The organism is Dietzia sp. oral taxon 368 (genome assembly GCF_002999155.1).
In the GTDB taxonomy this organism is placed as follows: Bacteria; Actinomycetota; Actinomycetes; order Mycobacteriales; family Mycobacteriaceae; genus Dietzia; species Dietzia cinnamea.
In genome coordinates, this window is sequence record NZ_CP027238.1 from 736,240 (window position 1) to 851,582 (window position 115,343).

Genomic DNA, 115,343 nt, shown 5'->3' on the forward strand with positions numbered 1-115,343 from the left:
CCTCGACGCTCCGAGGTCACCTCGGCGCGGAAGGTGGACGGGTAGCCGACGCGTCAGCGCCCCGGCCGCGACATGGCCGCCGGAACATCTGATGAGATCGGCCACACGCCGCGGGTTGCTGTAACGACTACGGCCGCGTCAGCAATATTCTTCGTGAACCGGAAGTCACCGCGCATCGCGTGGCCAGGGTCCCCTCCCCTGAAACGACCTCCGGGCGAGCGCACGTTCGGAGGAGTCATGCGGACCAGGCACGCGGCCACCGCCCTGGTGACCCTCGCCACCTCCTCCGCCTGCGCCCTCGGCACCACGCTGATCCTCCAGGATCGGCAAGAGCAGGCCCGCGAATCCGAGCTCCGCAGTTCCGCCTGGTCCGTCCAGGCGTCCACCGACTTCGGCACCACCTGGACCGCGCCCATCTCCTCCTACGGTGGCCACTTCCCCGTCCGAGTCGACACCGCCGGCCTGCGGGACCGCTCCGCCTACCAGCCGCTCACCCTCCGCACGAGCGTCGACTCGCGCGACGACGCCCACGTGGCGATCGGCGAGGGCGTCCTCGTGGACGGCGACCCGGCCACCGCCGCCGACGTCCGGATCCGGGCGGTCGCCTCCCGCGGAGGCGCATGTGCGGCGCCGGCCTTCCGCCTCGACTCGGACAACGTCCTCGCCGGGGACGGTGAGGAACCGGTGCCCGTCGACGCCCCCACCTCCGACGTCCCGCTGATCCTGCCCGGCGCCACCCGCACCACGCCCGGCGCGGCGGTGACCGTGTGCCTCGAACTGAGCATGGACGCCAACTCCCCGGCGCCCGACTCGGTCCTCACGCTGGCGTGGCCCGTGGATATCGCCCGCAGCGACGCCACCGACTGAATCGCCCGCCCGGTCGGCTACTCAACCGCCGGCGGCCTCGTCGTAGATCCGCGCATGGGTGGCCACGACCGCCGCCGGATCGGCGCCCGCCACCCGCGGCGGCACGGCCCGCGGATCCTCCAACGCCGCCCGCACGGCCACCGCCACCGCCGACGGGTCACGCGGGTCGTACACCTCGCCCGAGTGCTCCCCCGGGTCGCACCGGTCGAACCACTGGTCCCGCAGGAAACCCACCGATGGGAACACCGGCGCGACCCCGAGGTCGCGGCACAGTTCCAACCACGTGGAGTGGGTGGCGAACCGGTACGGCAGGACGCACACGTCGAGCGCGGCGAACTCCGGCAGCACAGACCCCAGATCCAGCGACTCATAACGCACCAACCGCACCGACTCCCAGCCGCCCTCGGCCGCCAGCTCCGCCACCAGATGGTGCCCGCCGGCCTCGCGGTCCTCGCCGCACGCGTCGCGCCACGCCTGCGCCTCCACGACGATCCGCAGGTGCGCGCCCCGCCGCCCGTGGGCGACGGGCGCCAGCTGGTCCAGCAGCTCCGGGCCGTCGATGTTCTCGCCCATCCGCTCCAGCAACACCCCCACCACCACCGGATCGCCGGGACCGCGCAGGTGCTTGCCGGCGCGGATGGCGGAGGAGACCTCGTCCTCGTCCAGCAGCCGCGGGTGCGGCACGACCACCGGTTCGACGCCCCACCGCACCCACAGCTCGTGGGCCGCCACCTCGGTCAGTGTTATCACCGCGGACGCGGCCTCCACCAGCGTGCCGGTGTGATCCCGGTGCGGCAGCTCGTCCTCGTGCGTCGGGTAGACGATGTCGTGGACGGTCAGCACGAACGGCACCCCGGCCGTCTCGAGGTGCTCGACCACGCCGTCCACGCTCTCGGGCTCGAGGTAGTCGTAACCGAAGTGCACGTGCACCAGATCGACATCCCGCAACGGATCGGCGTACCGGTGGATCTCGCCGGAGGCGTCGGAGTCCGGGTCGAGCTCGGCGGGCGTCACCGCCTCGGCCGGGGTGTGCCCCTTGACCACGCCGGGCCGCACGGGCACGAGCTCGACCTGCTCGGCCCCGTCCAGACCGATGATGCGGCGCACGGCCGGATGCGCGGCGGGCAGCACCGCCACCCTCGTCCGCGACCCCCCACCCAGGACGCCCATGGGCGTCAGTCTAGACCGCGGCGCAGGTCCTCGATCAGATCTCCGACATACTCCAGGCCCACCGAGAGGCGGATGACATTGTCGCCGATCCCCACCGCGGCACGGGCCTCGGGCTCCATGGACGCGTGGGTCGTCGTCGCCGGATGGGTCACGAGCGTTTTGGCGTCGCCCAGGTTGTTGGAGATGTCGATGACCTGAAGCGCGTTGAGCAGGGCGAAGCACTCCTTCTTGCCGTGGCCGCCCTCGCCGTCGTCGCCCTGCTCGTACTTCAACCCGAAGGTCACCACGGACCCGCCGCCGGACATCTGCGCGCGCGCCAGCTCGTACTGGGGGTGGGATTCGAGCATCGGGTACGTCACCCGGTCCACCGCGGGGTGCGACTCGAGGAACCGCGCCACCTCGAGGGCGTTGGCGGACATCCGCTCGACGCGCAGGCCCATGGTCTCGAGCCCCTTGACCAGCACCCACGCGTTGAACGCGCTCATACCGAACCCGGCGTGGCGCATGAGGTTCTGCACCGGACCGGTGATGTACTCCTCGGTCCCCAGGACGGCGCCGCCGAGGACGCGGCCCTGACCGTCGATGTGTTTGGTCGTCGAGTACACCACCACGTCCGCGCCCAGCTCGAGCGGCTTCTGGTGCAGCACGGTGGCGAAGACGTTGTCCACCACGACCTGCGCGCCGGCCGCGTGGGCCAGCTCGCACACCGCGCGGACGTCGACCAGCTCCTGCATGGGGTTGGAGGGGGTCTCGAAGAAGACGGCGTCGGTGGGCTCGGACAGCGCCTCGCGCCACTGGTCGAGGTCGGCGCCGTCGACGAACACCGTCTCCACGCCCCACCGCGGCAGGATCTCCGCGCAGATCACGTAGCAGGAGCCGAACAGCGCGCGGGAGGCCACGAGCCGGGACCCGTTGCCGCACAGTGCGGCCAGCGCCACGAACACCGCGGACATGCCGGAGCTGGTGGCGAAGCACGCCTCGGCGCCCTCGATCTGGCGCAGTCGCTCCTGGAACATCGCGACGGTGGGGTTGCCGTAGCGGGAGTAGACAAAGCGCTGCTTCTCGCCGTTGAACGACGCCTCGGCCGCCTCGGCGGACTCGTACACGTAGCCGGAGTTGAGGAACATCGGCTCGGTGGTCTCCTCGAAGGCCGTGCGCATCTGGCCGGCGCGGACCCCCAGGGTGTCGGGGTGGAGACCTTCGGGGAGCTCGTTGTTCTTCATCCGCTGCTTTCTGTGTACTGGTGTGTGTGGGCGGGCCGTGCGTGCGTGTGTGGCGGTGCGGGTCAGGACTGGCGCCAGGCCAGGCCCGCGACCTTCCAACCGTTGACCGTGCCGCGGTGCCCCTCGGCGTCGGGGTCGCCCTCGAAGCCGCCGGCCACGTTGTAGGCGACGCCGTAGCCGGCGGCGGTGGCGACCCGGGCCGCGGCCGCCGACCGGCGCCCGCTGCGGCACAGGAACAGCACGGGCGCGTCGGGCTCGACGCCGGCCTCGCCCAGCTGTTCCACGAACCGGGCGTTGGGCTGGCCGGCCGAGGTCATCCACTCGATGCCCAGCGTGCGCTTGCCGAGCTCCGACAGATCGGCGCCGCCGACCCACTGCCATTCGGCGCTGGTGCGGACGTCCACCAGCACGGCGTCGGAATCTGAGGCGAGCAGTTCCCAGGCCTGGCGGGGCGGTAGGTCCCCGGCGTAGTCGCTCATGGGTGTCGATTATGCTCCCCCGGGTCCGATCGGCGGGGTCGAGGTACCCGGGTGGCCGTTCTGTGCGACGATCCGGATATGACGTCGCTCACGGATCGCCCTTACCGTGTGGCCGTCGTCGGGTCCGGCCCGGCGGGGGTGTACGCGTGCGAGGCCCTGCTGGACTGGAGCGACTCCCGCGATCCATCGGGGCGCGGGATCGTGGTGGACCTGCTCGACCGCCTGCCCGTGCCGTACGGGTTGCTGCGCCACGGGGTGGCCCCGGATCACCCCCGCATCAAGGGCATCGCGCGGACGCTCGAGGGGATCGCCGCGGATCCGCGCATCCGGTTCCTGGGCAACGTGGAGTTCGGCCGCGACCTGACCGTGGAGGACGTGCGGCGCTTCTATCACGCGGTCGTGTTCTCCACCGGCGCACTGGCCGACCGTCGGCTGGGCGTCCCGGGCGAGGATCTGGAGGGCTCGTACGGGGCCGCCGAGTTCGTGACCTGGTATGACGGTCACCCCGATTCGCACCCGGAGTGGGCGCTCACCGCCGAGCGGGCGGCCGTGGTCGGCGTGGGGAACGTCGCCCTGGACGTGGCGCGCATGTTGGTGCGCAGTCCGGAGCAGCTCGAGCCGACGGACATCCCCGCCCACGTGCGGGACGGCTTCGGCACCAACGTGACGCGCGTGGTGTCGGTGATCGGGCGCCGTGGCCCGGCGCACGCCAAGTTCACGCCCCTGGAGCTCCGGGAGATGGCCAAGGTCGAGGGGGTCACCGTGGTGGTGGATCCCGACGACCTGGAATACGACGACGAGGCGCGCGCCCTCCGCGACGGCGATCGCCGGGTCGGGCAGGTGTGCGCGCAACTCGAGAAATGGGTCGGGGCGCAGCGCGAGGCCGGGCTCGACACGGCGGATGAGGCCGAGGCCGCCGCGCTCGCGGCCGGCGGGAAGGTGGTGCGGTTCCGCTTCCACCGGTCCCCCGTCGAGATCCTGGGCGACGACGGCCGGGTCACCGGGTTGCGACTGGAGATCACCGAGCCCGATCCCGCGCCGCCGGCCGGGGCGGCCGGAGCGGCCGGAGCGGGGCCCGCGGTCGCCGTCGGCCGGGTGCGCGGCACGGGGAACGTCGAGGACCTGCCGGTCGAGGCCGTGTACCGAGCGGTCGGTTACCGCTCCGCCGCCCTGGAGGGCGTGCCGTTCGACCACTCGCGGGCGACCATCCCCAACGACGGCGGACGAGTGCTCGACGCGCCGGGCGGGGATCACCTGCCGGGATTGTTCACGGCGGGGTGGGTCAAGCGCGGGCCCTCCGGCGTCATCGGCACCAACCGGTCGTGCGCCGTGGAGACGGTCGGTCATCTGACCACCGAACTCGAGTCCGGCACGCTACCCGAGCCCGCCGACCCCGATCCGTCCGTCGTGCGCGACCTGCTCGCCGACCGAGGAGTGGACGTCGTCGACGGCGACGCCTGGCTGGCGATCGACGCCCACGAGCGTGAGCTCGGCGAGTCGGCCGGCCGCGAGCGCACCAAGCTGCCGGGACGGGCGGAGATGCTCGACATCGCCCGCTCCTCGCGGGCTACTCGATCCCGCTGACGAGCCGGCCGATCTCCGTCAGCGACACCGTCCCCGGGTCGAGATAGCGCGAGTGTGCGGTGCGCACCGCCTCCCGTCCCGCGCCCGGCTCGGTGACGTCCACGGAACGGCCGCCGAACTCGTCGGTCCCCGGCCGCTCGCCGAGCACGCCCGTGATCGACCACCACGGGACGGGATCCCAGCGTGAGGCCACCGCCACCACGTCGTCGTCGACCGCCGGACGGCTGACGCCGGCCTCGTCCACCCACTGCCGGTCGATTGACTCGACACCCGCACCGGGGCTGCCGACGTGGAGCATCAGGTCGGCCGCGAGCCCCTCGGGGTCCGCCGCGGCCGCGCCCAGGACCACCGAGCCGTAGCTGTAACCGATGGCCGCGTGCGGGGCGTCGTCGCCGTCCAGGCCCTCGACCGCGTCCAGCCCGGCCGCGTAGGTCCGGAGGTCGCCCGCGTGCGCCCACGCCGGGCCCGCGGAGGAGCCGGCGGAAACGATGCCGTCCGGCGCGTCATAGCCCTGCCACGACACCGCCACGCACGCCCCGGCCCCGTCCTCGTCCCCCGCGCCGGCCCGCTCCGCCGCACCCGCCGCCTCGCACACCGCGCCGGCCCGCTCGCCGGTGCGCCCGAGGTCGGCCAGCGAGGACCCCGTGCCCGGGACGAGCGTCACCACCCGCTCGGCGGAATCGGGGTCGGCACTGGCGACCACCGCCCGGCCGTCGGGGTGCAGGTCGAGAAGATGCCGCCGGGGGTCCTGCTCGAGATACGCGGCCAGCGCCGCCAGGTCCCGCGCCGCCTCGTCTGATGGCCGCCCACCGGTACCAGCACCGGAGCCGGCCCCCGCCGCGGACCCGGTCGCGTCGAGCAACCGCCGTAGCCGGGTCCGGTTGAGGGCGTCGCGCGTCGCCGACGACAACCCGGCCGCCGAGCCGAGCCCGGGGTGGTCGCGCGCCAGCCTCGCTCGGTCAGCGGGACCGAGCGAGTGCCACAACCGGGCGACCTCGCGAGGGTCGCCGTCGGTCGATCCCGAGAGGTCCAGGCACGGCCGCGTCGCGGGATCAACCCGGCCGGCGAGCCCGTCCGCCGCCTCCCGCAGACGCATGGCGAGGACCCGGTCGGCATCCTGCACCGCGACCGCGTCCCCGGTTCCGGGCTCGGCCGCCTCTGCGGCGGCCCACCCGGTCACCGCGCGGGCGAGCCGACTCCCCTCGACCCTGAGCACATCGGCCACGAAGAGGCAGTTCCCGGAGAGCATCAGCGCCTCGACGGCGGCATCGGCGGCCTCGCCGCGGGCCCGTTCCCCCGCCCGGCCCGACCACTCCCCGTCTGTCGCGCGCCCGCCGAGCCTGCGGGCGACCGAGTCCAGGTCCTCGGCGGAATCCGCGATCCGTCGGCCCACCTCCGCCGCCCGCGCGGCCGCCAGGTCGATCGCCGCGACCAGTCCGTCAGCCCCCTGCGCCGGCGACACGACCGGCCACCTCCTCGTCGGCCGCCGTCAGCAGGCCCGCCGCCCGCGCCATCCCGTCCGCCGACCGCTCCGTCTCCTCCGCGAGGTCGCGGGACCGGCGGGCGAGCAGCGCCGCACACTCGGCGAGCGCGCCGCCGCTGAGTAGTCCGACGCCACCCGCCTGTGCTGCGGACGCCACCGCGGACGCCTCCTCGAGCGCCGCGCTCAGCGACACCGCTCCCTCTGCCAACTCCCGCCCGGCCTCGCGGACTCGCGTGGCCTCCGCCGTCACCGCCACCTGATCGAACGCCAGCACGGCCGTCCCCAGCGGCCCCTGCGCCGCCGCGGCCGTCGTGCCCGCCACCACCGCCGCGGCCGCCGCATCCCCCACGGCCACCGCGCCTGCTCCCCCGTCCTGCCCTGCCATCGACCCCGCTCCCCTCCGGCCCGGCACTCCGCGCCGCTCGTCAGGTCACGCTAGGGGTCGGCACCGACACGAAGCCCTCGCCGCCAGGTGCCTGTGGACGGGGTCGACGACCATCCACAGGGGCATCACTCACTCGAGATCGGGCTGCGCGGCGTACCGGCCGCCGATGAACATCCGGGCCATCACCGCCCCGATCGCCACGAGGAAGACCACCAGCGCGACCGGGAGGATCCATGTCGGCATCGCGTCGCCCCCCGACCTTGCGGCGAGCACGATGCCCACCTGCCCGGCCACCAGCAGGAGCAGCGTGACCGTCGTGATCAGCCACAGGTCCTCGCGCATCAACCGCTCGAATCGCCGCAGCCTCGGACCGGTGGCCGTCCACCACTCCTTGTTGGGCGCGTTGATCTGGCCCGGGGCCCACAACGCCAGCCGGGACAGCAGCGGCATCGGCAGCACCACGAGCAGCGGGATCAGCGCGGAGAACGCGAGCGCCCCGGTCCGACTGGACCAGCCGTCGGCCCGCCCGTCGGCGCCGAAGTGCGTCGGCACCCGCTCGGGCAGGACGGCCACCTGCCAGGCCAGCACGCCCAGCCACAGCAGGACCACACCCCCGGCCAGCACGAGAATCCACGGAGCCGTCGGCTCGGGCGGCAGATCGCGTGCGTCGTCAGCGGCGGACCTCGTCGTCGTCATCGGGCGGAGCCTTCCCACCTACTCGCGGTGACCGGCGGCACCTACCTCACCACCGTCACGCGCGACGCGGCCTCGCGCGCCCGCTGGCGGGCGCCGTCCACGTCCTCGGCGGTCGCCACCGCCACACCCATCCGGCGGAACTCACTGGCCGACGGCTTGCCGAACAACCGCACGTCGACCTCCGGCACGGCCAGCGCCCGCGCCACGCCCTCGAAACCGACCGCGTCCACACTCCCCTCGCCGATCCCCGGGCCGCCGTAGATGACCGCCGACGCGCCCGGGCTGGCCATCGTCGTGACCACCGGCAGGCCGAGCACGGCGCGCGCGTGCATCTCGAACTCGCTGAGGACCTGACTGCGCAGCGTCACCAGGCCGGTGTCATGGGGGCGGGGGCTGACCTCGGAGAAGTAGACGTCGACGCCGTTGACGAACAACTCCACGCCGAACACCCCGACGCCGCCGAGCGCGCCGGTGACCCGCGCGGCCACCGAACGTGCGGAATCGTACGCGTCCTGGGTCATGGCCTGCGGCTGCCACGACTCCACGTAGTCGCCGCGCTCCTGGCGGTGGCCGATCGGCTCGCAGAAGTCGGTGCGGATCCGGCCCGTCTCCGGGTCCACACTGCGGACGGTGAGCAGGGTGATCTCGTACTCGAAGTCCACGAACGACTCCACGATCACGCGCGCCCCCGCGACGCGGGCACCCGACTGCGCGTACTGCCACGCACCCTCGATGTCCTCGGGACCGTGCAGGGTGGACTGGCCTTTACCCGACGACGACATGGTGGGCTTGACCAGGCACGGGAACCCGATGGCCTCGCACGCGTCCTCAAGCTCTTCGAGGGAGGAGGCGAACGCGTAGCGGCTCGTGGGCAGGCCCAGCTCCTCGGCCGCGAGGCGGCGGATGCCCTCCCGGTCCATGGTCAGCCGCACCGCGCGCGCGGTGGGCACGACCCGGGCCAGCCCGTCCTGCTCGATCTGCGCGAGCGCGGCGGTGGCGATGGCCTCGATCTCCGGCAGAATCACCTCGGGCCGCTCGAGTTCCACGACACGGCGCACCTCGTCGGCGTCGGTCATGTCGATGGTGTGGGCCCGGTGAGCGACCTGATGGGCGGGTGCGCCGTCGTAGCGGTCGACCGCGACGACCTCCACACCCAGCCGCTGCAGCGCGATCGTCACCTCCTTGCCCAACTCCCCCGAGCCGAGCAGCATCACGCGGGTCGCGGTCGGCGTGCCCGGCGTGCCGAAGCGGTCCACGGCGGGCGGGGCGAGGGGATCGTGAGCGGCGGTCATGGCACACAGGCTAGTAGCCCTGCGGTGACGATCCTGTCCCGGCCGAACGAACACCAGGGCCCCGGCACCGTGTGGCGCCGGGGTCCGGGCTGGTACGCGGTGAGCTGAGCCGAGGTCACTCCACCGGCTCGAGCGGCGGGAGCTCGCCGGTGTCATCCCCGCCGCTGCCACCTTCACCGGCGCCCGAGCTCGCCGCCGCGCCGCCGGCGTCGGCCTCCTCCCCATCTGCGGGCTCGTCCTCCGAGCTGGCCGCGGCGAGCGAGCCGAGGAGGTTCGCGCCCGTCGCGACGCTGCCGCCGGAGATGGATCCGGCGGAGACGGGCTCGACGGAGCCGCCGGGGATACGACCGTTGATCTGGTCCGCGACGACCTGCGGGTCGATACCGAAGTTGAGGTCGAGCAGGGCCTCGTCCGCGTCCGGAACACACAACGTCACCGCGGCCGCCGGCGTCTGCGGGCCCGTGGCGGCCCAGGTGATCGCCTCGCCGGCCTGCACCGTCACGCCGGCCTCGACCGTGGGCTCGAGTAGGCCCAGGACAGCCTGGATGACACCTCTCGCATCTGGATCAAGGAGGCCCCCGCCTGGTGCGCTGTCATGAGAGCTCGGCTCACCCGCGTCATTCGAGTACAGAATCGAGACGTCGCCGGCAGCTTCGATCGCCGTGATCACAGGCAGTGCTGCGATCACGTCGCCGCCGATCGCGCTCGGATCGATGTCCTCCTCGTCGACCGTGCTGTAAGGCATGGTGAAGCCGACGCATCGCTGCTCGAAGTCGTTCCGGTTGGTATAGGTGACAGTCGGGCCGCCCTCCTCATTCGGCGCGACCGTGACCGGTCCACTGAGGGCCTCGCCCGCGGTCTCGAGATCACCGGCGATCTCTCCGAGATCTATCGAGCTACTGCCCAGCGAGCCCGTCGGCTCCTCGTCGTCCTGGGCGGAGGCGATGCCGGCTCCGGCGAAAGTGGCTCCGGCGGCGAGCGCGACAGCCGAAGCTCCGGCCAGAGTTCGATTTCGAGCGAACATGAATGCTCCTTGCAGAGAGGGAAAGTCACCGGCTCCAGGGCTGCGGTAACACTGACCGGCGTTCTGGGAAACACCTGAGCGGAGTGTTACAGGGGTCACAATCGAGCTTCACGTGAGCGCCGCAAACTTGAGTGATCGTAAAGTGAAGCTAATGCCCATCTGCACCAGTAACCGCATGGGCCTCACCGCCAACACTCACCTGGCACCTCCCAGCCCGACACGAAGCGATAACGTGTGTGCAACGCCACACGAAAGGGCACTTCTGTGACAACTGCCTCCTCCGGTCCTCTCGCGGGCATCCGCGTCGTCGAACTCAACGGCATCGGCCCCGGCCCGCACGCCTGCATGATGCTCGCCGATCTCGGGGCCGACGTTGTGACCGTCATGCGACCCGGCGAGCTCCAAACCCAAGTCGGCGGCTGGGCGCACATCACTCGTCGCGGCCGGACCGTGGTGGAGGCCGACCTCAAGAGCGGTGAGGGCCTGTCGCAGGTGCGCGGGCTCATCGCCAAGGCCGACGTGCTGGTCGAGGGGTTCCGTCCCGGGGTCACCGAGCGGATGGGCCTGGGTCCGGACGAGTGCCTCGAGATCAACCCGAAGCTGGTCTACGCGCGGATGACCGGCTGGGGCCAGCACGGCCCGCTCGCACACACCGCAGGGCACGACCTCAACTACATCTCCCTCACCGGGCACCTCAACGCGACCGCCCGCAAGGGCGAGCGCCCGGTGCCGCCGCTCAACCTGGTCGGCGACTTCGGCGGCGGTTCGATGTTCCTCATCCAGGGCATCCTGGCCGCGATCATCGAGCGCTCCACCTCGGGCGAGGGTCAGGTCATCGACGCCGCCATGACCGACGGCGCCTCGGTGCTCGGCCAGTTCCAGTGGGCGATGCGTGCCCGCGGTCAGTGGTCGGACGTCGCCGGGACCAACATGCTCGACACGGGCTACCCCTTCTATGACGTCTACACCTGTTCCGACGGCAAATACATGGCCGTGGGCTGCCTCGAGCCGCAGTTCTACGCCGAGTTCGCCCGGCTGCTCGGCGTCGACGGCGAGGGCATGCCCGGCCAGTTCGACATGGATCGCTGGGACGAGCTACGCGAGCTGATCGCCGGGAAGTTCGCCGAGAAGACCCGCGACGAGTGGGCCGAGGTGTTCTACGGCACCGACGCGTGCACGACGCCGGTCCTCACCTACACCGAGGCGCTGGACCACCCGCACAACACCGCCCGCGAGACGTTCGTCGAGGTCGCCGGCGACGTGGGCCCGGCACCCGCGCCGCGTTTCTCCCGCACCCCGGCGCCCCGGGTCCCGGCGGCGCCGCCGCGTGAGGTCACCGCGGTCGACCAGGTGTGGGCCTGACCCGTGGGTGATCCGGTCACCGGTCCCGAGGCCGCGGGTGCAGACGCCCGCGGTCCCGGTGGGGCCCGCGTCGCGGGCGTGGTGCTCTCCGTGGACCCCGCCTCCGGCGAGCCTCCCTTCCGTCAGCTCATGTCCCAGATCGTGGAGGCTACCCGACGCGGAGTTCTCACGCCCGGTACGAGGTTGCCCGCGGTTCGCACGCTCGCGGAGGACGTGGGGATCTCCACGGCCACCGCGGCCAAGGTCTACCGCGAGCTCGAGGACGGCGGTGTCCTCGAGGGACGCGGCCGCTCGGGGACCTTCATCGCCGAGACCGACGCGGCGGCCGCCGCCCTCGCCCGCGCGGCGGAGTTGTTCGCCGACCGCGCCGCGGCCGCCGGTGCAGGGGTCGAGGACGCCGTGGACGCCGTCCGCACCGCCTTCGCCCACCGCGCGTGACCCCGCCGGTTCGCTCCCGAACTGGCGCGCCGCCGGTTCTCGCGCCCTACGGCCCGAATGTCGATGCACTCGAGGTAGGGGCGGGTGCGATAGTGGGGACATGAGAACGACCAGAGCTTTCGCAGCCACCCTCGCCCTGACCACGGCGGTCTCCGTCGCCGCGGCACCCGCCCACGCGGCGCCGACCGAAGCTTCGTCGGCCAGCGTGCACTACATCGCCCAGGAATCGGGTTCGCTCGAGGGCGGCTCGCTGGACAACCCGGTCGTCGGCGCGGGACTGGTTCTCCTCGCGGGCCTGGGCGTCTCGGCTGCTCTGGCCGTGAGCGCGGGAATCGCCGGCGGCGCCTTCGAACTCCCGCAGATCCCGGGCCTGCCCTTCTGACCCGAGTGGCAGCTCCCATCGCTCCCCGGGCGCGCCGGGGTCACCCCAGGATGTCGCGCCGCACCACGTTCTGGTCCCGGCCCGGGCCCACGCCGATGTACGACATGTGGCAGCCGGCCAACTCCTCGAGCCGCAGGACATAGTCGCGGGCCTCGGGTGGCAGGTCGCCGAACTCGCGCGCCCCGGTGATGTCCTCTTCCCAGCCGGGCATGGTCTCGTAGATCGGCTGGGCGTGGTGGAAGTCGGTCTGCGTCATGGGCATCTCGTCGTGACGGACGCCGTCCACGTCGTAGGCCACGCAGATCGGGATCTCGCCGATGCCGGTGAGCACGTCGAGCTTGGTGAGGAAGTAGTCGGTGAAGCCGTTGACGCGCGCGGCGTACCGGGCGATCACGGCGTCGTACCACCCACAGCGGCGGGTGCGGCCGGTGTTGACGCCCACCTCACCGCCGGTGACCTGCAGGTACTCGCCCCACTTGTCGAACAGCTCGGTGGGGAACGGCCCGGCGCCCACGCGGGTGGTGTACGCCTTGACGATGCCCAGCGAGTGGGTGATCTTGGTGGGCCCGATCCCGGAGCCGACGCACGCGCCGCCGGCGGTGGGGTTGGACGAGGTGACGAACGGGTAGGTGCCGTGGTCCACGTCGAGCATGGTGGCCTGGCCGCCCTCCATGAGGACGGACTGGCCGCGGTCGAGGGCCTCGTTGAGCATGAGCGTGGTGTCGCAGACCATAGGCCGCAGGCGGTCGGCGTAGGACAGGAAGTACTCGACCATCTCCTCGACCTCGACCGCGCGGCGGTTGTAGATCTTCACGAGGATCTGGTTCTTGAGGTGCAGCGCGCCCTCGATCTTCTGTCGCAGGATCGACTCGTCGAACACGTCCTGCACGCGGATGCCCACGCGGGAGACCTTGTCGGCGTAGGTGGGGCCGATGCCGCGCCCGGTGGTGCCGATGGCCTTCTTGCCGAGGAACCGTTCGGTGACCTTGTCGAGCGCCTGGTGGTACGGCGCGACGAGGTGGGCGTCGGCGGAGATCCGCAGGCGGGAGGTGTCGGCGCCGCGGGCCTGCAGCCCCTCGATCTCGTCGAACAGCGCCTCGAGGTTCACCACCACGCCGTTGCCGATCACGGGTACTGCGGTGGGCGAGAGGATGCCGGCGGGCAGGAGCTTGAGTTCGTACTTCTCGCCGCCCACGACCACGGTGTGGCCGGCGTTGTTGCCACCGTTGGGCTTGACCACGTAGTCCACGCGGCCGCCCAGGATGTCGGTGGCCTTGCCCTTGCCCTCGTCGCCCCACTGGGCGCCGATCAGAACGATCGCTGGCATGGTTCGCTTTCACCTCGAAAAGAGTCGTCTACACGGTGAGGGACGGACACCTTCTCGTGATTCCGCGCACACCAGCACTCCAGATTAGTCTTCTGACCGCTCTCACCCTAGTCGCCGACCCCCCCGCGCCCTGTGCAGTCTCACGGGCGTTCCGGGCAGGAGCTGCGAGATCCGGTCGGCGCTGTGGGAGGTGAGGACGCCGATCACGGGGTAGCCGCCGGTGACGGGGTGGTCGGGGCCGAACACGACGGGGCGGCCGTCGGCGGGGATCTGGACGGCGCCGCGCACCATGCCCTCGCTGGGGATCTCGCCCCTGGACAGTCGCGGTACGGGCCGGGCGGGGTCGATGCGCACGCCCACCCGGTCGGCGTGGCCGCTGACGTGGCCGGTCGCCGCGAGGACGTCCCACGCCTCGGGTGGGAAGAGGTCGTCGCGCGGGCCCGGGATGACATCGAGGTCGACGGGTTGGCGGGCGTCGGTGCCGCCGACGGCCGCCTGCCATCCGTCCGCCCACGGGCCCACGACCGCGTCGCCGACGTCGAGGACGTCCCCGACGGTGACGGGCGGCGGGCCGAGCCCGGACAGGGTGTCACGGGATCGGCTGCCCAGCACCGGCGGCACGTCGATCCCCCCGCGCACGCCCACGTAGCTGCGCACCCCGGCGACGGGCCGGCCGATCTCCAGCGTGGACCCGGTGTCGAGGCGGAGGACGTCGCCGGTGGCGGCGGTGCGTCGGGATCCGTCGGGGGTGACGACGACGACGAGGGCGTCCGCCCCCGTGACCGCCACGATCGCGGGGGCGTCCGTGAGGACGCTGAGCCCGCCGAGCAGCACCTCGAGCACCGCGGCGGCGGGGTCGGTGCCGACGGCCCGGAGAGCGGTGGCGGCGGCGGCGCGGTCGGCGGCCCCGGAGGCGGTCACCCCGAGGTCGGCGTGTCCGGGGCGGCCGAGGTCCTGCAGGAGGACGGCGGGCCCGGCCCGGAGGACCAGCAGGCTCATCGGTCCGCGCCCGGGTGACCGGGGCCGCCGGAGCCGCCGGCGTCGCGGAACCGCACGACCGTTCCGGGCGTCAGCAGGGCCGGGTCGGAGCGGTCGACGTCCCAGAGCCGGGCGTCGGTGGTGCCGATGAGCTGCCACCCGCCGGGCGACGCACCGGGATAGACGGCGCAGAACCGGTCCGCCAGGCCCACCGACCCGGCCGGCACCCGCGCCCGCGGGGACGGAAGCCGTGGAACGGTTGGCAGGGGTCGCGGCTCGGCGTGGACGCGCTGCTCGCCTCCGCGCGCGTCCGGGTTGCGAGCGCCGAGCTCCCGCGCGTCCACGAGGTAGGCGAATCCGGGCGCGAACCCGCCGAACGCGGCCCGCCAGGCGATTGCCGTGTGGGTCCGCACGAACGCCTCGGTCGACAGCCCGGCCAGGTCGGCGACGGCGTGCAGGTCGGGCCCGTCGTAGCGGACGTCGAGGATCACCTCGGCCGCCCCACCCGCGGCCCCGACCCCGCCAGCGTCCCCGACCCCGCCAGCGGCCCCGACCCCGCCCGCGGCCCCAGGATCCGCTACTCCCCCTCCGGATCCGCTACCCGCATAGGGGTAGCGGATCCGGTCCCCGGGTAGCGGATTCTGGGTGGGGGGCGGCTCCTCGGAGAGGAGGGCCTCGACCCGCCGCCGCAGCCCGGGCAGCGCCGAGGCCTCCCGCGCGGTCACCAGCACGGTGCGGGCCGCCGCGACCACGTCGACGGCCTCCGGCCGCAACCCGCGAACCCTCCCGGCGAGCTGCACCGCCTCTGCCAGACCCGCACACTCGAGCAGCAGCGCGGCCTCTCCACAGCGGCGGATACTCGTCGTCGTCATCTCTCCCCCGCCGGCGCGAACGGCGCCAACGACACGCCGGAGGCCACGAGAGCCGACCGCACCCGGCGCGCCAGGTCGACGGCTCCAGGGGTGTCCCCGTGAACGCAGATCGACGCGGCCTCGACGACGACCGGCGAGCCGTCCGAGGCCGTGATCTCCCGCCCCGTGGCCATGGCCACCACCCGGGCGGCGACCTCGTCGGCGTCGGTGATGACGGCTCCCGGCTCGCCGCGCGGCACGAGGGTGCCGTCGGGTCGGTACCCGCGGTCGGCGAACGCCTCGGTCACGGCCCGCACGCCCGCCTTCTCGGCCTCAGTCAGGACCGCCGCACCGGGCAGGCCGAGGATCGGCAGCGGGTCCTCGTCGGCGACCGCGGCGTAGGCCAGGACCGCGTCGACGACACCGGCCGCCTGCTCGCGATCGTGGACGATGCGGTTGTAGAGGGCCCCATGGGGCTTGACGTAACGTACCCGCGAGCCGTGGCGTCGCGCGGCCATGTCGAGCTCGATCAGCTGGAACGCCACGATGCGGGCGACCTCCTCGCGACCGAGGTCGTGATCGACGCGACCGAAGTTCTCCGCGTCGCGGTACGAGGGATGCGCGCCCACGGCCACGCCCCGCCCGGCGGCCGCGACGACCGTCGCGTTCATCGTGGGCCGGTTGCCGGCGTGGAAGCCGCACGCGACGTTGGCGGAGGTCACCACGGCCAGCAGGGCGGCGTCGTCGGGATCGGGCCCCGCGTGGGGCGCGAGCGAGGCCGCCCACCTCGGGGTGCCGCGGCGGGCCTCCCCGAGGTCGCAGTTGAGATCGATGCTGCCGCGATCGATGTCGTGCGCCGGTGCTTGCACACCTCCATCCTGCCCCAGGTTCGCCACCTCCGGCGGCTGCGGTCATGATGGAGGTCATGATCGTCATCCGCTGCGGCTCCGCGCCGGTCCCGACGGTCCTCGGCGAACACCCCCGCATCGAGGTCAGTGCGGTCCCCACCAAGGACGAGGTCGCGCGCGCGCTCTCCGAGGTCGGCACCCGCCGCCGGCTGGTCGTGTGCGGCAGCGACGCCGGACTGGCCGCGCTCCTCACCCGACTCATGCGCACCGAGAATCTCGACATGGAGATCGCGTACGTCGCCGACGAACCGACACCGGCCACCAAGGCGTACGGCCTGCCGACCGGCTCGGAGGCCGCCAAGCTCGGCGTCCGGGGCAGTGCCCGCGAGGTACCCCTCGTGCGCGACGACACCGGGACCGCGCTCGTGGGCGAGGCCACCGTCCGCGGCCCCGAAGGGGGCCACCTGGTGGGCGAGGCCTACGCCGACGACAACCGGGTCTTCTCCGGCGAGATCGACACCCTCACCGTCCGCCCGACGCCGGACCTGCCCGGCGTCGTCGCCACGGCCGCCCGCCCCCGCTGGCTGCGACGACGGCCGTGGCTCGCTGCCCGCGCGGTCCAGCTGGGGACCGAGGCCGGCCTTCTCACCCGCGACGGGGTCACCGGCCGGAGGGCCATCAAGAGGACGACCTTCTACCGTCATACCGAGCCATGGAGGCTCGTGTCGCCCTGAACGGCGGCATCTCCGGCGCGGGCCGGTCCGGCGAATCCGGCCACTCCTCCTTGAGCAGCTCCGGCGACACGGCCGGCGTCCGCACCGTCGGCGGCAGCGTGGCCAGTGCCGAGATCTTGCTCAGGCCCGCCACCTGCATCACGTCCACGAGGATGGACCGGATCTGGGCGAGCATCACCATCTCTGTCATGCCGGAGCCGATCACCAGCTCCCGCTTGGCCCGCGCCGACACCGCGCGCAACTCCCGCAGCACCGTCGCGGCACCGGGTGCGTCGGGGTCGGCGGCCACCCGCTGGGCGAGCAGCTCCACCGCGTCGGCGAGCGCGGCCAGCAGTGAACTGAGCGCGGGCGGGACGTCGACCTGGTCGTCCACGGCCACGATCGCCCGCCGCGCCAGCACGCGGATGTTGCGGATGCCGTTGTCGAGCGGGTTGAGGATCCGGCTCAGCTCCACCTCCTCCGGACGGCGCCGGCGGTAGAACGGCGAGATCCGCACCAGCTCCCGGGCCCCCGCGAGCTGCTCCTCCAACGCGTCGATCGCCGGCTGGGTGTCGCGGGCGTCCTGCAGCGCCTCGCGGATGCGGTCGGAGTCGCGGCGGTCCAGGCCCTCGGCGACCTCCGCCAGGACCGACGAGGCCACGCCGAGCAGCGACGCCGCCTCGCGCCGGGCGCGCCGCAGCGGGTGCACGGGAACGAGCGACATCGCCACCAGTGCGACGACACCGCCGACGGCGGCGTCCGCCATCCGCTCGTAACCACCCGCCGAGCCGGGCGGCAGGATCGTGGCCACGAGTATCGCCGACGACGCCGCCTGCGTCCCCACGAGCGCGCCCCGGTCGAGGAACACGGCCGCCGACATCGCCAGCACCACGACCGCGGCGATCTGCCACGGTCCGGAGCCGATCTGCGCGATGATCAGATCGCCCAGGCCGACGCCCACCACGACGCCGATCACCAGCTCGATACCGCGGCGAACCCGCCGGCCCATCCCGGTGCCCAGAGCGATGGCCGCCGCGATGGGCGCGAAGAACGGGGCGGGGTGGCCCAGCACGTCAAACGCGATGTACCACGCGATCCCGGCGGCCAGGCCGCACTGCAGGATCGGCAGGAACGCGTACGCCAGTCGCCGGGTCCGCGTCCTCAGGGGAACCGGCAGCGCCGCGTAGACGCCCAGCGCGCGGGCGTCCAGGCGGTCACGCCAGGCCGAGAGGCGCGGCGGCGTGCGGGTCCGACTCATTGATCAGGTCCAGGCAACGGATGTACTCGTCTTCCTCGCCGATCGACTGCGCGGCTCGGGCCAGCGCCGCGACCGCGCGGAGGAATCCGCGGTTCGGCTCGTGGTCGTACGGCACCGGGCCGAAGCCCTTCCAGCCGTGGCGGCGCAGCTGATCCAGCCCGCGGTGGTAGCCGGTTCGGGCGAAGGCGTACGCGGTCACGGCGTCGCCGGCGTCGAGTGCGCGCTCGGCGAGCTCGGCCCACGCGATCGACGCCGCCGGATGGTCGGCTGCGACCCTGAGGGGGTCCTCGCCCGCGGCGAGGGCGTCCTCCGCCTCCGGATCGCCGGTCAGACGGGTGGGCGGGGGGCCGAGGAGATCTCCGAACTGGGTCATGCCGACCATTGTCCACGAATTGCCGCCTCCGTTCCCCCGGCGGGCGAACGGGCGCGGGACGGGCGACCGACCGGAGAGCGCACGGCGAGCGTTTGCTATGGTGAGAGCCCTGCGGCGCCCCACGACGGGCGTCGCGGTCGCGTTGCCGCAGGCCGCACTGACCGCCGCCGCGACGCGGGGTCGATGGTCCGGTGTCGAGGCCCGGAGCGCGCGGAGCCCCCTCCGCCGACGCCCCGCCTCCACCGAACGTCTCTGCCCGAGACGAACGAGAGGCCGGTGACGGCCGGAAGGAATGTAGTTGTCTAATCAACGAATCGCCATCTTCGGAGCCGGCCCCAGCGGCATCGCCGCCCTGCGGGCCTTCGAGTCCGCGCAGCGCGCGGGCGCCTCGATCCCCGAGATCGTCTGCTACGAGAAGCAGGACGACTGGGGCGGCCAGTGGAACTACAGCTGGCGCAGCGGGATCGACAAGTACGGCGAGCCGGTGCACTCCTCGATGTACCGCAACCTGTGGTCGAACGGCCCGAAGGAGGCCCTGGAGTTCGCCGAGTACACCTTCGACGAGCACTTCGGCCGGCCGATCCCGTCCTACCCACCGCGCGAAGTGTTGTGGGACTACATCGACGGCCGCGTGCGCCGATCGAAGGTCAAGGACCAGGTGCAGTTCTCCACGGCCGTGCGCTGGGTGGACTACGACCGCGACCAGGACAACTTCACCGTGACCGTGGAGAACCTCCGCTCGGGCCGCACCACCACCTCCGAGTTCGACCGCATCATCGTCGCCACCGGCCACTTCAGCTTCCCCAACGTGCCCGGGTTCGAGGGCATCCACACCTTCCCCGGCTCGGTCCAGCACGCCCACGACTTCCGCGGCGCCGAGAACCTGGCGGACAAGCGGGTCCTGCTCGTCGGCGCCTCCTACTCCGCCGAGGACATCGGCGTGCAGGCGTTCAAGATGGGCGCCCGCTCGGTGACGATGTCCTACCGCACCCGGCCGATCGGCTACGACTGGCCGGACGGCATGGAGGAGCTGCCGCTCATCGACCGCTTCGACGGCAGCACGGTCCACTTCACGGGCGGCGAGACGCGGGAGTTCGACGCGGTGATCCTGTGCACCGGCTACCTGCACAAGTATCCGTTCCTGCCCGCCGACCTCGCACTGCAGTCGCCGAACAACATCTACCCTTCCGGCCTGTACCGGGGCGTGGTGTGGCAGAAGAACCCGCGCGTGTACTACCTCGGCGCCCAGGACCAGTGGTTCACGTTCAACATGTTCGACGCGCAGGCCTGATACGTCCGCGACCTCATCCTCGGGCGTACGCCGCTGCCGTCGGCGCAGGACCGGGCCGCGCACATGCGGGCCTGGCGCGACCGCTTCCAGAAGCTCGACGGTGACGCCGACGAGGTGCGGTTCCAGGCCGACTACATCCGCGACCTCATCGACGCGACCGACTACCCGGAGTTCGACCTCGACGAGGTCGTCCGGATCTTTCTCGCGTGGAAGGACGACAAGGCCGCCAACATCCTCACCTACCGCGACAAGCCGCACCGTTCGGTCATGACCGGCACGATGGCCGCCGAGCATCACACACCGTGGCTGCGCGAACTGGACGACTCGATGGTGCGATACCTGTCGACCCCCACGCGTAGCGAGCTGGAGCAGATGGTCGTGGACGGCGCGCCCGCCGAGTCCACCACGCGCTGACCGCCGGACCCGGGGATGAACACTCGATGACGCCTCGGCGATAACCGGGGCGCGGGGGCGGTCGATCGGTCACGCTGGTCACATGACCGACTCTGTTGCCGATCCCTCCGGGTCCCGCGCGGGCCTCGGCCGGCGCTCCCTCCTGCGGGCGGGGGCGCTGGCCGGGGCGGCGGTCGGCGCCGGGGCCCTCACCGGTCGCGCCGCGTCGGCGTCCGCCGCGGCGGGCGGACCCGCCACCGGGGACGCCGCGGGTGGGCCCGCTTCGACGGTGTTCCGGCACGGCGTCGCGTCCGGCGACCCGATGGCGGACCGCGTCATCCTGTGGACGCGCGTCACGCCGACAGAGCAGGCGGCCCCGGGGTCCGGGATCGGAGACCTCGTCGTCGTCGACTGGGAGGTCTCGACCGACCCGGGCTTCGCCACCATCGTCCGATCGGGCACGGTCACCACCGACGCCGGCCGCGACCACACCGTCAAGCTCGACTGCGCAGGCCTCGCGCCGGACCGGTGGTACCACTTCCGGTTCCACGCACTCGGCCAGACCTCACGCACCGGCCGCACGCGCACCGCCCCAGCCGACGGTGCGATGCCCTCCACCGGCCGCTGGCGCGTCGGCGTGGTGTCGTGCTCCAACTGGGAGGCCGGGTTCTTCGCCGCCTACCGCCACCTCGAGGCGCGTGGCGACCTGGACGCGATCATCGAACTCGGCGACTACATCTACGAGTACGGCCGCGGCGAGTACACGGCCGCCGCCGGCGCGGTCCGCCCGCACGATCCGCCGCACGAGATCGTCACCCTGGCCGACTACCGGATCCGCCTGGCGCAGTACCGCACCGACCCCGACCTGCAGTCCCTGCACGCGCACGTGCCGTGGATCTGCACGTGGGACGACCACGAGGTGGCCAACAACTCGTGGGAGCACGGCGCCGAGAACCATCAGCCGCACGAGGGTCCGTTCGCCGACCGCAAGGCCGCGTCCGCGCAGGCCTACTTCGAGTGGATGCCGGTGCGGCCTGAGTCGTTGCGCGACGGCGGGCACCTCTACCGGCGCCTGCGGTGGGGCGCGTTGGCCGAGCTGAGCATGCTCGACCTGCGCTCGTACCGCTCGGAAGATCCGGGCCGCTTCAACGGCCGCGCGACCGATCAGACGGGCACCATGACGGGCGCCGAGCAGTTCGACTGGCTGGCCCGTGGGCTGGCGTCGTCGACCGCCCGCTGGAGCGTCATCGGGAACTCGGTCATGGTCACCCCTGTGTTGATCCCGCCCCTGGACGTGCGGACAACCGGCGCGCTCACCGAGCTGCTCGGCATTCCGCGCGAGGGCATCACCTACAACTCCGACCAGTGGGACGGCTACGCCGGCGAGCGCCGCCGCCTGTTCGAGGTGATCCGGGCGACCGGCCACCGTAACCACGTCTTCCTCACCGGCGACATCCACACGTCGTGGGCGAACGAGGTTCCGCTCGACGCCGCCGACTATCCGGGCGCCGGCACGGGCGCGGTCGAGTTCGTCACCCCGTCCGTCACGAGCAACAACATCAACGACATGGTGGGCATGCCGGAGGGCAATCCCCTCTCCCAGGCCGCGCAGGGCGCGCTGACCGGTGTGAACCGCCACGTGCGGTGGGCCGACCTCGACCGCCACGGCTTCACGGTGGTCGAGTTCACGACCGGCTACGCGCACGCCGACTTCTGGGCGCTCGTCGCGCGCGAGGACCCGGCGAGCGGCGCGTATCCCATGGCCAGTTGGCGTTCGCCGCACGGCTCGGACCGTCTGGAGCCGGCGGGTCCGCTGCCCTGAGCGTCGGCGGGCGCCCGGGGCCCCTGTCCCTCCCCTGAATTTCAGGTCGGTCGGCTACCGTGGCGGGTCGACGCGGCCCGTCCGGGGCCGCGACGGGTGTCTTTGGAGTAGCGGATGACGACGACGAGCCAGCAGCCCCCCGCCGGAGATCCGGGTCCCGGGGGGCAGCCGGGCGGTGGCCCGGGGGGTGGGGCACGTCCGTCGGATGGCGGGCGGGGCGGTCGCCCGGGTCGGGGTGGTGTGCTCGCGACGGTGGCCGTGGTGGCGCTGGTCGTGGTCGCCGCGGTCGCGTGGGTGTTCCTGGCCGGGCCGTTGTCGTCGTCGGGGCGGGCCGAGCGGGCTGTGGCCGAGACGCTGGAGCAGATGAGCTCGGCGGAATCGTTCGACGAGTTCAACAGTCATATGTGTGCGGAGAACCGGGTCCCGCAGGAGCTGGTGGACACGATCACCGCGTCGAGCGAGGCGACGGGGCCGGATCTCGATTCGATGTTCCGCGAGTCGATCGCGGGCTCGTTCCCGGAGGACCTCGAGGTGACCGGGGTCGAGATCGCGGACGGCGGCGCGGAAGCGATGGCGACGGTCGAATCCGAGTCGGACGGGTCCGGTCCGGAGCAGGTGCGGATGCGCGACGAGGACGGCGCCTGGAAGCTGTGCCAGCCCGGGGTCGGAATGGGCTCGGTGCCCGAGGGCCAGCAGCCGGGCTGATCGGCTCCGCCCGGTCACGCCGGCCGCCCTGGGCGTTCTGGGCGCTCCGGCGACGTCGGCTGCTCCGGCCTGTCGCCGCGGGAGGTGGCGCGCAGGGCGCGTTCGGCGCCGGGTGGGTTGGTGAGGTGGCCGTCGTCGGCGATGAGGCGGTCGAGGTGGTGGTGCCAGCGGTGGTCGAGGATGCGGTCGCGGGCCTGGGCCAGGGGGCCGTGGGGTCGGGTGTGGTGTTCGTGTCCGGTCTCGGTGATGATGGTCAGCTCGCCGAGGGGTCCGGGTCGGTAGGCGCAGTGGCCGAAGGTTTTCTCCCGGTGGTGCTTGCGGCACAGGCACACCAGGTTCCACTCGGCGGTGGGCCCGCCGAGCTCGGGGCGCTGGTGGTCGAAGGCGATGACGTGGTCGATCTCGCAGTCGTGGGCGTCGACGGTGCACCCCGGGTGGCGGCAGGTGCCGTCGCGCAGGCGGATCCGTTCGGCCAGGGCGGGGCTGATGCGGTACTTCAGCGCCGCCTCGGGGGTGTCCTCGGTGCCCGGTTGCGGGTCGAGCAGTTCGAACCGGACCTTGGCGTCGCCGCCGGAGAGCAGTTCCTCGCAGAGCCAGTCGAAGCTGGCGTAGGCGCCGGTGACGAACTCGACGCGGTTGGGCATGCCCCGGGTGATGCTGTTGATCACGGAGATGCGGATCGGTTGGTCGGTGCCCCACGAAGCCCCAGGCCGCGCACGACCCGCGCCAGCGCCAGCGTCGGCGGCGGCGGCGTCGGCGGCGGCGGCGGCCGTGCCGGCGTCGGCGGGGTGGTCGGGTAGGGGGTCGGCGATGTCGGTGGTGTTGGGATCGCCGAGGGCGACCAGGGCGTCGGCGCGTAGTTGGTTGCGGGTGCGGGGATGGCCGGACTCGGCGGCGGCGCGGGCGACGGCGTCGATGCGGCGGCGTAGTTTCTCGGCGTCGCCGGAGGGCAGGTGGGCCCACATGCTGGTCATGCCGTCGCGTTCGGGGCGGAACCGCACGGTGCGCTTGTCGGCGGCCGCGTCGACGGCATCGCCGGCGCCTTGGGGGTCGTGGCGTTCGCGGGAGGCGTCGACGGTGGTGTCCAGGGCGGTGCGGCTCGGTCGGTGACCGCCGGCCAGGTCGCGGGTCAGGCGGGCCACGACATCGGATTCGACACCGCCGATGATGTCGTCGGGAATGCCGGCCAGGCGGCAGGCGGCGTCGATGGCCAACTGCTCGGGCAGCAGCCCCCGCTCGACGGCCTCGCGCAGGCGGGGCAGGCGGGTGTGGATCTGCACGCCGGCGGTGACCAGGTGGCGGGCGTGCCAGCCGGTCAGGGCCATCGCCGCCGTGAGGTGGTGGCGGGCCCGGTCGGCCGGGTCCAGGCGGGCGTGCGCGGGACGGGTATCGGCACCGGGGCCGCCGTGGGTGGCCTCGTCCAGCGCTGTGAAGCTCTCGACCAGCAGATGCGCGGCATGTAGCCGGGTGGCCCCGGCCAGGTTCTGCGCCAGCGTCACCGACCGCGCCACCTCGCTCAGCGCCGAGGCGTCCAACGACTCCAACGGCTCCCCCACCGCGCGCAGCGCGCCGAGACCGAACGCCCTCGTCGTCGTCGTATCCACCCCGGTCACCCCCCGCCCGCGCCGCATCCTCACTCGAACCTGTGATCGATTCTACCGGCGTGCCATTCATCACACAAGGGTTCGATACAGCCGCCACCCGTCATGCCCGCCGACGACAGCGGCGCCCCTCCCACACGGGAGGAGCGCCGCTGTCCGGGCTTACCGGGCCTACCGAACCGAACCGACAGGGCGAGCCGGGCGAGTCAGGGCGTCAGGCGCCCTTGGACTTGCCCGCCGACTTCAGGTCGTTGCACGCCTCGACGACGCGCTCGGACATGGCCTGCTCCGCCTTCTTGAGGTACGAGCGGGGGTCGTAGGTCTTCTTGTTGCCGACGTCGCCGTCGACCTTGAGCACGCCGTCGTAGTTGGTGAACATGTGCGCGGCGACGGGCCGGGTGAAGGCGTACTGCGTGTCGGTGTCGACGTTCATCTTGATGACGCCGTAGCTCAGCGCCTCCTCGATCTCGCTCTTGGCCGAGCCGGAACCACCGTGGAAGACGAAGTCGAACGGCAGGTCACCCTCGTTCAGGCCCAGCTTCTCGACCGCGACCTCCTGGCCCATCTTGAGGACCTCGGGCTTGAGCTTGACGTTGCCCGGCTTGTAGACGCCGTGGACGTTGCCGAAGGTCGCGGCCAGCAGGTAGCGCTGGCCGGTGTTGCCGGCGCCGAGCGCGTCGATGGTCGCCTCGAAGTCCTCACGCGTGGTGTAGAGCTTCTCGTTGATCTCGTTCTCGACGCCGTCCTCCTCGCCGCCGACGACGCCGATCTCGATCTCGAGGATCTGCTTGGCCTTGGCCGTCTTCTCGAGCAGCTCCTTGGCGATCTCGAGGTTGCGGTCGAGCGGGGTGGCCGAGCCGTCCCACATGTGCGACTGGAACAGCGGATTCTCCCCGCGGTCGACGCGCTCCTGCGAGATCTCGATGAGCGGACGGACGAACGTGTCGAGCTTGTCCTCGGGGCAGTGATCGGTGTGCAGAGCCACGAGGATGTCGTACTTGGCCGCCACCACGTGGGCGAACTCGGCGAGGGCCACCGCGCCGGTGACCATGTCCTTGACGTTCAGACCGGAGCCGAACTCGGAGCCACCGGTGGAGAACTGGATGATGCCGTCGGAACCCGCGTCCGCGAAGCCCTTGATGGCGGCGTTGATGGTCTCCGAGGAGGTGCAGTTGATCGCGGGGTAGGCGAAACCCTCCCGGCGGGCTCGGTCGAGCATGTCCTTGTACTGTTCGGGAGTTGCGATGGGCATGGGGTCTCCTCCGGTGGTTCAGTTCTTGGTGCGGATGGCCTCGGCCGGGGCGCCGGCGCCGCCCGTGACGGCGGGCGCACACCTCCCAGCCTAGGCCAGCCCCACCCCGCGCACCCGGGAGCCGCGCGACACCGCCCTCGACAGGGCGGGGGCGGCACCGCCCCTGGGCCGCCCGTATGTCATCCGGGGAGCAGCGCGGCGAACGCCTCGTCGGCCCGCGCGAGCGCGTCCCGGTCGTACGTGGACGTCGACGCCATGATCTAGTCGGCGCCCGTGCGCTCCACGAGTGCGGCGATCTCCCCGGCCACCTTCTCCGCGTCTCCGTGCACGGCGGTGCCCATCCACTCCTCCATCCGCCGTAGTTGCTGGGGCCGGAACTTCCGGTCCAGGATCTCCTCGACCGGCCGAAGCGGTCCGAACGCGCCGGTCTCGCGCGACTCGGCCATCGCCCACGCCTCCGGCAACAGCAACTCACGGGCCGCGTCGGTCGAGTCGGCGATCATCACCTCGAGGCTCATCACCACATAGGGCTCGGAGTCGGCCCCGTCCGGCCGGAACGCCTCCCGGTAGCGCTCCAGCGGCGTCGGGTCGGCCAGCAAGCGCGGACCGCCGACGACGACCGGCAGACCGGCGCGCGCGGCGACCCCCAGGCCGCGGCCGGTGGCCAGGACGAACATCGGTGGCGGGTCCTCCACCACCGGCAGCGCGGTGACCGGGCCGCGGCCGTGGAGGAAGTCCCGCACGGCGGCGATGTCGCGGTCGAACGCGTCGGTGTCGTACTCGCTCACACCGAGCGCCTCGCGGACCGGGGCGGTGAAGCCGAGCGACCGGCCGACGCCGAGGTCGATGCGGCCCGGGTGCATGGCCTCGAGCACGGCGAACTGCTCGGCCACGACCAGCGGGCGGTGATTGGGCAGCATCACCCCGCCGGAACCCAGGCGGATGCGCTCGGTGCGGGCGGCGGCGGCCGCGATGAGCAGCGGCGGGCTGCCGCTCGCGATGCCGGGCACCGCGTGGTGCTCGGCCGTCCAGTACCGGTGCAGACCCAGGCGGTCGGCGTGTTCGGCGCGCCGGAGTGTCGACTCGACCGCCGAGGCGTGGGACTCGCCGTGACGGGTCCGGGACCGATCCAGCAGGGACAACCGGAGGGTGTCCGGCAGATCGGTGGGTGCCACGCCCCCACCGTAGCGCCGGCGCGGGAAACGAGGCGGGCCCGGCGCGGAAACGAGGCGGGACCCAGTCCCGGGACCCGCGCCCTAATCCACCCCTCGCCAGCGCAGCGCGCCGAGCGCGAGCAACGCCAGGACGACGGCCAACGCCAGAACAAACCGCACCGCGCGCCTCATTCCACGTCCTCCACCCATTCCAGCAGGTCACCGGGCTGACACTCGAGCGCACGGCAGATCGCCTCGAGCGTGCTGAACCGCACCGCCTTGGCGCGCCCGTTCTTCAGCACCGACACGTTGGCGGGCGTCAGGCCGACCTTCTCCGCGAACTCGCCGACGCTCATCTTGCGCTTGGCGAGCTCCACGTCGATCCGCACGACGATCGACATCAGACCACCGTGTCCATCTCGGAGCGCAGTCCGGTGGCCTGCCGGAGGAGGGCGCGCAGGACGACCATGAGCAGCGCCGCGACGGTGATGATGACGACGACGACGAAGAGCAGCAGCGGCAGGCCGGGATCATCCGCCGTGAATCCGACCAGCGCGAGCACCACCACGAGCATGGCCCAGGCGGCGGCGATCGCCCCGAGGATCACGTCGACCCACGTCATGGAGGCGTCGGTGAAGATGCGGTCGGATTCGACGAGGGAGAGCAGTTTCCAGGTGGCCACCACCACGACCTGGATACACACCACCCAGTAGATCGACACGGCCGTGAGCGGCCACCGCAGGTGCGCGGACTCGGAGTTCGTCTCTGCCATGTGGGCGAACTGACCCGGCAGCGACATCACCTCCAGCAGGAGGAGCACGGCGAACAGCACCCCGAGGAGGGTTCGGAGCGGCAGGACCGCCCGCCTTTCGATGTTCATGCAATGACCATGGGCCGAAACCTATCGACAATCAATAGGCGGCGTGCTCCCGGATCCAGGCGTGCATGGCGATGCCGGCGGCCACGCCCGCGTTGATCGACCGGGTTGAGCCGAACTGCGCGATCGACACTGTTCGCGCGGCCCGCAGGCGGGCGTCGTCGCTGACGCCGGGCCCCTCCTGCCCGAACAGCAGGACGCACTCGCGCGGCAGGCTCACCGCCTCGAGCGGCTCGGCGCCGGGGAGATTGTCGACGGCGACGACCGGCAACCCCTCGGTCGCGGCCCACTCCATGAGCGCGGTGACGTCATCGTGGTGCCGCAGGTGCTGGTAGCGGTCGGTGACCATGGCACCGCGGCGGTTCCAGCGGCGTCGGCCTACGATGTGCACCTCGGCGGCCAGAAAGGCGTTGGCGGTGCGGACGACGGTGCCGATGTTGGCGTCGTGGCCGAAGTTCTCGATCGCCACATGGAACGGGTGCCGGCGCGTGTCGAGGTCGGCGACGATCGCCTCGCGCCGCCAGTAGCGGTATCGGTCCACGACGTTGCGGCGGTCGCCGGCGTCGAGCAGTTCGGGGTCCCAGGTCTCGCCTGACGGGCGGGGCTCGCCGGGGTGCTCGACCTCCCACGGACCCACGCCGACCGCGCCGTCGCCCCACTCGGTCGGCCCGGGCGCGGGCTCGCCGGGCTCCGCCGACCCGGCCGCGGCCTCCGTCACGAGGTGAGGCGCTTGTTGGTCAGCCGGGTGAGTCGTCCCGGCGCGACCTGCGACGCGAGGTACATCGCGGTGGCCTGGGCGCCGACCGGGCGGTGGACCTCGCGGCCGAACGTTCCGCGGATCCGACCGAGCAGTCCGCGCGGCGTGCGCCGGGTCTGCTCGGCGAGTCCGAGGATCTCACCGGCGACGTCGCCCTCGGTCAGACGCACGCCCATGTTGCGCATGCCCGCGGTGTTGACGCCCGAGAGCATCTCGGTGCCCACGTAGAGGGGCCACACCGAGCACACGCGGATCCCGTGCGCGGCCCACTCCAGGTCGAGGGCCTCCGTGATGCCGCGGACGGCGAACTTGGTGGCCGAGTAGGTGGCCATCTCCGCCTGGCCGTAGATCGCCGACGCCGAGCACAGGTTGACCACCGTCGGCGCGGATGCGGCCCGGAGGTAGGGGAACGCCGCGCGACAGCCGTAGAGCACGCCCTTGACGTTGACGTCGACCAGGGCCGAATCCTTCTCGTAGCTCGCGTCCATGAACGGGCTGCCGTACAGCAGCCCGGCGTTGTTGACGAGCACGTCCAGCGCGCCGCCGCTGCGGGCGGTGAGCTCGGCGAGGGCGGCCTCCCACGCGGCGGGATCGGTGACGTCGAGGGCGCCGGTGACGAACCGGTCGTCGCCCTCGGCCCACGCACACGGCTGCAGGTCGTACGCGCCGACGAGGTACCCCGCGTCGGCGAACCGGCGGGCCGTGGCCTCGCCGATCCCCCGCCCCGCGCCCGTGACGAGGACGGTGCGCACGGCCGCCGTTCCGCCCCCGGGCCCTTGGCCGTTCCCGGCGCCAGGGCCGCTCGCCGCGGCTGCCGCGCTCACGCCCGGCTCCCGGCGTGGCGCGCCGCGGCGGCGGTGCCCGTGAGCAGGAGCAGCGCGGCCGTCGCGTAGGTGTCGATCACGCCGACGTCCAGGGCGCGGGCCGGCACCGTGCCGCCCCTCACCTTGCGGCGCGCGAGAATGAGCGAGTCGCTGAGCAGGAACACCGGGCCGGCCACCGACAGCACCGACGCGGCCGGGCCGTGCGAGCGGTCGACCGAGGTCGCCAGCGCTGACAGCGTCGCGAGCAGCCCGCCGTACGCGGCCAGCGGGGCGTTCTCCCGCCCCTCGGACAGCAGAACCGCGGCGGCAGCCCCGGCGACCACGCCGTGGATGGCCGACGGCACCGGCTTGAACCGCAGGCCAGAACGCAGCATGAGCGCGCCCAGCGCGAGGTGGCCGGTCGCGAACGCCGCCGCCCCCGCGGCCAATCTGCCCACGTCCCGGCTGGCGTGCCCGTCGCCGAGCATGAGGATGACGTCGCCCGTCGTGTACGCCGCCCCGGTGGCCGACAGCAGCGCGGTGTCGACCGCCGAGAGGGCCCGGCCGTCCCGCAGTGCGATCGCCAGCGCCGCCGGCACGATGAGCGGCTTGGACAGCTTCTCCAGCGCACCGACGCCGGTGGCCTTGGCGATCTCCGTACTCGCGGCCGCCGCGAGGAACGCCGGCCCCTCGGGGCGGGTCGTGTCCGTGAGCACGCCCGCGCGCTCTGTCAGCGCCTGCCGCACGCGGCCGAGGGCGGACCTCGTCGTCGTCGTGGTCGTCGTCGTCTTGTTCGTCACCTCAGGTCACTCCAATCCCAGGTCGGTCAGGCCCAGCAGCGCCCGGTACTCCACGCCCTCCGCGCGGATCACGTCGTCGGCCCCGGTCGCGCGGTCCACCACCGTGGCCACGCCCACGACCTCCGCACCCGCCTCGCGCAGGGCGGCGACGGCGGTGAGCGGCGAGTTGCCGGTGGTCGTGGTGTCCTCCACCACCAGCACGCGGCGGCCCACGATGTCGGGGCCCTCGATGCGGCGCTGCATGCCGTGCTTCTTGGCCTCCTTCCGCACGACGAACGCGTCGACCGGGCGGCCGGGCGCGTGCATGATCGCCGTGGCCACCGGATCCGCGCCGAGGGTGAGCCCGCCGACGGCGTCGAAGTCCCAGTCCGCGGTGAGCTCGCGCAGCAGGCGGCCGATCAGCGGCGACGCCTCGTGGTGCAGCGTCGCGCGGCGCAGATCCACGTAGTAGTCGGCCTCGCGCCCCGAGGACAGGGTGACGCGACCGTGGACGACGGCCAACTCCGCGACCAGCTCGGACAGGCGCGCGCGGGACTGGGCGTCGACGGGGGCGGGCTCGGTCATGGGACTCCTCGCGGGCAGGGTGAGTGGACACGGTGGGTCCGGCGGTCGGGCTAGGCGCCGCCGGTGGTGGTCCCGACTCTAGTCGGCCGCGGATCGCACCACGTCACGACCGGTTTGACCGCAACGCCCGGTCGGCCTGTGCCCGGGCCGGGCGCCGCGGCCGGCGTCAGTCCCTGATGTCGGGCGGGAGGTGGAGGCGGGCGGTCTGCTCGACGTCGGGGTCAACGCCCGATCGCTCGCGGCCGCCGGCCTCGCCACCGTCGGCGTGCGCGGGCTGCTCGTCGTCCTCCGCGCGGCGTCGGCGGCGGCGGCCCGTCGAGGGTGTGGCGCCCACCTTCGCGGCGAGCTCAGCGACCGAGAGCCGGCCCGTGTCCTCCGCGCTCTCCGCGGCACCCGCTCCGTGGCGGCCGGCGGGTGCGCGCCCGAGGTCGGAGCCGCCGTCGATGCGGGCGGCGTCGAAGCGCTCGACCTCGTCGCGGATCTCGTCCTCGTCGTCCTCCGAGCCGAGCGGCTTGATGGCCGCCTCGCCGCTGTACGCACCCGCGGCGAGCGGCGGCACCGAGGCGTCCTCCGGGTAGGCCTGCCCGATGCCCCGGCTCGGCCGCGACAGCGGCGGCCGGGGCGCGAGGTGGTCGGCCGCGACGTCGCCGCGCGCGGGGGCCGGGCCTGTGATGTCCATGATCTCGGCGAAGGGGTCCGGCTCCGGGGCGGGCGCCTCGCCGGAGTCCGTGTCGGTCTCGGCAGGCTCGGCGGCGTCGGCGGCGGTCGCCGCGTCGGCGGGCACGTCGCTGTCGGCGGATAGCACCGTGTCGCCGCGGTCGGCCACGACGGGCACGTCGGTCAGGTCGCGCGCGCCCGACCGGTCCGGGACCAGACGGAGGTGGCCGGTGCGGCGCGGTTCCGGCACCGGTGCGACCGGCTCGTCGTCCGCCGGCTCGTCGTCCGCCGGTTCGTCGCCGGTGGGGGTGGCGTCGGTGGTGGTCGCGTCAGAGGTGGGGTTGTCGGTGGGGGCGTCGGCCCGGACGGGCGCGGGGCCACTGCGCGTGGTGTCGCTGCCGGTCTCGCCGCGGTCGTTGTCGACGACGACGAGGTTCTCGGACCCCGGCAGCCCCGCAGCCGCGGGGAGTCCGTGAGTGCCCGTGCCGACCTCGCCGTCCATGCCGACGGTGGGGTCGGCCTCGGGGCCCGCGGCGGCAGCGGGAGCGCCCGGATCGATCTCCGCGGGCAGCGCGCGGGCCCGGCCACCGATCGGCGGGAACGGCGCCAGCACGTCGGCCACCCCGTGCAGGGCCATCACCACGTCATCCCACGACGACGGGTCGTCGACACCGTCGATCGTCGCGGCCGCCCACTCGCCCTCCGCCCAGACGCGGCGCACGTCGGCGGGCACCTCGCGGACGGCTTCCGTCAGGCGGTCGCGGTCGATGAGGTCCAACCGCCCGTAGTCCGACGTCCGCGCCTCCAGCGCACCCACTTCGCCGGCATCGTGGAAGCCCGGCTCGGCGTCGACGTCCGGGCGACTGAGGTCCAGCACCACGTCGGAGGCCGTGTCGCGGCGTAGCGCCAGCACCGTGCGCCCGCCGGTCACGCCCATGATCGCCCGACGCCCGCGGAACACGCCGTGCGAGACCGTGCCGAGCGTAGCCAGTCCGCCCGCGAAGTCGCCGTGCCGGAACTCCGGAGCCGGCGTCGGCGTCGGCTCGAACTCGCGATCCTCGAGCCAACGCACCACCGGCGAATCCGCCAGCGGGTCGGCCGGCACCTGCTCCACCGACACCGGGGCGGCCCCCCGCTGCCGACGCGCCGGAAGGAGCGCACGCACCTTGTCGAGCAACCGCGGCGACGACTCCACCGTCGGCTCGGTCGGATCGAGCGGCGCGAGGCCGGGCCGCAGCTCGGGCTCGGGCTCGGGCTCGGGCTCCAGCTCGGGCTGCAACTCGGGGTCGGGCTCGGGCTCCTCGCGGGTCGTGGCCACCGTGCCCGGGACGTCCGCCCCGTGCGACCGCTGGAACGGCGCGAGAACAGGCTCCCCCGACCGATCCGCGGACCCGGGCTCCCGATCGGCCCCGTCCGCCGGCGCGGCCGTGTGCGGGTCCTCGTCGTCGTCATCGACCCCGGACGTCTCCCCCGCAGCGGCTCCGCCCCCCACCGCGGGCGGAAGGACACCAGCGCCGGAACGCCCCGCGTCGCGTGACACGCCACGCCCGGCGCCACCGCCGCGCTGCTTGGCGTCCAGGCGTAGCAGGGCGATCGCCGCGACGAGCAGCACGAGGGCCACGAGGAACCAGATCCAGACCATGCCCTGAAGGGTAGTCAGCGCGACCGACACGCCCGTCCAGGTGGCGCGGCGCGTGGGCCCCTCCCGGTCCCGTGTGCGGCTGTGAACCGCGCCCGGACCGGCCGGAGGGGGTGACTAGCGGGGGTCCGGGCCGATCGCGACCGGGCGCTTGCGGTCCGCCGACCACGCCGACCAGGAACCCGGGAACAGACGCCCCGCGTCGAGACCCGCGACCTCCATCGCCGCCAACGTGTGGCACGCGTGGATTCCGGACCCGCAGTACACGACCGCGTCGTCGCCCTCGGACACGCCCACCTCGGCGAACATCTCCCGCAACTTCTCCGACGGCAGGAATCGGCCGCGGTCGTCGATGAAGTTCATCGTGGGCAGGTTCACCGCGCCCGGGATGTGTCCGGCGCGCGAGTCCATCGGCTCGGTGCGGCCCTCGTAGCGCTCCGGCGTGCGCGCGTCGATGAGCACGCCCCGCTCCGGCCAGTGGGCGGCCTCCTCGATGCCGACCGTCTGCATGTGATCCAGGTCGAACGTGAAGTTCCCGCGCGAGACCGGGTTGCCGGGCCCCACGGCGAGGTCCTCACCCTCCGCGATCCACGCCTTGAGACCGCCGTCGAGCAGGTGCACGTCCTTCTTGCCGGCCCACCGCATGAGCCACCAGGCGCGGGCGGCCGAGGTGTTGCCGAGGTCGTCGTAGATCACCACGCGACTGTCGTTGTCGATACCGACGCGGCGCATCGCGTCCTCGAAGTCCTCCGGCGAGGGCAAAGGGTGCCGACCCTCGCGGACGTTGCGCTGGCCCGCGAGGTCGCCCGGCAGGTCCAGATACTGCGCGCCGGGGATGTGGCCGGACCAGTAATGCTCGCGCCCGAGCGCGTCACCGAGCTGCCAGCGCACGTCGAGGATGACGGGCGGGACCGGCAGGTTGGAGACGTCGTTGATCAGCTCGCGCGCCGTGACGAGAAGGGGGCTGTCGGGACGAGTGGTCGAGAGGACGGTGTCGCTGGTCACGTGGCCAGGATAGTTCGTACGGCGGCGTGGTGGGCGGCCCGATCCGGCTGCGGTGACAGGCTTCACGCCATCCGGCGCGGCTCGTCGACAAGTACGTTCCGTGCACATCGCCCGGGATCGGCGGGTACGGAACGCGCTTCTCGACGAGACGGGCCCGGTCACCGCGTTCCGGTGACCGGGCCCGTCGGGCGCCGCATCGGCTCAGCTCAGCTGGAGCGTCTCGCCGTCCTCGGCCAGCGAGACGCGCACGGTGTCGCCGTCGCGGACCTCGCCGGCGAGCAGCGCCCGGGCCAGCCGGTCGCCGATCGACTTCTGCACCAGTCGACGCAGCGGGCGCGCGCCGTAGGCCGGGTCGTAGCCGCGCCGGGCCAGCCAGCCCTTGGCGGCCTCGTCGACCTCGAGCACCAGTCGCCGGGCCTTCAGCCGCTCGGCGAGCTGGTCGATCTGGATGTCGACGATCGACTCCAGCTGCTCCTCGCTGAGGGCGTCGAAGACCACCACGTCATCCAGTCGGTTGATGAACTCCGGCTTGAACGCCCGCTTGACCGCGTCCATCATCTGCTCCCGCGTGCCGCCCGCGCCCAGGTTCGAGGTGAGGATGAGGATGGTGTTGCGGAAGTCGACCGTGCGTCCCTGACCATCGGTCAGGCGACCGTCGTCGAGGACCTGCAGGAGGATGTCGAAGACGTCCGGGTGAGCCTTCTCCACCTCGTCGAGAAGGACGACCGTGTACGGCCTGCGGCGCACCGCCTCGGTGAGCTGGCCGCCGGCCTCGTAGCCGACGTAGCCCGGAGGGGCACCGACGAGTCGCGCGACCGAGTGCTTCTCCGAGTACTCGCTCATGTCGATCCGGACCATGGCGCGCTCGTCGTCGAACAGGAACTGGGCCAGTGATTTGGCCAGCTCCGTCTTACCGACGCCCGTCGGGCCGAGGAACAGGAACGAGCCGGTGGGCCGGTTGGGGTCGGCGACCCCGGCCCGGGCGCGGCGGACCGCGTCGGACACGGCCCGCACGGCCTCGTGCTGACCGACGACCCGGCGGCCGAGCTCGTCCTCCATCCGCAGCAGCTTCTCGGTCTCGCCCTCGAGCATCTTGCCCACGGGGATCCCGGTCCAGGCGGAGACGACCTCGGCGACGTCCTCGGGACCGACCTCCTCCTTGAGCATCGCGCCGGCCGCGGCCTCGCTCTCCTCCGCCTGCGCGAGCTGCTTCTCCAGCTCGGGCAGCCGTCCGTAGCGGATCTCGGCCACGCGGGCGTAGTCGCCGTCGCGCTCGGCCTTATCGGACTCGGTGCGCAGGGCGTCGAGCTCCTCCTTGATCCGCTGCACGCCCTCGATGGCGGTCTTCTCGTTCTGCCAGCGGGCGGTCAGCTCGGACAGCTTCTCCTTGGCGTCGGCGAGCTCGGCCTGCAGGGCGACCAGCCGGTCCTTGGACGCGGCGTCGGTCTCCTTCTGCAGAGCGACCTCCTCGATCTCCAGCCTGCGAACGATCCGCTCGGCGGCGTCGATCTCCTCGGGGCGCGAGTCGATCTCCATCTTGAGCCGGCTGGCGGCCTCGTCGACCAGGTCGATCGCCTTGTCGGGCAGGAACCGCTGCGTGATGTAGCGGTCCGAGAGCGTGGCGGCCGAGACCAGGGCGGAGTCGGTGATGCGCACGCCGTGGTGGACCTCGTAGCGCTCCTTGAGCCCGCGCAGGATGCCGACGGTGTCCTCGACGCTGGGCTCACCCACGTACACCTGCTGGAAGCGGCGCTCGAGGGCCGCGTCCTTCTCGATGTACTTGCGGTACTCGTCGAGGGTCGTGGCGCCGACCAGTCGCAGCTCGCCGCGGGCGAGCATCGGCTTGATCATGTTGCCGGCGTCCATCGAGCCCTCGCCGGTCGCGCCGGCGCCGACGATCGTGTGGATCTCGTCGATGAACGTGATGATCTGGCCCTCGGCCGCGGTGATCTCGTCGAGCACGGCCTTGAGCCGCTCCTCGAACTCGCCGCGGTACTTCGCGCCCGCGACCATCGAGCCCAGGTCCAGCGAGAGCAGGGTCTTGCCCTTGAGGGACTCGGGGACGTCCCCGGCGACGATGCGGCGGGCCAGGCCCTCCACGATGGCGGTCTTGCCGACGCCGGGTTCACCGATGAGTACGGGGTTGTTCTTGGTGCGGCGGGACAGGACCTGAACTACGCGGCGGATTTCCGAGTCGCGCCCGATGACCGGGTCGATCTTGCCCTCCCGCGCGCGGGCGGTGAGGTCCGTGGCGTACTTCTCGAGCGCCTGGTACTGGTCCTCGGGATTCTCCGTGGTCACGCGGGTGTTGCCGCGGACTGCGGTGAACGCCTGCTTGAGCGCGTCCTCGGTGGCGCCGAGCTCGTTCAGGAGCTTGGCCGCGTCTGCGTTTGTGGCGCCAGGAGCGCCACCTGCGGCGATGCCGACCAGGACGTGTTCGGTGGAGACGTAGTCGTCGCCCATCTCCGCCGCGAGGGCCTGGGAGTAGTTGACGACGGCGAGGGCGTCGCGATTCAAGTTGGGGGCGGCCATCCCCGAGCCCGACGCCTTGGGGTATCCGCTGACGAGGGCCTTGGCCTGGGTCAGGGCGAGCTGCGGGTCCACCCCGCAGGCCTGGAGGAGGGGGGTGGCGATCCCGTCCTGCTGTTCGAGCAGGGCGACGAGCAGGTGCCCGGGTCGCACATCCGGGTTACCCGCCGCGGACGCGGATTGGACGGCGGCCGAGAGAGCCGCCTGAGTCTTGGTCGTGGGGTTGAACTGGCTCATCGACCGGTCCTTTCTAGGCGTAGTGTTGAGCGTACTGGAATCAATACCGGAGTTGTTCACTGCCGGACACCCTCTACAACGACTGTCGGGTTGAGTCTATTCCACTCAAGTCAGAGATCGCGCCACAAGGACCGCGGACTGATGTGAACGAATGTCCACAACTGAATAGACTCCACTACAGTCCGGTGGCCCGCGCCACCAGGTTCGTCATCTACGTCCTCGCGGTGGTCGTGCCGATCGCGATCGCGCTGGCCGTGGTCGGCACGACCCCCCTCACTGCTGGAAAAGGTCCCCGCCGAGCACCGGGACACCACCATCCCGGGCGCGCCCCGGCCGCTGCGCGGGGAATGGTCGCCGCGACGGCCCGAGGACCACTCGCCGCCGGCCGGGCTCCGGGCCGACCTCGACTACGCCGTGATGACCACCGAAAGCGGACACATCGCCCACTGGCCGTGCGGGCGTGAGATCCCCGTGTCGACCATCGGCGCGCCGCCGGGGGTCATCGGAGACATCGTCTGGGCCGTCGACGTCCTCGCCTGGACGACCGCCGGATGACGCCGACGGGCCGGGCGCCGCAGCGCCCGGCCCGTCGGAGAGGTGGAGAAGAGCTCTGTCAGAGGGTCTCGACGACCTCGTCGTACCCGAGCCGCGGGAGCCGGTCGAACCAGGCACCCTCCTCGGCCGGCTTGCCGATGTTGATGGCCATGAGCACGCGGTGGCGGCCGTCGGGGAAGAACTCGCGGGAGATCGCCTCGGCGTCGAAGCCGGTCATCGGACCCGCCGCGAGGCCGGCGGCACGGATCCCGATGATCGCGTAGCCGATCTGCAGCCCGGCGTTGAGTTCGGCCGTGCTCACGCGGGCGTCCTCGTCACCGGCGAACAGATCGCGCGCACCGGGGAAGTGCGGGAACTGCGTGGGCAGCTCGTCGTGGAAGTCGATGTCGGCCGCGAGCAGCGCGACGGCCGGGGCCGCGGCGGTCTTTGCGCGGTTACCCTCGGCGAGGAGCGGGAGCAGCCGGGCCTTGGCCTCCTCCGATCGGATGACGATGGCGCGCAGAGGCTGGATGTTCATGGAGGTGGGCGCCCACTTCACCAGGTCGAAGATCGCGCGGATCTGCTCGTCGGTGACGGGCTCATCGGTGAAGGCGTTGGCCGTGCGCGCCTCGCGGAATAGGAGGTCCTGCGCCTGCTCGTCGAGGGCGAGCGCGTTCTGGGCGTTGAAAGTAGCGGTCATGTCTACTACTAACGACACGCGGCGACGTCCGATCTCCGGTCTCCGCATGATCTCGGCCACACCCCGGCCGGCGGCCTGTGTGCCGGCCGGCGCGCGGTCACCGGCGGCAAACCCTCCGCGCACCCGCTACGAATAAGTGGTGAGAATGTAGGCACGAAAGAGGGAGGTGCGGCGATGCGCAACGGCGTGGTCGTGGACATCGGCGGCAGCGGGACGCGGATCGGTGCCGTGGTGGACGGCAACGTGGTGGGCGTCCACGGTGCCGAGGTCGCGACCGCCGAGGATCTCGCCACCGCGATCCTCGCCGTCGACCGCTCCCCCGCCGGGGTCGGGGTATCGCTGAACGGCCACGTCGACGCGGACCGCGGGCGGGTCGTCATGTCGCGCGCCGCCGCGTGGGCGGAGTGCGACCTGCGCACCGAGCTGGTGTCGCTGATCGAAGCGCCGGTCTCGGTCATCGGCGACGGTGACGCCCACGCCCTGGCGCTGACGCGGCTCCCGGACGTCGAGTTCGGCGGTATCGCCATCTCCCTCGGCTCGTCCCTGGCGTTCGGCGCACTCAACCACCACGGCGCGCTCATCCACCCGTGCGGCCACACCGGCTGGGACCTCGGGCACTGGCGGATCGTCGGCGACGGTACCAACACCGAGGCGTGGTGGGGACTGGGCGGGCACGGCCTGTACGACCTCGAGCGGGAGCACGGCGACGGCGCCGCCGAGATCTACGCCTACCGGCTCGGATCGTTCCTCGTGGACGCCGTCCAGCTCTTCCGCCCCCGGACGGTCCTACTCGCCGGCGGCATCGTCGTGGGGCTGGGCGAGGCACTGCACGGGCCGGTCGCCGAGCAGCTCCAGTCCCTGCCGATCACCGTGCCCGTCCCGCGCGTGGTCTACTCGCCGTCGCGGGACACGGCGCTGTTCGGGGCGGCCGTGGCAGCGGGGCTGGCGCTGCCGGAGATGCGTTGAGTCGCGCGCCTACCCCAGCAGCCCGCGCAGGTCGTCGGCGGTGAGCGCGGCGGAGAAATGCTCGCCGCTGTCCAGGACGGAGGCGAACAGCTCGGCCTTGCGCTGCTGCAGCTCGACCACGCGTTCCTCGATCGTGTCGCGGGCGACCATCCGGTAGACCAGCACCGGGCGAGTCTGGCCGATGCGGTGCGCGCGGTCCACGGCCTGGGCCTCGGTCGCCGGGTTCCACCACGGGTCCAGCAGGAACACGTAGTCGGCGCCGACCAGGTTGAGCCCCACGCCGCCGGCCTTGAGGCTGAGGCAGAACACCTGCGCGCCGCCCTCGGTGAACTCGCCGACGGCCCCGGCCCGATCCGTCGTGCTCCCGTCGAGGTGGGCCACGGTGATCCCCTCGTCGCGCAAGCGATCCACGACGGTGTCGAGGTAGGTGGTGAACTGGCTGAACACGAGCGCGCGGTGCCCCTCGGCCACCACCTCCCGCAGCGCGGCGATGAGCTCGTCGGTCTTCGCCGACGCGACGCCGAGATGGTCCGGGTCGACCAGGGATGCGTCCAGGCACAGCCGCCGGAGCACGGTGAGCCCGGCGAGGACGCTGATGCGGTTGGACTCGAAGTCGTCGAGCAGCGCCAGCAGCGAGGCCCGCTGCCTCGCGAGCTCCCGTTCGTAGATCCGGCGGTGCGTGGCCGACAACTCGATCTCCATCACCGCGTCCGTGCGCGGGGGCAGGTCGGCGGCCACGAGCTCCTTGCGCCGCCGCAGCAGGAACGGACGCAACCGCCTGCGCAGCCGCTCGAGCGTGGCCCGGTCCCCGTCCTTCTCGATGGGCGTGCGGAAGCGGGTGCGGAAGTCCTTGGCGTCGGGCAGCACGCCCCGGCACGACAGCGCCGCGACCGCCCACAGTTCGGTGAGGTTGTTCTCCATGGGCGTGCCCGTCACGGCGAGCAGGAAGTCCGCCCGCAGCCCGGCCAGCGCGGCGAAGAGCTTGGACCCCGGGTTCTTTGCCTGCTGGGCCTCGTCGAGGATCACGCCCGCCCACTCGACGCCCGCGTACGACTCGGCGTCCAGCCGCAGAACCGCGGCGGAGGTCACCACGATGTCGGACGCGGCCGCGTCCTCGGCGACCGTCGTCGTGGACCGGGCCTCGGTCGCCGATCGCCGCGACACCCGGAGCGAGGGGACGAACCGGCGCGCCTCGGCCTCCCAGTTGGGCACGACCGACGAGGGCGCCACGACGAGGAACGGTCCCGGCGGGCGGTCGCCGGCGGTCTCGTGCGCGTGGGCGATGAGCGCGAGCGACTGGATGGTCTTGCCCAGGCCCATGTCGTCGGCGAGGATCCCGCCGATCCGGTGCCGCCACAGCATGGCCAGCCAGTCCAGGCCCTGCTGCTGGTACGGCCGCAGGTCCGCCTCGAGCGCGGCGGGGGCCGGGACGGGCGCGGGGGTGTCGGCGGCCAGTTCGAGCAGCGCGCGCGCCCGCCCGGACGGTGGCTCGAGATCGTCAGCCAGCTCCGCGAGGTCCGCGAGCACCCCGGCCTGCCCGAGGCCGATCTTCACTCCCGCCCCGTCCGGCTCCCTGCCGACCCGCTCGGCGGAGGCCGCCATCGCCTCGTCGAGCAGCTCGCGCAGCTCGCCGAACCGCTCGAGGTCCACCGGGACGAGCAGCCCGTCCTCGGTGAGGAACTCGTCCTGCCCGGTGACCACCGCCCGGAAGATGGCGGCGAACGGGACGGGGCGGCCTTCGACGGTGACGGTGACCGTCAGTCCCAGCCAGTCGATCCCCGAGCGGTCGTCCTCGGTGGCCACGTGGATGCGCGGCCCCTCCGTGGCCCGGCGGATACTCGGCACCTCGTCGGCCAGCACCACGTGGACGCCGTCGAGTGCGCGGAGCTGCTCGAGCCCGTCGGTCAGCACCAGCCCCGCCTCCCGGCCGGTCACCCGCAGGGTGCCCTCGCCGAGGATCCAGCCCCAGCCGGCGTCGGAGACGGCCGTGGTCAGCGCGATGAGCGCGGGATCCCCGGGCAGCGGGGTGCCGATCCCCATCTCGGCCACGCTGAGGGGCCGACGGCGCGTCACCTCGGTGTCGTCGGACATGCGCATCACGTCGACGCGGTGCCACTGCAGCATCAGTCCCAGCTCGTGGGTCGCACCGCCCGGGCCCGCCCCGGCGGGCGGCCGGATCGTCAGCTCGAGCTCCACGCGATCGAACCGGGGGAGCTCGAGCCGCCCGACGCGGTCGGTCACCGGGAACCTGTCGACGAGGTCGGGCAGGAAGTCCGCACAGAACTCGGGCACCGCCTCGTCGGGGACGGTCAGGGCGCGCCACTGCCGCAGCTGCCCGGCCACGCCGGGCCCCAGCCGCCCGACCGGGGACAGCTCCAGCACCCGGTCACGGACCAGCGCGACCATGTCCCCGTGCTCCCCCACGAGGGCGCCGGGCAGGGGGCGGTCGCGGCCCTCGTCGTCGTCGTCGCCCTCGCCGTCGTCGCCCTCGCCGTCCCCGGCGCCGTAGCCGCCGCCCGCGGTGCCGTCCGGTCCCGGCTCCACCTCCGCCGCGGCGACCACCACCAGCGCCGACCCGTCCGGACTCCACGCGGTGAGGCCGACTCGGCGCGGCGGCCCGGGCACGACCTCGCGCAGGCCGTCGCCGGGCACGATCTCCATCTCGGCCTCCGCGGCCGTGACGATGAGCGGCCACAGGGCGGGGACCTCGGCGTCGCACAGGTCGAGCCACACGCGCGCCTGGCGGTGACTGCGGGCGAGCGCGTCGACCGCCCGCAGCCACGCGGCCTGGGCGAGCGACAGTCCGCCGTCCCAGCCGTAGCGCAGCCGGTCCCACTCGACGCCCGCCGACTTCCAGCGCCCGCCGCTGCCGGGCACCACGATCCGCGCCTTGAGCCGGTTGCCCAGCCCCGGCTGCAGGCCGCCCGCGCCGCCGTCCGGGGCGAGCTCGTCGGGCACCACCGACAGCTGCAGCCCGACGATCGGCGCCTCCTGATACGCCCGCCCCGCGTCGACCGTGCGCAGGGCCTCCTCGGCCTGGCGCCGCCAGTCGGGCACGCCGGCGTCCCGGTCGGCGAGCGTCGCCGCGTACAGCATGACCGCGGCGGCGTGCTTGCAGTTCAGCGCGACGGGGCACGTGCACAGGCTGCGGCGCGGGCGGGAGTACCCGTCCGCGTCGGGCGCCGTGAGGTGGACGGTCGTCGAGTACCAGGCGCGGCCGCCCCGGCCGCCACTGCCCGCGACGTCCGCGTCGAGGCGGTGGGTGGCGGCGTCGTACCGCAGCTCCCGGATGCGCGTGGCGTCGACGTAGCGCCGGGCGCGGCCGAGCGCCGCCGCGCCCACGAAGGAGGCGACGTCGGTCTCGGGAACCCTCGGGAGCGATGCCTGCACGCCGTCAGGCTAGAGGACGACGACGACGAGACGGCCGCTCACCGGGCGGCACCCGCCCGTCCCTGTGGAGACGGAAGCGGGCTGTGGAATCCCGGCGCCCGTTCCGGCGGTGACGGTGTCGGCCCGCCACGGGGTATTGACCCCGGGCGCGGGCAGGCCTAACGTGATACCATATGGTTTCATATCGAACGGATGAGGTGGTCCTCGATGACGACGAGGTGGACCGACTGTTCCGCGCGCTGGCCGACGCCACGCGGCGGGACATCCTCCGGCGGACGCTCGCCGGCGAGTCCACCGTCTCCGAACTGGCGGACCACTACGACATGTCGTTCGCGGCCGTCCGTAAGCACGTCAACGTCCTGGAGGAGGCGGGTCTGATCAGTGACCACCGGATCGGCCGAGAGCGCCGGATCCGGGGCGATGTCGACGCGATCCGACGAGCGCAGAGCCTGCTCGACGGGTTCGAGGACATCTGGCGGGGACGCATCGACCGACTCGACGCCCTCCTCGCCGAGGAGCAGCACCACGCCTAGCACCACGCCCGAGCACCACCCGCGAGGAAGAAGGCCCGTCATGCCGGTGACATCGGTGGACAAAGATCTCGACCAACTGACCCTGACCATCGTCGCCGAGTTCACGGTGCCGGTGCGTCGCCTGCGGGACGCCTACGTCGACCCGCGGCAACTCGAGAAGTTCTGGGGGCCGCCGACGTGGCCCGCCACCTTCACCCGGCACGACGTGTTCCCCGGCGGCCGGACGGACTACTACATGACCGGGCCCGACGGCACCCGCGCCCGCGGCTACTGGGAGTTCCTCGCGGTCGACGAGGGCCGCTCGTTCGAGGTGATCGACGGGTTCACCCGCGACGACGGCACGCCCGACACGGACCTGCCCACCACCCGCATGGTGTTCACCTTCGAGGCGACGGACACCGGCTCCCGCCTGACCACCACCTCCCACTTCGCCAGCCTCTCCGAGCTCGAGCAGCTGATCGCGATGGGCATGGAGGAGGGCACCCGCGAGGCGATGGGTCAGATCGACGCCGTCGTCGCCGACGACACGACCTTCGCGGCCGACGCCGGCAGCGGACGCAGCACCTCGACGACCGGACGGTCCGGTTCACCCGCGTCCTGCGCGGGACCCCGCGGCAGGTCTGGGACGCCCACCACGACCCCGCGGTCCTGGACCGGTGGTTCCACGGGCCGGACGGCTGGGCACTCGTCGGGTGCCGGGTCGCGTCGGAACCCGGCGAGACCACGCGCTTCGAGTGGGCACCCGAGGAGGGCGTCGAGGGCGAGCCGTTCGCGCTGACGGGTGAGCTGCTGGAGACCGACCCGCCGCACCGCGAGGTGTTCACCGAGACGATGGAGGGCGCCGACGCGCCGCCCACCCGCAACGAGCAGACCCTCACCGCCGTGGAGGGCGGGACGCTGCTCACGCTCGTCATCACCTACGCGAATGCCGAGCTGCGCGAGATGATCCTCGGCACCGGGATGGTCGACGGGATGGAGGTCGGCTACCGGCGGTTGGAGTCGGAGGTGCTGTCGGCGGCCTGATCGATCGTGGCGGCCGGTCCGGTGGTGGCGGTCTTCCCCGCGAAGGCCCTCTCCACGGCCAGCACGATCAGCACCACCGCCACGCCGGCCACCACCGCGGCCAGGACGGCGGGCCAGTCCGACCCGGGCGCGAGCACGTCGGCCTCCTCGGTCTGCCACGGCCACAGCGCACGCAACGAGCCCAGCATGAGCCCGGCCATGGCGACGAGGGTGGGCTTGCGAAAGTCCTCGAGGAGCCGGTCGAGGACCTTGACGAACAGCGAGATGCCGACCAACGCGCCGAGCGCGAAGACGCCCAGGTAGGCGAAGTTTCGCTCGTCGACCGCGCCGAGCGTGGGGGCGTACAGACCCATCGCCAGTAGGAGGTACGACCCGGACACCCCGGGCAGGACCAGGGCGCAGATCGCCACGGCCGCCGCGACGAACACCAACAGATAGGACGGATCGCTGATCGACCCGCTCGGCAGCCCCGAGAGCACGAACGCGAACACCGCGCCCAGGACGAACACCAGACCCAGCACCCAGTTCCGTCCGCCCGGGGTCGCGCGCGCCATCCCCAGCGGGACCGCGATGCTCGTGGCCACCATGCCGAGGAACAGGCCGCGGGCGATCTCCGGGCTGCCCTCGACGAACCCCTTCATCACCCCGGCCACGGTGAACACCACTGCGAGCATGCCGACCGCCATCGGCAGCAGCAGCCACCAGTCGACGTGCCGAAACGCGGCGCGCGTGCGGGCCCGACGGTCCGGGCCCAGCGCCGCCGAGCGCAGGCCGTCCACCACGTGCGCGCCGGAGTCCAGCAACCGCGGGTAGACACCGGTCACCAGGGCCACCGTGCCGCCCGAGACGCCGGGGACGAGTTCGGCCATGCCGATGAGCGCGCCGCGGACGGCGTTGCCGACCATCCCGAGCGGACCCGGCCGCGTCGGCACCGGCGAGCGCGGGTCGAGATCGGCGTCGTCGACCGGGTCGTGCCCGGATCCGACCGGGTCGCGGCGGGCGTGAGCGGGAGTCGACGAATCGGCAGCCATTGTCCCAGCATCCCCGACCGAGGCGCCCGGCACCAAGCCACACGCCCGGCCGCGTCCCCACTGTGACCGACCCGCCACCCGCGCGGCCACTAGAATCGCCCTCGATGCCGGACGGGAAGGGGCACCGCACATGCCGATGCACTACCCACCGCTCGCCGACGGCACCTACCGCTACGGCGACCCGCCGCAGCCCCTGCCCTCACCCGTGCCCGGCCCGGACGCCGACTCCCCGCCACCGCAGCCCCCGTTCCCGGCCCATGATGGCGGTTCCGGCGCCGGCCCACCGCCCGACGCGACCCCGCCGGGGTCCCGCGCTCGCGGTGGCCTCGCGACCGCGGCGGTGTTCGGGGCGGCGGCGCTCGTCGTCGTCGTGCTGGGCGTCCTCCTCTCCGGCGTGATCCCCGGCCCGTGGTCGGACACCGGCTCCGACACCGGCCGCGGCACCGACGCCGCGCGCGGACCGATCCCCCAGCTCCTCCCACCCCCCGAACGGGCGCCCGGATCCGCGACGTTCGCCGTCGACGGCTCCTTCACCGTCGTCTCCACGCCCGCCGACCCCGTCTCCGGCGACGACACCGGCTGCGACCTGCCCGTCTCCCTGTCCGACATCGGCGAGGGCACCACCATCACGCTCCTCGAGGGCTCGACGTCCGTCATCACCACCGCCCGGCTCGCCTACTCCGGCGGCGACCTGGCCTCGTGCACGTTCACGTTCGGGTTCCCCGACGTCCCCGCCGGCGGCTCCTATTACGTGGTGGAACTGCCCGGCCGCGGTCAGCTGACCTACACGGAGGACGAGCTGCGCGCGGGCGTCGACATCACCCTGGGCAGGTGAGCGGCGCGGCGCGCGGGCATCGCGTCGGTCGCCGCGGGTGTGTCGGTGAGCGCGGATAGGGTGGGGGACGGCGGCCGCGCGCGGCCGGCATCGGTGCCGACGAACGGTGACGACGACGAGACGGGAGGTGCCCGGAACGTGAGCGACGACCCCGGACCGGAGCCTGCCGACGAGCCGTTCGGTGGCTACGACGTGGAACGCCTCGTCTCGGACATCGACCTCGACCCGTTCCTCGGTCGGCGGCACGACCCGTTGGCCGAACCGCTCGACGAGCCCGTCGAGGTGGGCGCGCAGGCGCCGCCGCTGCTCGCGCTGCGCGACCTGCTCGCCGACGACCGCTTCCCCGACCTGTTCGCCCGCGCGCTCCGCGCCACCGACCCCGACTTCCGCGAACTGTTCCCCCGTGACGCCACGCCCGTGCTCCGCGAGTTCGTCCGCGCCATGACCTGGGCGTTCGAGACCACCGAATACGCCCACGGTGACCGGTCGAAGGTCGAGGAGGTCGTCGAGTTCGCCCGGCACCTCGGCGCCGACCACCGCAAACTCGACCTCGCGCCCCGCCACCACCAGCGCTTCGGCGAGGCGCTGACCCACACACTGCGTCACCTGGCCGGACGCGGCTGGGACGATCGGCTCGAGACCACGCTCGCCACCGCGTACCGGGTGCTGTCGACCGCCCTCCAGCAGGGCGCGGCCGCCGGCGAGGGGCCCGCGCGCGTCGGCGCCACCGTCGTGGAGGTGCTGCGGCCCACCCGCGACGTCGTGGTGGTGCGGCTCCTCAGCGACGTGATGGTCGACTACCACCCGGGCCAGTACCTCAGCGTGCTCACGCCCTACTCCCCCGGCGTGTGGCGGCGGCTCAGCCCGTCGATCCCCGCGAACCCGGCCGGGCAGATCGAGTTCCACATCCGCGACGTGCCCGGCGGCGCCCTCAGCGGCTCGCTCGTCCGCAGCGTCGGCGTGGGCGACCGCTGGGTGCTCGCGCGGCCGCTCGGCCTGCTCGAGGTGGACCGCTCCGAGCCGTTCCGTGACGTGCTCATGATCGGCGGCGGCACCGGCATCGCCCCGCTGCGCTGCCTGCTGCTCGACATGATGCGCCACGGCCACAACCCCCGAGTGCACCTGTTCTACGGGGCCCGCTTCCCCGGCGACCTCTACGACCTCCCCACGCTCGTCGACCTGGCCGCGACCGCCCCGTGGCTGACCATCCAGCCCGTCGCCGAGGAGGACGAGGACCCCTGGTGGGCCGGGCCGCGCCAGGAGTTGCCCCGCACGCTGCACCGTCGGCAGACCGGGACGCTGGTCGAGGCGGTCACGCAGTGGGGGTCGTGGGCCGACCGGCAGGTGATCGTGTCGGGGTCGCCGGAGATGCTGCGCGCGACCGTGCGCGGCCTGGTCGCGGCGGGCACTCCGCGGGAGAACATCAGCTTCGACCGGCCCTGAGCGGCGTGTGGGCGGCGCGGCGTGCCCCGCCCCCGCCGGCACCGCCACCCGCCCCGGTGCCGGTCACCGGGCGCGCCCCCGCCACCGTCGAGAAGACAGTTCGGCACACATCGGCCGAGAGCGGGCGTGCAGAAGTGTCTTCTCGATGAGGGGGCTGAGAGACGCCACCCGGCTCGCGCTCTCGCCCGGGTCAGCGGCCCGCCGTGCCCGCTCACGCCCCGCCCGCCGAGCAGAGGAATTCGCCTGGATCGGCCGAGTAGGCGGTGTGCGAATTCCTCTGCTCGGCGTGGAGGTCCGGTCCTCAGGTCCCGCCAACGTCCCCGGCCGGTTCGCGCTGTCGCCCGGGTCAGCCGGTCGCCGTGCCTGCGACGGTCGTCTCGTCGCCGGACATGTCGTCGCCGGACGTGTCGTCGCCCGCCGCCTCTCTCCCGTCGGTCTCGTCGGTGGTCGAGGTCGACGTCGCGGTGGTCGACGTGGTGACGGTGGTCGTGGCGCCGGTGGTGGTGGTCTGGCTCGTCCTGCTCGTGCTCGTGGGACTCGTCGACGACGTGGTCGAACTCGTCGCGACGTCGCACGGCTGGAACACGCGGCGGAACCGGTCCGGGACGCCGAGCTGCTGCAGCTGTTCACGGCACACGTCGGACGTCGGCTCGGCGAGGAACTGCCACGAGTCGTCTCGCCACGAGAACAACTCCAACTCACCGCTTTCCCGGGTGACCAGCAGGAAGCGCCCGTCGCACTCGCGGACGGTCGTCCCGCGGCCGAGCTCTCCGGCGATGAACTCCGGGGTGCAGCGCTCGGTGGCGCTGGGCGGGCCCGTGGTGGTGGGCGTGGTCGACGTCGTCGTCCGCGACGTCGTCGGGGTGGTGGTCTGCGTCGACGTGGTGGGCACCGCGACCGGCTCCTCGTCCCCGCCGGTCGCGGTGAGCAGCCAGATCACCAGCGCCGCCACCAGGGCGACCGCCAACAGGACGGCGGCGATCATCCAGGGCGTCGACCCGCCGCCGCCGTCGCCGTCGTCCCAGGGATCGCCGTCGTCGGGCGGGACATCGCCGGGCGGGGGCACATCCCCGGTCGGATAGGCGGGAGGCGTCGGGGACCCCGCGGCGTTGGCGGCACCCGCCGCGCCGGCGGCCCCCGCTACACCGGCCGCGCCGGCTGCACCCGCGGCGGGGCCTGCGGGGTACTGCGACCAGGCCGCGCTCGACGTGCCGCCGCCGACGGGCGGGAGGTGTTCGGTGGCCGGGTCCGCGGGCGGGAGCTGCTCCGTCGGCGGGTCGACCGGCGACAACCGCTCGGTGGGCGCCTCGCGGTCGTCCGGGTCCGGAGTCGCGGGATCGTCGCCCCGGCGTGGGCCGCCCGGTCCGCTCACCGCGGGACCTCCCCGCGCGACTCCTCCGTGACACGCCCGTTGGCCAGAACAGGGATGACCTTCCGGATGTCGGTGACCTCGTCGTGGTCGACCTCGACGACCATCAGCCCCGCGCCGGGGCCGGCCTCGGCGCGCACGGTCCCGTCCGGCCCGACGAGCAGCGAATGCCCGACGCCGGTGGGTGCGCCGCGCTTGACCTCGACACCCTCGGCGGCCGGGTCCGCCTGGCCCACGGCGAGCAGGAAGGTCGTCGAGTCGAGCGCGCGCGCCCGGGCGAGCAGCCGCCACTGGTCGACCTTGCCCGGGCCGGCGCCCCACGACGCGCTGCACAGGGTGAGGCGCGCGCCGGCGGACGCGAGCGCTGTGTACTGGCCGGGGAACCGGATGTCGTAGCAGACGCTCAGGCCGACCCCCACGCCGTCGACCGTCACCACGCGCGTCGCGTCGCCGGGCTCGACGGTGTCGGACTCCGCGAATCCGAACGCGTCGAACAGGTGGATCTTGTCGTAGCCCGTGTGGATCTCGCCGCCGCCGGTCGGGCCCGTGACCAGGAGGGTGTTGCGGACGCGGCCGCCCTGGCCGGGCGTGAACATGCCGACGACGACGAGGACATCATGCTCTCGCGCGGATTCGGCCACCGCGGTCGCCCACGGGCCGTCGAGGGGTTCGGCGATCTCGTCGAGTCGACCGGCCCCGAACGCGCGCATGGTGGCCTCGGGGAACACCACGATGCGGGCCGACTGCGCTGCGGCCTCGGCCACCGACTCGCGGACCAGTCGGAGGTTGTCCTGCGGGTCGCGTCCGGTCAGGATCTGGGCGGCGGCGATACGCACGGCGGTCCTCCTCTGGCTAAGGGCTGGCGGTACGAGCACGACGGTACCGGTGGCCTCCGACGCTACCCGCGGCCCGCGGTGCCCCTCGCCCGAGACGGCGACAGGCCGTCGCCGCACGCTCCCACGCCCACCACGCCGCCAGTCCGACCGCGAGCGACGCCGCCCAGGACAGCCACGGGTGCCCCGCGTCCCGGATCGGCGGGTACACCAGGAAGTGGGTGAGATAGATGAACAACGACGCCGCCGCGAGGGGCGTGACCATCCGTGCCACCGGCCGCGGCAACCGGACGGCAGGGATCCAGATCAGGGCGAGGATCCCCGCGATGATCACCAGTTCCCGGGCGGGATGCCCGAACCAGCCCGGCACGCAGACGACCACCACCGCCGCGCAGACCACGCGCGCCCACACCGCCGCGCCGCGCGACCCCCGGGCCGCACCGGCGTGCTCGGCGCGCGCCACGACCCACCCGAGCCCGAACAGCCAGAGCACCGCCGGCGCGGAGTACCACACGTGCGGACCGCCACCCAGGTCGACCACGCCGTAGCGCACGAGCAGACCGAGGGCGATCAGAGCGGCCGGGACGGCGAAGGGGCGGCGGCAGTCGAGACGACTCACCGCGGGCACGGCCATGACCGCGGCCACGAGCAGCAGCAGGTAGACGGAGGCCTCGACGAACCACATCTGCCAGGGATTCCACCACCGGTCGTCGGACCAGGACCGCGGTCCCAGGACGTGCGTGGCCAGCAGCGGCGAGTACCAGTGGTAGCGGCTGGTGAACGGGGTGACGATCAACAGCCACACGACGGCCGGCAGCGCGATCCTCGACGCGGTCCGGAGGACACCGCGGGCCCGCTCCCCCGCGCCGCCCGGGTTCAGACGGAAACGTGCCAGTGAGTATCCGACCAGCGCGATGAGGACGTGCGCGCCGCCGTAGACCTCCATCGCCCGCGTGTGCCCGCCGACGATCGTCAGGATGAACACCGCGCGGAGGACGATCGAGGTGTCCATGCGCGCCCACGACCGCCACGGTCGCCGGCGCGACGGCGGCTCCGGTATTCGTGCGACGGTGATGCCGTCGAGTTCCGCGAGCGGACGCAGATGCCAGTCCCGCGGTAGCCCGGGGACGCGCTGCTCGAGTCGCGCCGAGAGCACCACATAGGTCAGAGAATCGCCCCCGAGGTCCACGAACGTCGCGTCGGGCGGGCATGCGTCCAACCCGAGAGCGTCCGCCACCAGCGCACTCGGGGGTTCGGTCTCGGACCCGCCGGGAGCTCGGGACCGCTGCGCGACGAGCGCGCGCAGGGCCGCCTGGTCGACCTTGCCGGCGGCGGTGCGGGGGTAGTCGGCCACGACGAGGACGTCCACCGCCGACGGGGGGAGCCCCGACGCGGTTGCGGCCGCGGCCGCGACCGGCGCCGCGACCGCCGCCGAGGCGTCCGGCCGCTCGCGGGTGACCACCACCAAGCGGTCCGGCTCACCGACGCACGAGACGTCGAACCCCCGGTCGGCGAGGATCGATTCGACCCGTCCCAGGTCGATGCGGTGACCGAAGATCTTGGTCTCGCGACCCATCCGCCCGACGATCTCCACGAGGCCGTCCTCGGCGATCCGGGCGAGGTCTCCCGTCCGGAGCTCCTCGAGCTCGGGGCCCCGGCCGAGATCGGCGGGCGTCGTGGCATACCCCATCATCACATTGGGTCCGCGGTAGACGAGCTCGCCCGGCTCGTCGATCCCGGCTCCGCGCGGACGGTCCACGCGGAACTCACCGCCGGGGATCGCGATGCCGACCGCCTCCGGGCGCGTCCGCGCGAGGTGGGCGGGCAGGTATCCCATCCGCGCCGTGGCCTCGGTCTGGCCGTACATCACCACGAGCTCGGCGCCCCGGGCCTCCAGATACGAGGCCACCCGACGCACCGCGTCCGGCGCCAGCCGACCGCCGGCCTGGGTGAGATAGCGCAGGCGGGTGAGACCGTCGAGTCGCCCCAGGCCCACCCGTTCCAGGAGCTCCACGGTGTGCGGGACCGCCGCGAACGTCGTCGCCCCGTGGGCGGCCGCGCGCTCCCAGAACGCCGGCCTCGAGACCGAGTCGGTGTTGAGGATCACCCCGGCGCCGGCGAGCAGGTGACTGTGCAGCACGGACAAGCCGTAGCAGTAGTGCGGTGGCAGGGTCGTGATGGCCCGATCCGTCGGCCGGATGCGCAGGTACTCGACGATCGACGCCGCATTGGCCAGCACCGCCGCGCGGGACTGGCGTACCAGCTTGGGCGTGCCGGTCGACCCCGAGGTGCTCATCAGCAGTGCGAGGTCGTCGTGGAGGTCGTACCGCGGCGGCGCGGTGTGCACGCCGCGCGGCACCGGGGCACCGTCCCCCGCCACGAGATCCGGCGGCCACGCGGCGAGGATCGCGTCGGCGGCGGGCCCCTCCGGGGGCAGGAGCATCACCACGTGGCCGGCCTCGTGGGCGGCGAGGTAGTCCACGAGGAAGGCGAGCGTGTTGGCCGCCATCAGGCCGATCAGCCTGCGCCCGCCGGAGACCTGCGGGTAGTCGGCCGCTCGCGCTGCGCACATCCGCGCCAGCGCCGAGTAGGTGATCTCGGTCCCGTCCGCCACCACGGCGACCGCGCTCGCTCGCCGCGCGAACGTGGAGACCACCCCGAGCGGTGCCGGGCGCCGATCCGTCGGTGTGGCCGTCACGACGGGCCCCCGGACACCCGGCCCACCCCGACCACGGCGAGACTCACCTCGTCGCCGATCTCGGGAGCGTCCTGAGGCCGGCACCGCGCGACGATCCGGCGCTCACCGCGCACCTCGACCTCACACCGCACCGCCGACCCGAGGAAGCGTGCATCACTGACCACGCCCTCGACCCCGCTGGCCCCCATCGGCCCCAGGACGACCTGCTCGGTCCGGACCGTCAGCGAGACGAGCCCGTTCACCGTGGGGTCCGGGACACGGACCCCACCCAGTTCCGTGGATACGATGCCCGCCCGGCCGTGACCCGACAGATGGACGACCTCCCCGAAGAACTCGGCCGTCGCGTCATCGGCGGGGCGCAGGTAGACCTCACGGGGTCGGTCGACCTGGACGAACGCACCCTCCCGCATCACTGCGACACGGTCGGCGAAGGACAGCGCCTCCTCATGGTCGTGCGTCACCAGCAGGGTGGTCACCCCGCCCGCCCGGAGGACCTCCGCCACCCCGGTACGGATCGCGGACCGCAGTCCGGCGTCGAGCGCGGAGAAGGACTCGTCGAGCAGCACGACGTCCGGGGACTGCGCCAGCGCCCGCGCCACCGCCACGCGCTGCTGCTGACCCCCCGACAGCTGGTCAGGTCGCAACGACGCCATACCGGGATCGAGGGACACCCGTCGCATCAGGACGGACACCCGCTCCGTGGTCCGTTCACGCCGCTTCAGCCCGAACCCGATGTTCGCGCCCACCGTGAGGTGCGGGAAGAGCGCACCGTCCTGGGGCACGTAGCCGATGCGGCGCCGGTGGGCGGGGACCGACCGCCGCCCTACGAGTTCACGTCCGCCCAACCGGACGGACCCGCTGTCCGGGTGTTCGAAGCCGGCGATCACCCGCAACAGGGTCGTCTTCCCGCACCCGGACGGCCCCACCACCGCCACCGAACCACCTGCGGGGACGTCGAGGTCCAGATCACGGAGAACCCGACGTCCGCCGAACGACTTCGCCACACCGCGCACCGCGAGATCCCCCGGGCTCCCCTGCGTGGTCATCGCCCACCCGCCGTCGCCTGCCTCAGGAGGAGGTACGTGACGGGCGCCGACATCACGATCATGATCGCCGCGAACGGCGCGGCCGCCGCATAGTCAAGATCAAGGCTCAAACTCCAGAAACGGGTCGCGAGGGTGCCGGTTCCCGCCGGCGAGAGCAACAGTGTCGCGGTCAACTCGTTGACGACGGCCAGGAAGACCAACGCGAACGCGGCGAGCATCGAGGGCGCGGCGCGCCGCAGGGTGATCGTGACCACTGCGTTCAGCGGCGGCCGACCGAGAGCCCGGGCGGCCTCCTCGAGTCGCTCCGGAGCCTGGGCGAGCCCCGCCCGCAGTGTCACGAGCGCACGCGGGATGAACAGGACGACGTAGGCCGCCAGCACCAGGGCCACCGTCTGGTACACCTGCGGCAGCACACGGATGACGACCGTCGTCAGCGCGAGCGCGACGACGATGCCGGGTATCGAGCTGGCGACGTAGTTCGCGGCGTCCGCCACACGGGAGAACGCGCCGGGGTGACGTACCGTCAGCCACGCCACGGGCAGAGCGAGGAGGACACATCCGGCGGCGCCGTACACCCCGTACCCGACCGACTGCGCGAGCGCCTCGCCCAGTCCCGCGTCGACCCAGGCCTCGGCCCCGCCCACGAGCAGCCACCGCATCACCACGACGAGCGGCACGCCGAGGGAGGCGCCGACCACCCCCGCGCACGCCGCGAGCGCCAGCGGCGTCCACCACCCGAGTCGGACCCGGTTCCGGCGCCTCGCCGCCCCCGCGCCGACCCGGGCGTAGCGGGCACGGCCGCGGGCACCCGCCTCCGCGGCCAGCAGGAACAGGCACAGGATTACCAGGACACCGGCCAGGGCGCCCCCTGCGGCCGAGGCGTAGGTCGACTGGTACTGCTCCACGATCGCGGTGGTGAAGGTGTCGAACCGGATCATCGAGAACGCGCCGTACTCGGCCAACAGATGCAGCGCGACCAGCAGCGCGCCCCCGAGCACGGCCAGTCTGAGCTGGGGAACGACCACCCGCAGGGCCACCGCCACACCGGACAGGCCCAGCGAGCGCGCCACCTCCTCCTCGGCCGGGTCGATCCATCTCAGGGTGGCCGCGGCCGGGAGGTAGACCAGCGGGAAATACGCGGAGACGGCGATGAGCACGCCTCCTCCCAGGCCGCCGAGCGAAGGGTCCACCCCGAGCCACGCGTAGCTGGTGACGAACGCGGGCACCGCGAGCGGAGCGGCCAGGAGCACACCCCACACGCGACGACCCGGGAGGTCCGTACGTTCGACGACCCATGCCGCGGCGACCCCGATCACCACCGTGAGGGGGACGGTCACCACGACGAGCCCGACGGTCGACCAGAAGAGGCGGGCCACGCGCTCGCGGAGCACCAACTCCGCCAGGCGCGCCGGACCGAGGTCCGCCGCGAGCCACGCGACGTACCCCACCGGCAGGAGCAGGAGAAGTGTCACCGCCCCCGCGACGAGAAGCAGCGGCAGCGGTGGGTGGCGACGCCGGGGCGGGACCGGCCCGGGTGGCCGCGTCCGGGCCGCCGCGGACCCCGACCCGTCATGCGAGCCACCCGCGACGACGCGGGGCGGCGTGATCACGTCCACGGGCTCAGGCCAGTCCGACCGAGGTCAACAGGTCGGTCACCGCCGGCCCGTTCAGTCCTGCCGGGTCCACGACGGGTGCGCCGAGCTCCGCGAGGGGAACCAGGTCCTCGTTCGCCCCGACGCCCGAGGCCACCGGGTACTCGAACGAGGAGTCCCGGATGATCTCCTGCCCCGCCGCGGACGTGATGAAGGCGAGGAACCGCTGTGCGTCCTCCGCGTGAGGGGCGTTCGCGAGCACGCCACCCCCGGAGAGGGAGACGAACGATTCCGGGCCGCCGTTCCGGAAGTAGTGCTGCCCCACGTTCTGCGAGGACTCGCCGGTCCCGGCCCGATCTCCGAAGAAGTAGTAGTGGTAGATCACCCCGCCGTCGATCTCGCCGTTGTTCACCGCGGCGAGGACGGGTTTGTTCCCCTTGTACGTCGAGAAGCCACCGTCCGGACGCCGGAGGGACTCGAGCCACCGACGAGTCTCCTGCTCCCCGGACATCTCGAGGGCGGCGGACACGATCGCCTGGAAGTCCGCTCCCGCCGGAGCGGCCCCCCACCGGCCCGCCCAGCGCGGGCTCGACAGGTCCGAGAACGAGGTGGGCAGCTCGTCCTCGGTGACCGCCGTGGTGTTGTAGACGAACACGGTCGACCGGGCGGCGATACCGACCCAGTCCCCAGTGGACGGCCGATACTCCGGAGGCACCTGGCCGACGGTCTCGTCTGCCACCGGTGCGAGCAGGCCCTCGCGAGCCACCATGGAGATGGCCGGAGAGTTCTCGGTCAGGTACACGTCGGCGCGGGAGGCGTCGCCCTCCGCGACGAGCTGGTTGCCGAGGTCGAAGTCGCTGCCGTTGCGCAGCTCGACCTCGATGCCGGTTTCCCGGGTGAACGCGTCCGCCAGCTCGCGGGAGAGCGACTCGTGCTGCGCGTTGTAGACGATGACCGCGTCATCGCCACTGTCCAGACCGCATGCGGACATCGAGATCGCCATGACGGACACGAGAGCCGCCGCGAGGGATCGGGTGCGAGACGTTCGGGCGCGCAGGGTCACGGGTGGCCTCTCGGAGAGCAGAGTCGATAGTTCCGAGACACTAGCATGTGGTTAGCCTTCCCTCACTTGCCGTGAGGGGCCTAGTTGTACTGACCACGGACGTTGTGTCACTGGTCGGCATGGCGGGCTGACATAAGGAAGACCTCCGTGTGAGGTGTGAAAGCGACAAAGCAACCACACTCACAACGGAGGTCTTCATGTCCCACGGTAACGCCCCGCTGACTCCGACGGGCAGGCTGCGTCTGGCCCGGTGTGTCGTCGAGGACGGCTGGACCCGTGTCCGTGCTGCCGAGCGGTTCAACGTCTCGGTGGGCACCGTGCGCAAGTGGGTCAACCGGTATCGCGAGTACGGCAAGGACGGCATGGTCGATCGCTCCAGCCGGCCCCACCACAGCCCGGGCCGGACACCGCGGCGGCGGGAGCGGCGGGTGATCGGCCTGCGCGTGTCCCGCCGGTGGGGGCCGGCCCGGATTGCCTACCACCTGGGCATGCAGCCCTCGACCGTGCACAAGATCCTGTCCCGCTACGGCTGTCTGCGCCTGTCGTTCACCGACCCGGCCACCGGCGCCCCGGTGCGTGCCGGCAAGCGGCAGGTGCGCCGCTACGAGCACGAGGCACCGGGCGATCTGGTGCACGTGGACATCAAGAAGCTCGGCCGCATCCCCGATGGCGGTGGTCACAAGGTCCTCGGCAGAGCCAAGGGAAAGCGCAACAGCAAGCGTCGAATGGGCTACTGGTACATCCACAACGCTGTCGATGACCACTCGAGGCTGGCTTATAGCGAGCTGCTGGAAGATGAGCGCAAGGAGACCGCGGCCGAGTTCTGGAAGCGGGCCGAGGCCTTCTTCGCCGATGCCGGTATCACCGTGCGCCGGGTCCTGACCGACAACGGCAGCTGCTACCGCTCCCATGCCTTCGCCGACGCCCTCGGAACCGAGGTCACGCACAAGCGCACTCGCCCGTACCGGCCGCAGACCAACGGCAAAGTCGAGCGCTACAACCGCACGATGCTCGAGGAATGGGCCTACGCCGAACCCTATTCCTGCGAAGCCGACCGCGCGGCACGTCTACCGGCCTTCCTGCACCACTACAATTTCCACCGCGGCCACACCGCGCTAAGAGGCGCCTCACCCGCAGACCGCGTACACAACCTGCGTGGACAGTACACCTAGTCCTCGCGGTCGCCGCGCTGGTGGCGCGGGCGCCACACGACGACCGAGGTCGAGCGCGGCACGTGGACCAGCTCGCCGCCGGCCCGGCCGCCCGTGCCGGCGCGGCGACGCAGTTCGGCGTTCTCCTCGACCAGCTCGGACACTCGGCTGCGCAGGGCGTCGACCTGATTGGTCAGCTCCATGATGCGTTTGATGCCGGCGAGGTTGACGCCCTCCTCCTGGCTCAGGCGCTGCACCTCGCGGAGCATGGCCACGTCCCGCAGGGAGTAGCGTCGCCCGCCGCCGCTGGTGCGTTCGGGTGTGACGATGCCCAGGCGGTCGTAGGTGCGCAGGGTCTGGGCGTGCAGGCCGGACAGTTCGGCGGCCACCGAGATCACCAGGACGCTGTCGTCGGGCCCCAGCTCCCCGACGTCCCGCCGGGGGCTCATGTCGCCCCGGCCCAGCCCGACCGGGGATCGAAGCCCGCCGCACGCAACGCGTCGTCGTAGGCGGCCAGCTCGGCTTCGGCCATCCCGGCGGGGGGCGTGGCCACCCGGAGGGTGACCTTGAGGTCACCGGTTCCGGTTTTGCTCGCGATTCCGCGGCCGCGCACGCGCAGAATCTGTCCGTCGCGCGAGCCTGCGGGGATCTTGACGGTCACCCGCCCGGTGAGCGTCGGCACGGACACCTGCGCGCCGCGGACCAACTCGGGGTACGACACGGGCAGGTCCACGAGCAGGTCGGAGCCGTCGCGGTCGAATACCGGGTCCTTCTGGACGGTGACGGTGACGTAGAGGTCGCCGGACGGGGCGCCGCGGAAACCGGCCTCGCCCTGGCCGGAGAGCCGGATGCGCTGACCGTCCTGGACTCCGGCCGGGACCTTGACGTTGATGGTGCGGGTGCGGTTGGTGACGCCGCTGCCCGAGCACTCGGGGCACGGGTCGTCGATCTTCGAGCCGGTGCCTCCGCAGTCGGTGCAGGGCTCGGCGAACCCGAACGCCCCTTGGTTGCGCTGGGTGACGCCCGCGCCGTGGCAGGTGCCGCAGACCCTGGGGCTGGTACCGGGCCGCGCGCCGCTGCCGTGGCAGGTCAGACACGGCGACGGCGAGGACAGCTTGATCTGGACCGTCTCACCGAGAGCGGCCTCGCGGAACGACAGGGTCAGAGCGGTCTCGACGTCCTGGCCGCCGCGCGGGCGCTGCGCTCGGCTCCGGCCGCCTGCGCCGCCGCCCGCTCGGGCCTGGTTGAACAGGCCGCCGAAGAGATCGGAGAATCCGCCGGCGCCGCCGGGCCCTCCCCCTCCGAACAGGTCACCGAGGTCGAAGTCGCTCGTGGTGGTGTAGCTGCCGCCGCCGGGCGTGAAACCACTGAACCCGCCGGAGGAGACCTGCGCACGGAACGCGTCGTACTCCTTGCGTTTCGCGGGGTCGCCGATGACGTCGTTGGCCTCGCTGATCCGCTTGAACTTGTCCTCTGCGGCCGCGTTGCCGGGGTTGGAGTCCGGGTGGTTCTCGCGTGCGAGCTTGCGGTAGGCCCTGCGGATCTCGTCCTGGCTCGCGGTCTTGGAGACGCCCAGTTCGGCGTAGTAGTCCTTCTCGACCCATTCGCGCTGACTCACCAGACGCCTCCTTTCCTCAGATCTCGTATTCTCTCAGGTTCCCCGGCGCGGCCGGGGTCGGGTCGGCGTGCGGGCACGGTCTAAAGACCTGTGGTCGGTCCGCGCCCGCACGCCGGGGTGAGAGCCGGGTGGCTCAGCGGACGATCACCATCGCCGTCCGCAGGGTCCGCTCACCGTGGCGGTAGCCCTTGCGCAGGATCGTGCCGAGGACGGGCTCGGAGCCGTCGGACTCGTCCTGCACGGCCTCGTGGATGGCGGGGTCGAACGCGTCGCCCTCCTCGCCGAAGGCCTCGACCCCCTGCGAGGCCAGCAAGGCGTGGACCTTGTCGGCGAAGACCTTGAGCGGCCCCTCCTCCAGGTCCCCGTGCTCGCGGGCCCGGTCGAGGTCGTCGACGATCGTCAGGAGCTCGGTGAGCACCGAGCCCTTGGCGGTGTCGATGATCGACTGGCGGTCACGCTCGACACGGCGGCGGTAGTTGGCGAACTCCGCCGACACGCGCTGCAGGTCCGCGGTCCGCTCGTCGAGCTGCGCCTGCAGCGCCGACGTCGGATCGTCGTCCCCGCCGTCATCGGCCCGGTCGCCGTCCGCTTCGGTGGCGGTGCCGTCGGCCGCGGTGTCGTCGGCCGCGGCCGGGCCGTCGGCGGGGGCGGTGCCCTCGTCGACGACCTCGGCCTCCACGGTCTCCGCGGCGCGCTGCGTCTCGTCGTCAGCGCCGGCCCACGCGGCGGTCTCGGCGGCGTCGCTCTCCTCGGGGCGGGTCACTTGGACTCACCCTTTGTGTCGTCCTCGTCGACCACCTCGGCGTCGACGACGTCGTCGTCGGCCGCGTCACCGGTCGTGGCGTCGCCGGCCTCTGCACCCTCGGCCGCGGAGGCCTCGTAGATCGCCTGTCCGACGGCCTGGGCCTCGGTGTTGACCTTCTCCACCGCGGACTTGATCGCGTCGACGTCCGAGCCCTCGAGCGCGGTCTTGGCGTCGGCGATCGCGGCCTGGAGGGACTCCTTCTTGTCAGCCGGGATCTTGTCCTCGTTCTCCGAGACGAACTTCTCCGTCTGGTAGATCGTGGACTCCGCCTGGTTGCGGGCGTCCGCCTCCTCGCGACGCTTGGCGTCCTCGGCGGCGTGCTCCTCGGCGTCCTTGATCATCTGGTCGATCTCCTCCTTGGAGAGGCCGGAGCCCTCCTGGATGATGATCGTGTTCTCCTTGCCGGTGCCCTTGTCCTTCGCGGTGACGTGGACGATGCCGTTGGCGTCGATGTCGAAGGTGACCTCGATCTGCGGCACGCCGCGCGGCGCCGGGGCGATGCCGGCGAGCTCGAAGGAGCCGAGCAGCTTGTTCTGCGCGGCCATCTCACGCTCACCCTGGAAGACCTGGATCTGCACGGACGGCTGGTTGTCGTCGGCCGTGGTGAAGGTCTCGGACCGCTTGGTCGGGATGGTGGTGTTGCGCTCGATGAGCTTGGTCATGACGCCACCCTTGGTCTCGATGCCCAGCGACAGCGGGGTCACGTCGAGCAGGAGCACGTCCTTGACCTCACCGCGGAGCACGCCGGCCTGGAGGGCGGCGCCCACGGCGACGACCTCGTCCGGGTTGACACCCTTGTTGGGCTCCTTGCCGCCGGTGAGCTCCTTGACCAGGTCGGACACGGCCGGCATACGGGTCGAGCCGCCGACGAGCACGACGTGGTCTATCTGCGAGACCGAGATGCCGGCGTCCTTGATGACGGCCTGGAACGGCTGGCGGCAGCGGTCGAGCAGGTCTTGCGTGATGCGCTGGAACTCGGCGCGCGAGAGGGTCTCGTCGAGGAACAGCGGGTTCTTGTCCGCGTCCACGGTGATGTACGGCAGGTTGATCGAGGTCGACTGACCCGAGGACAGCTCGATCTTGGCCTTCTCGGCGGCTTCGCGCAGACGCTGCAGCGCCATCTTGTCCTTGGTCAGGTCGATGCCGTTCTGCGCCTTGAACTTGTCGACCAGCCAGTCGACGATCCGCTGGTCCCAGTCGTCGCCACCGAGGTGGTTGTCACCGGAGGTCGCGCGGACCTCGACGACGCCGTCGCCGATGTCGAGCAGGGAGACGTCGAAGGTGCCGCCACCGAGGTCGAAGACCAGGATGGTCTGCTCCTTGTCACCCTTGTCGAGGCCGTAGGCCAGGGCGGCGGCGGTGGGCTCGTTGACGATGCGCAGGACGTTGAGGCCGGCGATCTGGCCGGCGTCCTTGGTGGCCTGACGCTGGGCGTCGTTGAAGTAGGCCGGCACGGTGATGACGGCGTCGGTGACGTCCTCACCGAGGTAGGACTCGGCGTCCCGCTTGATCTTCTGCAGAATACGGGCGCTGATCTCCTGCGGGGTGTAGTTCTTGCCGTCGATGTCGCTGGACTTCCACTCGGTGCCGATGTGACGCTTGACCGAGCGGATGGTGCGGTCGACGTTGGTGACGGCCTGGTTCTTCGCGGGCTGACCCACGAGGACCTCGCCGTTCTTGGCGAACGCGACCACCGAGGGGGTCGTGCGTGACCCCTCGGCGTTGGCGATGACGTTGGCCTCGCCGCCCTCGAGGACGGCGACGCACGAGTTGGTGGTGCCGAGGTCGATACCGACTGCACGTCCCATGGTGATCTCCTTTTCTGCTTCGCGAGCGCGAACTCGTCTTAAGTGGACCCGGCTCAAGGGCCGGGCCGCGTGACTCCACCCTGCCTTCCGGCCACCGGAGGAGTCAACCCGACTTGAGTCCGGTGGGCTGAGGTTTCTCGCCCCGTACAACTGACGGTCTGCGGGATCCATTCCCGGGGTGAGTCAACTCACAGTAGAAGATGAGTCGGTCCGACTCAACGACAAGAGCGTCCCGGCACCCCGCGGTGGGCGGAGGCGTCCGGAACGCTCGGTCTTCGGGGAAAGGACAAGGACGACGACGACGACGAGGTGCGCCGTCCGCCGGCACCGGGCGATCACCCCCTGTGCCGGCGCACTCCCCGGTCTAGATCACGCCCTGGGCGAGCATCGCGTCGGCGACCTTGCGGAACGCGGCGATGTTGGCGCCGGCGACGAGGTCACCCGGGACGCCGTACTCCTCGGCGGTCGCGGCCGCGGTGGCGTGGATGGTGGTCATGATCCGGTCGAGCTCGGAGTCCACGCGCTCGAAGTCCCACTGCAGACGACCGGCGTTCTGCCGCATCTCGAGACCGCTGGTGGCCACACCGCCCGCGTTGGCGGCCTTGGCGGGCCCGAACAGGATGCCCCGCTCGTGGATCACCTCCACGGCCTCCTCGGTGCACGGCATGTTGGCACCCTCCGCGATCACCCGGCACCCGTTGTCCGCCAGCGTCCGGGCCGCGTCGCCGTCGAGCTCGTTCTGGGTGGCGCAGGGCAGCGCGATGTCGCACTCGACCTCCCACACCGACCGCCCCTCGACGTACGTGCAGTTGCCGCGCTCCTCGGCGTACGCCGTGAGGCGTGCGCGACGCACGTCCTTGATGTCGGAGAGCAGGTCCAGATCCAGCCCGTCCTCGTCGAGGATGTAGCCCTGGCTGTCCGAGCAGGCCACGACGGTCGCGCCGAGCTGGGCGGCCTTCTTGGCGGCGTAGATCGCCACGTTGCCGGAACCGGAGACCACCACGCGTGAGCCCTCGAGGCTGTACTCGGTGTCGCGGAGCATCTCGCGCACGAAGTAGACGAGCCCGTAACCGGTCGCCTCGGTGCGGGCCCACGACCCGCCGTACCCGACACCCTTGCCGGTGAGGACGCCCGCCTCGTTGCGGCCGGTGATCCTGCGGTACTGCCCGTACAGGTAGCCGATCTCGCGTCCGCCCACGCCGATGTCGCCCGCCGGCACGTCGAGGTCGGCGCCGATGTGGTGCGCGAGCTCGGCCATGAACGACTGACAGAAGCGCATGACCTCGGCGTCGCTCCTGTCGTGGGGGTCGAAGTCCGACCCGCCCTTGCCGCCACCCAGGCCGAGGCCGGTGAGGGCGTTCTTGAAGACCTGCTCGAAGCCGAGAAACTTCAGGGTGTCCTCGTCCACGGACCGGTGGAAGCGCAGGCCGCCCTTGTACGGGCCGAGGTCGGAGCTGAACTGCACGCGGAAACCGCGGTTGACCTGGACGACCCCGTTGTCGTCGACCCACGGGACACGGAAGGAGATCACGCGCTCGGGCTCGATGATCCGCTTGAGGATCCCGCCCTCGACGTACTCGGGGTGCTGCTTGACCACGGGTGCGAGCGACTCCAGCACCTCGTGGACCGCCTGCCGGAAGAGGTGCTGTCCGGGATTGCGTCGCACCACGGTCTCCAGCGCGTCATGTAGTGCGGCGTCAGCGTCGGACATGGGACCTCCGGTCGATAAGTCTTTGGTGATGACGCATGCGTCGTTGCCGAAGAGGCAGCCTAGCGGCAGGGGCGGCGATTCTCCGACTCCCCTCCCCTCCCGGAAACCGCCAGGCGATTCTCACTAATCACACGTGTCACACTGGACTCACTAATCACAGGTCCGTAATCTCACCGGCATCATCCCGAGCCGCGATCGGTCGACCAGCGGTCGTCCATCTGTGCATCACGGAAGGCCATCATGCGCATCACCTCGAGAATCGCCGCCGTCGCCGCCGCAGCGGCGCTGGTGGTCACCGCGTCGCCCGCCGGCGCGGACCCCTCCGCCACGCCCCCCGCACCCGCTCCCTCCGCCGCGCAGCCCGCCGCGGCGGAGGCGCTCCCCGTCCTGGCCGACGCCCTCGCGCCGCAGCTGACCTCGCTCGTCGAGGCACTGCGCCGCGATCTCGGCCTCACCCCTGAGCAGTTCCTGGCCCAGGCCGGCATCGGCGAGCGCCTCGCCGAGGCGCGACCCCACTGGGAGCAGCGGTTCCGCGACGCCTTCGGCGGCGTCTGGCTGGATGACGAGGGCACCGGCCTGGTCGGCGTCGTCGCCGGCCCGGCCGGCGACCGCCTCCGGTCGGAGGCCACCGAGGCCGGGTTCACCGTGCAGGACGTGGCGCTCACCACAGCTGAGCTCGATGCCCGCGAACGACAGGTCCGCAAGGTCGTCGAGGGCATGCCCGAGGACCTGCAGGAGCTCGTCACCGCCGTGCGCGTCGACCCCACCCGCAACGCCGTGGTCGTCACCACCCGCGGCGGCGAGGCGGCCCAGCTGGGCAACCTCGACGCCCGACTCCGCGATCTCGCCGAGATCGACATGATCGAGGCGCCCGACCCCCGGTGGGACACCGCGCCGTTCGGCAGCGAGGGCGGCGGGCAGTCCGAGGGGACGCCCACCGTCGACGGACTCGAGCCCGCCACCACCCGCACGGGCGCCGCCACCGGCGAGCGGCTCGACGCCCAGTCGGCGCCGGGCAGCGGGGCCGGCGCCTCGGGATCGCTCGGGAGCCTCGGCCTCCTCAACGAGGCCGGCCTCGTCCCCGAGGGGCCGCTGCGCACGGTCGTCGACCTCCTCGCCGGACTCACGCCGGGCACCGGCTCGATCATCGACGGCATGAACGAGACCGTGCCCGCCCAGGCGACCCCGGTGCCGGAGGACCGACGCCGCGCCATCCAGTCCGTGCCCGCCCCCGCGGGTCCGGTCGTGGGCGGTACCGCCTACCAGGTGCGCGTCCCGGACGGGATCCTCGAGTGCTCCACCGGGTTCAACGGGGAGCTCGACGGCAAGCCCGTCGTCGTCACCGCCGCCCACTGCGCCGGTGCCGACGGCACCCGCGCGGCCCTGGCCGACGGCGAGGAGTTCGGCACGATGACCGCTACGCAGCGCGAGGGCGTCGACACCGCCCTGATCGCTGTCGACGAGGACGCCGCGGACCGGTTCCGTACCAACCTCGTCGGCACCGGCGACGACAGCACCCAGGCGATCGTCGGCACGGCGGCGCCGGTCGTGGGCCAGAAGGCCTGCAAGACCGGATTCCGCACCGGCTTCTCCTGCGGCACCATCTCCCAGGTCGGGGCCCAGATCGACGTGGCTGGCACCCGCACGATCGAGGGGGCTTTCACCGTCGACCTGTGCGCCCTGCCCGGCGACAGCGGCGGAGTCGTCTTCTCCGGCGACCGCGCCCTGGGCATCTCGAGCGCGTCCAACGTCGCCGACACCGGCACGTGCGCCAACGCCGACACCGTCGCCCGCGCCGCCGGGTTCACCCCGCGGTTGTCGGCGGTCCCGATCGCGGACGTCCTGGCCGCCCATCCCGGGCTGACGCTGCGCACCAACTGAGCATTAATACGACACGCGGGCCCCGCCTGCGAGTGGAGCCTGCTCCGGTTAGGGCAGCCTCAACTCGGCATGCGGGGCCCGCGTGGCTTACCTTTGACCTCGACACAGTCGACGGGCGCCCACAGGGGTCTATGAGTGCTCGTGCGTCGAGAAGTGCGACGAAAGGCCGCGAACCATGTCAGGCGTGACCATCACTCTCGGGACGATCGGCGTCCTGCTCAGTCTGTTCTGCTGGGCCTCGTTCATCGGCGGCGTCACCCGCATGGTGCGCGGCCTCTTCCTGGGGCAGAAGGACGGATTTGACCGCTTCCGGCCGATCCTTCCCCGGCTGAAGAATGTCATCGTCGAGGTGGGTGCCCACACCCGGATGGCGCGTAAGCGCTCGGTGGGCTTCTTCCACTGGTTCGTCATGGTGGGCTTCATGCTCGGAGCGATCGTCTGGTTCGAGGCCTACATCCAGACGTTCAACCCGCGCGGCGGCTGGCCCTGGCTGTCCCAGCAGTCCTGGTACCACGTCATCGACGAGTTCCTGGGCCTGGGCACCGTCATCGGCATCACCGCACTCATCATCATCCGCCAGGTCAACCAGCGTCGCGGTCTCAACCGCTTCGTCGGCTCGGACCGCAAGTCCGCCTACTTCGTCGAGACCGTCGTGCTCCTCGAGGGCCTGGGCATGATCTTCGTCAAGGCCGGCAAGCTCGCGCTGTACCGCGCCGACGGCCAGGACTTCCACTGGGCCACCGACTGGGTCTCCGGCCCGCTCTCGACCATCCTGCCCGCCAACGAGCTGATGGTCTCGATCTTCGCGCTGGTCAAGCTGCTCACCGGCATGATCTGGCTGTACGTCGTGGGCCGCAACATCACGTGGGGCGTCGCCTGGCACCGCTTCTCCGCGTTCTTCAACATCTACTTCAAGCGCGAGGCCGACGGCCGCACCGCGCTGGGCGCCCTCAAGCCCATGACCATGGACGGCGTCCCGCTGACCATGGAGAAGGTCGAGGAGCTCACCGAGGAGGACGAGGACTTCGAGCCCAAGCTGGGCGCCGGTGCGATCGAGGACTTCTCGTGGAAGGGCTGGCTGGACTTCACCACCTGCACCGAGTGTGGCCGCTGCCAGGAGCAGTGCCCCGCGTGGAACACCGGCAAGCCCCTGAGCCCGAAGCTCATGATCATGTCGCTGCGCGACCACGCGACGGCGAAGGCCCCCTACCTGCTCGCCGGTGGTCAGACCACCATGGGCGAGGAGACCGGCCTGGTCGACGCCGAGGGCAACCCGGACGAGGCCAAGCTGGCCAAGATCCCCGAGGCCGCCCGCCTCGAGGCCCAGCGTCCCCTGGTCGGCCACACCACCGCCGACGTCTCCGACGACCCGACGGCCGCGGGCATCATCGACCCCGAGGCACTGTGGTCCTGCACCACCTGTGGCGCCTGCGTCGAGCAGTGCCCGGTGGACATCGAGCACGTCGACCACTTCATCGACATGCGCCGCTACCAGGTGCTCATCGAGTCGGAGTTCCCGACCGAGCTCGCCGGCCTGTTCAAGAACCTCGAGAACAAGGGCAACCCCTGGGGCCAGAACAATTCCGGTCGTGACGAGTGGATGAACGCCCTCGACTTCGACATCCCGGTGATCGGCAAGGACGTCGAGGACTTCGGCGACACCGAGTACCTGTTCTGGGTCGGCTGCGCCGGCGCCTTCGAGGACCGCGCCAAGAAGACCACCCAGGCGGTCGCCACCCTGCTGCACACCGCCGGCGTGAAGTTCGCGGTGCTCGGTCAGGGCGAGACCTGTAACGGTGACTCGGCCCGCCGCGCGGGCAACGAGTTCCTGTTCCAGATGCTCGCCGAGCAGAACATCGAGACGCTGAACAACGCGTTCGACGGCGTGCCCACGTCGCACCGCAAGGTCGTCGTGACCTGTGCGCACTGCCTCAACACGCTGAAGAACGAGTACGGACCGCTCGGCGGCGAGTACCAGGTGGTCCACCACACCCAGCTGCTCAACCGCCTCGTGCGGGAGAAGCGCCTCATCCCGGTCGCGCCGATCGACGGCAACGTGACCTACCACGACCCGTGCTACCTCGGCCGCCACAACCAGGTGTACGAGGCCCCGCGTGAGCTCATGGACGGCTCGGGCGTGACCCTCAAGGAGATGCCGCGTCACGGCCAGCGCTCCATGTGCTGTGGCGCCGGTGGCGCGCGCATGTGGATGGAGGAGACGGTCGGCAAGCGCATCAACATCGACCGCGTCGACGAGGCGCTGTCGACCTCGCCCTCCAAGATCGCCACGGGCTGCCCGTTCTGCCGCGTGATGCTCTCCGACGGTGCCACCGCCCAGACCGACGGCACCGATCTCGAGGGGCAGGTCGAGGTCGTGGACGTCTCCCAGCTGCTGCTGGAGTCCATCTCCCGTGACGGCGGTCTGCCCGATCCCCGCGAGCCCCAGTGGCTCGAGCAGCCCAAGCGGGAGAAGACGACCGCGGAGAAGGAGGCCGAGCAGGCCGAGCGCGACGCCGCGGAGGCCGAGCGGGCGTCGGCTGCTGCTCCCGCGGAGGCGAAGACCGCCGAGGCCGCGCCCGACAACACCGTCATCGACGAGGGCGAGGGCGCGGAGGTCGCGGCCGCCGGTTCCGGGGGCGCGGTCAGCGCCGCCGAGGCCGGGCCGTCGGCCGCCGACTCGAAGGGTGCGCCGAAGTCGGGTGGCCTCAAGCTCGGTGGCGGAAAGGCCCCGGGTGGCGCGAAGGCTCCCGGTGGGGCGAAGGCGCCGGGCGGAGCCAAGGCACCCGGTACCGCGACGGCCGGCGCCGCCGCGGTCGAGGAGCAGTCCGCGGTGAAGGACGCCGAGCGCACCGAGGAGACGCGCGAGGCGGCCCAGGGTTCGGCTCCGGCCACCTCGGGCGCGCCCAAGGCGAGCGCCGGCGCTCCCAGGTCGGGCGGGCTCACGCTCGGCGGAGGCAAGGCGAAGGCCCCCGGCGGCGCCAAGGCTCCGGGCGGGGCCAAGGCCCCCGGTGGTGCCAAGGCCGCGGCCGCTGAGCCGTCCGCGGGCGAGTCGGCGGCAGCGCAGACCGCTCCGGCCGAGTCCGCCTCCGCCGAGTCCGCGACGGGCGACACCGCGTCCTCGGTCGAGGCCGGGACGACCGCTCCCGCCAAGCCGACGGTCGGCCTCGGGCTCAAGGGCGGCGCCAAGGCCCCGGGTGCGCCCAAGGCGCCCGGCGCGCCGAAGGCCGCCGCCAAGGCCCCTGCTGACGCGGAGCCCGCTGCCGAGAAGCCGGCCACCGAGAAGCCGGCCACCGAGGAGACGGCTGCCGAGGACGCCCCCGCCGAGGCGACTGAGGCGTCCGCGACCGACGTGTCGGCGACCGACGAGGCCGAGGACCAGGGCACCGACTCCGGTGCCGAGGCGTCGGCGCCCACCAAGGGCGGTGCCATCCCCAAGGCGAAGAAGTCCGGCGGCTACGGCCTGTCCCTGGGCTGACCCAGCCGGAAGCCACCGCGGCCCGTGATCACAGCGCTGATCACGGGCCGCGGTCTATTTCGCCTCGCGCGGAAGAGACCAACTACCGGTCAGCATGTGTGGTACGTCTCCTGGACCCGGTACACCGGAGTGTCGAGGCCCTCCATCCGAGCCTTGAGTTGCAGCGCGAGGTACTTGGAGTAGTGCCGCGACTGGTGCAGGTTGCCACCGTGGATCCACAGTTGGTCGACGTTGGTCGGCTTCCACATGTTGCGGAGCTCGCCCTCCCACGGCCCTGGATCACGGGTGGTGTCAGAGCCGTAGCCCCACACCTTGCCCACCCGATCCGCGACTTCCTGGGACACGAGGTCCACAAGCCACTGGTTCATCGAGCCATACCCGGTGGCGTAGACGATGAGGTCTGCGGGCAGCACGCGCTCGCCGTCGAGTTCGACCCCGTCGGGCAGGATTCGTGACACCTGCCCTCGCTCCAGGGCCACCTCGCCGTCGATCAGCAACTGGCTGGCGCCGACGTCGATGTAGTATCCCGACCCGCGTCGCAGGTACTTCAGGAAAAGCCCTGACCCGTCCTCGCCGAAGTCCAGGTCGAACCCGACAGCGCGAAGCTTGTCGTAGAACTCGGAATCCTGCTCGGCCATCTGCTCGTAGACGGGGATCTGTGCGCCGGGGAGCAGCCGGTACGGCCAGGAGGCAAACAACATGTCCGCCTTTTCAGTGGTCACCCCGGCCTCGAGCGCCTCCTCAGAGTAGAGCGGGCCAAGAGCCAACGACATCAGCGATTCACTCCGGGAAATATGAGTGGACGAGCGCTGCACCATCGTCACCTCGGCGCCGTGATCCCACAGCGCGGCACAGATGTCATGGGCGGAGTTGTTAGAGCCGATCACCACGGCTCGCTTGCCCGCGACATCACCTTCGCCAGTGAACTCCGACGAGTGCCACTGCTCTCCTGTGAAGTCCTCCGCGCCCTCGAAGCGCGGGATGTTGGGGTAGCCGGACACCCCGAGCGCGAAGATGAGCTGGGTTGGCCTGAGCTCGACTTTCTCGCCATTCCGATCGACCCGAACCCGCCAGGTCGACGTCGCCTCATCGAACTCGGCCCCCAGGCACTCCGTGCCCGACCAGTAGTCGAGGTCCATGATCGCGGTGTAGTGCTCGAGCCAGTCCCCGACCTTGTCCTTAGCGGGGAAGACCGGCCAGTCGTCCGCGAACGGGATGTAGGGCAGATGGTCGTACCAGACCGGATCGTGCAGGTGCAGCGACTTGTAGCGCTTGCGCCACGAATCCCCGGCGCGTTCGTTCTTCTCGATGACGATCGTGGGTACGCCCAGCCGCTTGAGTCGGGCCGCAAGCCCGATCCCGCCCTGGCCGCCCCCGATGATCACCGCGTAGGGCTGCTCGGTGTAGCCGAGATTCTCCTGCCGATCGGCCTTCTGCTCGAGCCATGTCCGGCGGCCGCGCGTGATGACGTGCTCGACGCCCTTGTCGCGGTCGCGGCCCTTCTTCTCCTCGTGCCCTTTGAGTTCTTGCAGCGTGGTGAGCAGAGTCCAGGCACGGCCGTTGCGCAGCCTGAGATGGCCCCAGCCGCGACCCGACGCGGTCTCGAAACGGATCCACGCCTCGGCCACATGGTCGGCTGTGGTCGCGGACTCGTCGAGAGTCCAACTCGAGGGCGAGACTGCGGTGAGCTGGGCATCAAGCATCTCGCGGATCTCGTCCCGGCCTTCGAGCGTGCGGATGTTCCAAGTGAAGGACACGAAGTCCCGCCAGCATCCGTCGGCCTCGAACAGCTCGGCCGCTCGCTCCGTGTCACCCGCGCTCAGCGCCGCACCGAACTCGTTCAGCCACGTCTCCACCATCTGGTCTGCGTTCGCATCGCCAGCCTGCGCAGACGTTTCCGCCGTATGGGTCATCTCCACTCCTTCGCTCTGCTGTAGCGTTTTTCATGACGCAGATCACACTTTCTCCCCAAGGGGGTGGCAATGTCGTTGCACTCGGCGTTGCGGTTCTCTGACCCAGGGACCTTTGCGGCCCGTTCGATCGAGGCTCATGAGATAGCGCTGGCCGGCGGCACGACCAGCACGCTGGACTCACGGATCCTGCGCGCATGGCGTCGTAGTGGGGCCGCGGGAATCTCCCCGGACCAGCAGGCGCCCTCCAGCGTTCTGTCCCGCGAGGAGATCGCGGACGCACGAGGTCAGACGCCGCTGCACCGGGTCGCGGCAGATGTCGTGGCGTCGGTAGCGGACACCTCGGCCGCCGGGCGACACCTCGTCGTCGTCTCCGATACGCGAGGTCGTGTGCTGTGGCGCGCGGGCAGCGCGCAGGTGTTACGCCGGGCGGACTCGATCGCCTTCGTGGAGGGCGCGGACTGGTCCGAGAAGAGCATCGGCACCAACGGCATCTCGCTGGCACTGGAAGCCGGCACTCTCGCCCATGCCACGGCCGGTGAGCACTTCGTCCGCGCCCACCATGGATGGACCTGCACGGCAAGCCCAATCCGGAATTCTCGGGGCCGCATCGTCGGAGTCCTCGACGTGTCCCACCCGTTGCGCTACTCGTCCGCTGAGACCGCCGCGCTGGTGCGCTGCGGAACGCGGCTGGCCGAGTCCCTCCTCGCCGCGCTGCCTTCGCCATTCGACTCCGACAGTCGTACCGAGGCGAGCTACGCCGGCACCCCAGGCCGAGACCCGGGCCATGATCGGACCGCTCACGCCAGCGCCGTTACCTCGATCCGGCTTCTGGGGTGGAAACCGGCTGTGATTCGGGCGGACGGAACCTCGATCCCGCTCACGCCGCGCCGGGCGGAACTGCTCGCCCTGTTGGCCTCCCGCGAGGCGTGGTCTGCGCGGGCGCTGTCTGAAGCCCTCTACGAGGACCCGTCCGCCACCACCACGGTGCGAGGCGAGGTTCGTCGGCTACGTCAACTCACCGGGCTGTCGATCGACTCGCAGCCTTACTCACTGTGTCCGCGCGAGCGCGAGTGCGTTGACTTCCTCTCTGTGGAACATCCCGATGACCTTCTTCCGGACTCCGAGATCCCGGCGATCATCGACCTCCGGTACGGGATCTGACCGCAGCGATCCGCCTACGACCGACGACTCCTCCTCCGACAGGGCATGTGGCGCCGGGCACGAGGAGGCGGGTGGCACAATCAGCAGGTATGACTCCTGAGACCACGGGACGCACGCTCCGCCAGCCGCGCACGCTCGACCAGTCCTCCAAGCTCAAGGACGTCCTCTACGAGATCCGCGGGCCGGTGCTCGCCCGGGCCAACCAGCTCGAGGCGGAGGGGCACCGCATCCTCAAGCTCAACATCGGCAACCCCGCGCCGTTCGGGTTCGAGGCGCCGGACGTGATCATGCGAGACATGATCGCCGCGCTCCCCCACGCGCAGGGTTACTCGGAGTCCAAGGGCATCCTCTCGGCCCGCCGCGCGATCTTCACGCGCTACGAGTTGGTCCCCGACTTCCCCCACCTGGACGTCGAGGACATCTACCTCGGCAACGGGGTCTCCGAGCTCATCACGATGACCATGCAGGCGCTTCTCGACGACGGCGACGAGGTCCTCATCCCGGCCCCGGACTACCCGCTGTGGACCGCGATGACCTCGCTCGCGGGCGGCAAGCCGGTCCACTACCTCGCGGACGAGGACAACGACTGGAACCCGTCGCTGGAGGACATCGCCTCCAAGATCACCCCCCGCACCAAGGCCATCGTGGTGATCAACCCCAACAACCCGACCGGCGCGGTCTACTCGCGAGAGGTCCTGCAGGGGATCGTCGACCTCGCGCGGGAGCACAGCCTGCTCATCCTGGCCGACGAGATCTACGACCGGATCGTCTACGACGAGGCCCAGCACACCTCGATCGCCACGCTGGCGCACGACCTGCTGGTGCTCACGTTCAACGGGTTGTCCAAGACGTACCGCGTGGCGGGGTACCGCGCGGGGTGGGTCGCGATCACCGGCCCCAAGGCCCACGCCGCGGGGTTCCTCGAGGGGCTCGAACTCCTGGCCTCGACGCGACTGTGCCCGAACGTGCCCGCACAGCACGCCATCCAGGTCGCGCTAGGCGGCTACCAGTCGATCAACGAGCTGATCGAGCCCGGCGGGCGACTGCACGAGCAGCGCGGCATCGCGTGGGAGAAGCTCAACTCGATCCCCGGCGTGAGCTGTGTCCGGCCGATGGGCGCGCTCTACGTCTTCCCGCGGCTGGACCCCGAGGTACACGAGATCCACGACGACCGGTTGTTCGCCCTCGACCTCCTCGAGCGGGAGCGGATCCTCGTCACGCAGGGCACCGGCTTCAACTGGCCGAACCCGGACCACTTCCGGGTGGTCACCCTGCCCGCGGCGCGGGATCTGGGCGTGGCCATCGAGCGGATCGGCAACTTCCTGGCGTCCTACCGGCAGTAACCCGCAGGGCGACCTCGCCCCCGGGCCTCGTCACCGCCTCGCCGCTGGGCCGCCCTGGCCGCGTGTCCGGCCCGGGCCACCGCCAGTCGGTCAGACGGTCGGTGCGCGGTGTGCGGCGGCCGGGTCGACCGCGAGCCCGACGGGCGGCAGGGCGTCGGTGATGCCACCCGGGCGCGAGGCTGCGCCCCCGGCGGAACCTGCGCCCCCAGCGTGGCCCGCGCCGGCGCCGTATTCGACTCCCGCAGCCCCGGCGGCTCCCGCGGCCCCGCCGAATCCGGCACCGACGACCGTGGGAACGCCACGGCCCAGTGCGCGGTAGGTCCAGCCGGCCTCGCGCCAACGCTCGGCGGGCATGCAGTTGCGCCCGTCCAGCAGGATCCGGCCCCGCGCCACCTCGGCGACCGCGACCGGGTCCAGCTCCACGAACTCGGCCCACTCGGTGGCCACCAACACCACGTCCGCGCCCTCGCACGCCGCCAGGGCGGACTCGGCGTAAGTCAGGGTCGGGAACAGGGCCCGGGCGTTGTCCAGCGCCTGCGGGTCGTACACCACCGCGCTCGCGCCCTTCAGAGACAGCATCCCCGCCACATTCAACGCCGGCGAATCACGCACGTCGTCGGAGTTCGGCTTGAACGCCGCACCCAGCACCGCGACGGTCTTGCCGATGACCGTGCCGCCGCACGCCTCGACGGTCAGGTCCACCATCCGCTCCCGGCGCCGCATGTTGATCGAGTCGACCTCCCGCAGGAACGTCATCGCCTCGTCCGCGCCCAGCTCCCCGGCACGCGCCATGAACGCGCGGATGTCCTTGGGCAGACAGCCCCCGCCGAACCCGAGCCCGGCGTTGAGGAACCGCCTCCCGATCCGCGGATCCATACCGATCGCATCCGCCAGCACAGTCACGTCGGCGCCGGCGGCCTCACACACCTCCGACACGGCGTTGATGAAGCTGATCTTGGTCGCAAGAAACGCGTTCGCGCTCACCTTCACCAGCTCCGAGGTCGCCAGGTCCGTCACGATCACCGGACACGGATCCGACTCGAGGATCGGCGCGTAGGCCTGCTCGACCAGCTCACGGGCGAACCCCTGCTCGTCCGGCCCGCCGGGCAACCCGATCACGATCCGGTCCGGTGTCAGAGTGTCGGCCACCGCGAAACCCTCACGCAGGAACTCCGGGTTCCACACCACCTCCGCGCGCACACCGTCCCGGGCGTGCCAGTCCGCGACCCCCTGCAGCCGCGCCGCCGTACCCACCGGCACCGTCGACTTGCCCACCAGCACCGCGTCAGAGGTGAGCAGCGGCACCAGCCGGGTCACCACGTCCTCGACATAGGTGGTGTCGGCGGCGAACTCGCCCTTGCGCTGGGGCGTACCCACCCCGATGAAGTGCAGGTCCGCGAACTCGGCGGCCTCGGCGTAGTCGGTGGTGAACCGCAACCGACCCGACTCGACGTGCCGCAGCAGGATCTCCGGCAGACCCGGCTCGTAGAACGGCACCTCGCCGCGGCGCAGCCGCTCGATCTTGGCCTCGTCGACGTCCACCCCCAGCACCTCGTGGCCCAGCTCGGCCATGCAGGCGGCGTGGGTGGCGCCGAGGTATCCGGTCCCGAACACGGTCATACGCATGGCGCCGTTCTACCGCGTCAACGCGTCGCGGTGGGAACGCGCTGGTGAACGACGGTGGAGCAGTGCGCGCCGCACGCCCCGGGTGGTGCGCGCCGCACGGCTCGCGGCAGAGCCCGGCTCAGCGGAAGTTGAGGTACGCCTTCGACGCCGTCGGTCCGCGCTGGCCCTGGTACTTGGACCCCACGCTCGCGCTTCCGTACGGGGTCTCGGCGGGACTGGAGAGCCGGAACAGGCACAGCTGGCCGATCTTCATCCCGGGCCACAGCGTGATGGGCAGGTTCGCGACGTTCGACAGCTCGAGGGTGATGTGGCCGTCGAACCCGGGATCGATGAACCCGGCGGTGGAATGGGTGAGCAGGCCGAGGCGACCGAGGGAGGACTTGCCCTCGAGCCGGCCGGCGAGATCGTCGGGCAGGGCGAGCCGCTCGAGGGTCGCGCCGAGCACGAATTCCCCGGGGTGCAGGACGAAGGGGTCACCCTCGGCGACCTCGACCAGTTCGGTGAGCTCGTCCTGCTGCAGCGCCGGGTCGATATGGGTGTAGCGCGAGTTGTTGAAGACACGGAACAGCCGGTCGAGGCGGACATCGATGCTCGACGGCTGGATCAGCGCGGGGTCGAGGGGATCGATGCCCAGTCGCCCGTCGGCGAGCTCGGCGCGGAGGTCACGGTCGGAGAGCAGCACGGTCCTGAGGGTACCGGGCGCCCCCCGCGAGCAGACGGAGCTGGGTGCCGAGCTCGGCGACGCCCGTGCACGCCTCCGCGAACGGCAGTCGCTCGCGGCGGATCCGGCCCTCGCGGTCGACGAGCTCGATGTCCACGCCGGCGCGGTCGATGCCGATGAGCAGGGGCCGCACGGCGGGCAGGCACCGGCAGACGCGCAGCGCGATGCGCGGGACGACCTGGCAGCGAGGGTCGTTGAGGTGGTCGAGCCAGTGGCCCTCGAGGTCGGTGAACGGGTCGGGGCCGGAGGTGGCGAGGTCGTCGGGTGCGATGTCGGTGACGCCCTCGTCGTCGGTGAGGACGATCTTGTCGGCACGGAGCCGGACGAGGGCGGAGTCGGATCCGACGCCCAGGAGGGCGGAGTCGGGGAGGTCGCGCGCGATGTCGGCGGCGGTGATCCGTTGGGCGCGCGTCCCCGTCTGTTCGACGCGTCCCTCGACGACGACGATGCGGCGGCAGCGACCCTGGGCCACTCCCCCGATGATCTCGTCGAGTACCTCGAGTCGGGCGGTGACCCCGCCGAACCCGATGGATGCCGCGTCGGCTATCGGGATCACCAGGCTGAGGTCGGCGGTCCCCGGACTCTGGTGCACGAGGGCGACCGCAGGGGTGGCGGAGCCGAACGTGAGGGTGGCGCGCGGGCACCGGCGTAGCGCTGAACTCGCCCGCTCGGCCGGCTCCGGTACGGGTCCCACCAGTGATCGCATGCCTTCGCCTCTCGTCGTCGCGGTTCCCGTCCCCCGCTCCGGCGCCTCAGGGACGGTGCCGGAGCGGGAAGCGGGTGCGGGGACGTGACTACCCGCAGCGATGAACTTAGGTAAGGCTTACCTCAAAGGGAAGGGTTTTCAGGAAACTTTTGTGTGACAGGTCACCGTGTCAGCTCGGCGAGCGCCCGGTGGACGTCCTCCGAATCGGCGCAGACCTGCGGGAACGGCACCCGGAGGAACTCGCGGACCCCGGAGTGCACCGACCCGATGTTCACGTCGACCCCGTAGCTGTCGACGCCCGCGAGAACCGGTCGGGTGCCGGCGATCTGCCGGCCGGCGCGCAGCGCGAGGCGCGCGGCCAGACCCGGATCGTCGGCCAACCGGCGCAACCACGCCTGCTCGTCGACCGCGATCGGGTCGACGCTCGCGGCGGCGAGATCCGACCGCGGCACCAGGTGCACCCCGTCCGCCGTGACGTAGCTGATCTCCAGCGGCTGCAACTCGCTCAACCGGAGCGATCCGACGTCGCCGCTCCCGTCCGGTCCGCCGCCGTCCGCCGCGACCAACCTGCGCCGTCGTGCCGCCGACGAGGCCGTCACGATTCCTGAGAGCGTGACGATGCCCCGGGCGACCGCGCACTCGTCGTCGTAACCCCGCCCACGTCCCCCGCACGGCGCGGGACGGCCGTCGACGGAGAACGAGGGGCGCGGCGCGGACCCACGACACCGGCCCGTACAGACGGTGTCGACGATCTCGACGGTCGCGGAGGCGCCGGCGGCGGCGACGCGGGCGGCGTCCCCCGTCTCGCGCGACGCCCCGCCGACGTCGACCACGAGCACCACGACGCCGTCGTCACGGACCCGTGCCGACCGAAGTGGACGCCGCAGCATCCCCGTCCCCACGGTTCCCGACGCGCCTCGCGCGAGCACCGTCCGCACGCGTTCCGCGACGGGTCGGTCCGTCACGTCGTCCATCACGCACCTCCTGTCAGCGGTGCCCGTCCGCCGGGCGACCGTCCGCGCAAAACGGACTATCCTCCAGTTCAGCGTCCGGTGGGGCCGCTTCCTTCCCGGATCCGCCCGGAATCGGCGTGAGACCTGCCACATCGCGCGGCCACCCCGGCCGCGACGACCCCCCTCGAGCCGTCGCGGATATGCGCCGACCGCAGCTGACGTGGTGAAATGGGCGCATGGACGAGTTCAGGGAAGAGCCCTCGAAATACATTTGGCGCTGGACCCAGTGGTCGTGGGTGTGCGTCGGCGTGGGCGTGCTCATCGTGCTGATGGGGATCACCAGCGGCGGCTCCGTCACCCCGTGGATCATCGGCGCGATCGCGGTGGCCGTGATCGGCGGCGTGGCGTTCGGGTTCGTCCCCCGCGCCTCCCTCGCCCAGCCCAAGCGGCCCATGACGCCCGGCGCGAAGCGGAAGGCCGCCCGGAAGAAGTGACCCCAGGCGCCCTGCGCCACGCAGGGCTCGTGCTAGTCTGAAAGCCGCCTCGAGCAGGCATCGCCGATGTAGTTCAATGGTAGAACTTCTGCTTCCCAAGCAGACAGCGCGGGTTCGATTCCCGTCATCGGCTCCACAGGACAAGGCCCTCCCTCCGGGGAGGGCCTTCGTCGTTCCCGGCCCGCACTCGGGCCGGGTGCCCCGGATCATCGCTCGTCGATGACCCGGGGAATCGTTCGTTTTCAGGCCCGCCGCCCCACCTTCGGAGACCCTGCTCCTCGACGAGTGGTCACGAACGCTGGTTTCTCCGCGGCCCGGTCTGGGAAAACGTGAGCAGGTGTGACCTTTCGCCGACCCCGGTGCCGGCCCAGCGGCGCCTGCGAGGCAGTTCGAACAAGGCGCGATCAGGCCTTGCCGTTCTCGCCTCCGCGGCGACGCAGGAGTTGGAAGCCCGGGATGCCGGCCACCGCCTCGAGACACTGCTGCGCGACCTCGAGGATCTGGTGGACCTCCGGTGCGACCGTGTCCATCGAGGCGAGCACCGGCATGATGTCGGTCTCCAGACTCTCGCCGAGCGCGGGCAGGTGGTCGATGAACTTCACGACCGCCTTGATCTCCTCCGGGTCGACCGACTCGAGGACCTCGCCGGCGATCGGCTCGATCAGTGAGACGGTCTTGTCCGCCCACACGAGCACCTCGGTGAGGCGCGTCGCGACGCGCTTGGCGACCACCGGGTCGAGCTCGGCGTCGACGAGGAGCGCCTCGACGACCGGCTTGACGGGGGCCAGCGCGGAGTCCGCGAAGTCGAGGAGAGGCACGACCCGCTCGATGAGCGTGCCCGCGTCGAGCACCAGCTCGTCCGCGGTGTCCACGGTCGCGCCGACCCGGGCGACCACGCCTTCCGCGGAGTCGATGGTGCCGTCCACCCGACGCACCACACCCTCAGCCGAGTCGATCGTGGCGTCCACCCGACGCACCACGCCCTCCGCCGAGTCGATCGTGGCGTCCACCCGACGGACCACGCCCTCCGCCGAGTCGATGGTCCCGTCAACCCGACGGACTATCCCCTCCGCGTCGGTCACCGTGCCGGCCACCTGGTCGATCATCCGGTCGGCCCTGGCGACGGTGGTGCGGACGTCGTCGACGGTGGTGGTCGCGGAGGCGACGATCCCGTCGATCGCCCGCACGGTCCGGTTCACCTCGTCGAGCAGGTCCTGGATCCGCTCGACCACCACCTCGACGTCGTCGAGCAGTGCGAGTACCCGAGCGGGCAGGAGGATCAGCTCCCTGGCCAGCCCGAGTTGCCACTCGACCACACGAAACGCCGCCCCCACCACGGAGACGGCGGAGGGCGCCCGCCGCTGGATCTCTGCCATGAGGTGATTCTGCCCCACCGTCTCCCTCACCGTGGGCGCCCCGAAGAGCCCGCCCGGGAACCCGCGGAGGGACGTGGCCTGCGGAATCAGAGCCTTCCCTCACCTTGGACTGTTCGCTGACAACGCATTAGCATCGGCGTTGTTACCGACGAGTAGGTTCCAGTGGCCCCGTGGGCGAGCAGCACCGACTCTTCGGGCGCGACCAATTCCATGACACGCACTCCGATCGGAGAAGACCGTAATGGGTCACTACAAGAGCAACGTCCGGGATCTCGAGTTCAACATGTTCGAGGTCCTTGGCATGAACGAGGCACTCGACGCCGGCGAGTTCGGCGACATGGACACCGAGACCGCCAAGGGCATCCTCGACGAGGTCTCCGCCCTGGCCGAGGGCCCGGTTGCCGAGTCTTTCGCCTCCGCCGACCGCAACCCGCCGGTGTTCGACCCGGAGACCCACTCGGTCTCCATCCCCGAGGACTTCAAGAAGTCGTTCAAGGCGTGGTTCGACGCCGGCTACTGGTCGATGGGTCTGCCCGACGAGATCGGCGGCATGCCGGCTCCCCGCGCGATGGTGTGGGCCGTCGGCGAGATGATGCTCGGTGCCAACGCCCCCGCGTTCATGTACTCGGCCGGCCCGGCCTTCGCCGCCGTCCTCTACGAGAACGGTACCGAGGAACAGAAGAAGTGGGCCGCCACCTGCGCCGAGCGCGGCTGGGGTGCCACCATGGTGCTCACCGAGCCCGACGCCGGTTCGGACGTCGGCGCCGGCCGGACCAAGGCCGTCAAGCAGGACGACGGCTCCTGGCACATCGAGGGCGTCAAGCGGTTCATCACCTCGGCCGACTCGGACGATATGTTCGAGAACATCTTCCACCTGGTCCTGGCGCGCCCCGAGGGCGCCGGGCCGGGCACCAAGGGCCTGTCCCTGTTCTTCGTGCCGAAGTTCCACTTCGACTTCGAGTCCGGCGAGCTGGGTGAGCGCAACGGCGTGTTCGTCACGGGCGTCGAGCACAAGATGGGCATCAAGGCCTCGACCACCTGTGAGCTCACCTTCGGTGGCCACGGTGTCCCCGCCAAGGGCTGGATGGTCGGCGGCGACGAGCTGAACCAGGGCATCCGTCAGATGTTCGACGTCATCGAGCACGCCCGCATGATGGTCGGCACCAAGGCCATTTCGACCCTGTCGACCGGGTACCTCAACGCTCTGGAGTTCGCCAAGGAGCGCGTCCAGGGCGGCGACATGACCGAGATGGCCGACAAGACCGCGCCCCGCGTGACGATCACCCATCACCCGGACGTGCGTCGCGCCCTCATCCGCCAGAAGGCGTTCGCCGAGGGCCTGCGCGCGGTGTACATGTACACCGCCGCCCACCAGGACCCCGAGACGGCCGTGCGCGCGTCGGGCGCGGACGCCGAGCTGGCCCACCGCGTCAACGACCTGCTGCTCCCGATCGTCAAGGGCGTGGGCTCCGAGCGTGCCTACGAGCTGCTGACCGAGTCGCTGCAGACGTTCGGCGGGTCGGGCTTCCTGCAGGACTACCCGATCGAGCAGTACATCCGCGACGCCAAGATCGACTCCCTCTACGAGGGCACGACGGCCATCCAGGCGCAGGACTTCTTCTTCCGCAAGATCGCCCGGGACCGCGGCACCGCCGTCGGCCACATCTCGGCGCAGATCAAGCACTTCTTGGAGAACGACGCCTGCGGCGGGAAGCTGGCCGCCGAGCGCGAGCTGCTGGCTACCGCGCTGGCCGACGTCGAGGCCATGATCGGCACCTGCTTCGAGCACCTCATGGGCTCCCAGGACGAGCCGAAGCGCCTGTACACGATCGGGCTGGCCTCGGTGCGCGTGCTCATGGCGTTCGGTGACCTCATGATGGGCTGGCGTCTGCTCGTCGGCGCCGAGGTCGCCCTGGGCAAGGTAGACGGCGCGTCTGACGACGACAAGGCCTTCTACAACGGCAAGATCGCCGCCGCCCGGTGGTTCGCGAAGAACGAACTGCCCCTCCTCACCGCCACCCGGGGAATCGTCTCGGGGCTCGGCAACGAGCTCATGGAGCTGGACGAGGCCGCCTTCTGACGCACCTCTGACGGGCGGGCCCACCCCGACCGCTAGACGAATCCGCTACTCCGGCTCCGGATCCGCTCCCTCTCCACGGGTAGCGGATCCGGAGGCCGGGTAGCGGATTTCGTATTTGCGCGAACGGTGGTATCGGGAAGGCCCGAGTCCTAGGGTCGGCGCCACGACCAGCCCCCACCGGACGGGCGAAGCCTTCTACCCGAGGAGAATCGCTGTCCGAAAAGCGCAGGCACGACGACCCCATTCTGACCACCCGCCAGGGACACCCGGTCCACGACAACCAGAACACCCGCACCGTCGGGGCCCGCGGGCCGGCGACGCTGGAGAACTACCAGTTCCTGGAGAAGATCAGCCACTTCGACCGCGAGCGGATCCCGGAGCGGGTCGTGCACGCGCGCGGTTTCGTCGCGTACGGCGAGTTCGAGGCGACCGGGAAGTGGGGCGACGAGCCCATCTCGAAGTACACCCGGGCGAAGCTGTTCCAGGAGGCGGGCAAGAAGACCGACGTCGCCATCCGCTTCTCCACCGTGATCGGCGGCCGGGACTCCTCCGAGGTGGCGCGGGACCCGCGCGGCTTCGCGGTGAAGTTCTACACGGAGGACGGCAACTGGGACCTCGTCGGCAACAACCTCGGCGTCTTCTTCATCCGCGACGCCATCAAGTTCCCGGACGTCATCCACTCCCTCAAGCCCGACCCCATCACGTTCCGCCAGGCCCCGCGCGGATCTACGACTTCATGTCGCAGTCGCCGGAGGCGATGCACATGCTGGTCAACCTCTTCAGCCCCCGCGGCATCCCGGCCGACTACCGGCACATGCAGGGCTTCGGCGTGAACACCTACCGCTGGGTCAACGCCGAGGGCGAGAGCCATCTGGTGAAGTACCACTGGCTGCCCCACCAGGGCGTCAAGAGCCTCACCGAGGAGGACGCGGCGAACATCCAGGCCCATGACACGGGCCACGCCTCCAAGGATCTGTACGAGGCCATCGAGAACGGCGACTACCCCAAGTGGGATCTGGTCGTGCAGATGATGTCGGACGACGACCATCCCGAGCTGGACTTCGATCCGCTGGACGACACCAAGACATGGCCCGAGAACGACTTCGAGCCGAAGCTGGTCGGCACCATGACGCTCAACCGCAACATCACCGACCACCACAACGAGAACGAGCAGATCTCGTTCGGTACCGGCGTCCTGGTCGACGGCCTGGAGTTCTCCGACGACAAGATGCTGGTCGGTCGCACGTTCTCCTACAGCGACACCCAGCGCTACCGCGTCGGCGCCAACTACCTGCAGCTGCCGGTCAACAGCGCCAAGAACGCCACGGTCGCCACGAACCAGCGCGGCGGCCAGATGTCGTACGGCGTGGACCTGCAGGGGCAGAACCCGCACGTGAACTACGAGCCGTCCACGATGAACGGCCTGCGCGAGTCCGCGCCGACCGGCGAGGAGGAGGTGGGTCCCGAACTGCGTGGTCGTCTCACGCGCAGTGAGTACCCCCGCACCAACGACTACGTGCAGGCGGGCCAGCGCTTCCGCCTCATGGAGGACTGGGAGCGCGACGACCTGGTGAAGAACTTCATCGACAACATCGGGCAGGCCACGCGCGAGGTGCAGGAGCGCATGGTCTGGCACCTGTTCCTGTGCGAGGACGAGCTCGGCCAGCGGGTCGGCGACGGTCTGGGCATCTCGGCCGACGACGTCCGCCACCTCGAACCGCTGCCCAAGCAGCAGCTGACCGACGAGGAGCGCGATCGCATGGCCAACCTCGGCAAGAACGGCCCCCGCGACGTGGAGGGCCTGACGATGACGCACTGCGTGCCCAACGAGCGGGTCGTCGTCGAGCGCTGACAGCCGCGCACCGGCCCGGCCGGCCCCCACCGGCCGGGCCACCCCACCGAAATCCGCTACCCGGAATCCGGATCCGCGCTACCCCGACAGGAGTAGCGGATCCGGGCGGAGGGTAGCGGATTTTGTTCGTGCGGGCGGCGCCGTGCGTGCGGGCGGCGCCGTGCGTGCGGGGCGCGGCCTGTCAGTTGCCGGGCAGGCCGGGGATGCGGATCTCCGGCAGGCCCGGGATGCGGATCGGTCCCGGGCCGGGCGGCGGCGGGGGAGGTGGCGGTGCGTCGGCGTCAGCGGCGGGCTGTTCGGCCCGGCACTCGATCCGCTCCCGCGGGGGGTAGGTGGACGACACGGTGTCGGTGCTGACGGTGGCGCCGCCACGCTGGACGGTCCGGGTGACCCGTGCCGTGTAGCCGTCCCGCCCCGCGCTCGGGGTACAGCCGGCGGTGGTGACCACCCGGGTCGGCGCCCGCCGGACGTCCGTGCGGGGCGCCGTGGAGATACGGACGGTGTATTCGCGAGTGCCCCACAGTCGGACCGTCACCGAGTTCCCGCTGCCGGAGGCGTCGATCACGAGCCCCGTGTCCTGCGCGTTGCGGAACCCCACGTCGGCCGAGGCCGTGGCATCCCGCCCGGCGGGGAACGCGTCGCCGTCGACACCACGCGACGTGCGCACCGGATCCTGGGCACCGGCCTCGAACGCGGCGTTGAACAGTGCGGTGGCCACGGCGTCGGCGGAGGTGTCCCCGGAGACCGTGCCGGCGAGCTCCTCCATCGAGAAGCTCTCCCCCGCGGGGATGAAGTGCCCGGCGAGCGAGGCGATCATCGACTGGGCCCGCCCGTTCGCGCCGACGGCCACCGTGAACTGACCGACCGGCTCGCGGATGCCGGCCCGTTCCGCCTCCTCGGTGGTGAGCTCGGGATCGCGGCCCACGTAGCTGACCGGCAGCACGCGCGGGCCCGCGGTGTCCGTGAGCTGGCCGGGGAGAGCACCGAGCAGCGGACCCCACTCGACCGTCCGTCCCTGGACCGCGGGCACGACCGTGGCGGTGGTCCCGCTGAACTCGAAGCCGGCGTCCCTGCCCTCCTGTTCGGTCGGCTCCAGGAGCGGCTCGAGGATCCCCTTGGCGGCGTCGGCGTCGAAGCGCGGCTCGAGCACGTCGCCCTCGCGGACGAAGGTCAGGTACTCGCCGATCCGATCGCGGGGGAAGACCACGGGCACGGCGTCGGGGTCGTCCGGGTCGATCATCTCGATCTCCCGCTCGGCGGACTCGGGACGCTCCCGGCCGGCGGGCGGCGGTGGGGCCGGCAGCCGGGTGGTGATGGTCGTGACCGGCGGCTCGGTCCCGTCCTCACGGATCCGGGAGGCCAGCAGCGTCACGTCGCGGGTGGCGGCGGGTTCGGCCACGTCCCGGATCAGTGCGCGGACCTGCTCGGCGTCGGTCTCAGTGGGCGTGTAGTCCACGGGCAGGTCCACGCCGTCGTCGTCGAGCCAGTGCTCGAGCACCGCGTCGCGGGAGTTCTCGATCTGCAGGCGCTGGCCGTCGAGCGGGATGGCCGACCGGACCTGGTCGCGGTCGAACCAGATGGCCCCCTCGCGGGGCTCGAAGTCGGCCTGCAGCGCGAGCCGTTCGAGGAAGTCGGTGAGCCGGGCGTCCGGGATGACGCTGGCGATGCCGACGTCGGTGGACCACACCAGGCTGATCAGCCGGGTGATCGGGTTGAGGGGCTGCTCACCGGCCCGGTCGAGCGTGCCCTGCCAGTCCACCGACAGTCCGACCGCCTGCGGGTCCAGCGTCGTGGACACGGCCCCGGCGCGGAGATCCACCTCGTCGTCGACCCGTGGCCCCAACTCCTCGACCAGGCGCCGCTCGGCGTCGGCCGTGGTCATCCCCCCGACCTCGATCCCGGCGACCTCGGTGCCGCGCGGTACGCGCCCGATGCTGTTGACCAGGTCGAATCCGTACAGCACTGAGAGCGCCATGAACACGCCCACGCCCGTGTGCAGCCAGCGCGAGTGCACGCGGTAGCTGCGCCGCTCGGACGCGGTCGGCCGGGGCCCCGCCCCCTCGATGGCGACGGGCCGGGCCGGGCCGCCGCCGGTGCTGGTGGACTCCTCCACTCGTCACGTCTCCTCACGAAGCGGGGCGGGGTCCCCGGCAGGGTGCCGGTCGTCAGACTCCCGCACTAAGCACTGTGCACACCACTATGACGGACCGGTGCGATGAGTGCAGCCCCCGCGCCGGGCGCGGGGGCTGCAGGTCAGGCGTTCCGGGACCGGGTCAGCGCTCGACGATCGCCGTGACGCCCTGGCCGCCGGCCGCGCAGATGGAGATGAGGGCGCGGCCTCCGCCGTTCTGCTCGAGCAGCTTGGCGGTGGCGGACAGGATGCGGCCGCCGGTCGCGGCGAACGGGTGGCCGGCCGCCAGCGAGGAGCCGTTGACGTTGAGCTTGGACCGGTCGATCGAGCCCAGCGCCTTGTCCAGCCCCAACCGCTCGGTGCAGTACTCCTCGGACTCCCACGCGGCCAGGGTGGCCAGGACCTGCGAGGCGAACGCCTCGTGGATCTCGTAGTAGTCGAAGTCCTGCAGGGTGAGGCCGTTGCGGGCCAGCAGCCGCGGCACGGCGTAGGTGGGGGCCATGAGCAGGCCGTCCGGGTTGCGCCCTTCCTTGCCGTGGATGAAGTCCACGGAGGCGGTCTCGGAGTCCACGAGGTAGGCGCGGACGGGCAGCTTGTGCTCGGCCGCCCACTCCTCGCTGGCCAGCAGCACCGCGGAGGCGCCGTCGGTGAGCGGGGTGGAGTTGCCGGCCGTCATGGTGGCCTCGGTGCCGTGGGCCTCGGCGTCACGCTTGCCGAAGACGGGCTTGAGCTTGCCCAGCTTCTCCTCGGAGGAGTCGGGCCGCATGTTGTCGTCGCGGGCCACGCCCAGGTACGGGGTGACCAGGTCGTCCTGGAAACCCGACTCGTAGGAGGCGGCGAGGTTGCGGTGGCTGGCCGCGGCCAGGGCGTCCTGGTCGGCGCGCGAGACGCCGAACTCGCGGGCGGTGATCGCGGCGTGCTCGCCCATGGACAGCCCGGTGCGCGGCTCGGCGTTCTGCGGCTGCTCGGGCACGAGGCTCTGCGGGCGGATCTCGCCGAGCAGCTTGAGTCGGTCAAGGTTGCTCTTGGCCGCGGTGAGCTTGATGAGGGTCTTGCGCAGGTCGTCGTTGACCGCCAACGGGGCGTCCGAGGTGGTGTCGGTGCCGCCGGCGACGCCGGACTCGATACGGCCGAGCGCGATCGCGTCGGCGACCTGGATGGCGGCGGCCAGGCCGGTACCGCAGGCCTGCTGCACGTCGTAGGCCGGGGTCGACGAGTCGAGGACGGAGCCGATGACGGACTCGCGGGTGAGGTTGAAGTCGCGGGAGTGCTTGAGCACGGCGCCGGCGACGACGGACCCGAGGCGCTTGCCCTGCAGGTTGTAGCGGCTGGCCAGCCCGTCGATCGCCGCGGTGAGCATGTCCTGGTTGGAGGCGTCCGCGTACTTGCCGTTCGAGCGGGCGAAGGGGATTCGGTTGCCGCCGACGATGGCGACCTTGCGGGGGCTTGTGGTCACGTGTGTCACTCCCGTTTGTTCTCGGTGTCCGGTGGCCCGAAACGCGGCCCTGGCAGTATTGTTACTCAGCAGTAAGTTACTTGTCGACCCGCAGTACCGCACCTTTCCCAGGAGATGATCGCCATGGCGCAGGGCAACCTCGACCTCTACTCGCAGTTCGTGACCTCGGCCCCCGGGTCATTCATCGCCGGCAAGGTCGGCCTCCCGCAGCCGGAGCAGCTGCGCCGTCACGAGGCCGGTCAGCCCGCCCTCCACGGTCCGGTCCTCATCGGCGGGGAGGGTCGCCTGGTCGAGCCCGTCCGCGAGATGCTCTCCGGGGACTACGAGCTGGCCGCCGCCGGCGCCGAGGACAAGTTCGCCGGCCTCGTCTTTGACGCCACGTCATTCAAGCGGCCCGAAGACCTGGTCGCGCTGTACGAGTTCTTCAACCCGGTCGTGCGCAGCGTCATGGCCAGCGGCCGCATCGTCGTCCTGGGCACGACGCCCGAGGAGACCGGCTCGGTCGAGGAGCGCATCGCCCAGCGCGCGCTCGAGGGCTTCACGCGCTCGCTCGGCAAGGAGATGAAGCGGGGCTCCACCGTCCAGCTCGTGTACGTCTCCCCCGACGCCCACGCGGGCGCCTCCGGGCTCGAGTCGACCCTGCGGTTCGTCCTGTCGGCCAAGTCGGCGTACGTCGACGCCCAGGTGTTCCGCGTGGGCGCCGGTTCCGCCACCGCCCCGTCGTCGTGGGACCGACCGCTCGAGGGCAAGCTCGCCGTCGTCACCGGGGCCGCGCGCGGCATCGGTGCGGAGATCGCGGCGGTCCTCGCCCGCGACGGTGCACACGTGATCTGCTGTGACATCCCCGCCGCGGGCGAGTCGCTCTCGGCCACCGCCAACAAGGTCGGCGGCACCTCCCTGCCGCTCGACGTCACCGCCGCCGACGCCGCCGAGGTGCTGGCCAAGCACGTCACCGAGCGTCACGACGGCCGCCTCGACATCCTCGTCCACAACGCCGGCATCACCCGCGACAAGACCCTCGCCGGCATGGACGCCGCGAGCTGGGAGTCCGTCATGGCCGTCAACCTCATCGCCCCCGAGCGGATCACGGCCGAGCTCGCCGAGAAGGGCATCCTCGGCGAGGGCTCGCGCGTGGTGGGCGTGTCCTCCATCGCGGGCATCGCCGGCAACCGGGGCCAGACCAACTACGCCACCTCCAAGGCCGGCGTGATCGGCTTCGTCAACGGCGCGTCCGCCGAGCTGGCCTCCAAGAGCATCACCGTCAACGCCGTGGCGCCGGGCTTCATCGAGACCCAGATGACCGCCGCCATCCCGTTCGCCACCCGCGAGGCCGGCCGCCGCATGAACTCCCTGCAGCAGGGCGGCCTGCCGGTCGACGTGGCCGAGACCATCGCCTTCTTCGCCAACCCCGCCTCCTCCGCGGTCACCGACAACGTGATCCGCGTGTGCGGGCAGTCGCTGCTGGGGGCGTGATCGATCGTGGAATACACCCGACTCCCCGGAATCCCCAACCTGCTCGGCCAGTACGGCAAGGCCGCGGTCGGCGCCCTCCCTGTCGTCGGCGGCTCCCGTGACGGAAAGTCGATGCCGTCGAAGGGCGTCGAGGTCACCGGCGTGCGCGTGGACGTGGCGAACCTCGCCGCCTACGCTCGCGTGTGCGGCCTGCGCCTGACCGACGAGCTGCCGCTGACGTACCCGTTCACGCTGGCGTTCCCCTTGAGCATGCAGCTCATGCTGGACCCGGACTACCCGGTGCCGGCCATGGGCTCGGTGCACCTGACCAACGAGATCGAATCGCGCCGCGCGCTGCGCGTCGGCGACGAGCTCAACATCCGCGCGCACGCCGAGAACCTGCGGGAGCATCCGGCGGGGTTGCTGTTGGACGTGGTCACCGAGATCAGGACAGGCGACGACGACGAGCCCGCCTGGGTGCAGCGGTCGGGCCTGCTCTCCAAGCGCAGGACCTCCCTGACCCCGCCGAAGGACGCGCCGCGCCCGCCTAAGCCCGCGCCGCCCACCGCGGCCGAGATCGGCGACCCCACGGTGGTGAAGTCGGTGTCCGAGGCGCAGATCTCGGAGTACGCGGCCGTGTCCGGCGACCGCAACCCGATCCACGTCTCCCGCGTGGGCGCCAAGGCGTTCGGGTTCCCGAACGTCATCGCCCACGGAATGTGGACCGCCGCCACGCTGCTCGGCGTGGTCGAGGGCGAGATCCCCCGGCGCGCCCGCTACTCGGTGGAGTTCGGCAAGCCGGTGATCCTGCCCGCCAAGCTGGGGATCTACGCCCGGCGCGGAGGGGCCGGCGACCCGGCCTGGTCGCTGTCCGTGCGCAACCCCAAGAAGCTGGAGACCGTGCACGCGACGGCGACGATCGAGGAACTCTAGGCCCCGCGGCGCACGCATCGACGAGAGCGTCCCGCACGCACCGCCCGAGAGGCGGCGTGCGGGGCGCTCCTGTCGTCCGGGGGTGTCGTAGGCGTCGGATATCGTCATCTGAGCCCTCGTGACATCCGTCGCCGGGGCCCGTTGCTCGTGACCCCGTTTCCTGTGACCCCGTTTCCTGTGACCCCGTTTCCTGTGACCCCGTTGCCTATCCCCGGAGGCCCCGTGTCCCGCTTGTCCCCTTCGCGTCCCCGCGTCCGCGCTCGAGCCGGCCTGCATGCCGGATCGATCGTCGGTGCGGTGACGGTCGCGGCCGTCACCGCGATGGTGGTTCCGTTGACCGCGAACGCCCAGAGTGCGGCGCCCGGTTCACTGTCCGGGTCGCTGGACGCCGGTTCATCGGGCTCGGCCGGGTCGGGCTCGGCCGGGTCGGCCGGGTCCACGGGTTCGCTGGGCGCGCCGGCCGCCCGCCCCGAGGACCGCTATCCGGACGAGCCCCTGCCCGCCGGGCCGGAGGTCGAGGTGGAGACACTGGTCGGCGGCCTGACCATCCCGTGGGACGTGGTCCGCGATCCGAACGGCGTGGTGGTGACCGGTGAGCGCGGGACAGGCAGGGTTCTCGCGATCCACCCCGACGGGACGACCACCGTCGTCGCGGCCGACTTCGGGGACCTGTTCACCGGCGGCGAGAGCGGCCTGATGGGTGTGGCGTTGGCGCCCGACTTCGCCCAGAGCCGCGAGGTCTACACCTGCCACTCGGAGAACTTCGCCGATGGCACGCCCGGTGACAGCCGCGTCACCGCCTGGCGCGCGGCGGACGACTGGTCGGCGCTCGAGGATCCCGACGTGATCGTCCCCGGCATCGCCCGGCAGAACATCGGCCACCACTCCGGGTGCCGCATTCTCGCCCACCCGGACGGCACGCTCTACATCGGCACCGGTGACACCTTCCACGGCGCGGTCCCCCAGGACCTGCGGTCGCTCGGCGGCAAGGTCCTGCACGTGACCCGCGACGGCTCCCCCACCCAGGACCCGGCCCGCATCCCGGACGCGGACCCGCGCATCTTCACCTTCGGCCACCGCAACGTCCAGGGCCTGGCCCTGCAGCCGGGGACGGGACGCCTCTTCTCGGCCGAGCACGGCACGCACCGCGACGACGAGATCAACCAGCTGCGGGCCGGCCGCAACTACGGGTGGGACCCGCTGCGGCCCGGGATCAACGAGCGCGACCACGACGACGCCTCGCCCATGACCGATCTGGGGAAGTTCCCCGACGCGGTCGAGGCGACGTGGTCGTCCGGCGATCCCACGCTCGCGACGAGCGGGATCGCGTTCCTCGACGATCCGTCGTGGGGCGAGTGGGACGGCGCGCTGGCGGTCGCGATGCTCAAGACCAAGCAGATCGTGCTGATGAGGCTCAACGAGGACGGGACCGGCGTGCTGGAGCTCGGGGCCGTCATCCCCGGCGAGCACGGCCGCATCCGCTCCCTGACCGCCGAGCCCGGCGGCACGCTGCTGGCCACCACCTCGAACGGCGGCGGCCGTGACGAGGTGCTCCGAATCCGGCCCGCCGCCGTTCCGGTGCCGCCGGCGCCGGGGGTCGAATAGGTTCGGACGCACGGAGGTTGATCCCTTCCCCGAGTCGTCCGACCCAGGAGCAGCCGTGCCCAGTTCCGTCTTCCCCCGCACCCTCGCCGGGCTCGCCGCCGCGGCGGCGGTCACCGTCGCCGTCCCCCTCACCGCCTGCGCGCAGAGCAGCCAGCCCGGCGGCTCGTCCGGGTTGATCGACACCAGCCTCATCCCACCGGGCAGCCTCTTCCCCTCCGCCCCGGGCGTCGGCGCCGGCGAGGTCGTCGACGGACCGGCGGTCGAGACCGAGACGGTCATGGACGGGCTGACCATCCCGTGGGACGTGGTCCGCGCACCGGAGGGGACCCTCCTCACCGGCGAGCGCGGCGGACGGATGGTCGTGCAGCGCCCCGGTGAGGAGCATCGCGAGATCGGGATCGACCTGACGGGCCTGTTCCGGCAGTCCGAGAGCGGTCTGATGGGCATGGCCGTCGACGCGGGCTTCGAAGAGAACCGGGAGATCCACGTGTGTTGGTCGCGGGCGGTCGGCGGTGAGCGCGACAACCGGATCACCACATTTGCCGTCGACGACGACTGGACCGCCATGACGAAGGTCCGCGACACCCTCACCGGGATCCCACTCGGCGCGACCGGCATCCACAGCGGGTGCCGCCTGCTCACCGCCCCCGACGGTTCCATCTACGTCGGCACCGGCGATGCGCAGAGCCCCACAGGGCCCCAGTCCCCCACTTCGCTGGCCGGCAAGACCCTACACATCACCCCCGGGGGCGCGCCGGCGGCGGGCGACTCGGTGATCCACACGATCGGCCACCGCAACGTCCAGGGCCTGGCGATCGACCCGGACTCCGGGCGCGTCTACTCCGCCGAGCACGGCCCGGACGTCGACGACGAGGTGAACCTGCTCGAACCCGGCGGGAACTACGGCTGGAACCCCGACGTCGGCGGCCGCTACGACCAGAACGTGCCGATGACCGACACCGCCAGGTTCCCGGACGCGATCGAGGCCGTCTGGTCCTCGGGCGCCCCGACGCTGGCGCCCGCGGACATCGAGTTCCTCGGCCCCGAGTGGGGCGAGTGGGCCGGCGCGCTGGCGATGGCCAACCTCAAGACACAGAAGCTGGTGCTGCTCCGACTGAGCGACGACGGCCGCTCGGTGATCGACGCCTCCGTGCTGCTCGAGGGCGAGTTCGGCCGGCTGCGGTCCCTGGCCCCCGAGCCGGACGGCTCGCTGCTGGTGACGACCTCCGACGGCGACGGTCGCGACTCGGTGTTCCGGGTCAGCCCCGCCGGAGCCTGACGGCGGCCGCCGGGCGACTAGAGCGCCAGCACGCGCCGGGCGGCGTCGGCCAACGCGACCGCGTAGCCGGCGCCGTGCCCGGCCGAGTGGGTGGCGAGCGGGTGCAGCTGGTGCAGCGGCACCCGCTCCCGCCAGCCCTCCCGCAGCGGCCGGACCTCGCCGTAGCCACGCAGGATGTGATCGAGGTGCGGCGCGCCGAACAGGGCGAGCATCGCCAGGTCGGTCTCGCGGTGGCCCCCGTGCGCGGCGGGGTCGATGAGCACGGCCTCAACGCCGCCGTCGCCCGCCGCGCCGGCCCCGCCCCCGGCCGTCCACAGGACGTTTCCCGTCCACAGGTCGCCGTGAATACGGGCGGGAGTGTCGCCGGGGTGGTCGAGCTCGCCGGCGGCCACGCGGTCGCAGGCCCGCTCGACCGCGGCCAGGTCGGCACCGTCGAGGACACCCAGGTCCACCGCGATGCGCACGAACGGCCGGACCCGCTGCTCGGCGTAGAACTCGCCCCACGAGTCGGTTGGCCTGCACTCCTGGGGACGGTTGCCGATGAAGCACCGGCCCGCCCAGCCGTCGGCGGGTGCGCCCCAGGCGGCCGCACCCGCGTCGTGCATCGCCGCGAGTGACCGCCCGAACCGCAGAGCCGCGTCCGCCGTGGCGCGACCCGCGGGGATCTTCTCCAGGGTGATCTCGTCGTCGTCGACCCCCGTCACCTCCACGACGCGGGGCCCGCCGCGGGCCGCGGCGAGCCACGCCAGTCCGGCGGCCTCGTGGCGGAAGAAGTCGGGCCCGTGGTCCGAGCCGCGTTTGACGAACACATCGGCGCTCACGTCATGGTCTCCTTCTCGTGCGCGGGGGCTCGGACTGCGGGATCGGGGTCTGCGGCATCGGGGTCGGCGGACTCGCGGCCGGCGGGCGTGCGGCCGGCGGGCGTGCGGCCGGCGGGCGTGCGATCGGCACGGCCGAGCAGCGGCCCGGCCAGGGCGACGATGAGGACGCCGCCGACGATCATCGGCGTCACGGTCCAGCGCAGGCCCGCGACTTCGGCGATGAACCCGACGAGCGGCGGCGAGGCGAGGAAACCGAGGCGCATCACCCAGTTGAGCACCGCGAGCCCGGCACCGGGGGCCAGGCCGGGCACGGAGTCGGCGCCGACCATCGCGCCCGGGATGACGGTCGCGATTCCCCACCCCGCCAGCACGAACCCGGCGAGCAGGACCACCAGAAGGGTCGACCCGTCGAGCGTGAACGACGCGACGAACGCGGCGCTCGCGCCCACCATCACGAACAATCCGCCCGCGCGGGCGAGTCGGGCGGCGCCGAACCGTTCGACCAGCGCGTCGCCGCTGACGCGGCCGGCCAGCTGCGCGCCCTGCACGGCGATGAAGCCGAGTCCGGCGAGTCCCGCCCCGGCGATGGTGGTCTCGCGCAGGTAGAGCGCCGACCAGGTCTGGGCGAAGTCCTCGACGAGCTCGGCACAGCAAGCGAACAGGCCGAGCGCGATCAACAGCAGGAGCGCGCGGCCGCCGGGGAGGCGGCGGGCGGCCGGGGCGGTGTCATCGGGTACTGCTTCTCCCGGCACCGCGTCGAGGTCACGGCCCCGCTCGTCCTCGGCGGCGGCGGGGCCCAGCCGCATCGGGTACGCGGCCGCGGCGGCCAGCGCGCACACCACGGCGGCCCCGATCATCTGGACCCGGACCGACGCCCCCGCGCCGGCGGCCACCGACCCGCCCGCGGCGCCGAGCACCGCCCCGAGAGACCACAGCGCGTGGAACCGGTTGATCAGCGACCGGCCGTGGCGCAGCTGCACGCGGATCCCGTGGGCGTTCATGGACACGTCGGTGATGGCGTCGCACACGCCGAACGCCAGCAACAGCGCCGCGAACACGGCCACGACGGGCGAGAACCCCACGAGCGCGGCGGCCACGGACGCGCCGACCATCATGGCCACGGCGACGGCCCCGTCGGAGCGACGCCGCATGAGGGCGGGCGTGAGCAGCCCGCCGACCAGTGCGCCGGCCGGGTAGCAGGCCATCGCCAGCCCGAACTCCCCCGCGCCCAGGTCGAGGGCGCTCTTGAGGTCGGGCAGGCGGGGCACGATCGCGCCGAAGATCGCGCCGTTGGCGGCGAAGAGCAGGGCGGTCGCGGCGATCGGCCCCCGGACGCCGCGGGCACGATCGGCATCGTGGGGCGCGCTCGTCGAGGTCACGCCCGCCAGGGTACGGCCCGGGATGCGGCGGTAGCGTTGTGCGCGTGGAGCGGTCGACCGACGGGCGGGAGCGGGACATGTACGACGTGGCGGCGGAGGTCCGGACGGACGACGGCAGCATCCGCGTGGTGTGTAGCGTGCCGCTGCCGGTCGCGCCGGAGATCGTGTGGGACGCGGTCGCCACCGCCGAGGGCATCGCGTCGTGGTTCGTCTCGTGCGCGATGGAACCGCGGGTCGGCGGGCGGATCGTGCAGTTCGCCGACCCGGGCGCGCCCGACCCCACGACCGGCCCGGAGGCCGCGGCCGAGGCCATGCTCACCGCGACCGTCGGGGAGATCACCGAGTACTCGCCGCCCACCGCCGACGCGCCGGGCGTCTTCGCCTACGTGGAACGTGACTGGATGGGCGAGGGCGTGCCCGTGCCGCCGTGGGAGACGTCGTGTGAGGTGGTCGACGACGACGAGGGCGGCAGCGTGCTCACCCTGCGGTCCGGGTTCGGCTCCGGCGGGGAACTGGCGGGACAGTCCGTGTCGGGCAGTGTCGACGGGTGGGCGCAGGCGCTGACCGTGCTTGCCCACCGGCTGACCCATCGCCCGGCCGGCGGGGTGGTGACCGTGGACGCGGCCACCGATCCCGTGCAGCAGACGGTGCCCGAACTGTGGGCCCGCGTGACGTCGCGACTGATCGCCCCTGCGTCGGGGGTCGGCCACAACCCGGCCGGTGGCTCGGGGGGCGGCTCGGGGAACAGCGGCGTCGTGGCGCGCTCGGGCGAGGTCGGCGGCATCGTCGCGACCGAGTCGGAGGCGTCGCGCACGCTCATCCTGTCCGCCCCCGTCGACGGGATGCTCGAGCTGTTCGCCTTCCCGGCGGGCGAGACGCATGAGGACGCGGCCGGTCGGGCGGCCCTGGCGTTGCGGGTTTACGAGTACGTCGACGTGCCCGGCGGCGACGGCCGCCCGCTGGGTGCCGCGGCGGTCGACGTCACGCCCTCCTGGGACGCACCGCGCTGGCGTGCATGGCTCGAAGGGCTGCTGGCGGACTGATCCGCGAGCGGCGGACCTGCGGTTACGCGCGTCGGCGGGTCGGCTCGGGTCGGCCGGGGGTGACGGTGGAAACACGGCGGTACGGTGAGCCGATCTACCCTGTGCCCGCAGTAGGGTGACGGGGAGTACGACACGAGCGCCGGGAGGCGCCGTCCACCGACGAGGAGCGAGATCGCCAATGGCGGATTCCAACGAGACCGTGACCATCGCGACCGGCGAGGGCGCCACAGGCACGACCCTCCTCGGCATCGGGGCGTACCGCCCCGAGCGTGTGGTGAGCAACGAGGAGATCTGCGAGAAGATCGACTCCACCTCCGAGTGGATCTACGAGCGCTCCGGCATCCTCAACCGCCACGTCGCCGGTCCGGACGAGGGCATCGTCTCCATGTCGATCGAGGCGGCCCGCGCGGCCGTCACCTCGGCCGGCATCGACGCCGACCTGATCGATGCCCTGATCGTGTGCACGTCCACCAACTGGACCCAGGTGCCGCACGCGGCCCCACAGGTCGCCACCGCCCTCGGGCGCAACGGCATCGCGGCGTTCGACCTCACCGCCGGCTGCGCGGGCTTCGGCTACGGCCTGGCCGTAGCCACCAACATGATCCGCGGCGGCGGCGCCCGCTACGTGGTGGTCGTGGGCGTGGAGAAGATGACTGACGGCATCGACTTCTCCGACCGCAACACGGCCTTCATCTTCGGTGACGGTGCCGGCGCCGTGGTGGTGGGCCCGTCGGAGACCAACGACATCAGCCCGGTCGTGTGGGGGTCCGACGGAGAGCAGGGCAGCGCCATCCGCCAGACCAAGGATTTCAAGCAGTACGTCGACGAGGTCGACGCCTCCGCCGCCGCAGCGCGCGAGGAGGCCGTGCTCCAGCCCTTCCTGGTCATGGACGGTTCCAAGGTTTTCCGCTGGGCCGCCGTGCAGGTGTCCAAGGTGTGTGCACAGACGTTGGAGGCGGCGGGCGTGACGGCCGAGCAGATCCAGGCGTTCATCCCCCACCAGGCCAACGGCCGCATCAACTCGGCCATGGCCAAGCACCTCGGGCTGCCGGACTCGGTGGCGATCGCCAACGACATCGAGCAGACCGGCAACACCTCCGCCGCCTCGATCCCGCTGGCGATGGAGACCATCCTGCGGGAGGGAGAGGCCGAGCCGGGTCAGATCGCGCTGTGCATCGGCTTCGGGGCGGGACTGTCCTACGCGGGGCAGGTCCTGCGGCTGCCGGCCAAGCCGCCCGCGAGCTGACGCACCGACTCGCTTGACCCCGCGCCCTCCCGGCCCCACGACACGCCTCGTGGCGGGCCGGGAGGGCGCCCAACTAGACACGTGTTCATGGGACGCTGAGGGCGTGCACACGTCCTTTCCCCGCCGCTCCGCGCGCCGTCTGATGTCCGGTGCCGCAGCGGCTGCCGCCGTCCTGTTGTCCCCGCTGCTCGCGGCTCCCGCCGGGGCCGCGCCCGCTCCCACGATCCCGGCGCCGATCACCCCGGAGACGGCGCCGCTCGAGGTGGCCAGCGGCTCGGTGCAGACCCTCGGCGCGAACATCGCCGGGCAGGTCAGCGGGGCCGGGATGGGCCCGTCGGTTCACGCCGGCCCCGGCACCGGCCCGTCGAACTACGTGGCGCTCGGGGACTCCTACGCCGCCGTGGGCCGGATCGCGCCGGGCGCGTGGGGTGCAGGCCCGGTCGCGTGCGTGCGCACCTCCGACGCGTACCCGACCGTGGTGGCCCGCGCGCTCGGCGTGGGTACGTTCGTCAACGCCACCTGCGGGGGCGCAGTGGTCGACGACTTCCGGACCGCCGGACGGACCGGTGCCCCGCCGCAGTTCGACGCGCTCGACTCCGACACCGATCTGGTGTCGATGACGATCGGCGGCAACGACGTGGGATTCGGTGCGGTGATCGTCGCCTGCGCACTGCGTCCCAACACCGCGCCCGAGCTTCTGCCGCTCGTCGACGGCGCGACCGGGAACCTGTCGAAGGGCTTCGACCCCACCACCGGCTGCTCGGACGTGATCGACCGGCAGGCCGCCGAGGCGCTCGAGCACCTCGATGAGCGTTTGGACGGCGTGTACGCCGAGATCGCTCGGCGCGCGCCTCGGGCCCGCGTCGTGACGATCGGGTATCTCGCGGCCGTCCCGGAGGATGACGCGGTCATCCAGCAGTCGCCGTCGTGCGCGCCGTTCATGGCGATCAGCGCCGAGGAGCGGGCCAAGGTCCGCGGGTTCCAGGACAGCATCAACCGCGTGGTCCGCGCCGCCGCCGAGCGCAACGGCGTCACCGTCGTGATCCCGGGTGAGCCCGGTCACTCGATGTGCACCTCGCCCGACACCCGCTGGGTCGACTTCACCGGGCTCGAGACCGGCGCGGTCCCGGTCCATCCGACCTCGGCCGGCCACGCCCACGTCGCCGACCGCGTGCTGGCGGCGCTCGCTGACGGCTGAGGGGCCGAGTGGTCACGCTTGAGGACAACTGTCCAGTTGCGTCGATCGCCGATCGGAACGGTGGTGATGAGGAGACACTGAGATCATGTCGACTCCTCATCGCCGCCGACGCGGCCCTCTCACCACGTCCCTCGCCCTCTCCGCTGCCGCCGTTCTCGTCGCGACGCCCGCCGCTGCCGCCCAGTCCACAGCTCAGCCCGACGGGGCGATCGCCGTCAGCTCGCTGGGCGCGACCAACGAGATCCCGGGCAGCGTCGCCGGGTCTCTGGGCTCTCTCGCCGAGCCCGCCTACCCCGAGTACGTCGCACTCGGTGACTCGTATGCTGCCTTCGGCGATCAGTCAGGCGTGGCGGCGCCCTGCGGCAGGAGTGCGAGCAACTACCCCGGCCTGCTCGATGCGAACCCGGCTGTCGGCGAGCTCACCGATGTCACCTGCGGCGGGGCCGTGACCGAGGACTTGTTCGAGGCGCAGCACCCAGGCGTCGCCCCCCAGCTCGAAGCCCTCGACGAGGACACCGATCTCGTGACGCTGTCCATCGGCGGTAACGACGTGGGTTTCGGTTTGATCGTCCAGTGCATCACCGGTGGCCTGCCGGGCTCCCCCCGCGACTGCGAGAGTGAGCTGGGCACTACGGTGAGCGGTCTCATCGCTGACGTGTACGGCGAAGACGGCGCGGTCGCCGACATCTACGCCGAGATCGCCGAGCGCTCGCCCGATGCGACGGTGATCGCGACCCAGTACCTGCCCCTGATGCCCGCCGATGACGCGGACGGCTGTGCGTTCACCCAGTTCGTCGGGGACGAGAACCTGGAGTGGGCCCGCGAGATCACCCAGGAGATCAACGACGCGGTCGACGAGGCGGCCCGCCGCAACGGCCACGTCTCGGTGCTGCCCGTCGATGACACGGACCGCAGTGGCTGTGCTCCGGCGGACGAGCGGTGGGTCGTGTTCGCCGATGGCTCCGAGAACAATGCGGCGCCGTTCCACCCCACCGCCCTCGGCCAGCAGGCGATGGCGGCCGCGATCGCCGCGGCGCTCTGATCCAGTCTGCCCCGATCCGGTCCGCCGCGGCCAGCACCGCAGCCGCTCCTCGGGATGGCGTCTCGCACACACCGCGGGGCGGGCGAGACGCCATCGGCAGCGGCGGCTGCGGAGAGAACGCGGGCATCAGCCCTCGAACAGCGTCTGTCCCACGTAACCGCCCTCGGGCGCGCCGGGCGGGAGCGCGAACACCGCGGAGCCGATCGGGATGGTCCACGTGTTGAGCGCGTCCTGCTCGGCGAGCCGCCGCTGGACCGGGATGTACGTGCGCACCGGGTCGGCCTGGTAGGCGGTGAACAGCAGACCGCTGTTGCTGATCTCGCCGTCCTCCGGCGGGTCGTCGTAGTTGTACGGCCGCCGCAGCATGGCCTCGCCCCTGTTCCGCTGGCGGGCCCGCGCCATGTGGGATTCCGGCGGGATCACCGGAAGGCCGGTCTCGTCGATCAACTCGAAGTCGGCCGGATCGCGTTCGTTCCGGCCGGTCAGCGGCGCGCCGGTGTCGAGCCGCCGACCCACGCTGAGTTCGCGTGACGTGCGGTCGATCTCCTCCCAGGTGTCCATGGTCATGCGGATGCGCCGGAGCACCAGCGACGATCCGCCCCGCATCCAGCGCTGTTCGCTGCCGTCGGAGAACAGGATCTGGTCGAAGTCCACGTCGTCCGGCCGCGGGTTCTCGGTGCCGTCGATCTGCCCGAACAGGTTGCGTTGCGTCCGCCCGCTGGGGTCGGTGCCGACGGCCTTGCGAAAGCCCCGCTGCGCCCACCGCTGCCGTGCGACACCCCGCACGCCGGATGCGAGGATCCGCGCGGCGTGCGAGACGATCAGCGGATCGTCGGCGCAGATCTGCAGGAGCAGGTCGCCCTCGGACCACCGGTCCTCTAGCTGGTCGATCTGCGGGAACGCGGGCAATTGCGCGAGCCAAGACGGCCGTTTCTCCGGCAGCCCGGCGGCGTCGAAGAAGCCGGGCCCGAGGCCGATCGTCACGGTGAGACGCGCCGGGTCCTCGGCGAGCTCTGGCTCGAGATCGGCCAGGCCGCCCCGCCCCTGGGTGAGGCGGGCGGCGTCCTGGGACCAGGCGCGCAGGACGCCCTGGATCTCGGTGCGTGTAGCTCCGGGGATGATGTCGAACGCCACGAACGCCGCGTGTGACTGCGGTGCCGTGGTGATGCCGGACTGGTGCGGGCCGTGGAACGGTTCCGTGGTGGTCCCCACGACCCGCGAGTCGGCGACCGTCTTCCAGTCGGCGATCGCCTCGTCGTCGTCGACGACACCCCGCCCCGCGTAGCCCGCGGCGCCCCCGACGACGCCGCCGCCCACCACGGCCGCGACGCCGCCGGTGAGCACGGACCGCCGGGACAGGCCGCGCCTGATCAGACCACGTCGGGCCTGGTCAGCCATCGTGAGTCATGCCTCCGTGCGCCTCGTGGCCGGAAGCGGCGTGCCCGCCGCCGACGTACTCCTCCTCGCCGCCTTGGAAGTCGCGCGCGAAGACTGTGACGTCCTGTTCGGCGCCGTCGAATTCGAGGGTCAGCGTGATCTGCTGGCCGGTGGAGATGGGCTCGTCGAGGTCCATGAGCATGATGTGGTTGCCGCCGGGCTCCAGGAGGAGCTCGCCGCCGGCCGGGATGACGAAGCCGTCCTCGCGTTCCTTCATCATCATGCCGCTCGCGCCGGGGCGGTCTCGTGGAGTTCGGTGCTGTCGCCGAGGTCGCCGTCGACGCCGGTGAGGTGCAGGTCGCTGTCACCAGGATTGCGGATGGTGCCGAAGACGCCGGACATCTCGGTGTCGGTGGCTTTGGCCCAGCCGTCGTCGAAGGTCACCAGGGTGGTGGCGGCGCCGGTCTCGGCGGCCGCGTCACCGGTGTCGGCGTCGTCGGTGCCGCAGGCGGCGGTGAGGGCGAGCGCGAGGGCGGTGGCCGCCGCGAAGGCGGCACGGGTGTGGGTACGCATGGGTGTGTGTCCTTGGTGATGTGTGATCGTCCGGCCGCGGGTTGCGCGCCGGTGCGTGAACAGGTGGGATCACACGGTCACGGGCGGCGCCCGGGTTCCCCCGCGGGCCAGGAGGTACCGTCCGCGCGGGGCGTCGGCGTCGTAGGAGGCCAGGAGTCGAGCGACGACGACGAAGTGAGCCGTCACGGGAGTGGGCAACACCCGGGCCGCCAGCCAGGACAGCGTCCCTGTCAGGATCGCCACCAGCGCGAGCGTGAGGACGACCGCGGCCAGGTGGGCGCCCAGCATCGACGGGGCGAACAGCGCCGATGCCGAGGCCGCAGGGTCCAGGTTGACGCCGTCCATCGCGGCACGAACGGCCGCCGGGTTCGTCGCATGGTGGCCGAGCGGGCCGGCCGCGCCGTGCGAGTGCCCGGAGGCCAGCACCAGGTGGACGACCCCCTGACCGGCGACGAGTCCGGCCGCCGAGGTGAGGATCGGTGACCGATGCCGGGCGAGGGCCGCGGTGACCACGCCGACACCGGCGCTGGCGGCCGCGACCATGAGGATCTGCCCCGTAGTGGGCGGACCCGCCGCTGCACCGGCGGCCAGCCCGTGCGCGCTGATGCCGAACACGCCGCTGACCAGTGCGACCACGATTCCCACGACCGCGGTCACCACGGGCGGGACCTCGGCGCGCAAGCGGTCGGCGGACATGACCCGATTCTAGGCTGGACCTACGACAGGGCCCCTATCCGGTGGCTGCGCCTTCTGCGGTGGTGTCCTCCACGGGGGCGCCCTCTGCGCGCGTGCCCTCGGTGGTGGTCGCGAGGCGGGTGCGTTCCTCGTCGGCCAGGCCCGCCTCTATGCGCGCGAGCATATGCGGGCTCATGTCGGGCAGGTCGTCGATCGCGAACCAGCGGGCGTCGGTGTTCTCACCGTCCGCGGGGTGCGGCTCGCCGCCGAGGTAGGTGCAGGCGAAGGTGTGGTCGATGTACTGCGCCCGGTCCCCGTTGGCATACGTGACCATTCGGGAGACGCCGAGGGAGGCGAGTCGGTCGACGCGGATGTCCACGGCAGCTTCTTCGCGCGCTTCGCGCACTGCGGTGTGGGCCGGGTGCTCACCGGGGTCGATGATGCCGGTGACGGGGGTCCACCATCCGTTGTCGCTGCGTCGGACGAGCAGGATCCGCTCACGGTCGGGATGGCGGATGACGGCGGTGGCCCCGGCGAGCCACAGGGGGGCGGTGCCCACGTGCTCACGGAGCTTCAGGACGAAGTCGGGGATGGACATGCCCCGAGGGTATCGGCCCCTACGACACGGGCGACGGCCCCGAGATGCGGCGATCCCCCGCGGACCATATGGTCAGCGGGGGATCGCGTGGAGTCGGATCAGTTCATCGGTCGGTCAGACCGAAATGCGAACCCGAATCAGGAAGGCAGCTGCTGCTCGGGTTCGCACTCGTGCCGCTCCATGGAGCCGTTGTCCTTGAGGAAGTCGATCGCCTCCTGCGGCAGGTTGCAGACCGCCCCGACGTTGATCGCCGGGAGCGGCGGCAGGTTGACGCCACCGGAGATGGCCAGGCCGAGGCCGATGCTGCCCGCGGCGAGCGAGCCCACGGCCAGGATGGCACCGGCTTCGGAGCCAGCGATGTTCGTGACCGAGTCACCGGCCTTGGAGCCGTTTCCGCTGGAACCCGTGGCGAGCTTGTCCAACGAACCCTTCAGCTCAGTCGAACCCGCGTCCTTCGAACCCGAACCGGAACCCGTGGCGAGCTTGTCCAACGAACCCTTCAGCTCAGTCGAACCCGCGTCCTTCGAACCCGAACCGGAACCCGTGGCGAGCTTGTCCAACGAACCCTTCAGCTCAGTCGAACCCGCGTCCTTCGAACCCGAACCGGAACCCGTGGCGATCTTGTCCAACGAACCCTTCAGCTCAGTCGAACCCGAACCGGAACCCGTGGCGATCTTGTCCAACGAACCGGTAAGGGTGCCGAGCGAACCCTTCAGCTCAGTCGAACCCGCGTCCTTCGAACCCGAACCGGAACCCGTGGCGAGCTTGTCCAACGAACCCTTCAGCTCAGTCGAACCCGCGTCCTTCGAACCCGAACCGGAACCCGTGGCGATCTTGTCCAACGAACCGGTAAGGGTGCCGAGCGAACCCTTCAGCTCAGTCGAACCCGCGTCCTTCGAACCCGAACCGGAACCCGTGGCGAGCTTGTCCAACGAACCCTTCAGCTCAGTCGAACCCGCGTCCTTCGAACCCGAACCGGAACCCGTGGCGAGCTTGTCCAACGAACCCTTCAGCTCAGTCGAACCCGCGTCCTTCGAACCCGAACCGGAACCCGTGGCGAGCTTGTCCAACGAACCCTTCAGCTCAGTCGAACCCGCGTCCTTCGAACCCGAACCGGAACCCGTCGTGAGCTTGTCCAGCGACCCCGTCAACTGATCGGAGCCGGTACCGCCGGACGAGTCCACGTCCCCGGTCGAACCGAGCGCAGCGCCGAGCGCGACAGAGCCCACTACGGCGCTGACACCGATGCCGATCTCAACGCTCTGCGCGTTGGCAACACCCGGCATGGAGCCGAGCGCTAGCCCGGAGGCCGCGATGACCGCGATCATCCGCTTCTGGTTCTTCATAGGAGTTGCCTTCCTTAGTGGTTGACGACCCGGCGACGGGCATTAACTCCCCCACGCCACCCGGTCCGGCATGTGGCCTTGGCCACCGCCTTCGGATCGTGTCATCACTCTATCGGGGCATTTCAAAGTCGTGTTACAGGGAATGCTTGGCTGGAACAGTTTGAGGGGCTACGTAACGCAAGGGGCAGCGGCGCAGGTAGGCGGCGTCCGCGAAGTCGCACAACGGTTATCGGCCGACTACCTCGTCTTACGTTTCACCTAACAAGTGAAACGGCGCTTATTTATTTGCCGTGTAACTCGCTCAGTGAGTTTCCTCACTACTTCGCCCCTGAATGCCGGATCCGCCACCTGGAACCGCCCCGCGCGCCCCACGACAGCAAAAGTTGAGGCTAACCTCGTATTGCTATCCCCGAGAACCAGGAGCGTCATGGCACCGAGCACGACCGGAGTCCTCTTCCCCACCGATTCCGACGGAAACCGCTCCACCGGCCGTCTGGCCAAGCAAGTCGTCGCCGACGCACTCGCCACCGTCGACCCCGCCGCGGCCGAGCGCGTCCACCGCATCAAGGACTGGCGCAAGGGCTACATCGAACCCTTCACCGAACTCGTCCGGGTCGGCGTCACCGACCCCGCCGCCTGGGACGGCGTCGCACGCGCCGCCCTCCAGTCGCTGCAGTCCCGGATGGTCGGCGTCCACGAGAAGGACGGCCAACTGGTGGAGACACCGATGACGGACTACCTCGCCGTCGTCACCCCCACCTCCACGCCCGGAACCGAGACGATCCAGGGCACGGCGACCCCCGCCCGCGAACTCTCCATCCCCTACCGCGGCGAAGAACTGACCGGCGACCTCCTCCGCGCCCGCCTCGACAAGTGGGTCGCGGCCGGCGTCATCGAACCCAGCTGCGCCGACGCCCTCAAACTCGTCCAGGACAACCCCGAGTGGCTCTCGCTCCCCGGCCGCGCAATGCTCGTTCTGGGCCTGGGCTCCGAGATGGGCCCCGCCCGACGCCTCCTGCAGTGGGGCGCCGACGTACTGGGCGTCGACCTCCCGTCGAGCCCCGCATGGGACCGCTTCCGCGCCGAGGCCTCCACCTTCGCCGGCCGCCTGCACATCCCCACCGACGCCGACGGCCGCCCCGGCATCGACCTGCTCACCCAGCTCCCCGAGCTGGCCGCGTGGGCCCGGGCCGCCGCCCCCGCACCGCTCACCGTGGGCAGCTACTTCTACGCAGACGGCGGAACCCACGTCCAGCTCTCGTCCGCGGCCGACGCACTCGTCGTCGACCTCCTCGGCGACAACACCGCCACCGCGCTGGCCTACCTCGCCACCCCGATGGACACGTTCGTCGTCCCCGCCGACGTCCGCGAGGCCTCGACGGCAGCCCTCGCCTCCCGGAGGATCACCGACGTCAAGCGAGTCGTCGGCGCGCTGACCCGCCACAAGCTGTTCTGCCGCAACTACCCCGCAGGCCAGGGGCCCGCCGTCCATGACGCGCTCGTCCCCCAGCAGGGCCCCAACTACACCCTCGCCAAGCGCGTCCAGCGCTGGCGCGCCACCAGCGCGTTCGCCGACGGCCACACCGTCTCCGTCAACGTCGCCCCCGCCACCGACACCTACTCGGTCACCAAGAACAAGATCCTCGCCAACACCTACAAGGGCGCCCATGCCTTCGGCATCGAGATCTTCGAGCCCGACACCTCCTCCGCCCTGCTCGCGGCGCTCATGGTCCACGACCTCCACGTGGGGCGCCCGCAGGTCGACGTGCAGTGGCAGCACGAGTCGTCCGGCGCCGCGTCCGGTGGATTGTGGCGTCAGCCCTACCTTCCGCGGACAGCCCTGCCGGTGGCCGCGCTGATCGGTACCGTCAAGAGGTAGAAACGCACCTTCGCCGTCGCCGACAAAAGGACCCCGCCATGCCTAACCCGTTCTCCAAAGGCTGGAACTACCTCAAGGCCTCGCTGGACAAATCGGTCGACGACAACGCGGACCCCAAAGTGCTCGTCCACCAGGCCATGAGCAACGCCCGGCAGCAGCACAAGTCCGTAGCCGACCAGGCCGCCGCGGTGATCGGCAACGCCAAGCAGCTCGAGATCGCCATGGGCACCAAGGCCCGCCAGCTCGACGAGGTGCAGGGCCAGATCCGCCAGACCCTCCAGGTCGCCGAGCAGGCGCGCGCCGAAGGCGACACCGCCCGGGCCCAGCAGTTCGACGCCCAGGCCGAGCAGCTCGCCGGCCGCCTCGTGGCGCTGGAGCAGGACCTGGAGAACACCCGCCAGCTCCACGGCCAGGCCGTCCAGGCCTCCGAACAGGCCAAGCAGGCCGTCAAGGAATCCGAGCACCGGCTGCGCGAGACGCTCGCGCAGGAGGACCAGCTGCTGCTGCAGGCCACCCAGGCCGAGATGCAGCACCGGACCACCGAGTCCATGACCTCCCTGCAGGGCGCCGGCGGCGGCAACTCCCCGACCTTCGACGAGATCCGCGCCAAGATCGAGGGCCGCTACACCACCGCACTGGGCAAGCAGGAGCTCGCCGAGGCGACCGGCGCAACATCGACCGCTCAGCTCGACGCCGCCGCCTTCACGCGCGAGTCCGAGGGCCGGTCCAAGCTCGAGCAGATCCGCGCCTCGATGGGCCTGTCTTCCGGGTCCGACGCCGGCGCGGATCGCCAGCTGACCGACGGCGGCGCGGCCGGCGGGCAGGGCGGCCAGGCCGGCGCGCAAGGTGGTCAGGCCGACGGGCAGGCCGGCCAGGCGGACCGGGCCGAGCCGGCGGGGGCGCCCGACCAGGCGGACCCCGCGGCCCCGCGCGACCCCGACGAGGCCACCGACCAGCCCGGCCCCGAGGACCTGTCGGGCCCCACCCTGCCCCGCGACACCAGAGAGTGAACCTTCCGGGGCCGGGGCCCGCCGTCTATCGTTGAGCGGTGCCCCGACATCGCTCGCCGCTCGCCCTGCCCCTCCTCGTGCCCGCACTGGCCGCGACCCTGATCGCCGGGGCCGTGGCCCCGGCCGGTGCGCAGTCACTGCCCGGGTCCGCGGGTCCGGATATCGGGTCGGTGATGGGCTCGGCGGGAGGCAGCGTCGACCCGTCCAGCGCGGCCGCCGGCTCGGCGACCGTCGGCTCCACGGGCTCCACCGGCACGGATTCGCTGGTGGGGTCGGGAACCCTCCCACCGCTGGGCACGGGCTCACAGAACACCTCCGCCACCCCTCCGATCGGGATGGAGGCCGAGACCGTCACCGAATCCGAGGTGCGCCGGGTCGACATCGGTGACCAGCTGGTCGCCGGCGGCGACCCCCGATTCGAGCGTTGGTGGGTCGCCTCCGAGTCGATGAACCGCGTGCTGCCGGTGGAGATCTGGCGTCCGGCCTCCACTGCGCCTGCTCCCATGCTCTACCTACTCGACGGCGTGGACTCGCCCTCACCCAGCGGGTGGCTCCTGCCGGGCGGCGTCGACCGGGTCTTCGCAGGCGAGCACGTCACGCTCGTCATGCCCGCCCGCGCCGACGGCTCGCTCCACGCCGACTGGCAGCGGGACGACCCGGTCCTCAGCCGCAACAAGTGGCAGACCTTCCTCACCGAGGAACTGCCACCGCTGCTCGAGGCCGGGGACATCCCCTTCAACGGCAAGCGCGGCATGGCCGGACTCTCGATGGGCGCGGCCAGTGCCGTGACCATCGCCGAGCGTCGCCCCGACCTGTACCAGGCCGTGGGTGCGATCGCCGGCTGCTACACCGCGCGCGACGACCTCGGGTTCATCCTCGCCAAGATCGTCGCCGAGACCCGCGGCGGCAACATCGCCAACATGTGGGGCCCGCGCACCGACCCCGACTACCTCGCCAACGACGGCCTCCTCAACGCCGACAAGCTCGAGGGCAAGGCCCTGTACTTCGCCACCGCCACCGGTATGCCCGACGCCTCCGAGTGGGACCGCAACGGCCGCGACCTGCTGCGCTTCACCCAGGGGGCCGGCCTGGAGATCGCCACGCACGCCTGCACCGTGGAGATGGACCGGCGGCTCGACGAGCTCGGCATCGACGCGCGGATCGACTACCTGCCCACCGGCCTGCACAACTGGGACAACTTCGGCCGTTTCGTGGCCCCGATGCGCGATACGCTGATGCCGGCGCTGCGCTGACCGCCGCGGCGCCCCACCGCCGCGAGGAGTCGCCATGCCCACCACCCCGAAGGCCTCCGGATACCTCTCCCCCACCGGGGCGGTCGTGTTCCCTCGCCGGCTGCCGCTGTCCGTCGAGGAGGCGTGGGCGGCGGTCACCGATCCGGCCCGCACCGCGCCGTGGATCGGACCGTGGTTGGGCGATCAGACGAGCGGCACCATCGAGATGACCATGTCCGCCGAGGCGGGCGCGCCCGTCGTCCCGGTGGGGATCGTGCGGCGCGAGGCGCCCGAGCTCCTCGTCCTGAGACTCGGTCCGGACGGGTGGGTGGTCACCGTGAGGATCGAGGGCGACGACGACGAGGTCATCGTCTCCCTGGAACAGGAGATCGCAGACGCCCGGTCCGCGTCGGACATCGGTCCGGGGTGGGATTTCTATCTGGACCGGTTGGTGGAGGCCGAGGCGGGCCGGGATCCGGAGGCGCTCAGCTTCAGCCCCGACTACCACCCCGGCCTAGCCGCGCACTACCGGGCGCTTCTCGGCGGCTAGCCTCGGTCCGAACGTCTCCGTCGCCCCTCGCCGCGATCAGACGAGTTGGGACCCCATCGTGTCGTAGTGGGTTGCTAGTGTTCACTTGATCGAACACACGAGCGATAGTCGTCCGGTCGGGCGGCGATCACACCCACGCACGAAGGGGCGGTCACCGATGAAGCGAGCACCACAGCCGCACCCAGACGGCTCCGTCAACTGTCCCGCCATCGCCGCGGCCGGCGCCGCCGCCGTGCAGGCCCTGTACGCCGAGAACATCGCCGCCGCCGCCCGCCTGCGCGCCTGCTACCACCTTTACACCGTGTGCGAGGACGAGCAGGAACGGCGCGACCTGGCCGCCGGCTACGACCCCGAGATCGACCTGCGGCCCGAGCACGCCGTCATCGACCCCTTCCACATCGCCTGCGCCGAGATCGTCGCCGCCTACGGCGTGCACAACAACCGCGCCCGCACCCTGCTCACCCGGGCCCGCACCCTGATCACCCGCTTCCCCACCCTGGTCGAGGCCATGGAAACCGGCCGCCTCGACGAGGACACCGCCGACCTGCTCGCCCGCCACATGCGCACCGTGGACTCCGCCCACCGCGGCCCCATCCAGCGCGAGATCATCGACTGGCTTATGGCCGCCATCGCCGCCGGCACCCGCCCCGGCCGCGACGCCATCCTGGGCACCCTCGATCGCATCATCACCGACCACGACCCCGCCGGCGTCCGCGCCCGCCGCGCCGCCGCCACCCGCGAACGCCACATCCGCCTACGCCGCGGCACCGACGGCATGGCCGACCTCACCGCCCACCTCACCGCCACCGAGGCCTCCACCCTCTACGAGGTCCTGCACCGCGCCGCCACCGAGCAAGCCACCCGCGACAAAAAGGCCCGCCTCCAGGCCGCCCGCGCCGGCGGCGACACCGTCGACGCCGAGTACGTCCGCAGCATCGACGAACTGCGCGCCGACGCCCTCGTCGCCGCCTTCCTCGACCCCACCGACCCAGACGACCAGACCGGCGGCCAGCCCGGCGACCACACCCGCGGAGACGCCGCGCAGACCGGCGCACGGGCCGGGGCCCGACCCCTGGCCACCCAGGTCCGCCCCACCATCACCGTCCTCGCACCCCTGGGCCCCGACGGCGAACCCGAGGTCTACCTCCCCCGCGGCGGCCCCGCCACCATCGAAGCCCTCATCGAACTACTGGCCCGCAGCGTCGGCGCCACCATCACCGTGCCCCACACCCAACCCGGCACCGCCGATTCCCCCACCGCAGCCCGCCGCTACCGCATCAGCGCCGAACTGGCCCACCGCATCCGCCTACGCGACGGCACCTGCCGCCACCCCGGATGCTCCGTACCCGCCCAGGACTGCGACATCGACCACTGCCGCCCCTTCAACCACACCGACCCCGACAGCGGCGGCCTGACCATCGAAGCCAACCTCGCCAGCATGTGCCGCCAACACCACCGCTTCAAAACCTTCCACGGCTGGCACTACCACCTCGACCCCGACGCCACCCTGACCGTCACCACCGACACCGGCCACACCCTGACCACCCACCCCACCGGCCCCCTGGCCCGCTGGCGCCAACGCGACCCCGACCCAGACCCGAACCCGGACCACACCGACCACGCCCCACCCCGCCGGCCCTGGCTCGACCCCCGCCCACAAGCCACCCACTGGCTCCGCCGCGCCCGACGCCTCGCCGCCGAACGCGCCGCCAACACCACCACACCCCCACCCACAACCAACAACCCCACCACCGACACCGACCTACCGCCCTTCTAGACGACGCAGGCCGTCAGCGGTGCTTGAGAAGCACGGCGCGGATCCCCTCGTGGAATCCGTCGCGCAAACGGACGCGCTGCGCCTCGGTCAGGGTGAACTCGTTGAGCATCTGGCAGGCGAACTGCAGCAACGGACGGTCGATCGCCGGGGGGAGCACCCCACCGGACAGCAGGTGGGCTTCGTCGCGCTGCTGCTCGGTCGCGGCCTGCTCGTACCACCAGGTGGCGTACTGCTGACCCACGTCGAAGGGGGTCTGCTCACCGGAGGAGGTCCACACCTCCTCGGGCAGTGGCACGAACTTTGACCGCAGCGGGCGACGGTGCGGGGCCATCATTGACGGGTTCGGCCGCGAGGACCCGTTCGCCGGCCCGCCCGCGGCCGAGGACTTCTGGACCGACCCGGCGTGCTCGGCGGGCGAAGGCGAAGCCTGCGGCGTCGGGCCCGGCTTGGGTGCCAGGTCAGCCGGCGTGACCACCGCCGGCTCCTCGGGCCGCGGGGCAGGCGTCGCGGCGTCCTCCCCGGGCGACGCGGCCTCCTGCTCGTCACCTTCGCTCTCGATCCGGGTGGCGCATTCCTGCTCGTCGACGGCCAGTTCCTCGGCGTCGGCGGCGCGTTCCTCGTCAGCTATCGTCAGCCGGGTCTCGTCGGCGACGGAGGTGGCGGCGGCGCGGTCGGCCCGCAGGTCCACCTCCATCAGGTCCACCGACTCGTGGGTGTCGGGGTCATGCCCGTCTTCGCCCGGATGGGCGGGCGTCGCCGTCGGTGTGCGGACCTTGGGCGGTATCGGCCCCTCGAGGACGCGGATCTGCATGGCGTCGTGGAAGTCGGTGCGGGGGTCGAGGACCGTCGTCGTGTCGCAGGCGTGACGCAGTGCCGATGAGATGGAGTCCCAGCCGAAGCCCACCAGGTGCATCCGCACGCCGGCGTCCACGGCCACCCGGACCCCGGGGATCATGTCGGCGTCACCGGTGACCAGCACCATGTCCGAGCACTGCCCCTTGTACGCGGCCTGGATCATGTCCGCGACGAGGAGGGTGTCCACGGCCTTCTGGGTACGGCGTTCACCCCACTCGATCAGCTGACCGGCGCGCAATTGGACACCCTCGATAACGCGCAGCGTGCGTTGGTACCGGTGCGGGCCGGAGTCCGGGATGCCGTCGTACCAGTTCTGCCGCTGCACGGGCTGGTCCACGAGGCTATGGGCGACCTGGTCTAACCGGTGCACGACCGTGGCGAGTGATATCTCCAGCTGGCCTCGCGCACCCTCCTCCCAGGAGTTGTAAAAACTTGCCAGTAGATACGACGTATCCACTAGGACGAGTGTCCGTTCGAGCATGATGACCACTACCTGTTCTGTCTGTTTACGTTGACTTCAAGCATGCCGCAGGTCGGCTGGCCCCGCAGGGACCGCCGCCGTTCATCGTCAGGAGCTTCACCTTGTCGCACCCCTCCACTACTTCAACCGATCTGACCGGAAGGGTCGTGCTGGTGACCGGCGCAGCCCGCGGCCAGGGACGAGCTCATTGCGAGGCCTTCGCCGCCGCGGGCTGCGACGTCATCGCGTTGGACCTGTGTCGGGATATCGAGACGGTGCCCTATCCCATGGCCGAGCCGGCGGATCTCGAGGCCACCGCGGAGGCGGTCCGCGCGCTGGGGCGGCGGTGCGTGACGGGGATCGTCGACGTACGTGACCTGCCGGGGATGCAGGAGGCGGTCGACGCCGGGGTTGCCGAGTTCGGCGGACTGGACTTCGTCGTGGCCAACGCCGGTGTCTCGCCACAGCCCATCGCCACCTGGGAGCGGTCCGAGGAGGAGTGGGACAGCACGATGGACATCAACCTCAAGGGCACCTGGATCACCACCAAAGTGGCGATTCCCCACATCCTGGCCACGGGCCGGGGCGGTTCAGTGGTACTCATCAGCTCGATGGTGGGCCTTCGCGGCGGCTCGTTCACCGGTAGCTACGCGACGTCCAAGTGGGGGGTCCGCGGCCTCGCCAAGGCCCTCGCCGGGGAACTCGGCTTCTCCAACGTCCGGTGCAACTCGATCCACCCGGGCAACGTCCGCACGCCGATGATCGAGAACCCGGCGATGATCGAGATGATGTCAGGTGGGAAGGGCACGACACTCGAGGACACCGCGGAGACCTACAGCAACATGACCCAGATGCCCCAACCGTGGGTCGAGCCGTCGGCGATCGCGTCCATGGCCCTCTACCTGTGCAGCGACGCGGGCGCCGGCATCACGGGCGCCTCGATCCCGGTCGACCTGGGCGGCAGCGAGAAGTTCGGACTCTGAGCCCGATCGGTCTCAGATCACGCGAAGGCCCGCCCCTCGACCGGAGGGGCGGGCCTTCGTGTGCGGCCGGGCAGAGCACCCGGCCCGGCGAATCAGGCCGCTTCGGGCGCCGGAGCCGTCGGACGCGGCACGCTGACGGTCGAGCCGGTGGCGCTCCACACCAGGGACCAGAAGATGTCGACGACCGGCTGGATGGCCCGCAGGAAGATGTCGTTGGCGTTGCTCATGGTGTGTCTCCTCGGTTGTCGTGCTGGTGCGTACTGGGTCGTATCGCGGTAGGCGCTGTCGTATCCGTGACCCCTACGCGACGACCTCTATGTCGTCGCGAACCCAACCGACGTTACAAAACCGTGACATCAACTGGGATATCGTCGTCTTCCCTCGCAGGCCAGGGCGTTACCGATGCCCACTAAGCGATCGGAGACGCCGCAGATAACGGGTCACCGAGACCAGTACAACCGACCTCACTTTTGTGACCGACGCAACCAGACGTACCTACGCGACCGTAAGTTACGGTACCGTAGCTTCATGGCAATCACCGACATCCCGGAGTTCGCGCATCTCACCGAGGACGACGTCGAGGCGCTCGGCGCCGAGCTCGAGCAGATCCGTCAGGACATCATCGGTTCCCTGGGCGTGCGTGACGCGGCCTATATCCACAACACGATCCGCTTCCAGCGCGGCCTCGAGGTCGCAGCGCGCGCGTTGCTCCTCGTGGGCTCACGAAACCGCACCGCCTGGGCGGTCGGCGCGGGAGCGCTCGGCGTCGCCAAGATCGTCGAGAACATGGAGCTCGGGCACAACATCATGCACGGCCAGTGGGACTGGATGAACGACCCGGAGATCCACTCCACCACCTGGGAGTGGGACATCGTGGGTACGTCCGAACACTGGAAGCAGACCCACAACTACCTGCACCACAAGTTCACCAACATCGTCGGCATGGACGACGACGTGGGATTCGGTCTGCTGCGCGTGACCCGCGACCAGCGGTGGAGCCCGTTCTTCTACGGCAACGTCGCCTACAACGCGGTGCTGGCCCTGCTGTTCCAGTGGGGCGTGGGCATCCAGCACCTCGAGCTGGGCAAGGTCGCCATGGGACGTGACGACCGCGGGGAGACCAAGCGCAAGCTCAAGCTCTTCGCCAAGAAGGCGTCCGGCCAGCTGCTGAAGGACTACGTCTTGTACCCGGCGCTGTCGGGTAAGGGGTGGAAGTCCACCGCGACCGCGAACCTGCTCGCAAACGGCATCCGCAACGTGTGGACCAACGCGGTGATCTTCTGCGGGCACTTCCCCGACGGGGCGGAGAAGTTCACCAAGAAGAACGTGCAGGAGGAGACGCAGGCCGAGTGGTACCTGCGTCAGATGCTCGGCTCGGCGAACATCACCGGCGGTCCGATCATGGACTTCATGTCCGGCAACCTCTCGTACCAGATCGAGCACCACATCTACCCGGACATGCCGTCCAACCGACTGTCCGAGGCGTCGCTGCGCGTGCGCGCGGTGTGCGACAAGTACGACCTGCCGTATGTGGCCGGCCCGCTGCCGGTCCAGTACGCCAAGACCTGGCGCACCATCGCCAAGCTGTCGCTGCCCAACCACATGCTGCGCGCCACCGCGGACGATGCGCCGGAGACCCATTCCGAGCGGATGTTCGAGAACCTGCCCGCGCCACTACCCGCCACGGAGGGCAGGCGAGCGGGCCTGAAGACCGCGCTGAAGCACCACCGTGCGCGCCGACGGGCGCGCAAGGTCGTCGCCGTGGCCTGACGAGGCCCGCGACCCCGTCACGACCGGCGACGCCCCGGCACCGCGATCCGGTGCCGGGGCGTCCGTGATTTCGACGCCCTGCGGCGCGGGTCGGCTATAGGCTGGCGCTCGAGTCAGCGGGACGGAACGCATACCGACGCCACAGCGGTCGAGCCGGTCACCCGACACAAGACGACGAGGACGGGAGCCCCCATGGAGGACCGGCGGATGCTCATCGCCGATTCCGCGATCGAGGTCGTGGCGAGGGACGGTGTCCGTGCCCTCACCCACCGCGCCGTGGACTCGGAGGCGGGACTGCCCTCCGGCTCCACCTCGTACTACTGCCGCACCCGCGCCCAACTGCTCACCCTCACCGTCGACCGGCTCACCTCGCTGCTTCGCGGGTTCGTCGAGGTCTCCGGCATCCAGGAACTCGCGTCATCGAACGCCGACGAGGTGCTCTCGACACTCGCGCGCATGATGGAAGGGCTGCTGGAGGACTACCGCGGTGAACTCGCGGCCCGGTCGGCGCTCATCGTCGAGCTGGCCGGCAAGGCGGACACCACCGACCTCGTGGCGTCCCTCCTCGACCCCAGCGACCTGGTCGGCGCGCTCGACGCCGCCGGGCTCCGCGATCCCGCCACCGCCGCCCTCGACCTGCTCACGGTGTACGAGGGCCTGCTGTGGGAACGCACGGTAGGACGCCTGGCGGGCGCCGAGGTCGACGCCAAGCACGACGCCGAGCTGCTGGGCGCGGTGCTCGCCCGCCACGAGCACCGCGGCCCCCGCAACCTGTTCGGCCTGCGTCGTTAGCAGGCCCCCCCGCGGCCGGCAGCCCCACCCGCCGGCGGGCCCGGCAGCACCCGTCAGTCGGCGATCGCCTCCAGCGGCCCCGTCTTGGCCGCACGGTGGGCGGGCCACAGCGACGCGAGCACGCCGACCACCGCCGAGGACGCCAGCACCACGACGATGCTGCCCCAGGGGATGGTCGTCTCGGTCAGGCCGCTGTCGGCCAGCACGGTGACGAACGCCCAGCCCAGGTACACGCCCACCGCCGCGCCGATCAGCGCGCCGAACACAGCGATCTGCGTCGACTCGAGGTTGATGGTGCGGCGGATCTGCGACCGCTGCATGCCCACGGCGCGCAGCATCCCGATCTCGGTGCGGCGTTCGATCACCGACAGCGCGAGGGTGTTGACGATGCCCAGGACGGCGATCACCAGTGCCAGTCCCAGCAGGGCGTAGATGATCGAGAGCAGCTGGTCGATACCGCCGGTCTGGACGTCGATGTACTGCTGCTTGCTCTGCACCATGGCGATGGGGATGTCGGTGAGCTCGTCGGTGACGGCGGCGAGCACCTCGTCGGTGCTGACGCCCTCGGCCGCGGAGGCGAGCATGATGGACGTGGTGCGCAGGTTCTCCGGCACCAGGCGCTCGTAGACGTCCATACCGGTGTAGAACGGCCCGAGGATCTGGGAGTCCTCGTACACGCCGGTCACCCGCAGTGTCGACTCGGTGCCGTCGGGCCCGACGAGGGGGACGCTCGCGCCGACGGTCCAGCCGCGATCACGGGCGACGGTGCGGGACACGACGAGCGAGTCGGGCCCGGGCACGAGCGAGCCGTCGACCATGGTCGCGTCGATCATCTCCTCGAGCGGCCCGCCCGCGGCGGCCAGCGCCTGTGGCTCGCCGGCCAGCTGCGCGAAGGAGAACGCCAGCCACGCCACGTCGCCGACCTCGTCGACAGAGGTGACCCTGTCCTGGATGCCCCCGGGGAGCGGGGTCGGCGGCCCCTGGGAGGCTACGCCCTGGATCACGAGTTCGGCGTTGATGTCCTGGTTGATGACGCCGGAGACGCTCTCCTTGGTGGTCGCGCCGAGGGTGCCGAACGCGGCGACGAGGGTGAGCCCCAGGGTCAGGGCGAAGGCGGTCGCGGCCGTGCGGCGGGTGTTGCGGCCTGCGTTGGTGGCGGCGAGCTTGCCGACAGCACCGAAGGGCGCGCCGATGACGCGGCCGATGCCACCGGCGATGGGCTTGGCCAGCGTGGGCATGACGAGGAAGCTGCCGACGATCAGGGCGGCGGCGCCGACGCCGACGGTGATCGCCCCGTCGCGGGTCGTGTCGTGCCACGTACCGATCAGCGCC

95 protein-coding genes, 1 tRNA gene and 5 pseudogenes (1 of these 101 running past the window's edge) are annotated in these 115,343 nt (G+C 71.7%); 42 read left to right on the forward strand and 59 right to left on the reverse strand.

Annotation, left to right across the window (positions count from 1 at the left end; translation table 11 throughout):
* Positions 1 to 237: 237 nt before the first annotated feature.
* Entirely contained in the window at positions 238 to 867 is a 630-nt protein-coding gene (locus C3V38_RS03575) for a hypothetical protein (RefSeq protein ID WP_106385106.1), read from the forward strand.
* Positions 868 to 888: 21 nt separating this feature from the next.
* Here C3V38_RS03575 and C3V38_RS03580 read toward each other — a convergent pair whose 3' ends face one another.
* From C3V38_RS03580 to C3V38_RS03590, 3 genes are all read right to left on the reverse strand, one after another.
* Positions 889 to 2,037: a hypothetical protein gene (locus C3V38_RS03580; RefSeq protein ID WP_217354175.1), complete on the reverse strand. Its 1,149-nt coding sequence runs from the start codon at positions 2,035 to 2,037 to the stop codon at positions 889 to 891.
* Between the two features lie 5 nt (positions 2,038 to 2,042).
* Entirely contained in the window at positions 2,043 to 3,260 is a 1,218-nt protein-coding gene (locus C3V38_RS03585; RefSeq protein ID WP_106385108.1) for an O-succinylhomoserine sulfhydrylase, read from the reverse strand.
* 62 nt (positions 3,261 to 3,322) lie between these two features.
* Entirely contained in the window at positions 3,323 to 3,739 is a 417-nt protein-coding gene (locus tag C3V38_RS03590) for a rhodanese-like domain-containing protein (RefSeq protein WP_106385109.1), read from the reverse strand.
* Positions 3,740 to 3,817: 78 nt separating this feature from the next.
* Here C3V38_RS03590 and C3V38_RS03595 point away from each other — a divergent pair, with 78 nt between their 5' ends.
* Positions 3,818 to 5,323, forward strand: coding sequence for an FAD-dependent oxidoreductase (locus tag C3V38_RS03595; RefSeq protein ID WP_106385110.1), 1,506 nt, complete (start codon positions 3,818 to 3,820; stop codon positions 5,321 to 5,323).
* Here the strand turns inward: C3V38_RS03595 and C3V38_RS03600 are convergent.
* The 5 genes from C3V38_RS03600 to C3V38_RS03620 all read right to left on the reverse strand — a co-directional run bounded on the left by C3V38_RS03600 (position 5,307) and on the right by C3V38_RS03620 (position 10,203).
* Positions 5,307 to 6,785: an alpha/beta hydrolase gene (locus tag C3V38_RS03600; RefSeq protein WP_254426070.1), complete on the reverse strand. Its 1,479-nt coding sequence runs from the start codon at positions 6,783 to 6,785 to the stop codon at positions 5,307 to 5,309. The genes C3V38_RS03595 and C3V38_RS03600 overlap by 17 nt on opposite strands.
* Positions 6,763 to 7,191, reverse strand: a complete 429-nt coding sequence (locus C3V38_RS03605; RefSeq protein ID WP_129591161.1) for a hypothetical protein — start codon at positions 7,189 to 7,191, stop codon at positions 6,763 to 6,765. The genes C3V38_RS03600 and C3V38_RS03605 overlap by 23 nt, the downstream gene beginning before the upstream one ends.
* A 129-nt stretch (positions 7,192 to 7,320) precedes the next feature.
* A complete protein-coding gene (locus C3V38_RS03610; protein ID WP_070719760.1) occupies positions 7,321 to 7,887 on the reverse strand; it encodes a DUF1648 domain-containing protein in 567 nt (188 codons plus the stop codon).
* Positions 7,888 to 7,928: 41 nt separating this feature from the next.
* A complete protein-coding gene (gene purT / locus C3V38_RS03615) occupies positions 7,929 to 9,179 on the reverse strand; it encodes a formate-dependent phosphoribosylglycinamide formyltransferase (RefSeq protein ID WP_106385111.1) in 1,251 nt (416 codons plus the stop codon).
* Between the two features lie 115 nt (positions 9,180 to 9,294).
* Positions 9,295 to 10,203 (reverse strand): hypothetical protein, encoded by a 909-nt coding sequence (locus C3V38_RS03620; protein ID WP_106385112.1) that lies wholly within the window; start codon positions 10,201 to 10,203, stop codon positions 9,295 to 9,297.
* A 264-nt stretch (positions 10,204 to 10,467) separates the two neighbouring features.
* Here C3V38_RS03620 and C3V38_RS03625 point away from each other — a divergent pair, with 264 nt between their 5' ends.
* From C3V38_RS03625 to C3V38_RS03635, 3 genes are all read left to right on the forward strand, one after another.
* Positions 10,468 to 11,565, forward strand: coding sequence for a CaiB/BaiF CoA-transferase family protein (locus C3V38_RS03625; RefSeq protein WP_106385113.1), 1,098 nt, complete (start codon positions 10,468 to 10,470; stop codon positions 11,563 to 11,565).
* Positions 11,566 to 11,568: 3 nt separating this feature from the next.
* The gene (locus tag C3V38_RS03630) at positions 11,569 to 12,003 is read left to right on the forward strand and encodes a GntR family transcriptional regulator (RefSeq protein WP_254426071.1); all 435 of its coding nucleotides are present in this window, start codon (positions 11,569 to 11,571) and stop codon (positions 12,001 to 12,003) included.
* Positions 12,004 to 12,103: 100 nt separating this feature from the next.
* Positions 12,104 to 12,385 (forward strand): hypothetical protein, encoded by a 282-nt coding sequence (locus C3V38_RS03635; protein ID WP_106385114.1) that lies wholly within the window; start codon positions 12,104 to 12,106, stop codon positions 12,383 to 12,385.
* Positions 12,386 to 12,425: 40 nt separating this feature from the next.
* Here C3V38_RS03635 and C3V38_RS03640 read toward each other — a convergent pair whose 3' ends face one another.
* From C3V38_RS03640 to C3V38_RS03655, 4 genes are all read right to left on the reverse strand, one after another.
* On the reverse strand, positions 12,426 to 13,712 hold the full coding sequence (locus tag C3V38_RS03640) for an adenylosuccinate synthase (RefSeq protein WP_061229977.1): 1,287 nt from the start codon (positions 13,710 to 13,712) through the stop codon (positions 12,426 to 12,428).
* Positions 13,713 to 13,814: 102 nt separating this feature from the next.
* The gene (locus C3V38_RS03645; protein WP_106385115.1) at positions 13,815 to 14,711 is read right to left on the reverse strand and encodes a biotin-dependent carboxyltransferase family protein; all 897 of its coding nucleotides are present in this window, start codon (positions 14,709 to 14,711) and stop codon (positions 13,815 to 13,817) included.
* Positions 14,708 to 15,562 (reverse strand): allophanate hydrolase subunit 1, encoded by an 855-nt coding sequence (locus C3V38_RS03650; RefSeq protein ID WP_106385116.1) that lies wholly within the window; start codon positions 15,560 to 15,562, stop codon positions 14,708 to 14,710. The genes C3V38_RS03645 and C3V38_RS03650 overlap by 4 nt, the downstream gene beginning before the upstream one ends.
* Complete coding sequence (locus C3V38_RS03655) at positions 15,559 to 16,410, reverse strand: LamB/YcsF family protein (protein WP_106385117.1); 852 nt, start codon at positions 16,408 to 16,410, stop codon at positions 15,559 to 15,561. Before C3V38_RS03655 ends, C3V38_RS03650 begins: the two co-directional genes overlap by 4 nt.
* Positions 16,411 to 16,466: 56 nt before the next feature.
* Here C3V38_RS03655 and C3V38_RS03660 point away from each other — a divergent pair, with 56 nt between their 5' ends.
* The gene (locus C3V38_RS03660) at positions 16,467 to 17,123 is read left to right on the forward strand and encodes a hypothetical protein (RefSeq protein ID WP_106386357.1); all 657 of its coding nucleotides are present in this window, start codon (positions 16,467 to 16,469) and stop codon (positions 17,121 to 17,123) included.
* Here the strand turns inward: C3V38_RS03660 and C3V38_RS03665 are convergent.
* Both C3V38_RS03665 and C3V38_RS03670 read right to left on the reverse strand, forming a co-directional pair.
* The gene (locus tag C3V38_RS03665; protein WP_106385118.1) at positions 17,068 to 18,360 is read right to left on the reverse strand and encodes an FUSC family protein; all 1,293 of its coding nucleotides are present in this window, start codon (positions 18,358 to 18,360) and stop codon (positions 17,068 to 17,070) included. The genes C3V38_RS03660 and C3V38_RS03665 overlap by 56 nt on opposite strands.
* Complete coding sequence (locus C3V38_RS03670; RefSeq protein ID WP_174705756.1) at positions 18,317 to 18,733, reverse strand: DUF3151 domain-containing protein; 417 nt, start codon at positions 18,731 to 18,733, stop codon at positions 18,317 to 18,319. The genes C3V38_RS03665 and C3V38_RS03670 overlap by 44 nt, the downstream gene beginning before the upstream one ends.
* Positions 18,734 to 19,031: 298 nt before the next feature.
* Between C3V38_RS03670 and C3V38_RS03675 the strand changes: the two are divergent.
* The 3 genes and pseudogenes from C3V38_RS03675 to C3V38_RS03685 all read left to right on the forward strand — a co-directional run bounded on the left by C3V38_RS03675 (position 19,032) and on the right by C3V38_RS03685 (position 22,944).
* Positions 19,032 to 20,438: pseudogene (locus C3V38_RS03675) on the forward strand (NAD(P)-binding domain-containing protein).
* A gap of 82 nt (positions 20,439 to 20,520) precedes the next feature.
* A complete protein-coding gene (locus C3V38_RS03680) occupies positions 20,521 to 22,239 on the forward strand; it encodes an alkaline phosphatase (RefSeq protein ID WP_106385120.1) in 1,719 nt (572 codons plus the stop codon).
* 240 nt (positions 22,240 to 22,479) lie between these two features.
* Complete coding sequence (locus C3V38_RS03685) at positions 22,480 to 22,944, forward strand: hypothetical protein (protein WP_083324309.1); 465 nt, start codon at positions 22,480 to 22,482, stop codon at positions 22,942 to 22,944.
* A 14-nt stretch (positions 22,945 to 22,958) separates the two neighbouring features.
* On the opposite strand, the gene C3V38_RS03690 is transcribed toward C3V38_RS03685, so the two are convergent.
* From C3V38_RS03690 to clpB, 12 genes and pseudogenes are all read right to left on the reverse strand, one after another.
* Complete coding sequence (locus C3V38_RS03690) at positions 22,959 to 24,548, reverse strand: HNH endonuclease signature motif containing protein (protein ID WP_254426074.1); 1,590 nt, start codon at positions 24,546 to 24,548, stop codon at positions 22,959 to 22,961.
* Between the two features lie 211 nt (positions 24,549 to 24,759).
* Complete coding sequence (fbaA, locus tag C3V38_RS03695; RefSeq protein WP_061228946.1) at positions 24,760 to 25,797, reverse strand: class II fructose-bisphosphate aldolase; 1,038 nt, start codon at positions 25,795 to 25,797, stop codon at positions 24,760 to 24,762.
* A 179-nt stretch (positions 25,798 to 25,976) separates the two neighbouring features.
* A pseudogene (locus tag C3V38_RS03700) lies at positions 25,977 to 26,972 on the reverse strand (MsnO8 family LLM class oxidoreductase).
* Between the two features lie 167 nt (positions 26,973 to 27,139).
* Positions 27,140 to 27,352, reverse strand: coding sequence for a helix-turn-helix transcriptional regulator (locus C3V38_RS03705; RefSeq protein ID WP_061228947.1), 213 nt, complete (start codon positions 27,350 to 27,352; stop codon positions 27,140 to 27,142).
* On the reverse strand, positions 27,352 to 27,831 hold the full coding sequence (locus tag C3V38_RS03710; protein WP_061228948.1) for a DUF2975 domain-containing protein: 480 nt from the start codon (positions 27,829 to 27,831) through the stop codon (positions 27,352 to 27,354). The genes C3V38_RS03705 and C3V38_RS03710 overlap by 1 nt, the downstream gene beginning before the upstream one ends.
* A 31-nt stretch (positions 27,832 to 27,862) precedes the next feature.
* The gene (locus C3V38_RS03715) at positions 27,863 to 28,546 is read right to left on the reverse strand and encodes an RNA methyltransferase (protein WP_061228949.1); all 684 of its coding nucleotides are present in this window, start codon (positions 28,544 to 28,546) and stop codon (positions 27,863 to 27,865) included.
* Positions 28,543 to 29,337: an SDR family oxidoreductase gene (locus C3V38_RS03720; protein ID WP_106385122.1), complete on the reverse strand. Its 795-nt coding sequence runs from the start codon at positions 29,335 to 29,337 to the stop codon at positions 28,543 to 28,545. The genes C3V38_RS03715 and C3V38_RS03720 overlap by 4 nt, the downstream gene beginning before the upstream one ends.
* Before the next feature lie 68 nt (positions 29,338 to 29,405).
* Positions 29,406 to 30,188: a lysoplasmalogenase family protein gene (locus C3V38_RS03725; RefSeq protein ID WP_106385123.1), complete on the reverse strand. Its 783-nt coding sequence runs from the start codon at positions 30,186 to 30,188 to the stop codon at positions 29,406 to 29,408.
* 6 nt (positions 30,189 to 30,194) lie between these two features.
* A complete protein-coding gene (gene pyrE / locus C3V38_RS03730; protein WP_007629136.1) occupies positions 30,195 to 30,752 on the reverse strand; it encodes an orotate phosphoribosyltransferase in 558 nt (185 codons plus the stop codon).
* Between the two features lie 166 nt (positions 30,753 to 30,918).
* Positions 30,919 to 33,051, reverse strand: coding sequence for a hypothetical protein (locus C3V38_RS03735; protein WP_106385124.1), 2,133 nt, complete (start codon positions 33,049 to 33,051; stop codon positions 30,919 to 30,921).
* A gap of 114 nt (positions 33,052 to 33,165) precedes the next feature.
* Positions 33,166 to 34,053 (reverse strand): sulfurtransferase, encoded by an 888-nt coding sequence (locus tag C3V38_RS03740; protein ID WP_082767722.1) that lies wholly within the window; start codon positions 34,051 to 34,053, stop codon positions 33,166 to 33,168.
* 201 nt (positions 34,054 to 34,254) lie between these two features.
* The gene (gene clpB, locus C3V38_RS03745) at positions 34,255 to 36,819 is read right to left on the reverse strand and encodes an ATP-dependent chaperone ClpB (RefSeq protein ID WP_061228952.1); all 2,565 of its coding nucleotides are present in this window, start codon (positions 36,817 to 36,819) and stop codon (positions 34,255 to 34,257) included.
* 417 nt (positions 36,820 to 37,236) lie between these two features.
* Here clpB and C3V38_RS17720 point away from each other — a divergent pair, with 417 nt between their 5' ends.
* Positions 37,237 to 37,374 (forward strand): hypothetical protein, encoded by a 138-nt coding sequence (locus C3V38_RS17720; RefSeq protein WP_156482568.1) that lies wholly within the window; start codon positions 37,237 to 37,239, stop codon positions 37,372 to 37,374.
* Positions 37,375 to 37,432: 58 nt separating this feature from the next.
* On the opposite strand, the gene C3V38_RS03755 is transcribed toward C3V38_RS17720, so the two are convergent.
* Positions 37,433 to 38,053, reverse strand: a complete 621-nt coding sequence (locus C3V38_RS03755) for a malonic semialdehyde reductase (protein ID WP_061228953.1) — start codon at positions 38,051 to 38,053, stop codon at positions 37,433 to 37,435.
* A 174-nt stretch (positions 38,054 to 38,227) separates the two neighbouring features.
* Between C3V38_RS03755 and C3V38_RS03760 the strand changes: the two genes are divergently transcribed.
* Positions 38,228 to 39,019 carry an ROK family protein gene (locus C3V38_RS03760; protein WP_061228954.1) on the forward strand — a complete coding sequence of 264 codons (792 nt, stop codon included), beginning with the start codon at positions 38,228 to 38,230 and terminating at the stop codon, positions 39,017 to 39,019.
* Positions 39,020 to 39,028: 9 nt separating this feature from the next.
* Here the strand turns inward: C3V38_RS03760 and C3V38_RS03765 are convergent, their stop codons facing one another.
* Complete coding sequence (locus C3V38_RS03765; protein WP_061228955.1) at positions 39,029 to 42,409, reverse strand: DEAD/DEAH box helicase; 3,381 nt, start codon at positions 42,407 to 42,409, stop codon at positions 39,029 to 39,031.
* A gap of 173 nt (positions 42,410 to 42,582) precedes the next feature.
* On the opposite strand from C3V38_RS03765, the gene C3V38_RS03770 reads away from it, so the two are divergent.
* The 3 genes and pseudogenes from C3V38_RS03770 to C3V38_RS17905 all read left to right on the forward strand — a co-directional run bounded on the left by C3V38_RS03770 (position 42,583) and on the right by C3V38_RS17905 (position 43,965).
* Complete coding sequence (locus C3V38_RS03770; RefSeq protein ID WP_063935265.1) at positions 42,583 to 42,942, forward strand: metalloregulator ArsR/SmtB family transcription factor; 360 nt, start codon at positions 42,583 to 42,585, stop codon at positions 42,940 to 42,942.
* Positions 42,943 to 42,982: 40 nt separating this feature from the next.
* Positions 42,983 to 43,399: pseudogene (locus tag C3V38_RS17900) on the forward strand (SRPBCC domain-containing protein); the annotation flags it as partial.
* A gap of 191 nt (positions 43,400 to 43,590) precedes the next feature.
* Entirely contained in the window at positions 43,591 to 43,965 is a 375-nt protein-coding gene (locus C3V38_RS17905) for an SRPBCC domain-containing protein (protein ID WP_239550787.1), read from the forward strand.
* Here the strand turns inward: C3V38_RS17905 and C3V38_RS03780 are convergent.
* The gene (locus C3V38_RS03780; RefSeq protein ID WP_106385125.1) at positions 43,926 to 44,996 is read right to left on the reverse strand and encodes a DUF368 domain-containing protein; all 1,071 of its coding nucleotides are present in this window, start codon (positions 44,994 to 44,996) and stop codon (positions 43,926 to 43,928) included. The genes C3V38_RS17905 and C3V38_RS03780 overlap by 40 nt on opposite strands.
* A gap of 130 nt (positions 44,997 to 45,126) precedes the next feature.
* Here C3V38_RS03780 and C3V38_RS03785 point away from each other — a divergent pair, with 130 nt between their 5' ends.
* Positions 45,127 to 45,831: a hypothetical protein gene (locus C3V38_RS03785; protein WP_106385126.1), complete on the forward strand. Its 705-nt coding sequence runs from the start codon at positions 45,127 to 45,129 to the stop codon at positions 45,829 to 45,831.
* Between the two features lie 138 nt (positions 45,832 to 45,969).
* Positions 45,970 to 47,274 carry an FAD-binding oxidoreductase gene (locus C3V38_RS03790; RefSeq protein ID WP_106386358.1) on the forward strand — a complete coding sequence of 435 codons (1,305 nt, stop codon included), beginning with the start codon at positions 45,970 to 45,972 and terminating at the stop codon, positions 47,272 to 47,274.
* Between the two features lie 346 nt (positions 47,275 to 47,620).
* Here C3V38_RS03790 and C3V38_RS17535 read toward each other — a convergent pair whose 3' ends face one another.
* From C3V38_RS17535 to C3V38_RS03825, 6 genes are all read right to left on the reverse strand, one after another.
* Positions 47,621 to 48,646, reverse strand: coding sequence for a hypothetical protein (locus C3V38_RS17535; protein WP_063973821.1), 1,026 nt, complete (start codon positions 48,644 to 48,646; stop codon positions 47,621 to 47,623).
* Entirely contained in the window at positions 48,643 to 49,479 is an 837-nt protein-coding gene (locus tag C3V38_RS03805) for a carbon-nitrogen hydrolase family protein (RefSeq protein ID WP_063973822.1), read from the reverse strand. Before C3V38_RS03805 ends, C3V38_RS17535 begins: the two co-directional genes overlap by 4 nt.
* 16 nt (positions 49,480 to 49,495) lie before the next feature.
* Positions 49,496 to 52,174, reverse strand: a complete 2,679-nt coding sequence (locus C3V38_RS03810) for an AMP-binding protein (protein WP_129591163.1) — start codon at positions 52,172 to 52,174, stop codon at positions 49,496 to 49,498.
* Entirely contained in the window at positions 52,171 to 53,220 is a 1,050-nt protein-coding gene (locus C3V38_RS03815; RefSeq protein WP_063973824.1) for an ABC transporter ATP-binding protein, read from the reverse strand. The genes C3V38_RS03810 and C3V38_RS03815 overlap by 4 nt, the downstream gene beginning before the upstream one ends.
* Complete coding sequence (locus C3V38_RS03820) at positions 53,217 to 54,719, reverse strand: iron ABC transporter permease (RefSeq protein WP_063973903.1); 1,503 nt, start codon at positions 54,717 to 54,719, stop codon at positions 53,217 to 53,219. The genes C3V38_RS03815 and C3V38_RS03820 overlap by 4 nt, the downstream gene beginning before the upstream one ends.
* A 121-nt stretch (positions 54,720 to 54,840) precedes the next feature.
* Positions 54,841 to 55,815 (reverse strand): iron ABC transporter substrate-binding protein, encoded by a 975-nt coding sequence (locus tag C3V38_RS03825; protein ID WP_129591164.1) that lies wholly within the window; start codon positions 55,813 to 55,815, stop codon positions 54,841 to 54,843.
* Between the two features lie 257 nt (positions 55,816 to 56,072).
* Between C3V38_RS03825 and C3V38_RS03830 the strand changes: the two genes are divergently transcribed.
* Entirely contained in the window at positions 56,073 to 57,047 is a 975-nt protein-coding gene (locus C3V38_RS03830; RefSeq protein WP_106385127.1) for an IS481 family transposase, read from the forward strand.
* Here the strand turns inward: C3V38_RS03830 and C3V38_RS03835 are convergent.
* The 5 genes from C3V38_RS03835 to gdhA form a co-directional block, all read right to left on the reverse strand.
* Positions 57,044 to 57,475: a heat shock protein transcriptional repressor HspR gene (locus C3V38_RS03835; RefSeq protein ID WP_063973826.1), complete on the reverse strand. Its 432-nt coding sequence runs from the start codon at positions 57,473 to 57,475 to the stop codon at positions 57,044 to 57,046. The genes C3V38_RS03830 and C3V38_RS03835 overlap by 4 nt on opposite strands.
* Positions 57,472 to 58,644, reverse strand: a complete 1,173-nt coding sequence (gene dnaJ, locus C3V38_RS03840) for a molecular chaperone DnaJ (protein ID WP_063973827.1) — start codon at positions 58,642 to 58,644, stop codon at positions 57,472 to 57,474. The genes C3V38_RS03835 and dnaJ overlap by 4 nt, the downstream gene beginning before the upstream one ends.
* Before the next feature lie 133 nt (positions 58,645 to 58,777).
* Positions 58,778 to 59,407 (reverse strand): nucleotide exchange factor GrpE, encoded by a 630-nt coding sequence (gene grpE / locus C3V38_RS03845; protein ID WP_063973828.1) that lies wholly within the window; start codon positions 59,405 to 59,407, stop codon positions 58,778 to 58,780.
* The gene (dnaK, locus tag C3V38_RS03850; RefSeq protein ID WP_063973829.1) at positions 59,404 to 61,257 is read right to left on the reverse strand and encodes a molecular chaperone DnaK; all 1,854 of its coding nucleotides are present in this window, start codon (positions 61,255 to 61,257) and stop codon (positions 59,404 to 59,406) included. The genes grpE and dnaK overlap by 4 nt, the downstream gene beginning before the upstream one ends.
* A gap of 364 nt (positions 61,258 to 61,621) precedes the next feature.
* A complete protein-coding gene (gdhA, locus tag C3V38_RS03855; RefSeq protein ID WP_063973830.1) occupies positions 61,622 to 62,968 on the reverse strand; it encodes an NADP-specific glutamate dehydrogenase in 1,347 nt (448 codons plus the stop codon).
* Positions 62,969 to 63,208: 240 nt separating this feature from the next.
* On the opposite strand from gdhA, the gene C3V38_RS03860 reads away from it, so the two are divergent.
* Together C3V38_RS03860 and C3V38_RS03865 are read left to right on the forward strand one after the other, a co-directional pair.
* Positions 63,209 to 64,849: a S1 family peptidase gene (locus C3V38_RS03860; RefSeq protein WP_063973831.1), complete on the forward strand. Its 1,641-nt coding sequence runs from the start codon at positions 63,209 to 63,211 to the stop codon at positions 64,847 to 64,849.
* A gap of 175 nt (positions 64,850 to 65,024) precedes the next feature.
* The gene (locus C3V38_RS03865; protein ID WP_063973832.1) at positions 65,025 to 68,324 is read left to right on the forward strand and encodes a (Fe-S)-binding protein; all 3,300 of its coding nucleotides are present in this window, start codon (positions 65,025 to 65,027) and stop codon (positions 68,322 to 68,324) included.
* A gap of 89 nt (positions 68,325 to 68,413) precedes the next feature.
* Here C3V38_RS03865 and C3V38_RS03870 read toward each other — a convergent pair whose 3' ends face one another.
* Positions 68,414 to 70,237 carry an NAD(P)/FAD-dependent oxidoreductase gene (locus C3V38_RS03870; RefSeq protein ID WP_106385128.1) on the reverse strand — a complete coding sequence of 608 codons (1,824 nt, stop codon included), beginning with the start codon at positions 70,235 to 70,237 and terminating at the stop codon, positions 68,414 to 68,416.
* 69 nt (positions 70,238 to 70,306) lie between these two features.
* Between C3V38_RS03870 and C3V38_RS03875 the strand changes: the two genes are divergently transcribed.
* Positions 70,307 to 71,398 carry a GAF domain-containing protein gene (locus tag C3V38_RS03875; protein WP_063973833.1) on the forward strand — a complete coding sequence of 364 codons (1,092 nt, stop codon included), beginning with the start codon at positions 70,307 to 70,309 and terminating at the stop codon, positions 71,396 to 71,398.
* Between the two features lie 89 nt (positions 71,399 to 71,487).
* Complete coding sequence (locus C3V38_RS03880; protein WP_063973834.1) at positions 71,488 to 72,741, forward strand: pyridoxal phosphate-dependent aminotransferase; 1,254 nt, start codon at positions 71,488 to 71,490, stop codon at positions 72,739 to 72,741.
* A 276-nt stretch (positions 72,742 to 73,017) separates the two neighbouring features.
* Here C3V38_RS03880 and C3V38_RS03885 read toward each other — a convergent pair.
* From C3V38_RS03885 to C3V38_RS03900, 4 genes and pseudogenes are all read right to left on the reverse strand, one after another.
* Positions 73,018 to 74,367: pseudogene (locus C3V38_RS03885) on the reverse strand (UDP-glucose/GDP-mannose dehydrogenase family protein); the annotation flags it as partial.
* A gap of 118 nt (positions 74,368 to 74,485) precedes the next feature.
* Positions 74,486 to 75,049 carry a dCTP deaminase gene (gene dcd, locus C3V38_RS03890; protein WP_063973835.1) on the reverse strand — a complete coding sequence of 188 codons (564 nt, stop codon included), beginning with the start codon at positions 75,047 to 75,049 and terminating at the stop codon, positions 74,486 to 74,488.
* Positions 75,030 to 75,794, reverse strand: a complete 765-nt coding sequence (locus C3V38_RS03895) for a hypothetical protein (protein WP_106385129.1) — start codon at positions 75,792 to 75,794, stop codon at positions 75,030 to 75,032. The genes dcd and C3V38_RS03895 overlap by 20 nt, the downstream gene beginning before the upstream one ends.
* A gap of 161 nt (positions 75,795 to 75,955) precedes the next feature.
* Positions 75,956 to 76,768: a hypothetical protein gene (locus C3V38_RS03900; protein WP_063973837.1), complete on the reverse strand. Its 813-nt coding sequence runs from the start codon at positions 76,766 to 76,768 to the stop codon at positions 75,956 to 75,958.
* A gap of 215 nt (positions 76,769 to 76,983) precedes the next feature.
* On the opposite strand from C3V38_RS03900, the gene C3V38_RS03905 reads away from it, so the two are divergent.
* Entirely contained in the window at positions 76,984 to 77,241 is a 258-nt protein-coding gene (locus C3V38_RS03905) for a hypothetical protein (protein WP_007633735.1), read from the forward strand.
* 62 nt (positions 77,242 to 77,303) lie between these two features.
* A tRNA-Gly gene (locus C3V38_RS03910) sits at positions 77,304 to 77,377 on the forward strand.
* Between the two features lie 268 nt (positions 77,378 to 77,645).
* Here the strand turns inward: C3V38_RS03910 and C3V38_RS03915 are convergent.
* Complete coding sequence (locus C3V38_RS03915; RefSeq protein ID WP_106385130.1) at positions 77,646 to 78,617, reverse strand: hypothetical protein; 972 nt, start codon at positions 78,615 to 78,617, stop codon at positions 77,646 to 77,648.
* Positions 78,618 to 78,858: 241 nt separating this feature from the next.
* On the opposite strand from C3V38_RS03915, the gene C3V38_RS03920 reads away from it, so the two are divergent.
* The 3 genes and pseudogenes from C3V38_RS03920 (at position 78,859) to C3V38_RS18210 (ending at position 82,549) form a co-directional block, all read left to right on the forward strand.
* Positions 78,859 to 80,697 (forward strand): acyl-CoA dehydrogenase, encoded by a 1,839-nt coding sequence (locus C3V38_RS03920; protein ID WP_106385131.1) that lies wholly within the window; start codon positions 78,859 to 78,861, stop codon positions 80,695 to 80,697.
* Positions 80,698 to 80,942: 245 nt separating this feature from the next.
* Positions 80,943 to 82,057: pseudogene (locus tag C3V38_RS03925) on the forward strand (catalase); the annotation flags it as partial.
* A 183-nt stretch (positions 82,058 to 82,240) separates the two neighbouring features.
* A complete protein-coding gene (locus C3V38_RS18210; protein WP_305790982.1) occupies positions 82,241 to 82,549 on the forward strand; it encodes a catalase-related domain-containing protein in 309 nt (102 codons plus the stop codon).
* A 181-nt stretch (positions 82,550 to 82,730) separates the two neighbouring features.
* Here the strand turns inward: C3V38_RS18210 and C3V38_RS03930 are convergent, their stop codons facing one another.
* Complete coding sequence (locus C3V38_RS03930) at positions 82,731 to 84,662, reverse strand: VanW family protein (RefSeq protein WP_106385132.1); 1,932 nt, start codon at positions 84,660 to 84,662, stop codon at positions 82,731 to 82,733.
* A gap of 160 nt (positions 84,663 to 84,822) precedes the next feature.
* The gene (locus C3V38_RS03935) at positions 84,823 to 86,136 is read right to left on the reverse strand and encodes an acetyl-CoA C-acetyltransferase (RefSeq protein WP_061914599.1); all 1,314 of its coding nucleotides are present in this window, start codon (positions 86,134 to 86,136) and stop codon (positions 84,823 to 84,825) included.
* Positions 86,137 to 86,259: 123 nt separating this feature from the next.
* On the opposite strand from C3V38_RS03935, the gene C3V38_RS03940 reads away from it, so the two are divergent.
* The 4 genes from C3V38_RS03940 (at position 86,260) to C3V38_RS03955 (ending at position 91,405) form a co-directional block, all read left to right on the forward strand.
* Positions 86,260 to 87,609: a 3-oxoacyl-ACP reductase gene (locus tag C3V38_RS03940; RefSeq protein ID WP_106385133.1), complete on the forward strand. Its 1,350-nt coding sequence runs from the start codon at positions 86,260 to 86,262 to the stop codon at positions 87,607 to 87,609.
* Between the two features lie 6 nt (positions 87,610 to 87,615).
* Positions 87,616 to 88,521, forward strand: coding sequence for a MaoC/PaaZ C-terminal domain-containing protein (locus C3V38_RS03945; protein WP_106385134.1), 906 nt, complete (start codon positions 87,616 to 87,618; stop codon positions 88,519 to 88,521).
* A gap of 297 nt (positions 88,522 to 88,818) precedes the next feature.
* The gene (locus C3V38_RS03950; protein ID WP_254426075.1) at positions 88,819 to 90,126 is read left to right on the forward strand and encodes a sorbosone dehydrogenase family protein; all 1,308 of its coding nucleotides are present in this window, start codon (positions 88,819 to 88,821) and stop codon (positions 90,124 to 90,126) included.
* Between the two features lie 55 nt (positions 90,127 to 90,181).
* Positions 90,182 to 91,405, forward strand: coding sequence for a sorbosone dehydrogenase family protein (locus C3V38_RS03955; protein WP_106385135.1), 1,224 nt, complete (start codon positions 90,182 to 90,184; stop codon positions 91,403 to 91,405).
* Between the two features lie 17 nt (positions 91,406 to 91,422).
* Here the strand turns inward: C3V38_RS03955 and C3V38_RS03960 are convergent, their stop codons facing one another.
* The gene (locus tag C3V38_RS03960) at positions 91,423 to 92,226 is read right to left on the reverse strand and encodes a fructosamine kinase family protein (RefSeq protein WP_106385136.1); all 804 of its coding nucleotides are present in this window, start codon (positions 92,224 to 92,226) and stop codon (positions 91,423 to 91,425) included.
* Entirely contained in the window at positions 92,223 to 93,605 is a 1,383-nt protein-coding gene (locus C3V38_RS03965; RefSeq protein WP_254426076.1) for an MFS transporter, read from the reverse strand. Before C3V38_RS03965 ends, C3V38_RS03960 begins: the two co-directional genes overlap by 4 nt.
* A 44-nt stretch (positions 93,606 to 93,649) precedes the next feature.
* Between C3V38_RS03965 and C3V38_RS03970 the strand changes: the two genes are divergently transcribed.
* The 4 genes from C3V38_RS03970 (at position 93,650) to C3V38_RS03985 (ending at position 98,134) form a co-directional block, all read left to right on the forward strand.
* On the forward strand, positions 93,650 to 94,648 hold the full coding sequence (locus C3V38_RS03970) for an SRPBCC domain-containing protein (protein ID WP_244881745.1): 999 nt from the start codon (positions 93,650 to 93,652) through the stop codon (positions 94,646 to 94,648).
* 178 nt (positions 94,649 to 94,826) lie between these two features.
* The gene (locus tag C3V38_RS03975) at positions 94,827 to 95,894 is read left to right on the forward strand and encodes a beta-ketoacyl-ACP synthase III (protein WP_061229744.1); all 1,068 of its coding nucleotides are present in this window, start codon (positions 94,827 to 94,829) and stop codon (positions 95,892 to 95,894) included.
* Positions 95,895 to 95,997: 103 nt separating this feature from the next.
* Positions 95,998 to 97,092, forward strand: a complete 1,095-nt coding sequence (locus C3V38_RS03980; RefSeq protein WP_106385138.1) for an SGNH/GDSL hydrolase family protein — start codon at positions 95,998 to 96,000, stop codon at positions 97,090 to 97,092.
* Between the two features lie 85 nt (positions 97,093 to 97,177).
* Positions 97,178 to 98,134: an SGNH/GDSL hydrolase family protein gene (locus C3V38_RS03985; protein ID WP_061229746.1), complete on the forward strand. Its 957-nt coding sequence runs from the start codon at positions 97,178 to 97,180 to the stop codon at positions 98,132 to 98,134.
* Between the two features lie 126 nt (positions 98,135 to 98,260).
* Here C3V38_RS03985 and C3V38_RS03990 read toward each other — a convergent pair whose 3' ends face one another.
* From C3V38_RS03990 to C3V38_RS04010, 6 genes are all read right to left on the reverse strand, one after another.
* Positions 98,261 to 99,532, reverse strand: a complete 1,272-nt coding sequence (locus C3V38_RS03990; protein ID WP_061229747.1) for a Dyp-type peroxidase — start codon at positions 99,530 to 99,532, stop codon at positions 98,261 to 98,263.
* Complete coding sequence (locus tag C3V38_RS17910) at positions 99,525 to 99,794, reverse strand: copper chaperone PCu(A)C (RefSeq protein ID WP_254426077.1); 270 nt, start codon at positions 99,792 to 99,794, stop codon at positions 99,525 to 99,527. The genes C3V38_RS03990 and C3V38_RS17910 overlap by 8 nt, the downstream gene beginning before the upstream one ends.
* Positions 99,791 to 100,084: a copper chaperone PCu(A)C gene (locus C3V38_RS17915; protein WP_254426078.1), complete on the reverse strand. Its 294-nt coding sequence runs from the start codon at positions 100,082 to 100,084 to the stop codon at positions 99,791 to 99,793. Before C3V38_RS17915 ends, C3V38_RS17910 begins: the two co-directional genes overlap by 4 nt.
* A gap of 69 nt (positions 100,085 to 100,153) precedes the next feature.
* On the reverse strand, positions 100,154 to 100,780 hold the full coding sequence (locus C3V38_RS04000) for a hypothetical protein (RefSeq protein WP_061229749.1): 627 nt from the start codon (positions 100,778 to 100,780) through the stop codon (positions 100,154 to 100,156).
* A gap of 34 nt (positions 100,781 to 100,814) precedes the next feature.
* Positions 100,815 to 101,357 carry an NUDIX domain-containing protein gene (locus C3V38_RS04005; RefSeq protein WP_061229750.1) on the reverse strand — a complete coding sequence of 181 codons (543 nt, stop codon included), beginning with the start codon at positions 101,355 to 101,357 and terminating at the stop codon, positions 100,815 to 100,817.
* A gap of 137 nt (positions 101,358 to 101,494) precedes the next feature.
* Complete coding sequence (locus C3V38_RS04010; RefSeq protein ID WP_106385139.1) at positions 101,495 to 102,703, reverse strand: hypothetical protein; 1,209 nt, start codon at positions 102,701 to 102,703, stop codon at positions 101,495 to 101,497.
* Positions 102,704 to 103,130: 427 nt separating this feature from the next.
* Here C3V38_RS04010 and C3V38_RS04015 point away from each other — a divergent pair, with 427 nt between their 5' ends.
* The 5 genes from C3V38_RS04015 (at position 103,131) to C3V38_RS04035 (ending at position 109,151) form a co-directional block, all read left to right on the forward strand.
* Complete coding sequence (locus C3V38_RS04015; protein ID WP_061230086.1) at positions 103,131 to 104,582, forward strand: hypothetical protein; 1,452 nt, start codon at positions 103,131 to 103,133, stop codon at positions 104,580 to 104,582.
* 38 nt (positions 104,583 to 104,620) lie between these two features.
* A complete protein-coding gene (locus C3V38_RS04020; protein ID WP_106385140.1) occupies positions 104,621 to 105,592 on the forward strand; it encodes a PspA/IM30 family protein in 972 nt (323 codons plus the stop codon).
* A gap of 38 nt (positions 105,593 to 105,630) precedes the next feature.
* A complete protein-coding gene (locus C3V38_RS04025; protein WP_106385141.1) occupies positions 105,631 to 106,845 on the forward strand; it encodes an alpha/beta hydrolase family protein in 1,215 nt (404 codons plus the stop codon).
* A gap of 34 nt (positions 106,846 to 106,879) precedes the next feature.
* A complete protein-coding gene (locus C3V38_RS04030; RefSeq protein WP_106385142.1) occupies positions 106,880 to 107,374 on the forward strand; it encodes an SRPBCC domain-containing protein in 495 nt (164 codons plus the stop codon).
* Positions 107,375 to 107,531: 157 nt separating this feature from the next.
* The gene (locus C3V38_RS04035) at positions 107,532 to 109,151 is read left to right on the forward strand and encodes an HNH endonuclease signature motif containing protein (protein ID WP_106385143.1); all 1,620 of its coding nucleotides are present in this window, start codon (positions 107,532 to 107,534) and stop codon (positions 109,149 to 109,151) included.
* Between the two features lie 13 nt (positions 109,152 to 109,164).
* On the opposite strand, the gene C3V38_RS04040 is transcribed toward C3V38_RS04035, so the two are convergent.
* On the reverse strand, positions 109,165 to 110,487 hold the full coding sequence (locus tag C3V38_RS04040; RefSeq protein ID WP_061229253.1) for an NYN domain-containing protein: 1,323 nt from the start codon (positions 110,485 to 110,487) through the stop codon (positions 109,165 to 109,167).
* A 101-nt stretch (positions 110,488 to 110,588) separates the two neighbouring features.
* On the opposite strand from C3V38_RS04040, the gene C3V38_RS04045 reads away from it, so the two are divergent.
* Positions 110,589 to 111,449: a mycofactocin-coupled SDR family oxidoreductase gene (locus tag C3V38_RS04045; protein WP_061229249.1), complete on the forward strand. Its 861-nt coding sequence runs from the start codon at positions 110,589 to 110,591 to the stop codon at positions 111,447 to 111,449.
* 92 nt (positions 111,450 to 111,541) lie between these two features.
* On the opposite strand, the gene C3V38_RS18175 is transcribed toward C3V38_RS04045, so the two are convergent.
* A complete protein-coding gene (locus C3V38_RS18175) occupies positions 111,542 to 111,676 on the reverse strand; it encodes a hypothetical protein (RefSeq protein WP_256386853.1) in 135 nt (44 codons plus the stop codon).
* Between the two features lie 301 nt (positions 111,677 to 111,977).
* Between C3V38_RS18175 and C3V38_RS04050 the strand changes: the two genes are divergently transcribed.
* Positions 111,978 to 113,219 carry an acyl-CoA desaturase gene (locus tag C3V38_RS04050; RefSeq protein ID WP_070720193.1) on the forward strand — a complete coding sequence of 414 codons (1,242 nt, stop codon included), beginning with the start codon at positions 111,978 to 111,980 and terminating at the stop codon, positions 113,217 to 113,219.
* A 192-nt stretch (positions 113,220 to 113,411) separates the two neighbouring features.
* Positions 113,412 to 114,011 carry a TetR/AcrR family transcriptional regulator gene (locus C3V38_RS04055; protein WP_061229247.1) on the forward strand — a complete coding sequence of 200 codons (600 nt, stop codon included), beginning with the start codon at positions 113,412 to 113,414 and terminating at the stop codon, positions 114,009 to 114,011.
* 53 nt (positions 114,012 to 114,064) lie between these two features.
* Here the strand turns inward: C3V38_RS04055 and C3V38_RS04060 are convergent, their stop codons facing one another.
* Positions 114,065 to 115,343: the 3' end of an ABC transporter permease gene (locus C3V38_RS04060; RefSeq protein WP_061916614.1), read on the reverse strand. 1,295 nt of this gene lie beyond the right edge of the window; 1,279 of the gene's 2,574 nt are visible here — the last part of the coding sequence; the start codon falls outside the window, past its right edge; it ends in the stop codon at positions 114,065 to 114,067.

Excerpts from the sequence above, each read along its gene's own strand:
- C3V38_RS03585 (WP_106385108.1), bottom strand. The coding sequence starts at position 3,260 with ATGAAGAACAACGAGCTCCCCGAAGGTCTCCACCCCGACACCCTGGGG.
- C3V38_RS18175 (WP_256386853.1), bottom strand. The coding sequence starts at position 111,676 with ATGAGCAACGCCAACGACATCTTCCTGCGGGCCATCCAGCCGGTCGTC.
- C3V38_RS03650 (WP_106385116.1), bottom strand. The coding sequence starts at position 15,562 with ATGACGACGACGAGTATCCGCCGCTGTGGAGAGGCCGCGCTGCTGCTC.
- C3V38_RS03620 (WP_106385112.1), bottom strand. The coding sequence starts at position 10,203 with ATGTTCGCTCGAAATCGAACTCTGGCCGGAGCTTCGGCTGTCGCGCTC.
- C3V38_RS03990 (WP_061229747.1), bottom strand. The coding sequence starts at position 99,532 with ATGGCTGACCAGGCCCGACGTGGTCTGATCAGGCGCGGCCTGTCCCGG.
- C3V38_RS03755 (WP_061228953.1), bottom strand. The coding sequence starts at position 38,053 with ATGACCGCTACTTTCAACGCCCAGAACGCGCTCGCCCTCGACGAGCAG.
- C3V38_RS04015 (WP_061230086.1), top strand. The coding sequence starts at position 103,131 with ATGGCACCGAGCACGACCGGAGTCCTCTTCCCCACCGATTCCGACGGA.
- C3V38_RS17910 (WP_254426077.1), bottom strand. The coding sequence starts at position 99,794 with ATGATGATGAAGGAACGCGAGGACGGCTTCGTCATCCCGGCCGGCGGC.
- C3V38_RS04010 (WP_106385139.1), bottom strand. The coding sequence starts at position 102,703 with ATGAAGAACCAGAAGCGGATGATCGCGGTCATCGCGGCCTCCGGGCTA.
- C3V38_RS03915 (WP_106385130.1), bottom strand. The coding sequence starts at position 78,617 with ATGGCAGAGATCCAGCGGCGGGCGCCCTCCGCCGTCTCCGTGGTGGGG.
- C3V38_RS03640 (WP_061229977.1), bottom strand. The coding sequence starts at position 13,712 with ATGCCAGCGATCGTTCTGATCGGCGCCCAGTGGGGCGACGAGGGCAAG.
- C3V38_RS04030 (WP_106385142.1), top strand. The coding sequence starts at position 106,880 with ATGCCCACCACCCCGAAGGCCTCCGGATACCTCTCCCCCACCGGGGCG.
- C3V38_RS04020 (WP_106385140.1), top strand. The coding sequence starts at position 104,621 with ATGCCTAACCCGTTCTCCAAAGGCTGGAACTACCTCAAGGCCTCGCTG.
- C3V38_RS03770 (WP_063935265.1), top strand. The coding sequence starts at position 42,583 with ATGGTTTCATATCGAACGGATGAGGTGGTCCTCGATGACGACGAGGTG.
- C3V38_RS03975 (WP_061229744.1), top strand. The coding sequence starts at position 94,827 with ATGGCGGATTCCAACGAGACCGTGACCATCGCGACCGGCGAGGGCGCC.
- C3V38_RS03580 (WP_217354175.1), bottom strand. The coding sequence starts at position 2,037 with ATGGGCGTCCTGGGTGGGGGGTCGCGGACGAGGGTGGCGGTGCTGCCC.
- C3V38_RS03985 (WP_061229746.1), top strand. The coding sequence starts at position 97,178 with ATGTCGACTCCTCATCGCCGCCGACGCGGCCCTCTCACCACGTCCCTC.
- C3V38_RS03830 (WP_106385127.1), top strand. The coding sequence starts at position 56,073 with ATGTCCCACGGTAACGCCCCGCTGACTCCGACGGGCAGGCTGCGTCTG.
- C3V38_RS03705 (WP_061228947.1), bottom strand. The coding sequence starts at position 27,352 with ATGTCGATCGTCGTGCGGATCGACGTGGAGCTCGCCAAGCGCAAGATG.
- C3V38_RS03940 (WP_106385133.1), top strand. The coding sequence starts at position 86,260 with ATGGCGCAGGGCAACCTCGACCTCTACTCGCAGTTCGTGACCTCGGCC.
- C3V38_RS03780 (WP_106385125.1), bottom strand. The coding sequence starts at position 44,996 with ATGGCTGCCGATTCGTCGACTCCCGCTCACGCCCGCCGCGACCCGGTC.
- C3V38_RS03605 (WP_129591161.1), bottom strand. The coding sequence starts at position 7,191 with ATGGCAGGGCAGGACGGGGGAGCAGGCGCGGTGGCCGTGGGGGATGCG.
- C3V38_RS03610 (WP_070719760.1), bottom strand. The coding sequence starts at position 7,887 with ATGACGACGACGAGGTCCGCCGCTGACGACGCACGCGATCTGCCGCCC.
- C3V38_RS03880 (WP_063973834.1), top strand. The coding sequence starts at position 71,488 with ATGACTCCTGAGACCACGGGACGCACGCTCCGCCAGCCGCGCACGCTC.
- C3V38_RS03575 (WP_106385106.1), top strand. The coding sequence starts at position 238 with ATGCGGACCAGGCACGCGGCCACCGCCCTGGTGACCCTCGCCACCTCC.
- C3V38_RS03865 (WP_063973832.1), top strand. The coding sequence starts at position 65,025 with ATGTCAGGCGTGACCATCACTCTCGGGACGATCGGCGTCCTGCTCAGT.
- C3V38_RS03905 (WP_007633735.1), top strand. The coding sequence starts at position 76,984 with ATGGACGAGTTCAGGGAAGAGCCCTCGAAATACATTTGGCGCTGGACC.
- C3V38_RS03875 (WP_063973833.1), top strand. The coding sequence starts at position 70,307 with ATGTCGTTGCACTCGGCGTTGCGGTTCTCTGACCCAGGGACCTTTGCG.
- C3V38_RS04000 (WP_061229749.1), bottom strand. The coding sequence starts at position 100,780 with ATGTCCGCCGACCGCTTGCGCGCCGAGGTCCCGCCCGTGGTGACCGCG.
- fbaA (WP_061228946.1), bottom strand. The coding sequence starts at position 25,797 with ATGCCCATCGCAACTCCCGAACAGTACAAGGACATGCTCGACCGAGCC.
- C3V38_RS03835 (WP_063973826.1), bottom strand. The coding sequence starts at position 57,475 with ATGAGCCCCCGGCGGGACGTCGGGGAGCTGGGGCCCGACGACAGCGTC.
- C3V38_RS03670 (WP_174705756.1), bottom strand. The coding sequence starts at position 18,733 with ATGACCCAGTTCGGAGATCTCCTCGGCCCCCCGCCCACCCGTCTGACC.
- C3V38_RS17720 (WP_156482568.1), top strand. The coding sequence starts at position 37,237 with ATGACCACCGAAAGCGGACACATCGCCCACTGGCCGTGCGGGCGTGAG.
- C3V38_RS03785 (WP_106385126.1), top strand. The coding sequence starts at position 45,127 with ATGCCGATGCACTACCCACCGCTCGCCGACGGCACCTACCGCTACGGC.
- C3V38_RS03870 (WP_106385128.1), bottom strand. The coding sequence starts at position 70,237 with ATGACCCATACGGCGGAAACGTCTGCGCAGGCTGGCGATGCGAACGCA.
- C3V38_RS04035 (WP_106385143.1), top strand. The coding sequence starts at position 107,532 with ATGAAGCGAGCACCACAGCCGCACCCAGACGGCTCCGTCAACTGTCCC.
- C3V38_RS18210 (WP_305790982.1), top strand. The coding sequence starts at position 82,241 with ATGGAGGACTGGGAGCGCGACGACCTGGTGAAGAACTTCATCGACAAC.
- C3V38_RS03665 (WP_106385118.1), bottom strand. The coding sequence starts at position 18,360 with ATGAGTCGGACCCGCACGCCGCCGCGCCTCTCGGCCTGGCGTGACCGC.
- C3V38_RS04040 (WP_061229253.1), bottom strand. The coding sequence starts at position 110,487 with ATGCTCGAACGGACACTCGTCCTAGTGGATACGTCGTATCTACTGGCA.
- clpB (WP_061228952.1), bottom strand. The coding sequence starts at position 36,819 with ATGAGCCAGTTCAACCCCACGACCAAGACTCAGGCGGCTCTCTCGGCC.
- gdhA (WP_063973830.1), bottom strand. The coding sequence starts at position 62,968 with ATGTCCGACGCTGACGCCGCACTACATGACGCGCTGGAGACCGTGGTG.
- C3V38_RS03895 (WP_106385129.1), bottom strand. The coding sequence starts at position 75,794 with ATGCGATCACTGGTGGGACCCGTACCGGAGCCGGCCGAGCGGGCGAGT.
- pyrE (WP_007629136.1), bottom strand. The coding sequence starts at position 30,752 with ATGACCGAGCCCGCCCCCGTCGACGCCCAGTCCCGCGCGCGCCTGTCC.
- C3V38_RS04005 (WP_061229750.1), bottom strand. The coding sequence starts at position 101,357 with ATGTCCATCCCCGACTTCGTCCTGAAGCTCCGTGAGCACGTGGGCACC.
- C3V38_RS17915 (WP_254426078.1), bottom strand. The coding sequence starts at position 100,084 with ATGCGTACCCACACCCGTGCCGCCTTCGCGGCGGCCACCGCCCTCGCG.
- C3V38_RS03860 (WP_063973831.1), top strand. The coding sequence starts at position 63,209 with ATGCGCATCACCTCGAGAATCGCCGCCGTCGCCGCCGCAGCGGCGCTG.
- C3V38_RS04055 (WP_061229247.1), top strand. The coding sequence starts at position 113,412 with ATGGAGGACCGGCGGATGCTCATCGCCGATTCCGCGATCGAGGTCGTG.
- C3V38_RS03815 (WP_063973824.1), bottom strand. The coding sequence starts at position 53,220 with ATGACCACGCAGGGGAGCCCGGGGGATCTCGCGGTGCGCGGTGTGGCG.
- C3V38_RS03760 (WP_061228954.1), top strand. The coding sequence starts at position 38,228 with ATGCGCAACGGCGTGGTCGTGGACATCGGCGGCAGCGGGACGCGGATC.
- C3V38_RS03710 (WP_061228948.1), bottom strand. The coding sequence starts at position 27,831 with ATGAACATCGAAAGGCGGGCGGTCCTGCCGCTCCGAACCCTCCTCGGG.
- C3V38_RS03635 (WP_106385114.1), top strand. The coding sequence starts at position 12,104 with ATGAGAACGACCAGAGCTTTCGCAGCCACCCTCGCCCTGACCACGGCG.
- C3V38_RS03645 (WP_106385115.1), bottom strand. The coding sequence starts at position 14,711 with ATGAGCCTGCTGGTCCTCCGGGCCGGGCCCGCCGTCCTCCTGCAGGAC.
- C3V38_RS03595 (WP_106385110.1), top strand. The coding sequence starts at position 3,818 with ATGACGTCGCTCACGGATCGCCCTTACCGTGTGGCCGTCGTCGGGTCC.
- C3V38_RS04050 (WP_070720193.1), top strand. The coding sequence starts at position 111,978 with ATGGCAATCACCGACATCCCGGAGTTCGCGCATCTCACCGAGGACGAC.
- dnaK (WP_063973829.1), bottom strand. The coding sequence starts at position 61,257 with ATGGGACGTGCAGTCGGTATCGACCTCGGCACCACCAACTCGTGCGTC.
- C3V38_RS03825 (WP_129591164.1), bottom strand. The coding sequence starts at position 55,815 with ATGGCGATCTCGATGTCCGCATGCGGTCTGGACAGTGGCGATGACGCG.
- C3V38_RS03900 (WP_063973837.1), bottom strand. The coding sequence starts at position 76,768 with ATGGACGACGTGACGGACCGACCCGTCGCGGAACGCGTGCGGACGGTG.
- C3V38_RS03680 (WP_106385120.1), top strand. The coding sequence starts at position 20,521 with ATGACCGACTCTGTTGCCGATCCCTCCGGGTCCCGCGCGGGCCTCGGC.
- C3V38_RS03920 (WP_106385131.1), top strand. The coding sequence starts at position 78,859 with ATGGGTCACTACAAGAGCAACGTCCGGGATCTCGAGTTCAACATGTTC.
- C3V38_RS03590 (WP_106385109.1), bottom strand. The coding sequence starts at position 3,739 with ATGAGCGACTACGCCGGGGACCTACCGCCCCGCCAGGCCTGGGAACTG.
- C3V38_RS03660 (WP_106386357.1), top strand. The coding sequence starts at position 16,467 with ATGATCGTCATCCGCTGCGGCTCCGCGCCGGTCCCGACGGTCCTCGGC.
- C3V38_RS03735 (WP_106385124.1), bottom strand. The coding sequence starts at position 33,051 with ATGGTCTGGATCTGGTTCCTCGTGGCCCTCGTGCTGCTCGTCGCGGCG.
- purT (WP_106385111.1), bottom strand. The coding sequence starts at position 9,179 with ATGACCGCCGCTCACGATCCCCTCGCCCCGCCCGCCGTGGACCGCTTC.